The following is a 115,343-nucleotide window of genomic DNA, read 5'->3' as shown; positions in this document are numbered from 1 at the left end:
CGTCGAAGTGTCCGCGCATATGGAAGACGGCGAAGGGCGGGAGGGTTTCCGCACGCTCGATCAGGCGTGCCATCGTCTCCGCCATGTCCGGCAAATAGGCCCATTGGTGCCCGACCCCTTTCGCGCCGGGATAAGTTACCGTCGTCAGCGGCTTTCCAGGCTTCACCAGCCCTTGCGAGAACCAGTTGTTCCCAGCATTCGGCCCGAAGAAATCCCCCGCCCTGAGGATGATGACGCCGGTGCCTTCCTCAGAGGCAGCTTTCAGCCGAGCCTCCATTTCCTTGCGAATCGTCCCCTTTTTCGTCAGTGGCCGCTGCGGTGAATCCTCACGAAGAATTGGGAAAGCGTCGGGACCGAAGTTATACATCGTGCCCGGTAACACGATGCGGGCGGCAACCTGTCCGGCTGCACCTATGGTGTTGTCGAGCATCGGCAGCACCAGGCGTTCCCAATCGCGGTAACCGGGCGGATTGACCGCATGAACGATGAACCCCACTCCCTCTGCGGCGGCACGAACATCCGCGGCGTTCATCGCGTCGCCTTGAATCCACTCGAGGGCCGGCATTTCTGCGGATACCTTCGCAGCGTTGCGGTGCAGTGCGCGGACTTTCCACCCACGCGCATTCAGGTTTTGCGCCACGGCGCCACCGATTCCGCCTGTTGCACCCAGCACCAGGACCGCTCCTGTATTCTCTTTCGTCGCGCTCATCATTCTCTCCATCGCTTGACGAAGGGAGCATCGGCCATCATTCGGCTAAACGGAATTGTCTAAATAGGTCTTGCCGCTATACTGAAATGCATGAACCTCATTGAGCCGAGTTGGGACTTCTACCGCACCTTTCTCATGGTGTTGCGCGAGCGCTCGCTATCGGCCGCGGCGCGCCAGCTCGGCCTGACCCAGCCGACCGTTGGCCGGCACATAGATGCCTTGGAGACGTCCGTGGGGTTTCCGCTCTTCACGCGTTCGCCGCACGGATTGATGCCGACCGACGCCGCGCTGGAGTTGCGGCCCTATGCCGAGACCCTGGCAGCGACAGCTGCAGCCCTGTTGCGTGCCGCATCAGGACAACACGGTGCGATCGGCGGAACGGTCCGTATCAGCGCCAGTGAGGTCATCGGCGTTGAAGTCCTGCCTCCGATCCTCGCCGAATTGCACAGGGACTACCCGGACCTCTCCGTCGAACTTTCCGCATCGGATATCGTCGAAGACTTGCTTCGCCAGGAGGCGGATATCGCTGTGCGCATGGTCGCGCCGGCCCAGGAGGCACTGGTTGCGCGCCATATCGGTGCGGTTCCGCTCGGCTTCCATGCGCATCGCTCCTATCTGGAGCGCCGTGGGATACCGCAGACGCTTGAGGATCTCTCCCGCCACAGCGTGATTGGCTATGACCGGGAAACGCCGGCGATCCGCTCGATCAAAGGAAGAGCACCGGACTTGCCGATCGGGCGCTTCGCTTTCAAATCCGATAGCAACCTTGCTCAACTCGCGGCGATCCGCGCCGGTTTCGGCATCGGCATTTGCCAAAACGCGCTTGCCGCCCGCGGCCCGGATCTCATGCACGTGCTGGCGGATGCCTTTGAACTGAAGCTCGAGACCTGGCTCGTAATGCACGAAAATCTCCGTGCGACGCCACGTTGCCGCGTGGTTTTCGATGCCCTTGCCCGCGGGCTTCTCGACTACCTGCGCCAATAAATCGATTCCCAACAAAAGAGACCCGCCGCTGGAAAGCGGCGGGCCTGAACTTATTCCTGTGCTTCGATCACTCGTCCGGTGTCGACGTGGTGTCCGGTGGCAGCTCCGGTTCGGCCATGACGCCTTCGGCACCTACGGCTTCGATCTCCTCGTCGCCGTCCGGCTCACTGATCCGCTCGACCGAAACGACCTTCTCGTCCTTGGCGGTGGAGAAAATGGTCACGCCCTTGGTGGCGCGGCTCGCCAGGCGAATGCCTTCCACCGGAACCCGGATGAGCTGACCTCCATCGGAAACGAGCATGATCTGGTCGTTGTGCTCGATCGGGAAGGCGGCGACGAGTTCGCCGATTTCCGCCGTCTTCGAGGTATCGGTGGCGCGAATGCCCTTGCCGCCGCGGCCTGAAGTGCGGAAGTCGTAGGACGAGGAACGCTTGCCGAAGCCTTTCACCGAGACCGTCAGGATGAATTGCTCGCGCGCCTTCAGTTCCTCGTAGCGCTCATTGGTGAGTTCGCCGCCATTGGTGACCTCCTCGCCGACAAGCACGATTTCCTCTTCTTCACCGGTCAAGGCGCGACGCTCCGCGGCCGACCGCTTCAGATAAGCGGCACGCTCCCAAGGCTCGGCTTCGACGTGAGCGACGATGGCCATCGAGATGATCCGGTCGCCGTCACCGAGCGAAATGCCGCGAACGCCGATCGAGTTGCGGCCCGCAAAGACGCGGACATCGGCAACGGGGAAGCGGATGCACTGGCCGAGGGCCGTCGTGAGCACCACGTCGTCGAACTCGGTGCAGGTGTCGACCGAGAGGATTTCGTCGCCCTCCTCTTCGAGCTTCATCGCGATCTTGCCGTTGCGGTTGACCTGGACGAAGTCTGAGAGCTTGTTGCGACGGACCGTGCCGCGGGTCGTCGAGAACATGACGTCGAGGTTTTCCCAGGTCGTCTCGTCCTCGGGAAGCGGCATGATCGTGGTGATGCGCTCGCCGGGTTCCAGCGGCAGCATGTTGATCAGCGCCTTTCCGCGCGACTGCGGCGTGCCGATCGGAAGGCGCCAGACCTTCTCCTTATAGACGATGCCGCGCGAGGAGAAGAACAGAACCGGCGTGTGCGTATTGGCGACGAACAGCCTGGTAACGAAATCCTCGTCGCGCGTGGCCATGCCCGAGCGGCCCTTGCCGCCGCGGCGCTGCGCCCGATAGGTCGTCAGCGGCACACGCTTGATGTAGCCGAGATGGGACACGGTAACCACCATGTCCTCCTGCGCGATCAGGTCCTCGTCGTCCATGTCCGGACCGCCGTCGGCAATCTCGGTTCGGCGCGGCGTGCCGAACTCGTCACGGACTGCGGCAAGTTCGTTCTTGACGATCTGCATGATACGGAGACGGGACGACAGGATGTCGAGGTAATCCTTGATCTCCTCGCCGATCTTGTTGAGTTCGTCGCCGATCTCGTCGCGGCCGAGCGCGGTCAGACGCTGCAGGCGCAGGTCGAGGATCGCGCGAGCCTGTTCTTCGGACAGGTTATACGTAGCGTCGTCATTGATCCGGTGGCGCGGGTCGTCGATCAGCCGGATGAGCGCATCGACGTCGTGCGCCGGCCAGCGGCGCTCCATCAGCTGTTCGCGCGCGGTCTGCGGATCCGGCGCCTGGCGGATGAGCTTGATCACCTCGTCGATATTCGCGACCGCGATCGCGAGACCGACCAGCACATGCGCCCGCTCGCGCGCCTTGCGCAGCAGGTATTTCGTGCGCCGGCTGACGACATCCTCGCGGAAGGAGACGAAGGCGCGCAGCATATCGAGCAGCGTCATCTGCTCCGGCTTGCCGCCGTTCAGCGCCACCATGTTGCAGCCGAAGGAGGTCTGCAACGGCGTGTAGCGGTAAAGCTGGTTGAGAATGACCTCGGCGTTGGCGTCGCGCTTCAGTTCGATGACGACGCGATAGCCCTGGCGGTCGGATTCGTCGCGAAGATCGGAAATGCCCTCGATCCGCTTCTCGCGGACGAGTTCGGCCATCTTCTCTATCATCGTCGCCTTGTTCACCTGATAGGGAATCTCGGTGATGATGATCTGCTCGCGATCGCCGCGCATCGGCTCGATATGGGCACGCCCGCGCATGATGACGGAGCCGCGGCCGGTCTCGTAGGCCTGACGGATTCCCGAACGGCCGAGGATCAGCGCCCCGGTCGGAAAATCCGGCCCCGGAATGATCTGCATCAGTTCCGGCAGTTCGATCGCGGGATTGTCGATCAGGGCGATACAGCCGTCGATCACCTCTACGAGGTTATGAGGTGGGATATTGGTCGCCATGCCGACGGCGATGCCGCCCGCGCCGTTGACGAGGAGGTTCGGGAACTTTGCCGGGACGACGACGGGCTCGTGCAGCGTGCCGTCGTAGTTGTCGCGGAAATCGACCGTGTCCTTGTCGAGATCGTCCAGCAGCGAATGCGCCGCCTTCTGAAGCCGGCACTCGGTGTAACGCTCTGCCGCCGGCGGATCGCCGTCGACGGAGCCGAAGTTGCCCTGGCCGTCGATCAGCGGCAGCCGCAGAGACCAATCCTGCGCCATGCGTGCGAGCGCATCGTAAATCGCCATGTTGCCGTGCGGATGGTATTTACCCATCACGTCACCGGTGACGCGGGCGCATTTTACGTATTTCTTGTTCCAGTCGATGCCGAGCTCGCTCATCCCGTAGAGGATGCGGCGATGAACGGGTTTGAGACCGTCGCGCACGTCGGGAAGCGCGCGCGACACGATCACGCTCATGGCGTAATCGAGATACGACCGCTGCATTTCCTCGATGATGGAAATCGGCTCGATGCCTGGCGGATTCTTTCCGCCGCCGGGGGTGCTTTGCTCAGTCAATGGCGATCACGATCTTTGTTCAGAATCAATCGGTTTTTTATAGCCGAATGCGGCTCGGAGCGCCAATTTTCGGCCGGTGTTTTGAACAGTCTTTTGCCGCAGGAACAGGCTTTTCTAGGGCAAGGAAAGGAGCTCGCAAGGAAAGCTGCGCGCCTCGGGGATGGCGCTGGTTTAAGCCATTGCGGTGCACTTGGCTACCCGCTCTTTCCAAGCTCGCGTCGCTTGCCTAACAATGCGGGCCGCACCACCGGGAATAGCCGGGGTAGAAATCCGGAAGGGGATACGGATGTTCGATGTCGATCTCTTGGTCAATGCGCTGACGACGCTGCTCGTCACGCTTGATCCGCCCGGCCTTGCGCCGATCTTCCTGAGCCTGACCGTCGGCTTGAGCCGGCAGCAGCGCTTCCAGGTCGCGACCCGCGGCTCGCTCATCGCTTTTTTCATCCTCGCCGCCTTTGCGCTTTTTGGCGACGGCATCCTCGGTCTGCTCGGCATCTCGATCGGCGCCTTCCGGATCGCCGGCGGCATGCTGCTCTTCTGGATCGCTTTCGAGATGATTTTCGAGAAACGCCAGGAGCGAAAGGAAAAGGCCGGGGAGACGGCGATCACGAAGGACCACCTTCACAATATCGCGGTCTTCCCTCTTGCACTGCCCCTGATTGCCGGGCCGGGAGCGATCTCGGCAACCATCCTTCTCGGCAGCTCCTTTCCCTCGGCATTGGATCGGGTGCAGCTCATCGTCGTCATCGCCGCATCGATGGCCATACTGTTCCTGGCGCTGGTGATCGCCGAGCGCATCGACCGGTTCCTGGGCGTCACCGGCCGGGCGATCCTTACCCGCCTCCTCGGCGTCATCCTTGCCGCACTCGCCGTTCAATTCGTCGTGGACGGCGTGCGCTCGGCGTTTCAGGTCTGAAGGCATAACGAGAACGGCCCGCAACGAAGCGGGCCGGATGAGTCTCGGACTGGCTCGAGCAGTCGATCAGAACGGAATGTCGTCGTCGAGATCGCGCGAGAAGTTGCCCCCCTGGTTCGGCTGGTTCGATTGACCGCCGGACCGGGCGCCGCCCGAGGAGGACCGCGATTGATCGTATTCCTCGTAGCCGCCACCGCCGTAGTCGCTGCCGCCGCGACCTGCGCCGCCGCCCTCGCCTCCGCGACCGTCGAGCATCGTCAGGGTCGAGTTGAAGCCCTGAAGGACGACCTCGGTCGAGTAGCGGTCATTGCCGGTCTGATCCTGCCATTTGCGCGTCTGCAGCTGGCCTTCGATGTAGAGCTTGGCGCCTTTCTTCACATATTGTTCGACGACCTTGCAGAGGCCTTCGTTGAAGACGACGACCGTGTGCCACTCCGTCTTCTCGCGGCGCTCGCCCGAATTGCGGTCGCGCCAGGTCTCGGAGGTGGCAATTCTGAGGTTGGCGATCGGCCGGCCGTCCTGCGTGCGCCGGATTTCCGGGTCGGCCCCGACGTTTCCGATCAAGATCACCTTGTTGACGCTACCAGCCATATCGCTTTTCCCGTTTCTGCCGCCGGACCGCTCGGCCGGCTTTCCAATGTCTCATGTGCGAACACCTTAGCGGCCCGCCGCCGCCGATACGCCCCGTATCGCGCATAATCCACAGCTGATTTGGCGTGGATATGGCAGAGTTTGTTCTTTTTTTGTTCTAGTATTCCTCTATGATCCTGTCAACCGAATCGCAATTGAACCGCCTCTTTTGCCGATTGCGCCTCGACATGGGCGCGGCCGTCATTACATAGGGGGCTTTCAACCGACATACAAAGCTGGCCTTCCGATGAGCGAACTCAAGACCATCTCCATTCGCGGCGCTCGCGAGCACAATCTCAAGGGCATCGACCTTGATCTGCCGCGCAACAAGCTGATCGTGATGACCGGCCTTTCGGGCTCCGGAAAATCCTCGCTTGCCTTCGACACGATCTACGCCGAGGGCCAGCGGCGCTATGTCGAGAGCCTCTCGGCCTATGCGCGTCAGTTCCTCGAAATGATGCAGAAGCCCGACGTCGATCAGATCGACGGGCTCTCGCCGGCGATCTCGATCGAGCAGAAGACCACGTCGCGCAACCCGCGCTCGACTGTCGGAACCGTTACCGAAATCTACGACTATCTGCGCCTGCTCTTCGCGCGCGTCGGCGTGCCCTATTCTCCCGCCACGGGCCTGCCGATCGAAAGCCAGACCGTCAGCCAGATGGTCGACCGGGTGCTGGAGTTCGGCGAGGGGACGCGCCTCTATATGCTGGCCCCGCTCGTGCGCGGGCGCAAGGGCGAGTACAGAAAAGAACTCGCCGAACTGATGAAGAAGGGCTTCCAGCGCGTAAAGGTAGACGGGCAATTTTACGAGATTGCCGACGTGCCGGCGCTCGACAAGAAATACAAGCACGACATCGACGTGGTCGTCGACCGTGTCGTGGTGCGGCCCGATATCGGAACCCGTCTCGCCGACAGTATCGAAACCTGCCTTACGCTCGCCGACGGCTTGGCGATCGCCGAATTCGCCGACCGCCCCCTGCCTCCGGAAGAGACCTCCGCCGGCGGCTCGGCCAACAAGTCGCTGAACGAAACGCATGAGCGAGTTCTGTTTTCCGAGAAGTTCGCCTGTCCCGTCTCGGGTTTCACCATTCCCGAGATCGAGCCGCGGCTTTTTTCCTTCAACAATCCCTTCGGAGCCTGCACGACCTGCGACGGGCTGGGCAGCCAGCAGAAGATCGACGAGGCGCTGATCGTTCCGGAGCCGAACCGCACCCTCAGGGACGGTGCCATCGCGCCCTGGGCGAAATCCACCTCGCCCTACTACAACCAGACGCTCGAGGCCCTCGGCACGGTTTTCGGCTTCAAGCTCGGCAGCCGCTGGAGCGAGCTTTCCGAGGAAGCACAGGACGCGATTCTCCACGGCACGAAGGACAAGATCACCTTCCACTATCAGGACGGCGCCCGATCCTACAACACGACGAAAACCTTCGAGGGCATCGTGCCGAATCTCGAACGCCGCTGGAAAGAGACCGACAGCGCCTGGGCGCGCGAGGAGATCGAGCGCTATATGTCGGCGGCGCCCTGCCCCGCCTGTGCCGGTTACCGGCTGAAGCCGGAAGCGCTTGCCGTCAAGATCCACGCGCTGCATATCGGCGAGGTTTCCGATATGTCTATTCGCGCCGCACGCGACTGGTTCGAGGTCTTGCCCGAGCATCTCAGCACGAAGCAGAACGAGATCGCCGTGCGCATCCTCAAGGAGATCCGCGAGCGCCTGCGCTTCCTGAACGACGTCGGCCTCGAATATCTGAGCCTTTCGCGCAATTCCGGGACGCTTTCGGGCGGAGAAAGCCAGCGCATCCGGCTCGCGTCGCAGATCGGCTCAGGGTTGACGGGCGTTCTCTATGTTCTCGACGAGCCCTCGATCGGCCTTCACCAGCGCGACAATGCCCGCCTTCTGGATACGCTGAGGCATCTGCGCGACATCGGCAACACGGTCATTGTCGTGGAGCATGACGAGGATGCGATCCTCACGGCCGATTACGTCGTCGACATCGGCCCGGCGGCCGGCATTCACGGTGGCGAGGTCATTGCGGAAGGGACCCCTTCCGATATCATGTCCAATCCGAAATCGCTGACGGGGAAATATCTCTCCGGCGAGCTTTCCGTTGCCGTGCCCGGCGAACGGCGCAAACCGAAGAAGAAGAAGGAAGTCACCGTCGTCGGCGCGCGCGCCAACAATCTGAAGAACGTGACCGCATCGATCCCGCTCGGTGTCTTCACCGCCGTCACCGGGGTATCGGGCGGGGGCAAGTCCACTTTCCTGATCGAGACGCTCTACAAGGCTGCCGCCCGCCGCGTCATGGGCGCGCGCGAAAATCCGGCCGAACACGACCGGATCGACGGCTTCGAGCATATCGACAAGGTGATCGACATCGACCAGTCGCCGATCGGCCGCACGCCGCGCTCCAACCCGGCGACCTATACCGGAGCCTTCACGCCCATTCGCGACTGGTTTGCCGGGCTGCCGGAAGCAAAGGCGCGCGGCTACCAGCCGGGCCGCTTCTCCTTCAACGTCAAGGGCGGCCGCTGCGAGGCCTGTCAGGGGGACGGCGTCATCAAGATCGAGATGCACTTCCTGCCGGATGTCTACGTCACCTGCGACGTCTGTCACGGCAAGCGCTACAATCGCGAGACCCTGGACGTTCACTTCAAGGGCAAGTCGATCGCCGATGTGCTCGACATGACGGTGGAGGAAGGCGTCGAGTTCTTCGCGGCCGTTCCGGCGGTGCGCGACAAGCTGGTGACACTGAACCAGGTGGGCCTCGGCTATATCAAGATTGGCCAGCAGGCGAACACGCTTTCAGGCGGCGAAGCCCAGCGCGTCAAGCTCGCCAAGGAGCTGTCGAAACGCTCAACCGGGCGCACGCTCTATATTCTCGACGAGCCGACAACAGGCTTGCATTTCCACGACGTAGCCAAGCTTCTTGAAGTTCTGCATGAGCTGGTCAATCAGGGTAACTCCGTGGTGGTCATCGAGCACAATCTCGAAGTCATCAAGACGGCCGACTGGATCATCGACTTCGGCCCGGAAGGCGGCGACGGCGGCGGCGAGGTCATTGCGCAGGGGACGCCGGAAGAGGTCGTGAAGGAGCAGCGCTCCTATACCGGCCAGTTCCTGAGGGAGCTTCTGGAGCGCCGGCCAGTGAAAAAGGTGGTTGCGGCGGAGTGATGTGGCCGGGCCGGACGCCTCGGGAAATCGGGTGGCGTCTCTGATTCGCCCCGGCTACAGCGGTTTTGCGCGTCTGAGCGAGCATCGAGGAGGAAGAGGATGGCAAATTCGGGACAAATCCGCATCGGCATCGGCGGATGGAACTTCGAACCCTGGGAAGGCACCTTCTATCCGGACGATCTTCCGAAGAAGCGGCAGCTCGAATTCGCCGGCAAGGAATTGCGGACGATCGAGGTCAACGGCACCTATTACAGCTCACAGAAGCCGGCGACTTTTGCCAAGTGGGCGTCGGATGTTCCCGACGGCTTCATTTTTTCGCTGAAGGCGAGCCGCTTCGTGACCAATCGCAGGGTCCTGTCCGAAGCCGGTGAATCCATGGAGCGGTTCCTGACCCAAGGACTGACGGAACTCGGCGACCGCCTCGGTCCCATTCTCTGGCAGTTTGCGCCGACCAAGAAATTCGACGCGGAGGATTTCGAGGGATTCTTGAAGCTCCTGCCGGATAAGCAGGACGGCCTGAAGCTCCGCCACGTGGTCGAGGTCCGCAACCCCAGCTTCCAGGTTCCGGACTTCGTCAAGCTCATTGAAAAATACAAGGTGGCCGTCGTTCTTGCCGAGCATGCGGACTACCCGATGATCGCCGATGTCACGAGTGATTTCGTCTATGCACGGCTGCAGAAGGGCAGCGACGAGGTGAAGACCTGCTATCCGCCGAAGGATCTCGATCGCTGGGCCGAGCGGCTGAAGACCTTTGCCGCCGGCGGTGAGCCGGACGACCTGGAGAAAGCTGCGTCGGAACGCAAGCCCGAGACGGCGCCTCGCGACGTCTTTGCCTTCTTCATCTCCTCAGGCAAGGTCAACGCGCCGAACGGCGCCAGGGAACTGCAGAAACGCGTGGGCTAGGCGTGGCCATCGCCGAGGTCTTGTTGTTGAGCCCCTCTGGCAGGCCAGGGGGCAGCAAGATCACTGCATCCGAATCACCGAAACGGGCCGCTTCACACACCCACCTGATTCGCAATCGCGAGTAGCGCTGGGCCACGTCTTTTACCCGCTTTTTCATCCATAAAAATTTGAATTTCGGCCTGCCGCTAGCTCATCTTCGCAGGCAAGCGGTGGAAGTCCCTGTTTTTCAACGGATTGATCGATGTCCCCGTTTTCCACAGTCGACCCACACAAGATATAGCGCCCAAACTTCCGTCACAAACCACCCCTTGACGCCCCGAGGCGATTCACGGTTAATGGATTTCACGTTGCGACGGCGGCGGACCGGGAAGTTCAGAGGCCGGTTCACACCCCCAAATCGTCGGTTCCGACATGCGGCCCGGGCGAATGAGCCCGAGCGGCTGCAGTGGCGGAATTTTGCGCGAAATTTGGGTCGCCAAAGCGGCATTTCGAGCTGGCGTAAAGAGCCTGTTAATACTATATTTAGTGTTTGCAGCCAGCATCATCACAAGATACAGGGTTACCCAGGAGCTGGGTTTCCTCACATCGACAGAAATTTTCAGGCTGGCTGCGAGATCCATCGCGGCCGGGCGAGGTTAACTGCGCTTTAGCGCATGGCAACAAAGGACGGGACAATGAAGATCGAGCGTCGTTTCACAAAGGCAGGGCAATCCGCCTATGCCGAGATTGAGTTCCGCAAGGCGACGAGTGAGATCAAGAACCCGGACGGGTCCGTGGTCTTCCGCCTTGCGGATATCGACGTGCCAGCGCAGTTCTCGCAGGTCGCCGCCGATATTCTCGCCCAGAAATATTTCCGCAAGGCCGGCGTGCCGGCAAAACTGAAGCGCGTCGAGGAAAACGACGTGCCGTCCTTCCTCTGGCGCTCGGTTCCGGACGCCGACGCGCTGAAGGCGCTGCCGAAGGAAGAGCAGTACGGTTCCGAAACCGATGCCCGCCAGGTTTTCGATCGCCTGGCCGGCACCTGGGCCTATTGGGGCTGGAAGGGCGGCTATTTCGACACGGAAGAGGACGCCAGCGCCTTCCGTGACGAGCTCGCCTACATGCTCGCCACCCAGCGCGTTGCTCCGAACTCGCCGCAATGGTTCAACACCGGCCTCCACTGGGCCTATGGCATCGACGGCCCCGGCCAGGGCCACTTCTACGTCGATCCCTTCACCGGCAAACTGACGAAGTCCAAGTCTGCCTACGAACATCCGCAGCCGCACGCCTGCTTCATTCAGTCGGTCGCGGACGACCTCGTCAACGAGGGCGGCATCATGGATCTCTGGGTGCGCGAGGCGCGCCTCTTCAAATACGGCTCCGGTACCGGCTCGAACTTCTCGCATCTGCGCGCCGAAGGCGAAAGGCTCTCGGGCGGCGGCAAGTCCTCCGGCCTTATGAGCTTCCTGAAGATCGGCGACCGCGCCGCGGGCGCCATCAAGTCGGGCGGCACGACGCGCCGCGCCGCCAAGATGGTCGTCGTCGATATCGACCATCCCGATATCGAGGAATATATCAACTGGAAGGTCAAGGAAGAGCAGAAGGTCGCCGCCCTCGTCACCGGCTCGAAGATCGTCGCCAAGCACCTGAAGGCGATCATGAAGGCCTGCATCAATTGCGACGGCAGCGACGATGCCTGCTTCGACCCCAAGCAGAACCCGGCGCTGAAGCGCGAGATCCGCGCCGCCAAGCAGGCGCTGGTTCCGGAAAACTATGTCAAACGCGTCATTCAGTTCGCGCGTCAGGGTTATAAGGACATCCAGTTCAAGACCTATGACACGGATTGGGATTCGGAGGCCTATCTCACGGTTTCCGGCCAGAATTCCAACAACTCGGTCTCGATCAAGGACGACTTCCTGCGCGCCGTGGGGGCGGATGGCGATTGGCACCTGACCGCCCGCAAGGACGGCCGCGTCATGAAGACCCTGAAGGCGCGCGATCTCTGGGAGTCGATCTCCCACGCCGCCTGGGCCTCGGCCGATCCGGGCCTGCACTTCAACACGACGATGAACGACTGGCACACCTGCCCGGCTGCAGGCCCGATCCGCGCATCGAACCCGTGCTCGGAATACATGTTCCTCGACGACACGGCTTGCAATCTCGCCTCGCTCAACCTGATGCAGTTCAAGGATGCCGCGACCAAGCGGATCAATATCGGCGACTACGAGCATGCGGTCCGTCTTTGGACGGTCGTTCTCGAAGTCTCGGTGATGATGGCGCAGTTCCCGTCCCGCGAGATCGCCGAGCTCTCCTACGAATACCGCACGCTCGGCCTCGGCTATGCGAATATCGGCGGCCTGCTGATGTCGTCAGGCATTCCCTACGACTCCCCCGAGGGCCGCGCCATCGCCGGCGCGCTGACCGCGATCATGACCGGCGTCGCCTATGCCACCTCGGCCGAGATCTCCGCAAAGCTCGGCCCCTTCCCCGGCTTTGCGCCCAACCGCGACAACATGCTGCGCGTCATGCGCAATCACCGCCGCGCGGCTCACGGCGAGACCGCCGGTTATGAGGGCCTGTCCGTCAACCCGGTCGCGCTCGTCCACGGCGATTGCCCGGACCAGGACCTGATCGCCCATGCCAAGAGCGCCTGGGACAAGGCGGTCGAGCTCGGCGAGAAGCACGGCTACCGCAACGCTCAGGCCACCGTGATCGCGCCGACCGGTACGATCGGGCTCGTAATGGATTGCGACACGACCGGCATCGAGCCCGATTTCGCCCTGGTGAAATTCAAGAAGCTCGCCGGCGGCGGCTACTTCAAGATCATCAACCGTGCGGTTCCCGAGGCGTTGCGCACGCTCGGCTACTCGGAAAGCCAGATCGCCGAGATGGAGGCTTATGCCGTCGGCCACGGCAACCTCAACCAGGCGCCCGCCATCAACCCGACGACGTTGAAGGCCAAGGGCTTCACCGACGAGAAGATCGAAGCCGTCAATGCGGCGCTTAAAGCTGCCTTCGACATCAAGTTCGTCTTCAACCAGTGGACGCTCGGAGCCGATTTCCTCAAGGCGACGCTGAAGGTCAGCGACGAGCAGCTTGCCTCAATGGACTTCAACCTGCTCGAGCATCTGGGCTTCTCCAGAAAGGACATCGAAGCCGCCAACATCCATGTCTGCGGCGCGATGACGCTCGAAGGCGCACCGTTCCTGAAAGCAGAGCACCTGCCGGTCTTCGATTGCGCCAATCCCTGCGGCAAGATCGGCAAGCGCTACCTCTCGGTCGAAAGCCATATCCGCATGATGGCGGCCGCCCAGCCCTTCATTTCGGGTGCAATCTCCAAGACGATCAACATGCCGAACGAGGCGACCGTCGAGGATTGCAAGAACGCCTACATGCTCTCCTGGAAGCTCGCGCTGAAGGCGAATGCGCTCTACCGCGACGGTTCCAAGCTCTCGCAGCCGCTGAACGCTTCGCTGATCGAGGATGAGGAAGACGAGGACGCGATCGAAGAGCTGATGCAGGCGCCGGCAGCCGCCCAGGCGGTCGCCGTCACCGAGAAGATCATCGAGCGCGTCATCGAGAAGGTAGTGCGCGCCCGCGAGAAACTGCCGAACCGTCGCCAGGGCTATACCCAGAAGGCGATCGTCGGCGGCCACAAGGTGTATCTGCGCACCGGCGAATTCGGTGATGGGCGCCTCGGCGAGATCTTCATCGACATGCACAAGGAAGGTGCGGCCTTCCGGGCGATGATGAACAACTTCGCCATCGCCATCTCGCTCGGCCTGCAATATGGCGTCCCGCTCGAAGAATATGTGGAGGCCTTCACCTTCACCAAGTTCGAGCCGGCCGGCATGGTCCAGGGCAATGACGCGATCAAGAACGCAACGTCGATCCTCGACTATGTCTTCCGTGAGCTTGCCGTTTCCTATCTCGGCCGCCACGACCTTGCTCATGTCGACACCTCCGACTTCAGCAACACCGCGCTCGGCCGCGGCATTCAGGAAGGAAAGACCAACCTCGTCTCCACCGGCTGGACCCGCGGCTACAAGCCGTCCATCGTCGGCGGCACAGGCGAGCGCTCCGAACCGAAGGGGGCTTCGACGGCCACTCCGGCCCGCGCCTCGGCCGGCGCTTCCGTCACCTCGATCTCCGGCAATGCCGTGCGCAAGCTGGAGCCGGCAATCGCCGCCGCCACCTCCGAAGTCGTCGCCTTCAAGCGCGATTACGAGGAACGGGCCGTCGAACTCGCCGAGGAGATTGCCGAAGAAGCGGAACAGGAGGTAACTGCCCTCTTCTCCGACAAGGCCGCGGCAGAGGCCGCTGCGGCGAAGTCCGAGGCAAAGAAGGTCGAAGCAGAACGCCGCGCACGCTCGATCATGCAGGGCTATACCGGCAACATGTGCTCCGAGTGCCAGAACTTCACGATGGTGCGAAACGGCACGTGCGAGAAGTGCGACACATGCGGCGCCACGAGCGGGTGCAGCTGAGATGCGATTGGCCGCCGCCGCTGCCACCACTTAGAACACTCGGAAAGCCCAAGGCTCATACCCTTGGGCTTTCGCCGTCTAAAGCGGCAAACGACATAAAGGTTTGCAAATACCTGCAAGCTGCAAAAATATCAGGGCCGGGATATTCCGATCCCGGCCCTGGATACCACGAACAAGCCAAAGCCCTCGTGGGGCGAAGAGGACATCTCCAACCTGTAGCAAGGCCATTATATGGAGAGTCGGTTCTCAGAGTCGAGTTGTGCTTTGGCATTATCCAAGATGCCTTCGGCAGAAAGAAACCTTGATGCGAACCAGTCCCTACATCTCAGCTAACAAATTGATCGAGTATGTCTTTGCGACGCCTACTCGGCGTACGTCTATCATCGAAAGCGTCATCGCTCCTCCGCTTTTTCTGTTGGACACAGGTTACAGGAGCATCGAGGTGGCAACAGCCGCTCTGTTGGCGTCGAGAGGAAAAGACTTCAGCAGTCTGCTCGATCTGGACGCTGCGCTCCTGAAACGTATACCTGCGACTGATCATGAAGAGCAACGCATCTTGACCGCTCACGATGCTATTGAACTAGCAAGGACAATGGACTGGCATCTCCCAGATGGGGCCGTACTGTCCACATTGGAGATACCGCCGCCCAAATTTGTTATCTCCGGTGTTGAGATTAGGATTAATCCCACAGTTTCCCTTAGAGTTCCACAAAGAGGCAGACGAGAAGCCAATATTGGTTTCGGAAAGTCTTACTTCTCCAAATGCTCTCCTCTGCATTCTGGCTCCAACAGAGATAGAGGTGTTCTTTATGCCTCGTTGCTTCATTGGTTTACGGAGGTGGAATTCCCTGAACTCGGACTCGCCGACCACAATCTCTGTTTCGTGGGCGACGTTTTCACACAACGCATCTTTTTTGCTGCGAAGAATTTTAAGCAGCGGCGAAAACTTCTTGCGGCATCCGCGCAAGAAATCGCTGATCGCTGGGATATCATTCGGTCTCGGTTGGATCTCGATGGGGTCAGCAGAAGGGCGCGCAAGCGGGCATAGCTAAATCATGGCGGGGCGCTCCGACGCCCCGCGATGGTACGTGAGACTCAGTGATGTCTCACGGCCTCGCCCCTGGCGGCAACGCGCTGCTCGTCTCACGAAGGAAAAAGCAAAGGAGTCAATGTGAAAGCGATGGACTGCCGCCTCGGGATACCGCAATTTATGCGCGTCTGACGAAGCAGAATCGGAGAGTTCATGTCCCTCAAATATTTGACCGCCCTATTGGCGCTTGCCGTCCTGTCGGGGTGCACCAGCACCGGCGGAAACAACACGACCTATGCTCAATGGTACGGACCGAATCCGGTTCCCAATTTCAGCGCCGCGAGCCCCGGCGGTGTTCGCGTAGGCTATTAAGCACCTGGACCGGCCAAGGAAGCTCGCGGAATTTCGCAGCCGCCTATGTTTTCAAGGTGTGGATAAACCGGTTCCCCTGACGGAGGCGGCACAGTCGCAGCGCCTCCGTTTTGCCATTGCGAGCCGCCGCCGCTTGGGTCGCATTGGATTTGGCCTCGGTAGAGGCGACGATGATCTCGGAGGCGATCACCTCGGCGGGATTAGACCATGGTAGTAATCCCCGTCACCGCCGACCACCCGGTCCCCGGTGTGCGAGCACGCCGCCAGCGTGGCGAGTGCGAGCAACAACACGATCTTGCGCATGGGCCCCCATACCTTTCCTAACAGTTTGACGGCCATTGATATTCTGCCATTCGCGCCGGATCAATTCCAAACCTGTCGATCTGCAACTTCTGCGACCAGTTGCCGGCCGAAGTTGGGACATGCGATGCGCGGGCGCTTCTCGTGAGGCGCACCCCGACAGCCCTCTTCCTACGCGACTGAAACGAGTTCGTGCGCCGCGTTTCGGACTTCGCTTCATGCTGTCGTTCTTAAAGCCGCTGTAGGGCTGCGCGACATGCTTCAGAAAGGCGTCGGGGGTACGACGCCGGTATAGTATTGGCCTTCCCCCGCATAATACCGTTCGGCGCTGGGCCTTCCCGTTTGCGAGCACGCGCTGAGAGCAAAGATCGCCAACAACAATACGATCGCGCGCATGGATTTACGTCCTTTCGTGAGTGACCTTCTTCAATATGACTTTTATGAACTAAATTTCTTGCCGGCGCAGAAGCCGCGCCGGTTCTCGGTTACGGCTGCGATTGTACATACCGTTCAACCGACGGTACACAAAATTGCGCAACGTTCAGCCCGGAGCCCTCGAATCGTTACGATTTTCTTAAAATTCGATCACCCGATTTCACCTGCTCGCAATCGCAGTCTGGCACAGGAAAGGATTATCGTGCCCGAGGACTGACAGGATGACCCAGGTCGTTACCATCTCCGCGACGACCGCGGCCTATGCGGCGGACGCATTGAAGCCGACCACGCGCCTGCGTGGCGATGGACCTGTCGACGAGGCAATCACACTGCTTTCCGCGCGCGGCCAAGAGCAGGCGGCGGTCCCGAAGATCAGAAGCGCGCTGCCGCTGCACCTCATGCTGATCGGCGCAGAGCGCCGTCTGCCGCAACAGACGCAGGCCGAAACGCTGCGCCGCTATCTCGAAAACGAGGCGGACGAAGACGGCCACGAAGAAGATCGCCGGCAGGAAGATGGACCTGCCGGCGACGAACCGGAGCAAGTTGCGCTCACCGACATGCTCGACCGGTTCATTCAGGGAACCTGAACCGATCAAGGTTCACGCCGGCAGCTATTGATGGCTATGCCCGGAATGAGCGCTGCCCGCCGCCGTGCCGACCGGCAGGACATAGTCGACCTCGCCGGCCTTCTCGAAGGTAAGCGTCACCGGCACCATGTCGCCCTCGGCAAAGGGCTTCTTCACCTCCATGAACATGAGATGCAGGCTGCCGTTCTTCAGCTCGACTGCCTGACCGGCGGGAACGGCGATCCCGTCCTCGAGCTTGCGCATTTTCATGACGTCGTTCTCCATCGTCATTTCGTGAAGTTCGACTCGACCCGCGGCCGGGCTCTCGACGGCAAGCAGGCGGTCGTCGGCACTGCCGTCGTTCCTGACCACGAAGCCGCCGCCGCCGACCTTGGCACCGGGCAGCATGGCCTTCACGGCTCCGCCCGAGATCTCGAGATCGCCGACCTTGACCGCTTCGGCCGCGGACTGATGATGCCCCGCGTGAGCGGAGTGCTCATCGCCGCCCGTCGCCATGGTGACGGTGATCGTGGGCGCCGGATGCTCGAGGGAATGGGCGTCCTGGCCCTCCGCCGCCACCTGGTCCCAGACCACCTTGCCGTCGGCGCCGCAAAGCTGCGTCGTCGGAAAGGTGAGCACGGTCTCCTTGTCGAAACCCGCGAGTTTCCCGCGCATGACGAAGGTGTCGTAATGTTCGTCGGGAAGGTTGCCGCCTTTCCAGCGGATTTCCAGCGGACCGGAGGAAACCTTGGTGCCGTGATCGTCATAGGTCTTCCGGTAGTCGCCCTTGATGATCTCCAGCTCCCAGCCGGGCTTCGGCTGGGGCTTGGCAAAGACGAACCCCTCCGGCAACCGCACCCGTACTTCGGTCGTCGCCTTGCCGTCGCAGCCATGCGGCACCTGAAGGGTGGCGTTGACGGTCGTTTCGGCCGGCGCGCTATCCGTCTCGAATGTTGCATGTGCATGGGCGGGACCGGCCACGGCTACTGTGAGGCCGGTGGCAAGCAAGGAAAGTCTGATCTTGTTCATGTCGTAATCTCCGAACCACGTGCCGGAACGCGGCCTTCGTGGGTCAATGCCGCATAGCGGCGCAAGAAATTCTGGGTGGGATTCGAGGGGATCTACGGTTGGGCCGGCGGACCGCGCGGTGGCGGCAACAGGCGCAGGGGCAGAAGCACCGCCTCGGCGGCGACGATCGGCGTTCCGGCGATCCAGTTGCCGTTTTCGGCCGTCGAGCTTTCATCGGGCGCCGCCGGCAGGAGCACGGAGGCGGCGAGCCGGCACGCTTCGCAAACGGGAGCCGATGACGACGCCTTGCCGTGGCCGGTGTCATGATCGACGCCGCCCGTGCCGAAGCAGATATCGGCGAAGGTGCCGTCGGGGAGAAGATATTCGGCGGAGATCGCCGGGCCGATGGCTTTCGCAAGGGCTGGCTTGTGAGCGAAGGACAGGAATAGGAGTGCGAAGGCTGCGAGCAGCCGCACCCCAATTCCCCATTTCCGCTCGCGCCCAGTCATGGCCACCTCTCTTCGGTCTTCCCTATCCGCTGCCCAGGAAAATTGCAAAGGCCGATTTTGCCGCACCGGTCGCGGAGGATGAAGCCAGGGCGACAAAAATATGTTTGGTCGCGACATAGGCCCTTGCCAAAATCCGGCCTTCGCCGTTATCTGGATTCGACCTTGTTGGGAGAAACCGGTTCGATCCGGTGCCGAAGGAGCAACCGCCCCGGAAACTCTCAGGCCAAAGGACCAGCAAGGTGCCGGTAGGACTCTGGAGAGAAGCGTTCGCGCTCGCCGAAGGGATAACAATCTCAGGCAAAGGGACAGAGGGGGCTCGAATTTGTCGGCGCATGACGCCGGTATTGTGAGCCGGCGCGAAGACGCGCCAGACCTGGAGGCCGGACTTGGAAGACGTTTCCACCTTGAAACACACGCCGTTGCACGCGCTGCATCTTTCGCTCGGTGCGCGCATGGTGCCCTTCGCCGGTTACGACATGCCGGTCCAATACCCGGAAGGCGTATTGAAGGAGCACCTGCATACCCGCGCCGCCGCCGGCCTTTTCGACGTGTCCCACATGGGGCAGATCGTCGTGCGGCCGAAATCGGGAAAAGTCGAGGACGCGGCGCTGGCGCTCGAAAAGCTCGTGCCGGCGGATGTGCTCGGACTCCGGGAGGGCCGGCAACGCTACGGCCTCTTCACCAATGCCGCAGGCGGTATTCTCGACGACCTGATGATCGTCAATCGCGGCGATCATCTCTTCCTGGTCGTCAACGCGGCCTGCAAGGATGCCGATCTTGCGCATCTTAGGGAGGGCCTCGGCAGCGCCTGCGACGTGACCATGCTTTCAGACCGTGCCCTGATCGCCCTTCAGGGGCCCCGGGCCGGAGCGGTTCTGTGCGAGCTGTGGGCGGACGTCGCGTCGATGCGCTTCATGGATGTCGCCGAAGCCGACCTTCACGACGTGAGCTGTATCATCTCCCGCTCCGGCTACACCGGCGAGGATGGCTTCGAGATTTCCATTCCCGCCGACGCGGCTGTGGATGTGACGCAGCGCCTGCTCGAACATCCCGACGTCCTGCCCATCGGGCTCGGCGCGCGCGACTCGCTCCGCCTCGAAGCGGGGCTTTGTCTCTATGGCAACGATATCGACACGAATACGAGCCCCATCGAAGCGGGCCTCGAATGGGCAATCCAGAAAAGCCGCCGTGCCGGCGGCGAGCGCGCCGGCGGCTTTCCGGGCGCCGGCCGGATACTGGCCGAGCTCACCGACGGAGTTTCCAGGCGGCGTGTCGGCCTGAGGCCCGAAGGCCGCGCGCCCGTGCGCGGCAATGCCAATCTCTTTGCCGATGCGGAGGGCAGGACGGCGGCAGGAACCGTCACCTCCGGCGGCTTCGGTCCGAGCGTGGATGGACCGGTCGCCATGGGCTATGTCGCCGCCGAGCACGCCGAAATCGGCACCAGACTGTTCGCAGAGGTGCGCGGCAAATACCTGCCCATCGCCGTCACTGCCCTGCCCTTCATCAAACAAACCTACAAACGCTGATCAGGAGAACCTGCGTATGCTGAAATTCACCGAGGAACACGAATGGCTGAAGATCGAGGGCGACGTCGCGACCGTAGGCATCACCGAGCATGCCGCGGGCCAGCTCGGCGATCTTGTCTTCGTGGAGCTGCCGGAAGCGGGTGCCAGCTTCTCCAAGGGCGACTCGGCCGCGACGGTCGAGTCCGTGAAGGCGGCATCGGACGTCTATTGTCCGCTTGATGGCGAAATCGTCGAGGTCAATCAGGCCATCGTCGACGATCCGTCGCTCGTCAACAGCGATCCGCAAGGCGCGGCCTGGTTCTTCAAACTGAAGCTCGCCGATCCGGACGCTGCCAATGCGCTCCTGGACGAAGCGGCCTACAAGGAGTTCGTCGCCTGATGAGCATGCCCAAGGACTTTACCTTTACCGATTACAAGCCTTACGACTTCGCCAATCGACGTCACATCGGCCCTTCGCCGGCCGAGATGGACGAGATGCTGAAGGTCGTCGGCTATCCCAGTCTCGACGCGCTCATCGACGACACCGTGCCGCCGTCGATCCGCCAGCGGACGCCGCTTGCCTGGGGCGAGCCGATGACGGAGCGCGAGGCACTCGACAAGCTGCGCGAGACGGCGAACCGCAACCGGAAGCTCGTGTCCCTGATCGGTCAGGGCTACTACGGGACCATCACCCCGCCGGTCATCCAGCGCAATATCCTCGAGAACCCGGCCTGGTACACCGCCTATACGCCCTATCAGCCGGAAATCAGTCAGGGGCGGCTGGAAGCCCTGCTCAATTACCAGACCATGGTTTGCGATCTGACCGGGCTGGACGTCGCGAACGCCTCGCTGCTCGACGAGGCGACGGCTGCAGCCGAAGCCATGGCCATTGCGGAGCGCGTGGCAAAGTCCAAGGCGAAGGCGTTTTTCATCGATGCGAACTGCCATCCCCAGACGATTGCGCTCCTGAAGACCCGGGCGGAGCCGCTCGGCTGGCAGATCGTCGTCGGCGACCCCTTCGAGGATCTGGACGCTGCCGGCGTCTTCGGCGCGATCTTCCAGTACCCCGGCACTTACGGCCATGTCCGCGACTTCTCGGGCCTGATCGCCAAACTCCACGAGCAGGGTGCAATCGCCGCCGTCGCAGCCGATCCGCTGGCGCTGGCGCTTCTGAAGTCTCCGGGGGAAATGGGCGCCGACATCGCGATCGGTTCGACCCAGCGCTTCGGCGTTCCGGTCGGCTACGGTGGTCCGCACGCCGCCTATATGGCGGTCAAGGACGCCTACAAGCGCTCCATGCCCGGCCGCCTCGTGGGCGTGTCGGTCGATGCGCGGGGCAACCGCGCCTACCGGCTGTCGCTCCAGACCCGTGAACAGCATATCCGGCGCGAGAAGGCGACATCGAACATCTGTACCGCGCAGGTACTGCTTGCCGTCATGGCCTCCATGTATGCGGTCTTCCATGGTCCGGACGGAATAAAGGCGATCGCCCAGAGCGTGCACCAGAAGACGGTGCGGCTTGCCATGGGATTGGAAAAGCTCGGCTATACCGTCGAACCGGATGTCTTCTTCGATACGATCACCGTCGAAGTCGGCAAGCTGCAGGGCATCATCCTCAAAGCCGCCGTGGCCGAGGAGGTAAACCTTCGCAAGATCGGAACGACCAGGATCGGCATCAGTCTCGACGAACGTTCTCGGCCGGTCACGCTCGAGGCCGTCTGGCGCGCCTTCGGCGGCGATTTCAAGGTCGAGGAATTCGAACCGGACTACCGCCTGCCGCAGGAACTGCTGCGCACCAGCGCCTATCTCACCCATCCGATCTTTCACATGAACCGCGCCGAGAGCGAGATGACGCGCTACATGCGCCGCCTCGCCGATCGCGATCTTGCACTCGACCGCGCAATGATCCCCCTCGGCTCCTGCACGATGAAACTCAACGCGACAGCGGAAATGCTGCCGATCACCTGGCCGGAGTTTTCGGAAATCCATCCCTTCGTGCCGACCGACCAGGCACTCGGCTATCAGCATCTGATCGAAGACCTGTCGCAAAAGCTCTGCGCGATCACCGGTTATGATGCGATCTCGATGCAGCCGAACTCGGGTGCCCAAGGTGAATATGCCGGTCTGCTCGCGATCCGCGCCTACCATATCGCCAACGGCAACGCACATCGCGACGTCTGCCTGATACCGACATCGGCGCACGGCACGAATCCGGCCTCGGCGCAAATGGCCGGCATGAAGGTGGTGGTCGTCAAGGTAAGCGACGCCGGCGAAATCGACATGGACGATTTCCGCGCCAAGGCGGAGCAGTATGCGGACTCCCTCTCCTGCTGCATGATCACTTATCCCTCGACGCACGGCGTGTTCGAGGAGAACGTCCGCGAGGTCTGCGAGGTCGTGCATAAGCACGGCGGCCAGGTCTATCTGGACGGCGCCAACATGAATGCGATGGTTGGCCTTTCCCGCCCCGGCGACATCGGCTCCGATGTCAGTCATTTGAACCTGCACAAGACCTTCTGCATTCCGCATGGCGGCGGCGGCCCCGGCATGGGCCCGATCGGCGTCAAGTCGCATCTCGCCCCCTTCCTTCCGGGACACCCGCAGACCGACGGGCACGAGGGCGCCGTTTCCGCCGCACCGTTCGGGTCGGCCTCGATCCTGCCGATCTCATGGAGCTACTGCCTGATGATGGGCGGCGAAGGCCTGACGCAAGCGACCAAGGTCGCGATTCTCAACGCCAATTACGTCGCCGCCCGGCTGAAGGGTGCTTATGACGTGCTCTACAAGTCGGCGAAAGGCCGGGTCGCGCATGAATGCATCGTCGACACCCGTCCGCTCGCCGAACGCGCCGGCGTCACGGTCGACGACGTCGCCAAGCGCCTGATCGACTGCGGCTTCCATGCGCCGACGATGAGCTGGCCGGTCGCGGGCACACTGATGATCGAACCCACGGAATCGGAAACGAAGGCCGAGCTCGACCGCTTCTGCGACGCCATGCTGGCAATCCGCGAAGAGGCCCGCGCCATCGAGGACGGCCGGATGGACAAGGTCAACAATCCGCTGAAGAACGCGCCGCATACGGTCGAGGACCTCGTCGGCGACTGGGACCGGCCCTATTCGCGCGAGCAGGCCTGCTTCCCACCGGGCGCCTTCCGCGTGGACAAATACTGGTCGCCGGTCAACCGTGTCGACAATGTCTATGGCGACCGTAATCTCGTCTGCACCTGCCCGCCGATCGAGAGCTACGCGGAAGCGGCGGAATGACGATGTGATCCGATCGGGTGCGGTTCAAGCGCCGCGCCTGCCTGCTACGTCTAAAAGCCCGGCTAAGCCGGGCTTTTTGCTGGTCTAAGCATTTCCAGGAGAAGTGTGCAGCGGTTTTCGGTCGGGAAGGTAATTTCAAGTCTTAGAGGGTTCACTAACGGTTCCTCTAAAAAAAGAAAAAGCCGCCCGGAGGCGGCCTCTTCCTATCCTTGAGAGATGCGATTACTCGGCGCTCTCGTCCGCAGCCTTCTTCTTGGCCGGGGCCTTCTTCTTCGGCGCGGCGGCTTCTTCGCTCTCGCCGGCTTCGGCCTTGGCGGCTGCCTTCTTCTTGGAGGCCGTCTTCTTGGCCGGCTTTTCGTCGGCTTCGTCGTCAGCCGTCAGCTCTTCCTTCGAGACCTTCTTGTCGGTCACCGAAACCTCGGTGAGCAGGTGGTCGACAACCTTCTCCTCGAAGAGCGGTGCGCGTAGCGAGGCGGCAGCACCGGGCGTGTTGCGGAAGTATTCGAGGATTTCCTTTTCCTGTCCGGGGAACTGGCGCAGCTGCTCGAACAGAGAACGCTGCATCTCGTCATCGCTGACCTGGACGCCGGCCTTTTCGCCGATTTCGGAGAGAACCAGGCCGAGGCGGACGCGACGCTCGGCGAGCTTGCGATATTCGGCGCGCGCTTCCTCTTCCGTCGTGTCTTCATCGGCAAAGGTCTTGCCGGCCTGCTGCAGGTCGGTGTTGATCTGGCGCCAGATGTTCTCGAACTCGGCATCGACAAGGCGCTCGGGCGTATCGAACTGATAGAGCTCGTCGAGCTGATCGAGAAGCTGGCGCTTGACCTTCTGGCGGGTGATCGAGCCGAACTGGCTTTCGATCTGGCCGCGGACGATTTCCTTCAGCTTGTCGACGGATTCGAGGCCGAGCTTCGTTGCCAGCTCGTCGTTGATCTCGATCGGGGCAGCGGCAGCGACATCCTTGACCGTGATGTCGAAGGTTGCTTCCTTGCCGGCAAGGTTGGCTGCCGGATAATCGGCCGGGAACGTGACCGTGATGGTCTTTTCATCGCCGGCCTTTACGCCGACAAGCTGCTCCTCGAAGCCCGGGATGAAGCGGTTGGACCCGAGCACGAGCTCCGCATCTTCGTCCTTGCCGCCGTCAAAGGCTTCGCCGTCGACCTTGCCGAGATAGTCGACCGTGACGCGGTCGCCATTGGCAGCCTTGCCCTTCTTCGATTCGTAAGTCCGGGCGCTCTCGGCGATGCGCTGGATCTGCTCGTTGACTTCATCCTCGCTGACGTCGACGACCTCACGGGTGACCTTGATGCCGCTTGCATCCTTGAGTTCGATCGGCGGAATGATTTCGTAGGCGACCGTGAATTCGAAATCGGCTTGGGCGCTCAGGATCTTGTCGGCTTCTGCCTCGTCCTCGGTCATCGCGATTTCGGGCTGGGTGGCCGACTTTTCGCCGCGGCTCGTGAGGATTTCCGTCGGCTTTTCACGAACGATCTCGTTGACGAGATCGGCCATGATCGACTTGCCGTAAACCTTCTTAAGGTGCGCAACCGGCACCTTGCCGGGACGGAAGCCGTTGATGCGAACACGATCCTTCACTTCGACGAGGCGCTCGTTCATCCGAGCCTGCATTTCGTCGGCCGGGATAACGACCTTGAGTTCGCGCTTCAGCCCTTGAGCGAGCGTTTCGATAACCTGCATGTTAAAACCTTCACTTCACGTTGACAGTGCTCTTCCCTTGAAAGGCTAGGCGAGCACGTGAGCCGATCCATTTGCCGGGAGTGGCTTTACGCAATTCCGACCGCTTTGCAAGCAAAATGGCGCCTTGCCGGCCCTCCCAGCGCCGAATACCGACGCGTGACTGCTATATCGTCCTGGTGCGGGTAGAGAGACTTGAACTCCCACGCCTTGCGGCACCAGAACCTAAATCTGGCGTGTCTACCAATTTCACCATACCCGCGTTCAGACGACCGCACCGCCCAATCGCATTCCTCACAAGATCTCATCAGCGGAATGCCGCGGATATTCTTGGGCCATGCGAAAGGTTCAGGGCTCCCGAGCGCGGCGTCTCTATAACACTCGTTTTCATCGGATCAAAGGGAAAATGCTCGCGCCCGTTGCCCGCTCGCAGCCACGGCTTCGAACGGGCAGCTCGAGGATCCTTAGCAAAGGATGCCGGCAGAAACGTGATGCTGTGTTCCGCCGTATGACAGCCACTGGATCCTCGCCCTCCATCGGCGGGACGGCGAACGGCAATCCGCGTTGCGCAATCCGCATATCTTCCATGTGGACATTGCACTGCACAAATCGATTTAAGGCCACTATATTCCAAATCAGCGAAGCGCCGCGGTGATAGCCGAATGGACGCCGGCGGGCATGATCGCCCGCAGCGGGAAATCCCGCGAAGATCCGAGCCTGAGCTCGACAGAATTCGAAGCTGCGCACTCCTCCTCCCATCGCCGCTTCGATAGGATTGGCAATACTCCTCCTCCCAGTTGCCAATCGCATTTATGACGCCCGCCGGTCCTCCTCCCCCGACGGGCGTCATTCTCCCCTCAGATATTCCGTACGGCACCTCCATCTGCCCATTATTTCGGCATTTTGCGATCGTCCGACGCTTGAGCCATGCACCATTTGCATAGGTGCCATTCCCGGCGGCCCCTAGCAGAATCCGGGGGTTCGGCCTATATTCCAATCATCGATCGGGCAGCGCACTCCTCCTCCCAGCGCGCCCGATACGGATTGGCGACACTCCTCCTCCCGGTTGCCAATCAGATCAAGCAACGCCCGCTGGACCTCCTCCCCCAGCGGGCGTTGTTTATTTCTGCCAACTCCCTTGCTCCGAGAATCGCACTGCGCGCCGCGCGCTCTGATAGACCGCCAAGGTCTTTGGAACGGTCTGGAAATGCGCAAGAGGCCGGCATCGGCAACAAAAGGTTAAACTCCGGTTAATGCCACCGAAAAGCTTTGCACGCCGCGCATGGGTGCGATGCAGCATTAGCTCTGTAATCCCGGCTCAAACCGATTATATTCCGGTTCATAAGATGACGGCCAGCAAGAGAGATAGAGCGCTGGCGAACGACCTAGAAAGGAATAGGATCATGAACCTCGCACGTTCTTTCAACAACTGGCGCAAGTATCGTCAGACCTGCAACGAGCTCGGCCGCATGAGCGACCGTGAGCTGACTGACCTGGGCATCGGCCGCGCAGACATCCCCTACGTTGCCCGTCAGGCAATCAAGTAAGCATCAAGCTTCGCCAGATAATGGCCGTTCAAACGCCTTCCGGTTCGCCGGCGGGCGTTTTTTTATTCTGCTGAGTCGTTCTGATCTCGTGCAGCAATCCCTGCAAAAGCAACTTAACCGAAACTTAATCGATGGCGCATTTTCGGGCCGGCCGAGATGCATGCTCACGAAACGATCGATGCACTGCACAAATGCATAGCAGATGCATCTACTTTGCACTCCATCTTCCAGTTAGACAAGCGTATAAGAACCTCAACGACGCAGACAATCACTGTCGCGAGCGATCTTCTTGAGGAAACGACCATGAACCCGATTCGCATTGCAAAAAGCTGGATCAACTACCGCCGTACCGTTGCCGAGCTGGGCAGCCTTTCCAACCACGCTCTGAACGATATCGGCATTACCCGCTACGACATCCGCAACATTGCGGCTCGCTCCTTCCGCTAATCGGATCGAGCATTGCTTGGCTTGAAGACGGCGCCCTCGGGCGCCGTTTTCGTTTCTTGGAAGCGACGGATGCCTGTGGTAGGAAGCCGCCCATGAACAAAACGACGTCCTCCCATTCGCCCATCCACGTCATTGGCGGCGGCCTCGCCGGATCGGAAGCCGCATGGCAGATCGCCGAAGCGGGCGTGCCGGTCATTCTGCATGAAATGCGCGGCGTGCGCGGCACGGATGCGCACAAGACCGAGAGCCTCGCCGAACTCGTCTGCTCGAACTCTTTCCGCTCCGACGATGCGACCAGCAATGCCGTCGGCGTGCTCCATGCGGAGATGCGTCTTGCTGGCTCGCTCATCATGCGATGCGCCGATCTCAACCAGGTGCCCGCAGGCGGTGCGCTCGCCGTCGATCGCGAAGGCTTTGCCGAGGCCGTCAGCGCAGCGATCGCAGACCACCCGCTGATCACGGTTCTGCGGGAAGAGATCGGGGGCCTGCCGCCGAAGGACTGGGATCTCGCCATCATTGCGACCGGCCCGCTTACAGCACCGGACCTCGCCGAGGCGATCCGCACGGAGACCGGCGCCGATGCCCTGGCCTTCTTCGACGCCATCGCACCGATCGTCCATGCCGACACGATCAACATGGATATCTGCTGGCATCAGTCGCGCTACGACAAGGTCGGCCCGGGCGGCACGGGCAAGGATTATATCAACTGCCCGCTCACACAGGAGCAGTATGACGCCTTCGTCGATGCGCTCATTGCCGGGGACAAGGCCGGCTTCAAGGAATGGGAAGGCACACCCTATTTCGACGGCTGCCTCCCGATCGAAGTGATGGCAGAGCGCGGCCGCGAGACCCTGCGTCACGGGCCGATGAAGCCGATGGGCCTCACCAACGCCCATAATCCCTCGGTCAAGCCCTATGCCGTGGTTCAGCTTAGGCAGGACAACGCGCTCGGCACGCTCTACAACATGGTCGGCTTCCAGACGAAACTGAAATACGGCGCGCAAGGCGAAGTCTTTCGGATGATTCCGGGGCTCCAAAACGCCGAGTTTGCGAGGCTCGGCGGCCTGCACCGCAACACCTATATCAACTCGCCGACGCTCCTCGACAATTCGCTGACGCTCAAGTCACGTCCGGGCTTGCGCTTTGCCGGCCAGATAACCGGCTGCGAGGGCTATGTGGAAAGCGCGAGCATCGGCCTCCTGGCGGGCCGCTTCGCCGCGGCGGAACGCAAAGGCGCCTCACCCGTCCTACCTCCCGTGACCACGGCCTTCGGTGCTCTCCTCAATCACATCACCGGCGGCCACATCGTCTCAGACGACGAACCGGGCAAGCGCTCGTTCCAGCCGATGAATATCAATTTCGGACTGTTTCCGCCGCTCGAACCGGGCGCCCTGACGAGGCCGGAGGGTGCCAAACGCTTCCGTGGCAAGGAGAAGGCGCTCGCCAAGAAGCAGGCGATGGCGTCACGCGCGCTGAGTGATTGCGCAAGCTGGCTCGGCAACGCCGTCTGACGAGCGACGAGAACTCCGTTGCGGATTCAGCCGGTCAGTCCAGACCCTGCGCCGCGCCACCCGGTGCTTCCAGCTCCGATTTCGGACTAAAGGTGCCGAGCAGCCAGAGCGAAACCTCGGCTGCCTCGGCAGCCGTCCGAAATTCGAAAGCGTTGTCCAGGTAGGCGAAATCCGGGAAGTGGACAATCAGCCCGCGCCCACTCTCGGACGTGTTGACCCGCACCTTGCCGGGCTGAATGACGTGGCAGACATAATGCGTGCCGTGCGATTGTATGAATCCGGCCTTGCCATCGTGCAGACGCAGGAAGATCGCCGTTCTGTCGACGGTCGAATGCAGTGCCCGGATCGCTTCGTCCGGGAATGCCCGGCCGAATTCCACGATCGCCGACCCGGCATCCGGATTGTCGGCGTCGCGCTCGGCGCGTGCGTTCATCCGAATATAAAACACGCAGACGGCGGCGATCGCCACCAGGAGCAGTAACCAAAGCATCGCGTGGGTCCCTTGATCGCGACGGGATTTCGATTGAGAAGAATTATATCCCGCGAGACTTGCGCCAGCGTGACGGGCGAGCGCCTAGCGAATGATTTCTCGTCTAAGACGGGCGCTGTAGCACTTTTCGGAGGACTGCAATCTCTCCCCCTTCATCCTCCCCCTGTGCTCGTCACAGGGATGGGAGCAGCGCCGCGTCTGCGGCCCGTACGGGCGTGACTTGCGGCCTGTCGTGTCGCCTCGCTATCTTCACGGTTTATGAAACGCGCCGAGGACCGCACCCTCTCCACCTCATCCCTGTGCGCGTCACAGGGATCCAGCAGCGCCGCGTCTGCGGCGCGGAAGCGTTCTTTCAGCCCAAGGACTTGGTCTGGCTGGATTCCTGTGACAAGCACAGGAATGAGGGACCGGGGATGTGCGGCTGAAGCGAAACGGGACGCTGTGTACGGGCGTGACCTGGGGCCCTCCGCGCCGCCCTCGCTATCTTCACGGTTTATGAAACGCGCCGAGGAACGCACCCTCTCCACCTCATTCCTGTGCTCGTCACAGGGATGAGAGCAGCGCCGCGTCGGCGGCGCGGGAAGCGTTCTTTCAGCCCAAGGACTTGGTCTGGCTGGATTCCTGTGACAAGCACAGGAATGAGGGACCGGGGATGTGCGGCTGAAGCGAAACGGGACGCTGTGTACGGGCGTGACTTGCGGCCTGTCGTGTCGCCTCGCTATCTTCACGGTTTATGAAACGCGCCGAGGACCGCACCCTCTCCACCTCATCCCTGTGCGCGTCACAGGGATCCAGCAGCGCCGCGTCGGCGGCGCGGGAAGCGTTCTTTCAGCCCAAGGACTTGGGCTGGCTGGATTCCTGTGACAAGCACAGGAATGAGGACCGGGGATGTGCGGCTGAAGCGAAACGGGACGCTGTGTACGGGCGTGACTTGGGGCCCTCCGCGCCACCTCACTTTCTTCACGGTTTATGAAACGCGCCGAGGGGCCGCACCCTCTCCGCCCTCACTCCTGTGCTCGTCACAGGAATGAGGATCAAACAAGCGGCGGCGGGTATCCGGAATCTCAACGGGCCTTCGTCTAAAACTGCCGGCGCCGGCTCGCCCGCCACATCCGCCATTGCCGCTGCCATTGCGGCGGCCGCAGTGGCTGACGAAGAATTCGCACTCCGGCAGCCTCCGCGCGATCGAACACCGGTTCGGCCAGGGAAACGGGAAGGAAAGCGGAGAAATTCCGGGCGGAGATCGCGCCTGCACTTTCACGTGCCTTGGCGAGATGATCGCGACCGAGGCCGCAGAAGGCGCGAACGGCCCTTTCGATCGCACTCTCGTCGGTTCCGGCAAGAAGCGTTTCCCGGTCGAGGCCCGTTGCGCTCAAAAGCTCGGCAGGAAGATAGACCTGGCCACGCCCGGTATGAACCGGCAGAAGCAGCAGGAGACCGGCGACCGTCTGAGCAACCCCGGCATGACCGGCTGCGTCTGAGGATTTCGCAGCATTTTCGGGGTCCAGGATGAGAGATGAAAGCTGAATGAGCGCCGATGCGGTTTCACCGGCATAGCCCTCCAGCGCCGCCCTGTCCTGCATCGGGTCGTCGTAAAGATCGAAAATGCGTGCATCGATCATGTCCTGCAGAACGCGGACAGGAAGGTGATGCTCGCGGATGCAACGCAGGAGCGCTTCGGCCAGCGGATGCCCCGCGCCGTCCGACTGCTGGTTTTCGAGAATGTCACGCCACCACTGCAGCCGGATCTCGCCGGGGAGCGGCTCCTTGACCGTGTCGCGGACACGGGCGATCTCCGCGTAAAAAGCATAGAGCGCCGCGAGCGAGTGGCGCTTCTCTGCAGGAGAAAGCAGACAGGCCAGGTAGCGATCGCGGTCGGTGTCCCGCAAGGTTGCGAGAATCTGATCATCGGACTGTTGCACGCAGGGTTTCCTTCGAACGCCTCACACCGCGATCAATGCCGCGGCGACGGCCCGCGATTCCGCCAGCATCACGTTATAGGTCCGCACCGCCGCCCCCGTGCTCATCGGATCGGACGAGATGTTGGCGGCCCTGAGCGCTTCCTTCAGTTCTCCCGGTAAAGGACGGATTTCCCGGCCGGTGCCGACGAGCAGCACCTCGACGTCACGCGCCTCATCGAAGATGCGCTGGAATTTCGCGACCGCGAGCACGTCGCCTTCGGCAACGTCCCAGGCGTAGATACCGGAGGGCAACATCAGAACGGACCCGCGATGCGACATATCGGCGAAGCGGAAGCCGCCATTGCCGTAGGCGTCGACAGGCGCGCGTCCCGGAAAGTGCGCTTCGCGCATTTCGATCCCTTTTGCCATCACACCGCACCCTTTGCTTCCGTCTCCGACGAGGTATCCCGGTCCGCCGAGTCCTCCGTGCCTCCAAGACGATTGTTTCGGCGATTGAAGAGGATGAGCAGCGGTCCCGCGACATAAATCGAGGAAACGGTGCCCACAAGCACACCGAATATGAGTGTCGCGCTGAAGGACTGGACGAGACCACTGCCTCCGAACAGATACAGCGCAACGAGAGCAAGGAGCGTCGTCAAGGCGGTCAGGACGGTCCGCGACAGGGTCTGGTTGATCGACGTGTCGATCAGGACGGAAAGCGGCATCCTTCGATAGCGCACCAGATTTTCCCGGACTCGATCATAAATCACCATGGTGTCGCTCAGCGAGTAACATACGATCGTCAGCAGCGCTGCGATGCTGGCGAGGTTGAATTCGATGCCCGTCACGACGAGGAACCCGAGCGTCAGCAGCACATCATGCAACGTCGCGACGATGGCTCCGACGGCAAATCGCCGGCCGAAGCGAAGCCACACGTAAAGCAGCACGGCCAGCACGGCTGCGGCAACGGCGAGCGACCCTGCCCTCGTCAACTCGCCGGAAACACCGGGGCCAACCACCTCGACACGGCGGAAGACATACTGATCCTCGAGTTCGGAGCGAACCAGCCCGACCGCCGTCTGCTCGGCATTGTCGCCGGCTTCCTGCGACGGGATACGGACGAGAACGTCTCGCGCCGATCCAAGTTCCTCGACTTGAACGTCTCCGAGGTTCAATTCATCGAGACGGGCACGGATGTCGGCACCATCGGCGACGCCGGTCCGTGCCCTCAATTCGATGACGGAGCCGCCCCTGAAATCTGCTCCCATGTTGAGCCCGAGGCTCGTCAGGAGAACCAGCGAAGCGAGCGACAATGCCGTCATCAGAATGAAGACCGGATTGCGGATCGCCATGAAACGGAAATCCGCCCGACTGAAAAATCCGGTCCGGATGCCACGTGGCAGACGCCGCGGCAGGCGGCGGCGATACCACCCGCGAATGAGGCGGCGTGTCAGGCTGTGCGCCGTCAGAATGGTGGTGACGCTGCCGATGGCAAGCGTAACCGCAAAACCCCGAATGGCGCCCGACCCGAGATAGAGGAGGATTACGCCGGCGATGAAAATCGTCAGATTCGCGTCGACGATGCTCCTCAAGACGCGCTCGAATCCGTCGTCCAGCGCCCTTCGCAAGGGTTTGCCGCTGGTACGCGCTTCTTCCCTCAGCCGCTCATAGATGAGAACGTTCGAGTCGACCGCAATTCCGATCGTGAGGATGATCCCGGCAATTCCGGGCAATGTCAGCGTGGCGCCGGTGACGGACAGGACCGCGATGATCAGCACGACATTGACGATGACGGCAATGACGGCGACGACACCGAAGAAGCCGTAGAAGCCAATCATACAGGCTGCGACGGCAATGGCCGCGATCAGGCCCGCCGTGAGGCCGTTTGCCACGGCGTCGGCGCCGTCCTCGGGACCGACGGTACGCTCCTCGATGACGGTCAGCGAAACGGGAAGCGGGCCGGCACGCACCAGGGCGGCAAGGTCGTTCGCCCCGTCCTCCGAGAGATTTCCGGAAATCCGGACGCTATCACCGGAAAGCGCGCCGTCTAGAACGGACGTCGAGATAACCTGCCCGTCGAGCACGATCGCGAACTGCTTCCGTGGATCCGACTGCAGGACCGGCGCGATCCGTGCGGCAGCCCCGGCAGTAATCCTTGCATTGACGACAGGTTCGCTCGTCGCCGGATCGAAGCCCGGCTGCGCCTCGACGAAGTCCGGTGCCGCAGCAAAGGCGTGTCTCTCGACCAGGTAGGGTATTGGTGGATCGTCCAGCGAATAGAGGACCTCGGACCCCGCAGGCGGCCTCGTATCCACGGCCTGTTGTGCCGGCATCGAGGAATCCAGCCACTTCAGAGCGACATCTCCTCGCTGTCCGAGGAGATCCTTCAATCTTTGCGGCTCGTCCAGACCGGGGACCTGCACGCTCAGCCGGTCACCGCCGCGACGCTCTATGATCGGCACGACCGCGATGACTTCGCCGACCCGCCGGCGTACGACCTCGACGGACTGGGCGACGGCATCTGAGACCCTGAGATTTATGCCCTCGTCCGTCAGGCGAAGCCGAAGCGTGTCGCTGGTCGCGCTTCCCTCGTAGACCAGTTCCTGTATGGAACTCCCGAAAAAGCCGCCCTGTCGAACGGGGGCGACCAACGCCTTCAGCGCGTCGCGTGCCGCTGGCGCTTTCGTTGCATCGCGGAGACGAAACTGCAGGCTCTGCCCGCTTCCTGACAGCCCCGTATAGCGGATATCCGCCTGTCTCAGGGCATCGGCGATCGTGTCGATGGTCGATTGCAGGCGCTCCGCGACGATGTCTTCGCGGCTGACCTTCAGGACGATATGGGAACCGCCCCTGAGATCGAGCCCGAGCGGCACCTGCCGATGCGGCAGCCAGGTCGGCCAGTCGGCAAGCTGCTCTCTGGAAAGAAGATTCGGCAGTGCGAAGGCGAGGCCCGCAAGGACGACCAGCCAGATGAGAATGTTCTTGAACGGCGACAACCTGGGCATATTTCGAAATGCTCCATCCGCCGGTCTCTGCCGGTCGCGGCCCTTGCCCTAACCACGGTGATTTTGGCCTCGCGTCGCTCCAAAATCAAACCGTGATCGATGCCGATATAAAGCGCGGTATGCGGGCGAAAACCGCGCACGCTTCTTCACGTTCCCCGCGCCGGAGTTATTCCTTGACGGGCTCGCCCTTCACGCGAACTTCGGATACGCCGCTGCGCACAACGCGGACTTTGGTGCCCTCGGCGATCTCCACCTCGAGCTCCGTATCGTCGACGACCTTGGTCACCTTGCCGACGATGCCGCCGCCGGTGACGACCTGATCGCCGCGCCGGATGTTCTTCAGGAGCTCTTCGCGGCGCTTCATCTGCGCACGCTGCGGCCGGATGATCAGGAAATACATCACCACGAAAATCAGCAGGAATGGCAGGATGGACATCAGAATATCGGCGCCGCCGCCCCCAGGGGCCGCCGTCTGCGCGAAAGCTTCGGTAATAAACATCGATCACTCCTTGAGTTCAAATTGCGCGCTTGCCCCCGCGGCAAACCTGCCGGAATATAGGCAAGCCGTCCCGTAACGCAAATCGTCGGTACACTTCCCCGTTTCTCCTGCCTCTGGCACAAATTCCGCAGCAGGAGAACCCCCTGGTTGCAGGCTGCCGGTCTTTTCCAGCGCAAACCGCCGTGCTACCGAGAAAAACGCCGCCGGCGGCAGCTTCAACGGATTCGACCGGAGGATGAACGTCGCGGCGATTCAAGGATTTGGGTTAAGCCGGCGCACGCCCGTTATCGCGCGGGTCGGCCGCTCATGTTCGAAATCCAGCCTGCCGGAGATAGATGAAATGCCCGAAAGCAAGATCGACGTCCTGCTCAACGAAATACAGAAGCTTTCGGCCGCGATGGAGCGCATCGCCGGACCGGCATATGCCGTCAACGACTGGCATGAGGCGGAGTGTTTCGTCTGGGCACCGGCCACGCGCCACCTGCAGCCCGTCCCGAACCCGAATCGCATCGATCTCACACTCATTACCGGCGTCGACCACGTCCGCGACATTCTCTTCGACAACACGCTTCGCTTCGCTGACGGTTATCCGGCAAATAACGTGCTCCTCTGGGGCGCCCGCGGGATGGGCAAATCGTCGCTGGTCAAGGCCGTTCACGCAAAGGTCGCCCACGACACCGGAAGCGCACTCAAGCTCGTCGAAGTTCACCGGGAGGATATCGCCACCCTGCCCGTGCTGATGGAAATCCTGAAGGCGGCGCCGATGCCCGTGATCGTCTTCTGCGACGATCTCTCCTTCGATCACGACGACACCTCTTACAAGTCGCTGAAGGCGGTGCTCGACGGAGGCGTCGAGGGGCGGCCGGCAAACGTTCTGCTCTATGCGACGTCCAACCGCAGACACCTGCTTCCCCGCAACATGATGGAAAACGAGCAATCCACCGCCATAAACCCCTCGGAAGCCGTCGAGGAAAAGGTGTCGCTATCCGACCGCTTCGGGCTTTGGCTGGGTTTCTACAAATGCAGCCAGGACGACTATCTGGCGATGGTCGACGGATATGCGCGGTACTTCAAATTGCCTCTCGAGCCGGAAGCGCTGCATGCCGAGGCTCTTGAATGGGCCACGACGCGAGGATCGAGGTCCGGCCGCGTCGCATGGCAATTCATTCAGGATCTGGCCGGTCGTCTGCGCAGACAGCTCGACGCTCCTGCGTAATCGCGCTTGCCGTCTGCCGGCGTGATCGCAAAAGCGCCGCGTGTCTTGCCAGACACGCGGCGCTTTCGATTTGCGCATGAGCCAGGCACGGCCGGTGCCACGGCTTATTCCAGATAGGTCGCAGGGTTGACCGGGGTCGCATTCTTGCGCACCTCGAAGTGCACTTGTGGCCGGGTCGCTCTGCCTGTCATGCCGGAGGATGCGAGCGTCTGGCCGCGCTGGACTTTCTGACCGCGTTGAACCTTGAGTTCGGCAGCGTTGCCGTAAACCGTCACCGTACCGTCGTCGTGGCGCACCAGAACGGCATTGCCGAGTTCTTTCAGGCTGCTGCCCGAGTAGATCACGACACCGTTCTCGGCTGCCTTGATGGGCGTCCCCTCCGGCACCGAAATGTTGATGCCATCGTTTCGGTTGCCGTCGACATTGGCGCCATAGCCAGCGACGACCGCGCCACGGACAGGCCAACGGTACTTTCCGATGCCGGTCGATTTCGGAAGATCCTCGTCACCATCCGACCGGATGGCAACCTCCGACACGCTCTCCTTGGCGGCAGGCGCCTTGGATTCGGTCAGCTTACCCTGCTCGGTCGAAGCCGCCTGGGCCTCGTTCTTCTTGGCCGAAACAGAAGCCGTGACCACCGCATCGGTCGCCGGCGTTTTCGCCGAGGCACTCGGGATATTGAGTTTCTGCCCGATGCGGATGGCTTCTGTCGTAAGCCCGTTCGCCTGCTTCAGGGCAGCGACCGAAACGCCGTTCGCCTTGGCGATTCGATTGAGCGAGTCGCCCGGCTTGACCGTATAGGCACCATTTCCACCGCCCTCGCCGGCGCTGTTGAGCTTGCCCGCCGCGACATCGCTGCGGCTTTCGCTCTTTTCACGCGACTGGGACTGGCCGGGGAGGATTGCCACCTCGCGCTGATCGGTCGGCAGCGGAGACGGACGCTTCTTGCCGCCCTCCACGTCGGCGATCGAACCCGATGCGGCCGCCTTTGCCGCGCTGCCTGCAGTACCGAACGCCGGAATGACGAGCCGCTGGCCCGGCTCTACCTGGCTTGCCGATTTCAGGCCATTCGCCTTCAGTATCTCCTTCTCGGGGACGCCGAAGCGTCTGGCGAGAACAGTAATCGTGTCGCCTTGACGGACCATGATGGTCGGCGCGTTGGAGGCGCTCCAGCCACCCTTGCTCGACATATCCTTGGCTGCCCCCGCCAGCGGCTCCGCCTTCGGGAGGGCAGCAGCCTGCGACGCGAGGGAGGCGGTCTGAACCTGCGGCTGCCGAGATGCGGCGGATGGTTCATCGAGGCTCGTGCGCTGAACGCTCATCGGCGTCGATGCGACACGGGCGCTGGATACCGGCGAGGCCGCCGCCGTGTTGTAGCCTCCGTTGCCGCCGCCGGAGGGATAGGATTGACCGAGCGCTGCATTGTTCCCGTAGGAGGGCGCCGCACCGCCGCTCGCCACATCGCCTCTCGGTACCGTACTCGAGCCCTGCGGGATCGCACCCGTCATTATGTCGTCGGACCGCGAAAAGAGCCCGCCGAAGCGGCTGGCGTCAGAACTGCAACCGGTCGCTACACCCGCAAGCAGGATCGCCGCACAGAGACGGATCATGGACTTGCCTGCTTGGGGAGATACAAATTTACGCATGACGCTTTACCCACTCCGAACGCAACTCGCTGTAGAAGGATTAAAGCGCATTAGAGTTACCGCCCGGTTAAAGACGGCACCACTTTGGCGAAATGCTAACCATAGCCGCACCGAAGCGGGCGTTTTCCGGTCATACGTGCGCTGCGGAACCGGGATACGGATCGCCAGAGCACCTCCAGGAAAAGTGTGTAACGGTTTTCCGTGTGGAAGTGCGCAATTCCAAAAGTGGTAGGGTGTCTCACTGTTTCAGCGAAACAGTGAGACACCCTATAGCAGCTCGGAATAAAGCCGTTCGATTTCCGTCATCGGTCTCGGCTCGGGCGCATTTACCTCATAGCTGATGTTGGACGCATCCCAGGCGAAAAAGACGCGCTCTGCCGGCGACATCGTGGTTGGGGCCGGCGAAGGGACAATCTTGTCTTCTTCGAGAAACACGCTGACGAGGTTCTCGAATTTGGCATCTATGTCGAGGCCGCTGTCCGCATCATAGTCGAGCGAGCGCAGGCCCGCGACCGCCGCTTCGCGCGTCCCGAAATAGCGCAGGCTGTTCTGATCCTCCGGGCGAAGGCCGTCATAATAGTCGATGAAGGCCCGGTAATATGCCCTGTAGTCACCGGTTTCGGCGAGCTTGCCGAACGCCTGGTACTCGCGTGCCGCAAGTTGCGGCGAAAGACGATTGTTCCACTCGTCCTTCGTAAGCGGCGGCAATTTCTCAGGCGTTCTTTTGGCCCGGCCGAGATAGAGCAACGCGTCGGCGGACAGCGAAATGCGCGGTGTCGGGTCGACGAAGCCCGCAGGCGCAACCAGCGTCCCGCTCTCGCCTTTGTCCGCGGCAGCAGCCTGGTCGGCCGAACGCCCGGCGAGATTTCCCAAGCCATCACCGGACGCAGCGGCAGCGTTCAACCTGTTCTCGATCTGCATATGCCGTCTCCGTCTGTCGCATGACGACTGCGATGCGGAGCAAATGCGTACTCCGCGTCATCTCATGCCGTCCCGGCCTGGATCACGATGATTTCAGGTCGGGTACCTAAAGAGGGAAGCTTGCGCGGGGCTGGAGCGGGTTAAGATTGTATTAACCCGCTTCCGGGAGGCGCACGAGATCACGATGTTTCAGGTCGGGTCGGCCTAAAAGATGAACGTCATCGATTCCAAGAAATTAGACTAAAGGAACGACGCTACCTGTGGGACGATCGGAAGGTAAGGCGCATCGAACAGGTCTTCCCGGTCGAAGCGGCTACCGGTGCGGTTGACGCGAACGATACGGCAATGCGTTTCGCTCATCATGATCGGCACCAACAGCGTGCCGCCGGAGACGAGATGATCGGAGAACGTCCGGGGAAGGCTGTTGAACGCAGCGGTAATGAGGATCCGGTCGAAGGTGCCCTCGCCCGGCACTCCTGCACTGCCATCGGCCTGGCGGACGACGACGTTGCGCAGGCCCGCCTTCTCGAGGTTTTTCTGCGCCGAGGCGACGAGTGTCTGGTACCGCTCGATCGTCAGCACGCGCTCGGCGATCCGCCCCATCACGGCCGCGGTAAAGCCGCTGCCGGTTCCGACCTCGAGTATACGCTGGCCCGGCTTGAGATTGAGACAATGCAGAAGCCGCACGGCCATGTCGCAGCCCTCCATGAACGAGCCGCAATCGAGCGGAATCAGCCGCTTGGAGTAGACTTCGTCCTGGTATTGCGGCGGAGCGAAGAGCGTCCGCGGCGTCTGCTCCACAGCCTTCAGCAGCTCATGATTGACGATGCCGCCCGAGCGAAGCCGCAGCGCCATCGCTGCAAACCCCTCCTGCTGCGAAATTCGTCCGCTCAAGCGACACTTCCTTCCCGCAATGCCCGCGCGATGCGCTCCTGAGCGGCATGATCGGTCATGTCCAGTTTAAGCGGGGTTACCGAAATCCTGTTGTCTCGAAGAGCCCTGATGTCGGTGCCGGAACGGAAATCGCCGGCACGTTCGCCGAAACGGAGCCAGAAATAGGGAAAGCCGCGTCCGTCCGTGCGCTCGTCGATGCTGAGACCGAATTCGAGCTTGCCCTGCGACGTGACTTCAACGCCCGCAACGGCATCGACGGCGCAGTTCGGAAAGTTCAGGTTGATAAGCGTTCCGTCCGGCAGGTCGACTCCCATCAATGTGCGGATGAGCGCCGGTGCGTGCGTCTCTGCTACATCCCAGGGAACGTCGCGGCCAACGGCATATTGAAAGGCTTGGCTGAGTGCGATCGAGCGAATGCCCTGCAGCGTTCCCTCGATAGCGCCGGCCACGGTCCCGGAATAGGTGACATCGTCCGCAAGGTTTGCGCCGACATTGACGCCGGAAAGGACGAGGTCGGGCTTGCGATCAAGAATCTTCTTGACCGCCATGATAACACAATCGGTCGGGGTACCCCGGAGCGCAAAGCGCCGTTCGGAAACCGGGCGCAGACGCAGCGGCTCCGAAAGCGTCAGAGAATGGGCAAGCCCGCTCTGGTCCACTTCCGGTGCCACCACCCAAACGTCGTCCGTTATCGTCCGGGCGATCCGTTCCAGCACGGAGAGGCCCTCGGCGTGAATGCCATCGTCATTCGTCAGCAGGATGCGCATTGCCGGTCTTCTTCCGCTTCATTCGTGCTTAGGCCGATTTCTCGATCCGCCGCAGGCCGCCCATATAAGGCACAAGGACGTCCGGCACCGTGATCGAGCCGTCGTCATTCAGGTAATTCTCGACAACGGCAATCAGCGCCCGGCCGAGCGCGACGCCGGATCCGTTGAGCGTGTGGACGAACTTCGTCCCCTTCTCTTCTTTCCCGCGGTAACGTGCGTTCATCCGACGGGCCTGGAAATCGCCGCAGACGGAGCAGGAGGAAATTTCGCGATAGGCGTCCTGCCCCGGCAACCAGACCTCGAGATCATAGGTCTTGCGCGCGCCGAACCCCATATCGCCGGTGCAGAGCGTCATGACGCGGTAGTGCAGGCCGAGGCGCTTGAGCACCTCCTCGGCACAAGCGGTCATGCGCTCGTGCTCGTCGATCGAACTTTCGGCGTCGGTGATCGACACCAGTTCGACCTTGTTGAACTGATGCTGGCGCAACATGCCGCGGGTGTCACGACCGGCGGAACCGGCCTCGGAGCGGAAGCACGGGGTCAGCGCAGTGAAGCGCAACGGTAGTTTCTCACCGTCGAGAATCTGCTCCCGCACCATGTTCGTCAGCGGCACTTCCGCAGTCGGGATCAGCCAGCGCCCGTCGGTCGTGCGGAAGAGATCGTCGGAGAATTTCGGCAACTGGCCGGTGCCGTACATCGCATCGTCGCGAACGAGCAAGGGCGGCTGAACCTCGGTGTAACCATGCTCTGCGGTGTGCAGATCGAGCATGAACTGGCCGAGAGCCCGCTCGAGCCGGGCGAGCTGGCCCTTCAGGATGGTGAAGCGCGACCCGGCGATCCGGGCCGCTCCCTCGAAGTCCATCAGTCCCAGCGCCTCGCCGATCTCGAAATGCTCGAGAGGCTTGTGATTCCAGCCGGGCTTGGCGCCGACGACCCGCGTCACGACATTCGCGCTTTCGTCCGCGCCAACGGGCACGTCGTCGAGCGGCGTGTTGGGGATGCGCGACAGCGCGTCCGAGAGTTCGGCCTCGATCTGACGGCTTTCCTCTTCGGCCGCCGGCAACGCATTCTTGAGGTCGGCGACTTCGGCCTTGAGCCTGTCGGCCAGCTCGCTGTTCTTCTGGGCCATCGCCGCGCCGATCTCCTTCGACGCGGCATTGCGCCGCGACTGCATGTCCTGCAGGGACTGGAGGACCGCGCGGCGGCGTTCGTCAAGTGCGATCAGGGACGCCGACAACGGCTCCGCACCCCGTTTCGCCAGGGCGTCGTCGAGCCTGTCTGCATTCTCACGGATCCATTTGATATCGAGCATAGTCGTTCCACGCGTTAGTTGCTGCAGGACGTCGGAGCCGCTTACGGCGAAATCCTGCAGCGATTCAGAATGCCACAGCGCCCCTTGCGCGTGCGAGGAGCGAGGGCGCCGTGAACGGCGCAAGACGTCCGCGGTCAGCCCTTGGCGGGGTCAGCCGTCTCGGACGAGCTTTCCTGCTCAGAGGCAGCCTCGCGCTCGAGGGCCTCGGCAGCCCTTCGCCTTTCGACGAGTCGCGCCGTGTAGATTGAAATTTCGTAGAGAAGGATGGCTGGCAGCGCAAGGCCGATCTGGGAAACCGGATCCGGCGGCGTCAGAACCGCTGCGACCACGAAGGCGATCACGATCGCGTATTTGCGCTTCTCGGCGAGCCCCTGGGCGGTGACGAAGCCGACACGCGCGAGGAGCGTCGTGATGACCGGCAACTGGAACACCAGACCGAAGGCGAAGACCAGTGACATGATGAGGCTGAGATACTCGGACACCTTCGGCAGGAGCTGGATCGCGACCTGCCCTTCGCCGCCGCCCTGTTCCATGGCGAGGAAGAACCACATGACCATCGGCGTGAAGAAGAAATAGACCAGCGCGCCGCCAAGCAGGAACAGGAGTGGCGAAGCGACCAGGAATGGCAGGAAGGCAGCGCGTTCGTTCTTGTAAAGGCCGGGTGCAACGAACCTGTACACCTGCGAGGCGATGACCGGAAATGCGATCACCAGCGCACCGAACATCGCAACTTTGATCTGCGTGAAGAAGAACTCCTGCGGCGCCGTGTAGATGAGCTCAACGTTGCGGTGGCTGAGTCCGGCCCAGCTCACGGCCCACTTGAACGGCAGAACAAGGAGGTTGAACAGCTGCTTGGCAAAATAGAAGCAGACGAGGAACGCCACGAAGAATGCGCCCACCGCCCACATCAACCGCGTGCGCAGTTCGATCAGATGCTCGATAAGCGGCTGCGGCCGGTCCTCGATATCGCGGCTCATGCGTCACCTTTCTTGCGCGAAGCCGCGCGCGTCTTCGACTTGCTCGCAGCCGGCGCTTCGCCCGGCGCCTTGCGCGCCGGCGACTTCTTCGGCGCCGTTTCGCCGGCGGCCTTCTTCGTGACGGAAGCGCCCGACTTCTTGGACTGCGCTCTGGACTTCACGGCAGGTTCCGGTTCGCTCGCCTTCGGCGCGTCGGCGGCACGGTCCATCTGTCTCGATGCCGAGCTCACCGCTGCCGCCGCCACCTTATCCGTGGCTACTGCCGCCGTTTCGCCGGCGGCGTCGGTATTGACCGGTTCGACCAGCGGTTCGGGCGTCGTGGAGGCTGGCGGCCTGTCGGGCGTGGTCGCCTTCTGCAGATCGGACTTGATCTCGTTACCGAGCTGCCGCAGCGGATTCATCGCATCCCGCAATGCCGCGGTCGGATTGAGGCTTTGCGCATCGCTGATCGTCTTGCGAACGTCGTCGAGATCGGCTTCGCGCAGCGCCTCGTCGAACTGCCGCCGAAAATCGGACGCCATCCCGCGCATCTTGGACGTCATCCGTCCAAACGCGCGCAGCATCGGCGGCAGGTCCTTCGGACCGACGACGATGATCAAGACGATTGCGATAACAACAAGCTCGGTCCAGCCGATATCAAGCATCCGACGCGCCCTAAAAACCCGTGATGCGGGCTACCGGGTGCCTGTCGCACCCAGCCCCGTCAGCTTCCGACCGTCAGCGGACTTCGTCAGATTTGTGGTCGACGGTCTTGCCGTCGATCGATTTGTCGGCCGAAGCGACCTCGTCGTCGCCCATGCCCTTCTTGAAGTTCTTGATGCCCTTGGCAACGTCGCCCATCAACTCGGGGATCTTGCCGCGGCCGAACAGCAGCAGAACCACCGCCAGAACGATCAGCCAATGCCAGATACTAAACGAACCCATCCACTTACTCCCTCGAGACCCTAAACAGATTAGAGCCCAGCACGTTGTCATTTTTCAGGCGCACCCTCCGGGCACGCCATCCTCTTGGCGGACCCTAAGGTGTTGAGGCGTCTTTTTCAAACACCAATATGTCGCGCTCGTTAACGGAAAGCGTGACGTCACGCAATCCTTGCGGCAGCAAATCGGCGCGGATGCGGGCGCGAACCGTGCGTTCGGACTGCGGCACGGCGAGTTCCAGAAGCTCCACGACGCCAAGGAAGCGCCGGGATACGATGCGTGCCGGAATTTCTCCACCCGTCTCGTCGAGCCGGATGCCGGAAAGACGCACGGCTACGCTCAGTGGCTGCCCCTCCGTATATTGCGCTGTTGCCACAACCCCCAGCGGCGTTTCGGCATGACCGTCCCGCACGCGCGCATCGAAGACGTTAATTTCCGAGAAGAAGCCGGCAGTGAAGAGATCGCAGGGCCGGCGATAGAGCTCGTCCGCCGTGCCGACCTGCACCAGCCGACCGTCTTTCAGCAGTGCGATCCGGTCCGCCATACGCATCGCCTCTTCGGCGTCGTGCGTTACGACGATGGCGGTCGCGCGCGTCTCGCGCAGTATGGCCAGCGTGTCGGCGCGGATGGAATCCTTCAGGCGGGAATCGAGGCCGGAAAAAGGCTCGTCCATCAAAAGCACCGCCGGCCGCGGCGCAAGCGCACGGGCCAGCGCCACGCGCTGCTGCTCGCCACCTGAAAGGACATGCGGATACCGCTCGGCATAATGCAGAAGGCCGACCCTCTCCAGCGCGGCATCGGCCTGCAGCAATGCCTTTTTCTTCGGCAATTCGGTCAAGCCGAAACAGACGTTCTCACGGATGGTCATATGAGGGAAAAGGGCGAAGTCCTGGAACATCAGGCCGACGCCGCGTTGCTCCGGCGGAATGAAGATGGAAGGGCCGGATATTTCCTGTCCATTCAGCAGCAGACGCCCGCCCGTCTGCTTCTCTATGCCCGCGGCGATGCGCAACAGCGTTGTCTTGCCGGAGCCGGAAGGTCCGAGCAGGCAGAGCACTTCGCCGGCCTCGGCCTTGAGCGAAACACCCTTGATCGTTTCCTTGGAATGATACCGATGGCTGATATTCTCGAATGCCAGGTTCGCTGCGAACGACACACCCGAGCGCCTCGTCATCGTGACGGCGCCGCTACGCGCATCTGAAACCATGCTTGCATTCCTCGACCCGAAGATCCGGCTCTAACCTAAAGCCGATATCCATACTCAGGATTTTTAATCGTCTTCTTCAGCCTTCGGTGTCAAGAGGCCCAGTTCTTCGAGGTCCATCTGCGTGATGGGATCCTCGTTATCGGCAAACTCGTCGTCGCCGATCGGAACCGGAATGTTCAGATTGGAAGGGACACGCCCGGACAGCAGGCCGGCCCCCTTCAGCTCCTCGATGCCCGGCAGGTCGCGGATCTCTTCGAGGCCGAAATGATCGAGAAAATCTCTCGTCGTGCCGAACGTCACCGGACGTCCGGGCGTGCGTCTGCGACCGCGGAACCGCACCCATCCCGCCTCCATCAGCACGTCGAGGGTACCCTTCGAGGTCTGAACGCCGCGGATATCCTCGATCTCTGCCCGCGTCACCGGCTGGTGATAGGCGATGATCGCCAGCACCTCGAGCGCCGCGCGCGACAGTTTGCGGACCTCCTGCTCCTCCGTATTGACGACGAAGGACAGATCCGCGGCAGTGCGGAAGGCCCAATGATCGGCGACCTGAACCAGGTTGACGCCGCTACCGGCATATCGGTTCTTGAGCCGCGCCATAACGCTTGCGACGTCGACGCCGCGCGGCAGGCGGCCGGCAATATAGGTTTCTGAAACCGGTTGGGCCGAGGCAAATACAAGGGCCTCGGCGATCCGCTCCGCTTCCTGCTCGAGCCTCGGATCGAAAGAGAATTCTTCCTCGTAATCCTCGTCACCCGGCACGAATTTCTGGGCTTCAGCCACGTGCCGCCTCCATCTCCGCCAAGGTTGCTGCATCGATCGGATTTGGCCCGCGCCGCAGATAGATCGGCGTGAAAGCGCCCTCCTGCCGGATTTCCAACCGCCCCTCGCGCACCATTTCCAGTGAGGCCGCAAAGGAGCTCGCAATCGCCGTCGCGCGCTCCTTCGGGCTTGTCATGTAGCGGATCAGGAAATGGTCGAGCGCGGTCCAGTCGTCAAGACTGCCGACCATTCTCGCCAGGATCAAACGGGCATCGCCGAGCGACCAGACATGCCGCTTCTCGATCGTCACCTGGGTTATGGCCTGACGTTGCCTGAGCGTCGCATAGGCGGTCAGCAGGTCGTAGAGCGAGGCGTCATAATCGGACTTCCTCTCCGTGACGATGTGCTCGGGCGCGCCGCGCACGAAGATGTCCCGGCCGAGGCGGTTTCTGTTCACGAGTTTCGTCGCGGCGTCGCGCATCGCCTCCAGACGTTTCAGGCGGAATGCAAGCGCCGAGGCCATCTCCTCGCCCGACGGGCCTTCATCCTTTGCCGGCTGGGGGATGAGCAGGCGTGACTTGAGGTAAGCAAGCCACGCTGCCATGACGAGATAGTCGGCGGCAAGCTCGATACGGATAGACCGTGCCCGCTCGACGAAGGCGATATATTGTTCCGCAAGCGCCAGCACCGAGATGCGGGAAAGATCGACGCGCTGGCTGCGCGCGAGGTGCAGCAAGAGGTCCAGCGGACCTTCGAAGCCGGCGATGTCGACGACGAGCTCGTCCTCGTGCAATCCGCGACGGGCAGACTCGTCCTGCCACAAAGGCTCCATCGGCGCCTTCGCGGAAGGCATTTCCTGCCTTTCGTCCGATTTGCTCACGACCCTGCCCTTTCAGCAACGGACCCGCGCGCCAGGCTCGAGAGCCTAGGCGAGCGCGAACATTGCGTTGAATTCCGCGCGCAGCGCAGCTTCGACTGCGTCGTCCGGTTCCCGGAAAGCGGCCTCGGCAGCCCTCGCCCGGCGGAGCCTCTCGCCGGAGAGAACCGGAACGACATCTGCCACGGCCTTCATTTCTTCCATAATGCCATGACAATGCAAGACGAGATCAAGACCGGCCGCGATTATTCCGCCGGCACGTGCAGTCATGTCGCCGGCAAGCGCATTCATGGAAACGTCGTCGGACATCAGCAGGCCGTCGAAGCCGATGTGGCCCCGGATGATCTCGCTCACGACCTTCGCAGAGGTCGTCGCCGGGTTGTCCGGGTCGATAGCAGTGAAGACCATGTGCGCCGACATGGCCATCGCTTCGTCTTTCATGGCCGCGAAGGGCAGAAAATCGCTGCTCTTCAACTCATCGATACCGGCGCTGACGACCGGCAGGTTGTGATGCGAGTCGACGAAGGTCCGGCCGTGACCGGGCATGTGCTTCATCACCGGCAACATGCCGCCCGCCTTCAAACCTTCGCTCATCGCGCGACCGATCGCGGTTACCGTCGCCGGGTCATGCCCATAGGCACGATTGCCGATGACGTCATGGCTGCCGGGTACCGGCACATCGAGTACCGGCAGGCAATCGACCGTGATGCCGAAGCGCATCAGGTCGAAGGCATGCAGACGCCCCATGACCCATGCGGCACGCAGGCCCCGTTCCCTGTCCCGCCGATAGATTTCGCCGATCGCCGCGCCGTTCGGATATTGCTGCACGAGCGGCGGGCGTATGCGCTGAACGCGACCGCCCTCCTGATCGATCAATACCGGAGCCCGGGGGTTGCCGATGCTGTCACGCAGGCTCGCCACCAGGTCGCGGATCTGGTCTTCCTCGCCGATATTGCGTCCGAAGAGAATGAAGCCCCATGGGCGCTCGCCCGCAAAGAAATCGCGTTCTTCCTGCGTCAGCGTAAGGCCCTTGCAGCCGGATATGAATGCTTTTGATTCGCTCATACGAAAAGCATACTGCATGTTTCCCTAAAGCGTAGCCGACTTGGCCATATAAACGTGCGGCAATCCCGTAATGAAAACGGGCGCGGCATCCCTGCCGCGCCCGTTTCTTGTTTTCTCTTCTCAGGCTTATTTCGTTACCAGGCAGCTTCCGCCGGCGCTTTTATAGCGAGAGCAAAGCGAATTGGCCTCCTCGCGCGAACCGACGGGGATCCTGACCCGGTAATAGGTGCCCTTGCCAGCAATCTCCGCCTTGCGGATGTCCACCCCGCGACCGCCGATCACGCTCGCGAACTTCGAGGAGAGATTGTTGTAGCTCTTCTGCGCCTCGGCCTCCGAAGGCAGAGAGGCAATCTGGATCACGTAGCTGCCGGCGGGAACCGAAGCCGTCGCCAGCGGCGCGGCTGCCGTTTCGGTTGCAGGCTGGCTTTCCGCGGGGGCCGCGGCGGGAGCAGCGGCCTGCGGCTGAGCGGCCGGGCGTGCCTGCGGCAGCGCGGTCGTCTTTACGCTTCGAACGGGCGTGGCCCCTTCGGAGGCTGCAGCGAGCTGATCCGGCTGCGCGGCAGCCGTTGCTTCGGCTTGTGAACCGGCGGCAACGGCTTCACCGGACGCACGGGCCGGGATCGGCGCCGGACCGCCGGCTGTTGCCGCCGCGCTTTCCTGTTGCGGAGCCGGTTCCTCACGGGGGACAAGCGTACCGTCCGGCTTGACGATCATGGTGCGGACCTTGCGCGGTGCAACGGCGGGAACCGCTTCCTCTTCATCGGCGGCATTGCCGGCATCGGTCCCCGGCAGCAAGCGGGCGACCTCGTCGTCGTCGGCGGGCGAAGCACCCGGCAACGTCTCAACGTCTCCACGTCCCTCGAGCGGCAAAGTCTCCGGCGTCAGCGTCCGCTGCACCACGTCCATCGGCTCCTCCGTCGATGAGACCAGGCTCTGCTGGAGCGGCGCCTTGCCCGAGACGCCGGCAACGCGGTCGTAAACCGCCTTGTCCTGGTTCGGCACAGTCTTGCCGCCCTTCTCCTCGGGCACGACCTTCACCGGCGCCTTGTCCGCCAGGATGATCTTCGGACCATCGCCGGAAAGCACCGCGTTGCTGCCGCCCATCCAGGCGTAGACGGCGGCGCCGCCGACGATGATGATGCCGGCAACGCTGGCAGCCAGCAACATCGAGCGCTGGGACCGCCGGCCATAACCGTCTTCGCGATATTCCTCGGCCTGAGCATGGGGCATCGCCGTCATGCGCTCGGCTTCCTGCGTTGGGCTCCGGCGCTCCGCCATCGATCGCTGGAAGTCTTCCTCCATCGCCTTCTCGAACTCGTCGAAATCATCTGCCGGTGCGAATACAGGATCCGCTTTGTCCGCCGATGCAGCCACGGGTTCGAGGTTTGCGCCGTTCTTGGCAGCAGGCGCCGGCGCGCTGAAAAGCTGCGCCATCTCGGCGTCGATATCCAGATCGTAATCGGCCGGATAGGCCGCTGCTTTTTCCTCCGCCTCGACCGGAGGGAGCTGTGGAACGTCCAGTTCACCGATCGGTGCGACACCGCTTTCGGTCTCGCCGATCATCGCCGGGTCGAAAGGCAAGGCTACGTCGGCGGATGGCTTTTCGGGCTCCACCGGCACAGTCATGTCCCGCGACGATACCGGCGTTTGATGGACGAATGTCTCCGGCTCGCGTGGCGCGCCCATAGCCTGCAGATAAGGCTGCGCAGGCGTTTCCACGAGCGCCGGGTGCGCTACGGCGGCCTGCGTAGCGACAATGCTCGCCGGCGCATCGGCAACCGGGCTGTCCGCAAGATCGAGGTCGAGCGCTATGTCGGCCAGTTCGAGTTCGAAGTCCTCGATGTCGAAGCTCGGCTCGACTTCCGCTTCGGGCATCCTGTTTTCGGGCACCTGAGGCGCTGCTTCCGCACGCGTCTCGGGCGCTCGTTCCGGCGACACGCTCTGCACGACGACCGCCGGGCTTGTGGCAGCCGGGCTTGCGACAGCCGTCTCGACGGTCGGCGTGGCAAAAGCCCGCTGCTGCGAGACGCCGCCTGACGACGCAACCGGAGTCGCGCGGCTGAACGTCGGAGTAAAAGGATAGTTGTTCTTCTTCACGGCCGCCGGAGCGGGCCGATGCTGCGTTTCGGCCACGGCCGGGGCAGCGACTTCTGCGGCGGCAGGCACCGGAAAACGCTCGACATCGGTCAGGAGCCGGTCGGCGTCAGTGGAAGCCGACGGTGGCGACGGCATTTCCGGCGGCGCGACGGCAATGTCCGTAAGCTCGTTGCTCTCGACCGCACCGGCGAGATCGCCGGCCATGTCGACATAGACGGGCTCTGCAAGCCCGGCCTGCTCGGCGAGTTTGCCGGCTACGGCCAGCTTGGCGGAAAGCGGTTCCTGCCAGTCGGAGAAGATAGGAACGTCGCTTACGCCGGCAGGCACCACATCCGGCTGGGCGGCGTCGGTCGCATCCGGCGACGCATCGTAGCCAAGCGACAATTCGAGCTCGCGCTCCAGGTCGACGGCCGGTTCGTCATGGGACGCTACGGTGACCGCAGTCAAATCCTCGTTCGACGTCCGCTCCACCGGGGTCTCGATGGAAGGCGACGCTGCAGCGTCGGCGACCCCCTCGGGGGCCGGAGCGACATCGGTGACGACTGCATTCTGAGCGACCTGTTCGTCGAAGACCGGGTGCGGGCCATCGGTCGACACTGGGGCAGACGGATGTTCGACAAGGCCGCTATCGGGCCGAACAGGCGCTGCATGGGGCGTATCGTAGCTATCGAACGCGCGGAGGAGCTCCTCCTCGAGATCGAAGGCCGGCTCGCGCCGCATCGCCTCCTGGTGGCGCTGAAGTTCCTGCAGTTGCTGAACGGCTGGCCGAGCATCGTAACCGACAATGCGGGCAAGTTCGCTCAACGGATCATCATCGGCCAATGGTTCGAATTCTGCCGGCCCGCTTCGTGCGAATTGTTTGTCTGCCATACTCTCCACTCACAACTGCCTGCGTTGAATTGCCAGTGCATTGTGGGGAATTGGTGACACGACTTACCGCATCTCATCCGGTGCAGAAGTGCCTGTGATCGACAGGCCTGACTTCAATACCGAGGCGACAGCATGCACCAGCCCGAGTCTGGCAATGCTTAATTCTCTATTCTTATCGTTAACAAAACGTAATTCCGGGTTTTCCTTACCTTTGTTCCAGTGTCCGTGGAAGACCGCGGCAAGATCATACAGGTAAAAAGCGATCCGGTGAGGCTCGTGCGAGAGTGCTGCCGCCTCCACCACGCGGGGATATTCTGCAAGCTTGGCGACGAGCTGCATTTCGGTGGGATCGACAATCGCGCCGGCCGCGCCTGCGAGATCGACGGAGGACAGATCAAGATCAGGGAATGCTTCCGCAGCCTGGCGGAAGACGGAGCGGCAGCGCGCGTGGGCGTATTGCACGTAGAAGACCGGGTTGTCCTTCGACTGTTCCGTCACCTTTGCGAAGTCGAAGTCGAGCGGCTCGGAGCTCTTGCGGTAAAGCATCATGAACCGCACGGGATCGCGCCCGACTTCGTCGACGACGTCGCGCAGGGTCACGAAATCGCCCGAACGCTTGGACATCTTCACGGGCTCGCCGTTGCGATAGAGCTTCACGAGCTGGCAGAGCAGCACCGTCAGCTTCGCCGATCCGCCGGAGATCGCACGCGCCAGTGCCTCCAGCCGCTTGACGTAGCCGCCATGGTCGGCGCCGAGCACATAGATCATCTCGTGGAAGCCACGATCGAACTTGTCCTTGAAGTAAGCAACATCGGCCGCGAAATAAGTATAGCTGCCATCGGACTTGATCAGCGGGCGATCGATGTCGTCGCCGACCTCGGTCGAGCGGAAGAGCGTCTGCTCCCTGTCTTCCCAGTCTTCCGGCAGCTGCCCCTTCGGGGGCGGCAGCGTGCCCTTGTAGACGTGACCCTTGAAGGTCAAATCGTTGATGGCCGTGCGGATCCGCGCCGCACCGTTGTCGTGCAGGGCGCGCTCGGAAAAGAACACGTCATGGTTGACGTTAAGCGCCGCCAGATCCTCGCGGATCATCGCCATCATCGCGTCGATGACACGCTCCTTGACGAGCGGCACCCATTTGTCCTCCGGCATGATCCGGAGGCTCGTGCCGTACTCGTCCGCGAGCGCCTCGCCCACCGGCACGAGATAGTCGCCTGGGTAAAGCCCCGCCGGAATTTCGGCGATATCCTCGCCGAGCGCCTGGCGGTAGCGCAGGAATGCCGAGCGGGCGAGAACCTCGATCTGCGAGCCCGCGTCGTTGATGTAGTATTCCTTGGTCACGTCATAGCCTGCAAAGGCCAGCAGGTTGGCGAGCGCGTCACCGACGACCGCGCCGCGGCAATGGCCGACATGCATCGGCCCCGTCGGGTTTGCCGAGACATACTCCACGTTGATCTTGCGTCCGGCGCCGGACGTGCTGCGTCCGTAATCGACGCCGGCACGCGTGATGGCTGCCAGAAGCTTCTGCCAATAGGAAACCGACAGGCGGACATTGATGAAACCGGGACCGGCAACCGAAACGCCGGCAACCTCCGGATCATGCCCGAGCTTTTCGACGATCAGTTCCGCAAGCGCGCGCGGGTTCATGCCAAGGGGCTTGGCGAGCACCATGGCGGCATTGGTCGCCACATCGCCGTGACTTGCATCGCGCGGCGGCTCTACATTGATGCGCCCGAAGTCCAGCTCGGATCGCTTTTCACGAATGATCTCAATCGATTCCAGAATTCTGTTAATTCTTGCTTCGAAGTCTGTGAAAAGGTTCATCTAATCCGTCCGCTTTTTCCAGCCACACTGGAGAATGGCGCAAATTCAAAGGAGGCCGGGTCCATCGAGAACCTGCAGCCTCCACGCGGGGGCGTCACTAGCGCAAATCAGGCGTATGGTCAAACAAGCGCCTATGCACGCTTATCGCGAAAGTATCGGTCATACCGGCGAGGTAATCGCCGACGTGGCGCGCCCGGGCCGGCACCGCCATACCGGCGATTTGGTCGATCCAGTAATGCTCCTTCATCAGCGACGGATCGTGCATGAAGGCCCGGTAGAGGTCCGTCACGATCGATGCCGCTCCCTGTCGTACCCGCATGACCTCCGGATGCCGATAGATGCGCGTCATGAGCAGATTCTTGATCTGGCGGTCCGTCTCGCCCATCTCATCCGAGAAGGTTGCCATTACCCTGCCCGCGCATCGCACGTCTTTCGCGCTTTCCGGCCGGACTTCACCGAGCCTTTTCTGCGCCACGGCGATGACGTCCTCCACCATGGCGGTGATCTGCCGCCGCATGATCTCATGCGTGAACCGGCTGCTTTCAAGGCCCGGATAGCGGTCGTGAACCTCGCGCATCAACCGGGCGAGAAACGGTATCTCTTCCAGCATTTCGAAAGTGAGATAGCCGGCACGCAGACCATCGTCGATATCGTGGGTATTATAGGCGATATCGTCGGCAATTGCCGCCACCTGCGCCTCGAGGCTCGCAAAGCTCGCAAGCTCGAGGTCGTGAAGCGCGCAGTAATCGAGAATCGGCTGCGGAACGGGCCCGCGAAGGCCCTGCCCGTCTGCCGTCATCAGCGGGCCGTTGTGTTTGACGAGTCCTTCGAGACTCTCCCAGGTGAGATTGAGGCCGTCGAACTCCGCATAGCGCCGCTCCAGCTTGGTGACGATGCGCAGCGACTGGGCGTTGTGATCGAAGCCGCCATAGGGCTCCAGCACCTCGTGCAGTGCGTCCTCGCCGGTGTGCCCGAACGGCGTATGGCCGAAATCATGGACGAGCGCCACCCCCTCGGCGAGATCCTCGTCCAGTTTCAAGGCCCTGGCGAGGGCGCGAGCGATCTGGGCGACTTCGATCGTATGCGTGAGCCGCGTGCGGTAATGGTCTCCGTCGGCGGCAATGAAGACCTGCGTCTTGTGCTTCAGCCGCCGGAAGGCCGTGGTATGGACGATGCGGTCGCGGTCGCGTTGGAAATCGGAACGTGTGGGGCTCGATGCCTCGGGATACAGTCTGCCGCGGGAAGCCCAGGGGTTCGATGCATAAGCTGCGTGTTCACCGTAACCGAAACCAAGGGCCTGCCTGTCGACTGTCATTTCACACCTGCGCGCGTCATCCCATTGACGGGACATTCAAGCCTTCATACCTATAGAAAGCGCTACAGGAAAGCGACGCCGGCCGGCGACTCCGTCCCCTCGGGGCGGAACAACGGCTTGCGGAAGCCTGAAGATCGCCTGTCACGGCATGCGATTATAGCGTCAGAGCGAAGACGAATCTCTCCGGTTCTTGACCCCGGCAGGAGGCAAATAAGATGCAGGAAACAGTTACGCTTTCGGATGCGGCGGCCAGACGCATTGCCGCAATTCTCCAGGCGGAGAAGGACAAGAGCGCGATGCGCGTCTCCGTCGAAGGCGGCGGGTGCTCGGGCTTCTCCTACAAGTTCGATTTGGTGGACGCCGCTAATGCCGACGATCTCATCCTCGAAAAGGACGAGGCCAAAGTCCTGATCGACAGCCTGTCGCTGGTCTATATGGGCGGCTCGGAGATCGATTTCGTCGACAATCTTCTCGGACAGTCGTTCCAGATCAACAATCCGAACGCGGTCGCAAGCTGCGGGTGCGGAACGAGCTTTTCGATCTGACGCCTCGCGCCACATCGTTATCGGTTCCAGGACGTTGGAGCGAGATGCGGGCGGAAAACCGCGCACGCTTTTCCTCATCCAGCACTAAAGATAGGGCGATCCGAGCCAGAGCAATCGGTTTGCCAGCCGGTTTACGAGCGGCTGCGCGCGGAGCCCCGGAAGGGTCACTTCATCCGCGGTCGCGCGTATGGCGCAGACCTTTTCGCCGATTGCGCGTGCGAAGGCTTCGTCGAGTATTTCGAGGTCGAACTCGAAATTGAGGCGCAGGGAGCGAGGATCGAGATTGGTCGATCCGACATAGACCCAGCGATCGTCGATGACCATCAGCTTGGAATGATTGAAGGCGCCCTTTGCCCGCCAGACGCGGCAGTGACCTTTCAGCACCTGGTCGAACTGTGCCGTCATCGCGCGGTCGACGAGCGTCAAATTGTTGACGGAGGGCACGACGATGTCGACCTCGACACCCTTCCTCGCCGCCGTCACGAGCGCGCTGATCAATTCCTTGTCGGGCAGGAAATAGGGCGACATCAACCGGATATGTTTTCGCGCCATCGAAAAGGCGCCCATAAGCATCTTGTGATTCGTCTCGTTGGTGTTGTCAGGACCTGAGGGAACGGCCCGCATCAGCACCGATCGCACGTCCGGCTCCGCGGGAAGGTCGGCGAGCCGCCAGCCGTCGCCTGTCAGTACCTCCTCGCTCGAGAACTGCCAATCTTCCGCAGCAACCTGAAAGATATCGGCGACAACGGGTCCCGTAACGCGGAAATGCGTGTCGAAAGAAGCAGCCTTTCCTGCGATTTCAGCGGCAAAGCCCGCACGGATGTTCATGCCGCCGGCGAAAGCGACCGTACCGTCGACAACCATGATCTTGCGGTGTGTCCTGAGATTGGCATAGGGCAGCCGCAGGCCCATGATGATATTGCCATTGAAGACGGCGGTCGGCACGCCTCCTTCCTTCAGATAGCCCACAATGGACGGCACGGAATAGCGCGCACCCACGGCGTCGATCAGGACGCGCACGGCGACGCCGCGTTTCACTGCGGCGATCAGGGCATTGGCGAAACGCATGCCGATGGGATCGCGGTCGAAAATATAGCTCTCGATGAGAATGCTGCGACGGGCGGACGCGATCTCGTCGAGCATCGCCGCATAGACCGCGTCGCCGCCCTCGAGCATGGTGATGTGGTTTCCCGCCGACATCGTGAAGCGCGCAACGCGGTCTCCAAGCATCTTCATTGCCGCGAAACGCTGCCCGAAACGGGCCACCACCTGATCATGCGTGACATCGAAGCGCCCGAACGGGTCCCGCTCGGTCGAGCGCAGCAGCGAGCGCTGCAGGCCGATAGACGACCGGCGCATCCGATTGATGCCGGCGACCGCGTAGATGACCGCACCGATGACCGGTGAGAGCAGCACAACCCCGACCCAGCCGGCAGCCGCACGCACATCGTCTTTCGTCATCGCCGCATGGATGATTGCCGGGACGCCGAGGACGACCGAAAGCAGCGCCAGAAAATGCGGCCAGTAACTCTCTATGAACGCGATCATGCGCGGGACTATAGACGGACGCGGAGCGGAATCAATTCGGCTACTTAAGGGTGAAACCTAACGTGGGGAAGAAGCGGAAGATGCGCCGGACCGGCGGCCGCCCGATCCAGAACCCAAATGGCGGATCCCGGATTTGTCAAAAGAATTTCCAGCCGCTAGAACCAATCGACCGAACGGACTCAAATGTCGTGAGAGGCAAGGCTGCCCAATGAAGATTGCCACATGGAACATCAACGGCGTCAAAGCGCGTCTCGACGGCCTCGTCGGCTGGCTTAGGGAGTCGAACCCCGACATCGCCTGTCTGCAGGAGATCAAATCCGTCGACGAGACATTTCCGAGAAGCGAGATCGAGGCGCTCGGCTATCATGTGGAGACGCATGGACAGAAAGGCTTCAATGGCGTTGCCCTGCTCTCCAGGACAAGACCGGACGAGATCAATCGAGGATTGCCGGGAGACCCTGCCGACGAACAGTCGCGCTTCATCGAAGGCGTGTTCTCCGTCAATGGCGGAGCCCTTCGGGTCTGCTGCCTCTATCTGCCGAACGGAAATCCGGTAGAGACGGAAAAATACCCCTACAAGCTCGGATGGATGCGGCGTCTGGCCGCCTTCGCGGAACAGAGGCTCGCCCTTGAGGAACCGCTCATCCTGGCCGGCGACTACAACGTCATCCCGGAGGCGCATGACTGCTGGGACGTCAAGGTCTGGCGGAACGACGCTCTCTACCTGCCAGAGACACGTGCCGCCTTTCGGCGGCTGCGCAACCTCGGCTTCACCGACGCGGTGCGCGCGACCTCCGACGAGGCGCCGCTCTATTCGTTCTGGGATTATCAGGCCGGCTGCTGGCAGAAGAATTTCGGCATCCGCATCGATCATCTGATGCTGTCGCCGGAGGCGGCCGACAAGCTCGTGTCGACCTCTATCGAAAAACACGTCCGTGCCTGGGAAAAGCCGTCCGACCATGTGCCCGTAACGGCTGAATTCGCGTTCGCGACGACCTGAGGCGAGTCGACCTTCCCTGCCCTGCGGCCGCCATCCTCGGGTCAGGCCGCACAGGACCTCAATCGTCGTCGTTCTGCAGATGCATGTTCTGGGACATGGTTATCGCCACCCGGCGATCGTCTTCGGTGGCGAGCGAGAACGCCTGCTCCTGCATCGCCTGGAGCCAGGGCCGATCCTTGGGAGAACATTGGCCGAGCGCCGCCGTCATGTATGCGAGACCGCGAGCGGTCTGACCTTCCTGGAAAATGACGTTTCCGAAAACGCCCATGGCGCCGGCATGACCATTCTTGCGCGCCCGGTTGAGCCATTTCTTGGCCTGCTGGACATTGACGCTTCCGCCCTCGCCCGAAAGCAACATGCGCGCGAGCTGGAATTGTGCTTCCGCCACGCCGAAGGTGGAGGCCGCCTGGAAATACAACTGCCTGGCCTGCGACAGGTCGGACCTTACCGGGGTGTCGGGAATGCCGCGCCGGTAATAGCCGGCAAGCGAAATCAAGGCATTGACGAAGTAGCCCGTATCTTCCGAGCCCGGCTCGACACCCTGTTGTGCGATTTCGCTGTAGATCTTGAATGCTTCGAGATCGTTCTCCGCGACACCATCGCCATAGGCATACATATTGGCGAGCGCCCAGCGAGAGCCCGTGTGCCCCTTTTCGGCAGCATATCGATAGGCCTCGACCGCTTCGTCTTTCCGGCCGCTCTTATAGGCGGAAAAACCGAACTTGAAGAGCGCGAAGGGGCCGGACTCCTTGGTCACGCCGGCTCCGGGATCGAAAGCCCGTGCCGGCCCGGCCGCGGTTGCGCCAACCGCCAGCGACATGCCAAGCACCGCAACCCTAAGCGACTTCAATTCACCCGCGCGCATAACAATCAGTTTCTTTCGTTCGAGCCGGCCACGCCGACCCCATCACCGTCGCGAAGATGCTGCACATACTGGCTCCTGCGCCCACCGGTGCTCCGGCTGCGCGCCTGAGGCCAATTGCTACGGGATGTCATGACGGCACACAAACTCACTTCACCTCAACGCGGGCATGGAACTCGACTAGCCTTCGTCCCTATATCGCTGCTCTCATTTTGTGGCGGGAAATGGACATAATCGACCCCGGCCCGGATAGTAGCAAACCGTAGCAGGAAATGTGTTGCTGAATCGTCACATTCACAACCGCTTATAAGCGTGGTTACCAGACATAAAAAAGGCCCGGCGGAGACCGGGCCTCGAGCAGTGGATTTTAGGAGATCAGAACCTGACCTTCAGCGATGTCGAGATCGCACCGACGAAGTCATTGTCGAAGTCGTAGGAGACATCGCCGCCGATCGTCTCCCCTTCGAAATCAACCGGACCGGAACTGCCGCTGGTCAGGATACCGACGACGCCGGCAAGACGGATTTCTACATTCTCGGTCGGCGTATAGGAAACGCCTGTGCCGAGCGTCCAGGTATCGGTCTGAGCCCCATAGCCTTGGCTTGTTCCACGATCCCAGGTGAGGCTGACTGCACCGCTCCATTGATCGTTGAACTTGTGGCCGATGCCCCCGGTGACGGTCCAGCCGTCCCGGTAAAGGAGATCGAGGCTGGTGCACGGCGTAGTAGGCGATATCGTCGCAGGGCAGAATGTTACAACCTGCAACTGACTCCAATCGGTCCATTTGATGGAGCCAAACGCCAACCAGCCGGGGGCAATGCCTGATTGAACCTTGAGTTCAAGCGAATCCGGCATCGAGGCCGAACCCCGAACGTCATATTTGGTGCCGGTGATCAACGGAGGACCGACCGGGAAAGGGTTCGGAAACGCAAGCTGACGCAGATCGATGAAGCCTGAAAGATCATCCAGATCTACAGCACTGTTGTACACCAAGCTCGCCCGCATAGCATATTCAGGAATTTCGTATGCAACGCCGGTGCGCCAGCCCCATCCGCTGTCTTCCAGCTCGAGACGACCGACGCCAGAAAAGGTCGAAAGCGGAAACGGCGCGAAGGTGTAATCCTGCACGAGTCGCTCTTTAAAGCCGCCCACTTCCTGATAGAATCCACCGCCAATAACCCGGAAATAGCCAGGTCCCATTTCCCACTTGTAGGAACAGGTGGCCGCATAGTTGTCGCTCTCCACCTTCGTCTCGATGTTGTTGTTGGCACCGGCCCAGTTTTTGCCGGGGTTGGTGTGGGCGCCCCAAGGCTGCGAGTAGTCCGCCATACAGTCAATACTGTCACCCAAAGCAGCCTTAACGCCGATGCGGGGCGCCCAATAGCTCTCAGTGTCGTCCGCGGTGCTTGGACGATAATTCAGGTTTCCGCCACCGAATGTCCCTCCGAGAATGTCCGTATTGGCGGTATCCGTATCCTCGACGTTCTTCAGCTTACGTTGCGGATTGACATAGGTCGCCGTCGCTTCGGCCGCATAGTCCGACGGGTCGAACAAGAGATCGATATTATAGCCGCTGCGCTCGAGCCCTCCCGCCTGCGCAGCCGAGGCCACGAGCACCCCGGCCACCGCAGCCAGAATACCCTGCTTCAATCCAATTCGAGCCATCAAGCTCCTCCCCTGCATTCCAATTCTGCGGCCATCCGCCTCGGGGCCGCGCTTGAGGGAAGTATCCTCACGATTGCGTGAAATGGCAAACTGGAAGCCCCGGAGCCGACCGGGCGGGACCGGTCATCGGATTTACGTAAGAATTCCCACTTCTCGCCACAATTCGACCACCAATAGAATTTGATTTCCAGAAAGTCCGCGATTTCGATCAACCAATGGAATTAAATACTACCAAATTGCGGTGTGTGACGCTGGAACAACATCATGGCTTTTTACACGACAGCCTTGCGAGGCACCATTGAAACGCCGGCAGCTAAAACCCATGCGTGCATTGTCGATCGCCCCCACCTGCGTTGCCGCCGAGCCAGACCAGGCAACCGATTCGCCGCATGGGGTCAGAAATTGGAAAATCCGCGGCATTGCTGCCGCGGATCGTGTCTGCCTTCGAGTTTGTCTCGCAGATAAAAAGCTAACCGGCTTCCGTAACGCGGGACAAAGCAACGCCGAGCGAGTCTCTTTGCAGGTCGAGTTCGACCAGCCGCTCGCGCTCGGCCTCGACCAGTTCAGGCTTGGCATTGGCGACGAATTTTTCGTTGGCAAGCTTGCCGAGGATCCGCTGCCGCTCGACGTCGACCTTTGCGATGGCCTTTTCCAGACGCAACTTTTCGGCTGCGAGATCGATGAGACTGCCGAGCGGAAGGCAAGCCGTCGCTTCGCCGACCACGATCTGAGCGCTGCCGCGGGGCGCCACTGACGCGTGCTCGATGTTCTCCACTCTCGCCAGACGCTTGATCGCAGAGGCGTGCCGGTCGAGCCGCTCGCTCGTCAGCGCCTTCGCCCCGACGATGACCAATGGAGCCATCGCCGCCGGAGGGACGTTCATTTCGGCGCGAACCGAACGAATGCCGGAAACGAGATCGATCAGCCAGTTGATTTCGTCTGCAGCCGCGTCATCCGCATAGAAGGCGGCCGGCCATTCGGCATGGCAAAGGAGCGTCGTACGCTCTCGCCCGGGGCCGGTCGTCTTTTCCCAAAGCTCTTCCGTCATGAAGGGCATGAACGGATGCAGCAGCTTGTAGATCTCATCCAGGACATAGGCCGTGCAGGCCTGGGACTCGCGCTTGGCCGCTTCATCGTCGCCATTGAAGACAGGCTTCAGGAGTTCGAGATACCAGTCGCAGAACTGGTTCCAGACGAAGCGGTAAAGGGTTCCCGCCGCCTCGTTGAAGCGGTAATCCTCAATCGCCTCGCTCACGTCGCGGATGGTGCGCGACAGTTCCGTCAGGATCCAGCGGTTGATCGTCAGCGACGCTGCCTCGGGAATAAAGCCGTCGCTGCTTACTGCCCCGTTCATCTCGGCAAAACGGGTCGCATTCCACAGCTTGGTTCCGAAGTTGCGGTAGCCTGCTATCCGGGCCGGGTCGAGCTTCACGTCGCGCCCCTGAGCCGCCATGATCGCCAGCGTGAAGCGCAGTGCGTCGGCGCCGTATTCGTCTATGAGCTCCAGCGGGTCGATGACGTTGCCCTTGGACTTCGACATTTTCTGCCCGTTCTTGTCACGGACGAGCGCATGAACATACACCGTGTGGAAAGGCTCGACAGGTGTGCCGTCCGCATCCTTCATGAAGTGAAGGCCCATCATCATCATCCGGGCGACCCAGAAGAAGATGATGTCGAAGCCGGTTACCAGCACATCGGTCTGATAATATTTGTCGAGCTCCGGCGTCTCCTGCGGCCAACCGAGCGTCGAGAAGGGCCAGAGCGCCGAGGAGAACCAGGTGTCGAGGACATCCTCGTCGCGCGTCAGTATCTCACCCGGCTTGAAGTTTTCGAGCAGGTCTTCGACATAGGCCTTCATCGGTCCTTCATGGGCGATGTAATGCTGAATCGCCGCGTGCAGCGCTTCCTCCTCGTTTCGTTCAACGAAGATCTGCCCATCGGGACCGTACCAGGCGGGGATCTGGTGGCCCCACCAGAGCTGGCGCGAAATGCACCAGGGTTGGATGTTCTCCATCCATTCGAAATAGGTCTTTTCCCAGTTCTTCGGGACGAAATTCGTCCTGCCTTCCTTGACCGCCGCAATCGCCGGCTTCGCCAAGGTCTTGGCGTCGACATACCATTGCTCGGTCAGGCGCGGCTCGATCGGCACGCCGCCGCGGTCACCATGGGGCACCATGTGCTTGTGGGGCGCGATGTGATCGACGAGCCCGGCCTCTTCGAGCATCTCGACGATAAGCTTGCGCGCTTCGAAGCGATCCTTGCCCTCCAGTTGATCCCAGGCGCCGTGCAGCGCCGCCGGGTGGTCGAGCCCCTCGAGGAAATCCTCGTTGTTCTTGATCGTTATCCGGCCGTCTGCCGTGAGAACGTTGACCTGCCGCAGTCCCCTGCGTTTTCCGACGTCGAAATCGTTGAAGTCGTGCGCAGGCGTCATCTTCACCGCGCCGGTGCCGGTCGTCGGATCCGGGTACTCGTCGGCCACGATCGGAATGCGGCGGCCGACGATCGGCAGAATGACGTGCTTGCCCACGATACCCTTGTAACGGGCGTCATCGGGGTGCACGGCAACGCCGGTGTCGCCGAGCATGGTTTCCGGACGCGTCGTCGCGACGACGAGATAGTCACGCGCCTCCCATTCCGTCGCATTGCCTTCCTCATCGAAGGCGACGGGATGCTGATAGGTCACGCCCTCTTCGAGCGGGTAGCGCAGATGCCAGAGATGGCCGTTGACCTCGACCGGCTCGACCTCGATGTCGGAGATCGCGGTTTGCAGCTTCGGGTCCCAGTTGACCAGACGGGTGTCGCGATAGATGAGGCCTTCCTTGTAAAGGCTGACGAAGACCTCGATGACCGCCTCGGACAGCCCCTCGTCCATCGTGAAGCGCTCGCGCGACCAGTCGCACGAGGCGCCGAGCCGCTTCAATTGATTGAAAATCAGGCCCCCGGATTCGGCTTTCCACTCCCAGACCTTCTCTATAAAGGCCTCGCGGCCCATATCGCGGCGGTTCGGAAGCTGACGTTCCATGAGCTGGCGCTCGACGACCATCTGGGTCGCGATACCCGCATGGTCCATACCCGGCTGCCAGAGCACATCCTTGCCGCGCATGCGCTCGAAGCGGACCATGATGTCCTGCAGCGTATTGTTGAGCGCATGGCCCATATGGAGCGATCCCGTCACGTTCGGCGGGGGGATCACGATCGTGAAGGTCTCCGCGTCCGGCTTCGCGTTGACACCGGCGCGAAAGGCATCCGCTTCGTCCCAGGCCTTGGCGATCTTCGGTTCTACCGCTGCGGAATCGTAGGTTTTATCAAGCATTCTTTGGCCGATTTCTGGAGATTGATGTCAGCGTTTGTAAACCGGAAGGCCCGGGGCAAGTCAACCTGAACGGGGAAAAAGCCGCAGCCATCGTGCATGCGGCTTCCATCTTAGATTACTTCCGGGAAAAGTGTGTAACGCTTTTCTGTCCGGACGTGCGCAGGTTCGAATGCGCTACTGGGGAAAAGAGCTCGGCGAGTTTCCTGAAATCGTCCACGGGCGGCAGACGCAAGTCGGGCACGTCTACCGTTTACGTCAGCGCCGGGGCCCGCGTGCCACGCGCTCGATTTCCTCGCGCACCAGTCTTTCGACCAATGTCGGCAAGTTGTCGTCCAGCCATTCCTGCAACATCGGACGCAGCATCGCCTCGGCGATCTCGTCGAAGGAACGCCGGGGTCCGTTCTCGACGGCATGTGCCAATTCGTCGAAAGCGCGCGCAACCTGACGGCTGACAGCCGGGGAAACGATCGTTCCAGGCGTGCCTTCCGGCTCCGTTGCCTCGTCCGAGGCCGCATGCGCGGCCGCCGACACATCCCCGGCCACAGGAGCCGACCCGGCGTCCGCTGCAGCACTCGCCGGGATGGCCGAAGAGGGAAACGCAGCGATGCGGGACATCATCGCCGGACTATCCGCTGGCGACCGCGCCTCCTCGCCTCCTGCTTGATCCCTCGGAACCGTATGCACCGCCTGGCGCTCCGAAGCGGCCCTCACCCTTGCCGCGACATCGGCAAGCGAAAGCGGTGCAGACGACGGCACCGGCGCGTCGGTACGGTTATCGACCGCGGATGGTGACGTCCTGACCGAGGAAAATGGGTCGTCGGCGGATCCGAACGCATCCGCTTCGACCTCCGGATCCATCGACAGTTCGACATCGTCGCGGGCGCCGTCCTCGAAGCTCTGCTGCGCGGAGGTTCCGGCCGGACCAGGCTCGTTACTCTCGATGATCTTGCGAATGGATGCCAGAATCTCATCCATCGAAGGTTCACGTGCGACGTTGAGCTGCGCCATTTCAATCCCCGTTTGCTGCGGACGAACACGGAAAAGCCGCTCCGTGTGCCGATTCGAACAAACCTTAAGTGAGTTCGCCGACGAAACAAACGCCGCGAATCAGCTCGGTAAATTCTTGCACAGATTTGTTTTTTTCGGCAGGGGCAATGGCACTTGCGCCCTAAAGCCTGGTGAGATTCGGGCCACCCGCCGCCGCTTGTTTGATTTCCTCATTCCTGTGCGCATCACAGGGATCCAGCAGCGCCGCGTCTGCGGCGCGGAAGAGCCTTTCCAGCCCAAGGACTTGGGCTGGCTGGATTCCTGTGACAAGCACAGGAATGAGGGACCGGGATGAGCGGTTGCTACAACATTCGCTTGCGAATTGCGAGGAATGATCAGCCTGTGACGCAATGAAAGGTTACGTCTTACGCGCCGAGGGGCCGCACCCTCTCCGCCTCATCCCTGTGCTTGTCACAGGGATCCAGCAGCGTCGCGTCTGCGGCGCGGGAAGAGCCTTTACAGCCCAAAGACTTGGTCTGGCTGGATTCCTGTGACAAGCACAGGAATGAGGGACCGGGGATGTGCGAAGCCGGACGGGACGCTGTACACGGGCGTGACCGGCGACTTTACGCGCCGCCTCGCTATCTTCACGGTTTATGAAACGCGCCGAGGGTCGCACCTCTCTATCCTCATCCCTGTGCTCGTCACAGGAATGAGGAAATCAAACGAGCCGCCGCGGGTGGCTCGAATCTCAACAGACCTCAGCACAAAACGCCGCTGCCCTTCGGGGACGCGGCGTTTCGTGTCGAATTGGCTAAGGGCCGTCTAGCGCCCGTCGACGGTGCGCAGGCCGAACCACTTGTCCTTGACGGCCTCGTAATGTTCCTCGGCCCGATATTCGGCCACCTGCAGGCCCTGGCTCCTGACTGTCAGGTGGCCCATTGCGGCGAGCAAGGCATAGCTTGCAACCACCGCATCGCGTTGCGCGCCCGCCAGCGACTCCTGCGCGTCCAGCACGTCCTGCTGCGCGTCGAGCACGTCCAGCGTAGTGCGCTGACCGACCTTGCGCTCTTCGATCACGCCTTCGAGGGCGAGGTTCGCTGCGGAGATCTGCGACCGGCTGGCCTTGATTCGTGCGAGTGCCGATTCGAGCTGCGCATGCGCCGATACGACTGTCTGCTGCACCGAAGCCCGCTCGGAGTCGACGAGGATCCGTTGCTGCCCCAGAATTTCCTTGGCCTGGCGAATCTGGCCGTATTCCGCACCGCCCTGATAGATCGGAACTTCGAGCCGAGCAGTGACGCTCGCCGTCGTGTCATCAAGCCCTTGACCGGCATTACCGGTGTTACGGCTCACGGCACCCTGGAGAACGACGCCCGGCAGCATCGTGCCTTCCGCCGATTTCACCTGGTAACCGGCCGAATCGACGGCATATTGCGCCGCCAGGATTCGCGGGTTCTCGCGCAGCCCCGTCGCCACGGCCTGATCGAGGGACCTCGGCATGGCCTTCGTGGCAGGTCCAGGTTGTCTGATGCCGGTCGGCGCTGCGCCGACGATCTGCACATAGACCGCTTCGCTCTGTTTCAGCTGCGCGATTGCAGCAACGAGCAGCGACTGGGCGTTGGCGAGTTCGGCTTCCGCCTGGCTCACATCCGTCCGCGTGCCTTCGCCCACATCGAGGCGGGCCTGTGCGGCGCTCAACTGTTCCCGAAGAAAGGCGAGGTTCTGACGGCGAATGGAAACGACCTGCTGATCGCGGGCTATGTTCGCATAGGATTGCGCGGCCGAAAGAAGGATCTGGATCTCATTGGCCTTCAGCGTCTCGCGGCTCGAAAACACCTCCGCTTCGGCCGCCCTGACATTGTTCAGGGTCTGAAATCCATCGAAGATCGTCTGCGTGATGGAAATCCCGACCTGTCCGGAATGAAAGTCGCGGGTGCCGGTCCGTTCGGCGTCGACCCGTGAGAGCGTCCCAGTCGCCGACGCGGAAACCTGCGGCCGGTAGCCGGCCTTCGCAATCGGAACCCCTTCATCGGTCGCGCGCAGCCCGGCGCGAGCGGCGTTGAGATCCGGGTTGTTCGCATAGGCCTTGGCCATCGCCCCGAAAATCGTCTCCGCGAGAACGGCGTGGGGCGCGAGCAGCACACTGGTCGAGACAGCCGCCCACAAGGCTGCTTTGCGGACAATCGACACCATCTTCCCTCCGATCAATCGGGGCAGCGTCGCCACCCCGCATTTTTCAGCAGGCCCTTGGCGGCCTGCACAAACACTGCAGTGAAGCCCCGCGCCACCCATGGCGGGCAAATCACCGCTTCCAGGCTCTTTTGAACTCCGGATTCGGGTCTACGACAACTGCGCACCGACCCTCTGCACGGCCATTTCAAAAAGAAACAAATAATACGTTGCCGATTGGCAACATTGCAGTTTTCGCTTCAACACTCATATGTTGAGCTACCTCAATAAGAGGCACATCAAAAAACAAAAGATCGGTCGCGGCGGAAGCCGGGAAGCGGCTTCACGGCGGTGTTGAAGTCAGCTCGCTCCGACGTCATGCCCGATTCGCGCACGTAAAGTTTCGCACGAGATGCGTTACCAAAACCTTCCACGACCACGAGCCGGCCGCCGTCTCGAAGCTGCTCGAACAGCTCGGCAGGGATCATCTCGACGGCACCGTTGATGAAGATGACGTCATAGGGCGCCTCCGCCGCGTACCCCTTGGTGAGATCGCCGCTCACCACGGCGATATTGTCGTAGCCGAGGCGTGCCAGCGTCTCCGTGGCCGTGGCGGCCAGGGCTTCGTCGCTCTCCAGCGCCACGACGGAACCGGCGAGAAGCGAGAGCAAGGCAGAGGCGTAACCTGTCCCGCAGCCGATTTCGAGGACCAGATCCGAGTTGGAGATCTCCGCAAGCTGGAGGAGCTTCGCCAGCGGCGACGGCTCCATCAGGTAACGCGGCTGGGGACCGCCGACGAGCTCGATATCGGTGTCGATATAGGCCAGTTCCCGCATCTTGGCAGGCACGAACTCCTCACGCGGGACCGACAGGAAAGCAGACAGGACTGAATGGGAGGTCACATCCGTGGTCCGGATCTGATTGTCCACCATCTTGATGCGGGCTGCTTCGAAATTCATGATATTGCCTCGTGTCGGAATGGGCGCGGCGCCGGGAAGATCGTGCGTTCGGCGGCCGCTAGCCCGTTGCCTGAAGCGCGAAGCGCCGTATTGATGCGTCGCGCCTCAGGTTGTTGTCTCTGTGCCTGTCGTCGGTCCGAAACCGCTCCGCGCTTTCGGACACATTCATAAAGCTCATAGATCGCCGCACGGCCGGTTTCAAGCGACTGCGTCTCCGTGCACGCAAAAAGGCACCGCCAGCCCACATCGGAACTGGCGGCCGGGCTATCAGGAACCTGCCGAGACGAGGATGCGGACGGAAAACCGCTAGCGGGCGGGAGCGGCCTCCAGGCCGACGAGTGCGATCTTGCCGTAGCCGGCATTCTGAATGAGGTTCATCACCGTCATCAGTTCGCCGTAGTCGACCAGGCGATCGGCGCGCAGAAGCACGCGCGTATCCGTGTTGCCGCCGGTTATCCGGTTCAGCTCGGAAACGAAGGCTTCGCGAGGCGCCTCTTCATTGCCGATGGCAAGCGTGAGGTCGGCTTTCAGCGTCACGAAGACCGGCTTGTCGTCGCGCGGCGCCGGCTTTGCGACGGATTGCGGCAGGTCGACCTTCATGTCGACCGTCGCGAGCGGCGCAGCCACCATGAAGATGATGAGCAGCACGAGCATGACGTCGATGAAGGGGGTGACGTTGATCTCGCTGTTCTCGTCGAGATCGCCGCCGCTCTCGGAAATTCTTCCAGCCATTTTCGCTTATCCGATTCTGGCGATCGAGTCGGGGCCGTGAACGAAGCCGTCCTGGCGGCGCGGCGGCGCTCTGCGGGCGTGGCGATGATCGAGATCGCGGCTTACCAGTCTTTCGACGGCTGCCGCCGCATCTGCCAGGATGAGCTTGTACCCCCCGACGGACCGGGCAAAATAGTTGTAGATCACCACCGCCGGTATTGCCGCGACGAGGCCGATCGCAGTCGCCAGCAGCGCCTCGGCGATGCCGGGCGCAACGATGGCGAGGTTGGTCGTCTGCGCCTTGCTGATGCCGATGAAGGAATTCATGATTCCCCAGACGGTACCGAAGAGGCCGACGAATGGACCGACGGACCCGATGGACGCCAGGATCCCGGTACCGGAGCTCATCCTCTTGCCGGCGCGAACTTCGATACGCGTGAGCAGAGAGGAGACGCGTTCCTTGACACCTACTGCCGGCGCAAGGTCCAGAACGGCGTCCGAGCGCGTCATTTCGTCGACCGCTGCGGCAATCATCTCCCCAGCCACGCCAGCGCGGCGCTCGAGCTTTGGCTGCACGTCGGCGAGACCATTCGCGGAAACGAGGGCCGCCACGGCGCGCTTGAGGCGTGACTTGGCATATATGAGCTCCAGCGTCTTCACGGCGAAGATCGCCCAGGTGGCGACGGAGGCGAGCGCCAGAGCGACCATCACCGCCTTTACGACGATGTCGGCAGCGAGAAACATGCCGACCGGCGAAAGATCATGCGGAAGCACGGGATTTGCTCCCCCCGCCGTTGCGTCGCCCACCGCTGCCTCGGCCGGCGCCGGTGGCACGCCCGGATCATCGCCGCCGGGAAGGTCTGTCGCCGGCGGCTGCGCGTCGACCGAAACGGACGAGGGCTGTTGTGCCGTCTGCGCGAGGCCGGTCGCGACCGGGCCGGCAAGGAAAACAGTCAGCGTTGCCGCCAGCAACATGTTCAATTTCGGCCGGATCCGATCAGACATCTCGTTCCTCGTTTTTCCGTATTCGCCCGAGCGTCACGGGCCCGCAATCGATTTCAACAATCAGGTGGGCGCGGGATGCAAACCGCAGCCGCTCGCGCCCGCCCCTGTCGGTGAAGCGCTTTCGCAACGCTCTTTACGACAAACAATGGCGGGATGACAAGATTGTGGAGTACGATAATCAAGAATATCACGACAGATGGGGCGATGAGGAACGCGCGGTCGTCAGGGCGGTGAACCATGCGGCAAAAAACTGCCGGTCCGCCAGTCGTAGCGGCGATGACGCTGCCAGGGGCGCTCGGTGGAGGAGAACGACGTGACGACGCGCATGCGTGGCGGCACGCCCGGTTGTCCCTGCTGCTCGGCATGGATCTCGACCGCGCCCGTCCGCCGCAGCGTTTCGGCGCTTATGACCAGCGAACCGCCGGGCGGGCAGGCTGCAGACGGCCGGCGGCTGGCGACGACGACCAGATCGGCGCGACCGCACAGGAAGGAGAGCGATTCGGCCTTTTCGATAACAGCCACTGTCCATCCCTCGCGGCTGCGCCCGGCGCACCCTATTCCCTTTCTGCAGGCGAAGACGCCGGGCTGGGCCGAGGTCAGGAAGGCTGCTGTCTCAACCGCGGTGTCCGGCTCCGCCTGAAGGTCGAGCGGTGCCTTATGTTCCGCGATCGCAAGTGCGCGCTGCCATTGCGAGAAGATGAACTCCGGCGGACGGCTCCGATTGGTCGCGATTGCATCCGCGGCGATCAGGCCGACCAATTGCGCATCCTCCGATATCGCGATCGATGGGCGCTCCTTCCGCGGCTCGAGCGCGATCGCGCATATACCCAGAGCGATCAGCCCCGCGCCGACGAGCGCCAGCCGCGTTCTCAGAACGCAGACCAGGATGCCGCCGAATGCGATAAGGAAGAACGGCGCGTCGCCCATGCGGCCGGTCATCCACTCCCCGTCGAGCGATGCGACATATCTCGCGACGGCCAGCATCCAGTCCAGCCCCTGCCCCATGACCAGGAGGGGATAATATTCGAGCCCGAAGGGCATAAGCAGCATCGCGAACAGCGCGAAAGGCATGATCAGCACGCTGATCAGAGGCGTCGTGAGAACGTTTGCGGCGAGCCCGTAACCGGGGAGCCGGTTGAAATGGGCAGCCGCGTAAACCGCCGTCGCCAGGCCGCCGATGACGGAGGTGGCGACAGTACCGATGGCGAGGCCGGACACGACCCCCACGCTCCCCCGCTTCTTCGAGGTTTCGGGATCCTTTCTCCTGTGGTCGCGCCAGCGGGAATAGCCCGCAACGAGGGCCAGCGTCGCCGCAAAGGACATTTGGAACCCGGGTCCGGCTACCGCCGACGGCGTCCAGGCAAGGATGATGAGTGCGGCAAGCGCCACGTTGCGCAGGCTGATCGAGACGCGGTCGAAGAACAGTGCGACGAGCATGATCGAGATCATGATCCAGGATCTGAGCGCTGAGACCGCACCTCCGGAAATCAGAATATAGAAGAACACCATGAGAAGAGCGCCGACGGCAGCGATCTTCTTGACGGAAGCTCTTTCCGCCAACCCCGGAACGAAGCTCAACAGAGTCCGGGCGCCGATGAGAAACGTGCCCGCCGCCAGCACCATGTTGAGTCCCGAGATCGCCAGGACATGCGACAGGCCCGCGGCGCGCAGCATCTCGACGGCCTCGCGGCTGATCGCGCGCTCCTCGCCGGTCACGAGCGCCGCAGCGATCGCACCGGTATCGCCGCCGATCGCTGTCCGGATGCGATTGCCGATCACTTCGCGGATCAGTGCCAGATATGCAGCCGCTTTCGCCGGCAGCGAGGCTTCGGACCGACCGGTGACAGCGCCGGCATCCACCGGCGCTCGCGGCGCGCCATAGAAATACCCGACCGCGCCTACGCCTTTGAAGTAGGAGCCGAACGCGAAATCGTTGAGACCCGGGAGAGCCGGCCCGGAGGGCGGCGACAAACGCGCCTTGCCTTCGATGATAGCTCCGACCGGAAACGGTTCGTGGCGGCTCCGCGCCAGCAGCGTCGCCCTTTCCGGCGCCCGGCGCAGCCGCGGGCCGGATGTTTCTTGTATGCGAACGAGATAACGCCAGCGTCCCCTGTCGTCGGGATCCCGGGTGAGGACCGTTCCGCGAACGGTCGTCGTCACTGGCGTGTCGAGAATGACCGTATCCAGCCTCGCTGTTTCGGCCGCGGCCAGCAGCATGCCCGTGGTAAAGAGAGCGGGCGCGATCACCAGCGGCCGCCAGCTTCGCAGGTCCCCCCGGCAAAGCACCGCAGATATGCCGAAAACGCAAAGCAGCGCTGCAAGTTTGGCAATTCCGACGGATTCGGGCACTGCGAGCCATGCAAGCGAGCCAAGCGCAAGCATGACCGGGATCAGGACGAAGCCGTGGCCGTATTCCTGCTCTTCCGCAACTGCAGCGCCTATGCCGAGGGAAACCGCCGTGGCCGCCGAGCCTATCCGATGGCGAATGTTTGCCGCATGCCAGCCCACAGGCGCCCGGCGGCCGGAGCCGATGGCGGGCAAATCGCCGGTGAGAACCCGCGTGCCCTCGCTCCGGAGCCACGCGCTGCGCTCCCCATCGCGCACGACCGCTCGTGCCCCGCTCTCCCCCATTCCGCTCCGCCCGCGCCTGTTTTCTCGATCCTGCAGCCAACCGCGCAATCTTGCAACTCGAAGGCTGATGCTCAAAAAAGAGGCAGACTAGATAGAATGGTACCGCATTATCAGCTTAGCGATCATTGATCTCTTCGAACGAATTGCCGTAACATGCGTTTGTTGCGTTGCCATATGCGTTTTCGCATCGCACAAGTTTGCCTTTGGTACTGCTTGGCAGTCGAAAATAAATCATATAGCAAATTCGCAACGCTCAAATTCGCGGCACAGAGCTATGCCACGATGTCACAAAAACGGAGGGTCCCATGTCAGAAAAAAGCGCGACAGTAACATTCGGCGGAAAGTCCGCGGACCTGCCGGTGCGATCGGGATCAATCGGTCCGGATGTCGTGGACATCGGCTCGCTCTACAAGCAGACGACGATGTTCACCTACGATCCGGGCTTTACCTCCACGGCATCGTGTGAATCGAAGATCACCTATATCGATGGCGACGAGGGCGTCCTGCTTCACCGCGGATTTCCGATCGAGCAACTGGCGGAGCACGGCGATTTTCTCGAAGTCTGCTACCTGCTTCTCTACGGCGAACTGCCGACAAAGGCTCAGAAGGCCGATTTCGATTATCGCGTCACGCACCACACCATGGTCCACGAGCAGATGTCGCGGTTTTTCACCGGCTTCCGCCGCGATGCCCATCCGATGGCGGTCATGTGCGGCTGCGTCGGTGCCCTTTCCGCCTTCTATCACGACTCGACCGACATCACCGATCCGCATCAGCGGATGGTCGCGTCGCTGCGCATGATCGCCAAGATGCCGACGATCGCCGCGATGGCCTACAAGTACCATATCGGCCAGCCCTTCGTTTATCCGAAGAACGATCTCGACTACGCCTCGAACTTCCTGCGCATGTGTTTCGCCGTGCCTTGCGAGGAATATGTCGTGAATCCGGTTCTGGCGCGCGCCATGGACCGGATCTTCATCCTCCACGCCGACCATGAGCAGAACGCATCGACCTCGACCGTTCGCCTCGCCGGCTCGTCGGGTGCCAACCCGTTCGCCTGTATCGCTGCCGGTATCGCCTGCCTTTGGGGACCTGCCCATGGCGGCGCCAACGAGGCGGCGCTCAACATGCTCGCCGAAATCGGCACGGTCGACCGCATTCCGGAATATATCGCCAAGGCCAAGGACAAGAACGATCCGTTCCGTCTGATGGGCTTCGGCCACCGGGTCTACAAGAACTACGATCCGCGCGCGAAGATCATGCAGAAGACGACGCATGAGGTTCTCGCCGAGCTCGGCCACAAGGACGACCCGCTCCTGGAAGTCGCGATGGAGCTCGAACGCATCGCTCTGACGGACGAGTACTTCATCGAGAAGAAGCTCTACCCGAACATCGACTTCTACTCCGGCATCACGCTGAAGGCCCTGGGCTTCCCCACCACGATGTTCACGGTGCTCTTTGCGCTTGCCCGCACCGTCGGCTGGATCGCTCAATGGAACGAGATGATCGAAGATCCGGAACAGCGCATCGGCCGTCCGCGCCAGCTCTATGTCGGCGCGCCGCTGCGCGACTACGTGCCGATCTCCAAGCGGTAAACGGCGGACGAACTCGACAAAAAGCCCATTCCGCCAACCCTCATCCTCGGGCTTGTCCCGAGGATGACAGGTGGCCGGGTTTGCAGAGACTGTGGCGAGGCTTGCCCTCATCCTCGGGGCTTGGCCCGGCGACCCACAGCGGTTGCAAGCACTCGCCTCTCCTCACCCCGCTCGAAGGCAAGCGAGAACGATATCCGCCGCCTTTTCACCGGGCGGACGGTTCGTTTCCATTCGCTGTTGAACGAGGGCGAAGCCGTCGAGCATCGCACGACGTTGCGCCGTATCGCTCGAAAGCCGTTCGAACCAGCGCGTCAGAACGGCCGGCCGGATCGACTTGTTGAAATATTCGGGCACGACCGGAAAATCCGCGATGAGGTTCGGAAGCGCCGCGGTCCATATCCGAATGCGGGAATGCAGGAGGCTGACGATCCAGTCGGCAGAGTAGGTAGAGACGACCGGAACTCCGGCGAGCGCCAGTTCGAGGATCACCGTACCCGAGGCGGCAATGGCCGCGTCGGCTTGGGCAAAAGCCTCCCATTTCCTGTCGGCGGTTATGCTTATCTCGGGCTGAACCCGCCAGGAGGCCGTCAACGCCCTCACACGGTCTTCCTGGCGCGGCACGGTCGGCAAGAGGAACCGAATGCCTTCGTGCCGCTCCGCGAGCTCTTCGGCCGCTTCGCGGAAGATCGGAAGCAGGCGACTGACCTCGCTGCCGCGCGATCCGGGCAGCAGCAGACAGGCCTTCGGCTCGCGCCGATCCTGCATCTGCCGTCTCAGTCGTTGGCGCTCCCGGACGGCGAGAACATTGCCGTCGGATGCGAGCCGATGCCCGACATAGGTCGTCGACGGACCGCCGAGCTTCCCCATCGCTTCCGGCTCGAAGGGTAAAACCGCGAGCACGTGATCCACATAGGCCCGCATGCGCGGCGCCCGCTCCGGCTTCCACGCCCAGACGCTCGGACAGACATAGTCGATCACCGGCAAGTCCGGCAATGCGGCGCGGACGCGTTGCGCCACGCGGTGGGTGAAGTCCGGGCTGTCGATGATTAACAGAGCATCCGGACGCGCAGCGGCGATCGCGCGGGCGGTCTGCCCAATCCGCAACAGAAGCTTCGGCAGGTTCGCCAGAACCTGCGAGAAACCCATGATCGACAGTTCGGAATAGTCGAAAAGCGACCGGAGCCCTTCGGCTTCCAGCCCCTCGCCGCCAACGCCCACGAGTTCGAGCGGACCGTCTAGACGATCACGCAATGCCCGCACCAGGTCGGCGCCGAGCAGGTCTCCGGAAACTTCTCCGGCGATAACCGCCAGCCTGTAGGCTCTGCCTGTCATCTCCGGTCCCTGCGGCAATCGCGCTCGATACCGAGAACGAACAGCCCGCTCCTGTCGGCTTCCTCCACGAGACGCGCGCGATCGAGAACCAGCGCGCGTCCTGCCTCCACGGCGATGCCCGCGAGGCCGGCAGCATGCGCTCCTGCGACCGTCGACGGACCGATCGAGGGCAGATCCGCCCGCTCGTCCTGTTGCGGCTTGCAGAGCTTGACGAGGACGCCGTGACGACGAATTGAAATCCGTCCGTCTTTCCTGAGGCCGGCCACTCTCGCCAACATCGCGTCCGTCCCTTCCGCCCCCTCCAGCGCCACGACCCTGCCGCCGACTGCAACGGCGCCCTGGCCGACATCGAGCGCACCCAGCGCGTTGGCTGCGGCGATGCCGGCTTCGATGTCACGCCGATCTTCGTCCGTCGGGGCATGGGCGCCGAGCGGACCGGTATCGGCAAGAAGCCCCGGAACGACCTCGTGCGCGCCGATCACATGGGCGCCGCTCGCCTCGATCAATTCGATCACCATGCGCAGCACGGCGTCGTCCCCGCCGGATATCAAGGTGCGGAAAACCCGCGGCACCTTGGCCAGCGTCTTCAGCGTAGGACGGATATCGCGCCACTCCGGCCGCCGCCGCACCGCACCGGAAAGGACGACCCGGTCGATTCCCTCGGTCTCGAAAGTGCGGCTGATCGCGGCAAAGTCTCCGATTGCGCAAACGACATGGTCGAAGCCGGTCCAATCGGTATCCGCCTCACGCGAAAGCGCAATGATGAACGGGTCTTCGCCCTGGAAGCGCGCTGCCTCGGCCACGTGATGGGGAAGCGTTCCGGCGCCGGCGATGATGGCGAGCCTGCCTTTGGAATGCGGCAGGCGATGAATCGCCACCGCCATCAGCCCTTGGCGCCGCGATTCGGCGACGACAGCGCGCGGTCGCTCTCCGCGGCAATGAAATCCAGGATCTCGATTGCCGGCGCGCAATCGAGATATTCGTTGCGGATAGCGGCTGCATTCGCGCGAATCGAGCCGTCTCCCTCGAATATCTGCTTATAGCACCGCCGGACGCGATGAATCGCCGCACGCTCGATCCCCGCACGGGTCATCCCGACCACGTTAAGGCCGCTCAAAATGCCGGGGTTGCCGTTAAGCATTCCATAGGGAATGACGTCATAGCTCACCGCCGACAGGCCACCGATGAAGGCCTGACGCCCGATGCGGGTAAACTGGTGAACCGCCGAGCCCCCCCCGAGTATGGCTCGGTCCTCGACTGTGACGTGCCCCGCAAGCATGACATTGTTGGAAAGGATGATATTGTTGCCGAGGCGGCAGTCATGCGCCACGTGCGAATAGGCCAGGAACAGGTTGTTGTTGCCGATGATGGTCGCGCCGCCGTGCTCCACCGTACCCGTATTCATGGTCACGCCTTCGCGGATGGTACAGTTTTCGCCGATCACCAGTTTTGTGTTCAAGGCGCTGTGGTGGACGCTCTGCGAGTCGCCGCCGATGACGGCACCCGGAAAGATCTTCGAGCCCTTGCCGACGCTCGTATGACCGATGACCGCCACGTGGCTCAGAATTTCGACGTCATCTGCAAGAATGACATTCGGCCCGATATGGCAGAACGGGCCGATCTTCACGTTTTCGCCGATTACCGCACCGTTCTCGATGGCCGAGGACGGGTGGATCTTCGCACTTGATGCTATCATTCTCAGGCGTCTTCCTTGCTGACAATCATCGCGCCGATATCAGCTTCCGCGACGAGTTGCCCGTCAACTTTTGCATCACAGTGAAACTTCCAGATATTGCCGCGCTGCTTCTGCTTCACCACATGGAACTCCACCCGGTCGCCTGGTACGACGGGCTTGCGGAAGCGGGCATTGTCGATCGTCATGAAATACACGAGATTGCTGCCGATTCCCGTCTTGCGCGCACAGATCGCGCCGGCCGTCTGTGCCATGCCTTCGATCAGAAGAACGCCCGGCATGATCGGCTTCTCGGGAAAGTGTCCGGTGAAATGCGGCTCGTTGGCCGTCACGTTCTTGATCCCGATGGCCGAATTGTCGTCATCGATCTCGATGATGCGGTCCACGAGCAGGAAGGGATAACGATGGGGAAGAAGCCTCAGGATTTCCTGTATGTCCGCCGTGCCGAGGACCGTTGCAGCCTCATTCATCCTTGCCACCCTTCTTCTTCTGCCTCTCGCTCGACCGCAGCGCCATTTCGGCGACATCGCGCAGGAAATCCCGCATCGGTCGCGCCGGAATCCCGCCGTAGCGCTCACCGGCCGGCACATCGCTCGCCACGCCACTCATCGCAGCGATCTGCGCCCCGTCTCCAATGGTGATATGCCCGTTGACCCCGACGCCTCCGCCGATCATGACCCCGTCGCCGATCTGCGTGCTGCCGGCGATGCCGACCTGGCTGACGATGCCGCAGTAACGACCGATGCGGACGTTATGGCCGATCTGCACCAGATTGTCGATTTTCGTCCCCTCGCCGATCACGGTGTCATCCATGGTGCCGCGGTCGATCGTCGTGTTCGCACCGATCTCCACGTGATCCTGGATGATCACCCGCCCGACCTGGACGATCTTGATCATTCCGCCCTTCGGGCCCGGTGCATAGCCGAATCCGTCCTGACCGATGCGTGCGCCCGGATGAATGATGACGTTGTTGCCGACCAGCGCACAAAGGATGCTTGCACCGGCCGAAATGGTGCAATCGCGGCCGATCCGCACGCCCGGTCCGATCATTGCTCCCGCTGCGATGCGCGTTCCGCTCCCAATCTCGACGCCGGCTCCGATCACAGCCATCGGCTCGACCTCGACGCCCGCCTCGAGGCGCGCCGTCGGATCGACGAAGGCTCCCGCCGCTACGCCCCTCTCGCTCGTATTATAGGAAGGGCGCATGGCCCTTTCGTGAAGCAAGGTGCCGGCAAGGGCGAAGGCCGTGTGCGGTTTCGATGTCAGCAGCACGGGTATCGTATCGGGAACAAGCGACGAAATGGCCTTGTCGCAGATGATCGCGGCGGCACGGCAGCTCTGCAACTCTTCGCGATTCTTGCGCGACAGCATGTAACAGATGTCGCCCGGCTTGGCGCGATAGACCGGCGCGACCGAACGCACAGTGCGATCGGCGGCGGCAATATCCAACAACTCCGCCCCAATCTGATTCGCGAGGTCGCCCAGACGAATCCCCTGATGGGGCGGAAAAAACCAATTCTGTTCCATGGACACTCCAGAACGATTCTCTGGCAGTTCTGGACTGCTCTCTATCAGAACGACGAGTTGATACCGAACTTGAAGTTCTGGACCTCGTCGAAGTCTTCCTTCGCAACCGGCACGGCATAATCGACACGCAGCGGACCGAAAGGCGAAGCCCAGATAAGGCTGACGCCGACCGACGCACGCAGCGAAGCGTCGTTGCCGCGCACCGATTCACCGGCTCCGGTCAGCTCCAACTCATTGTTGTAGAGCGTGCCCGCGTCGACGAACAATGCACCGCGGAAGCCGCTGTCACGCGGAAGGCCCGGCAGCGGGAACGTCGCTTCCGCAGACGCCGTGAAATAGGTCGTGCCGCCAAGGGCATCGCCGTTGTTTGCCCGCGGACCGATACCGTTGCGCTCGAAGCCGCGGATATCGTTGCTGGTCAGCTGGAACTGGTCGAAGACTTCAAGCGAACCGGACGTCTTGAACAGCTGGCCGGCGCTGCCGGAGATCGAGCCGATGATGTCGGCCTCGTCGTGCAGCGTATAGTACCATTTGGCCTTACCCGTCAGCTTGTAGAAGTCCGACGTACCGCCAAGACCTGCAAACTCCTGGGTGACCGAAGCGAGAATGCCCTCGTGCGGCAGTTGCGCATCGTCGAGCGTGTTGTAGGTGATCGACTGGGACACGGAGGAACGCGTCCAGGGGCCGTCCTCGATTGCGCGAACATAGGGAGAGGAAAGCTCGTCCTCGTCGCCGAAATATTCGAGCTCCGTGTAGTTGTAGCGCAGCGTCGTCGACAGGTTTTCCGTGATCGGCGCAGTCACGCGCAGGCTGAATCCCTGATCGTTGTAGCTGTAGTTGTCGTCATCGAAGTCGTTTTCGTTCTTGAAGAGGTCGAAGCCCGCCGCGAGACGGTAGCCGAGGAAATAGGGCTCGGTGAACGAAACATTGTAGGTCTGGCTGTCTTCGCCCTTACCGGCGGCAAGACGAATATACTGGCCGCGGCCCAGGAAGTTCTTTTCTTCGATCGAAGCTTCGACGAGGAAGCCGCCGCCGTCGCCGGCGGAATAGCCGGCGCCGATGCCGAACGAGCCGGTCGACTGATCCTGCACGTCGACGACGATGACCACACGGTCAGCCGCACTGCCCGGCTGCGTCGAGATGTTGACCGACGAGAAATAGCCGAGCGCTTCCAGGCGGCGCTTAGCGCGCGCAACCATTTCCTGGTTGAAGGCATCGCCCTCGCCGACGTCGAACTCGCGACGAATTACGTAGTCACGCGTCCGGGTGTTGCCGCGAATCTCGATGCGCTCGACATAGGCCCGTTCACCCTGGTCCACGAGATAGTCGACGGCGATGGTGTGATTGGCGAGATCGCGATTGCCGCGCGGCGTGACGCGCGCAAAGGGATAACCCTCCGACGCGACGCGCTTCGAAATCTCGCTCATCGTGTTCTGAATGTCCTTGGCCTTGTAGACCGTGCCTTCGCGGCTCTGAACGAGCCCCCTCAGTTCCTCGGCGTCGATGCCTTCGACGGTCAATTCGATGTTGACCGAACCGAAGTCGTATCGAGGACCTTCCTCGACCGTGATCGTTACCGTGTATTCGTTGGTCGCCTCATTGAGCGCCGCTTCGGACGAGACCACCTGAAAATCGGCATAGCCGCGGTTGTAGTAGAACTGCCGCAGCAATTCCTCGTCGGCCCGCAGCTTATCCGGATTGTAGACGTCCTTGCGCGTGAGGAACGAGAAGATGCCCGATTCCTTGGTCGCAATCACCGACTGCAGACGGCCGTCGCTGTAGGCCTCGTTGCCTACGAAGTTGATCTGCGTGATCTTCGTGCGTTCGCCTTCATTGATGACGAAGGCCAGGTTGACACGTCCTTCGGCAATCGGAACGACCTGAGTCGTCACGGTCACGTCGCTGCGGCCGATGGCGGCATAGGCGTCCTTGATGGCCTGAATGTCGGTTTCGACGGTCGCCTCGCTATAGGGACCGAGCGGCTGAGTGCGAACGACACCCTGAAGCTTGTCATCCTTGATCTTGCGGTTGCCGTTGAAGACCACCTGATTGACGAGCTGATTCTCGCTGACGGAAACGACAAGCGATCCGCCGGAAACCGTGATGCTGACATCGGAGAAATAGCCGGTGGCATAGAGCCGCTTCACGGATGCGTCGATATCCGCATTGCTGAAGCTCTTGCCGGGAACGATTGTGATGTTGGCGCGAACGGTTTCCGCGCTGACGCGCGTTGCCCCCCGCACGTCAACCCGATTGATGACCGCGGCTTGCGCGACTGAGGTACCAGCAACAAGTCCTACCCCGGTACCCGTGGCGACCATGCTTGCTGACAGAGCAAACGCCGACACCGCGTTCAAAAACCTTGAACCAGCTTTCATGTCAAAATCTTACCTTTTCCCAACGTCCCGCGGCAGTTTCGTGCCGACTCCGGTCACGGTTGCCGTTTTAACCGCTTTTCCCATACAAGCAAGTCAGCTCGTTAATTTCTGTTTACTTCAATTCCAACCGTGGCTTAACAGCCACTACGGCCTCTTATTATCGTAAACAAACCGTTATCGAGCAGCCGGCTAAACTCACTCGCTCTCCGAATCCTTAACGATGTCCGCTCCCGCCCAAGGCTCCGCTCTATCCGAAGAGCCAGTTGATATCGTTCCAGGCCGCAAAAACCGTCAGCATGAGCACCATGGCAAAGCCGATACGGAATGCGAGATCCTGTGCGGCGGGACCGACCGGCCTGCCGCGCAGCGCTTCGACCGCATAGAACATCAGATGGCCGCCATCAAGCACCGGCACGGGCATCAGGTTGAGCAATCCAATGGAAACCGAAAGGACGGCCGCGAAATTCAGCACCTCGGCAATACCGAGCTTCGCCATCTGACCGGACATCTGGGCGATGCGGATCGGTCCGCCGACCTGATCGGCGCTCATCCGGCCGACAAAGAGATTCGAAAGATAGTCGAGCGTGCCCGTTACGATCCGCCAACTCTGCAGTGCCCCTTGCCCCACCGCTTCGAGCGGTCCGTAGGTCTCGACCCGAAAATTGCCGGCCTCCTGGTTCGTTCCGATCCCGATCTTGCCCTCCTCCATCTTGTTGCCGAGCGGGTCGACGGATTCGGTGCGCTGGGGCACCATCGGCAGGTCGATCGCAGCGCCATCGCGCTCGATCCGAACGGTGATCGGCAGCTCGGGACGGACGCTGACATAGCGGCGCACGTCGTCGAAGGTCGCGATCGGCTTTCCGTCGATCGAAAGCAGCCGGTCCCCCGGCAGAACACCCGCCTTTTCCGCGGCGCTGTCCGGCGCCACGAAAGCGACGACGGGATCGGCGACCGCACGGCCGTAAATGGAAAAAAGAACGGCGAAGATCGCAATCGCCAGTAGAAAATTCGCGATGGGACCGGCCGCGACCGTCGCCGCGCGCTTCCATAGCTTTGCACCCAGGAATGTGCGGCCCCGTTCTTCCGGCGCGATCGTCTCCAGCCGCCGGTAGTCGGGCGTGCTCGCCGCATCCTCGTCGCCGAAAAACTTCACGTAGCCGCCAAGCGGAATCGCGCAGAATTTCCAGCGGGTGCCGTGGCGATCGGTCCAGCCGAAGAGCTCGGGTCCGAAGCCGACGGAAAAGGCCAGGATGCGGATGCCCGACCAGCGCCCAACCAGGTAATGTCCCATCTCGTGAACGAAGACCAGCAACGTCAGGAGAAACAGGAAGGTGGGGATCGTGTACTGGAGATTGTCAAGCAGCAGGCTCATAGTCATTCCTAACGCGTCCGTTGCCACGTCCGCCAGTTCAAATTGCAAGGTCGGGGCCGTGACGCCATGGTCGGACCGCCGCAGGATAGTCCCGCTTCGAGCCCGATATAAGGACTACACCGGCAGTCTTCAAAGACCCAGCAGAATCGCGCCGAAAGAGACTTCCCGGCCGCCCGCCAGCAAGAACTGCCCAAGCACCAGAGCCAGTGCGGCAATGCAGGCGAATATCAGCCCGTCCACCCGGTCCATGACGCCGCCGTGACCCGGGATCAGCCTGCTTGAATCCTTGACGCCGAACCGGCGCTTGACGAAGGACTCGAACAGATCGCCTGTCTGGCTTGCGACGGACAGGATCAGCGCGATGACGGGAATGCGCAGGTCCTCGAGGGCAAAGTGAGCCATGAAAACGGCGACACCCGCAAGAACGCCGAAAATCGCCCCGCCGATCGCGCCCGACCAGGTCTTGCCCGGCGAGATTGCGGGCGCCAGCTTTGGCCCGCCGATCGCCCGCCCCGTGAAGTAGGCGAAAATATCGGTTGCCCATACGACGGCGAACACGAACAGCATCGCCATCAGACCGAGATAGTCCGCTCCGCGGATCGCCGCGAGCGAAATGCTCGTCAGACCCGCATAGACGATCCCGCCCGGCAGCCACCAGCTGGTTCCCTTTATCGCCACCCAAAGCGCTGCCGCGAGCACACAGAGGGCAAGCCCCGGGAGGCTGACATGCATATAACCGAGGAGGACGAGACAGGCGATCACCGCCTGCGCCAGCCAGCCGAGGGCATTGCCCTGAAAGTCCCGTTCGGGGAGCTTCGTGATGGTGGACCACTCGTAATAGACGAGCAGGCCGATCGCGACGGAGAGAAGCTGGAAGGCAAAGCCGCCGATCCAGGTTGCAGCAAGAACCACCGCAGCAAGAACCACCCCGGAGGCGATACGAAGTTTGAGTTCGGCCTGCATCAGGAGCCGACCGCCAAAGTCGGTTGGGTCAGTCCGCCGAATCGGCGCTCGCGGCAGGCATATTGTTCGATCGCCGCAAAGAATGTCTCGCGCGTGAAATCCGGCCAGAGGTCCGGAATGAACAGCAATTCGGAGTAGGCCCCCTGCCAAAGGAGAAAATTGGAGAGACGCTCCTCGCCGCTCGTCCGGATGATGGAGATCGGGATCTGGAATGCCCGCCGTATCGATCGTCGAGGATATCCGTTCCGCGGTAATCTCTTCCGGCCGCAGACGACCGGCGGCCACGTCCCCCGCCAGGCGGCGCATGGCCCTCGCCAGCTCGTCTCTGGCGCCGTAATTGAACGCGATGACCACCGTGATGCCGGTGTTCGCGACCGTCGTCTCCTCCGCTTCGATGAGCAGAGGCAGGATATCGCCGCTCAGATTCGATCGGTCCCCGATGACCCGGATGCGGACGTTCTCACGGTGGAGATCGGCGAGATCCCGTCGGATGAAAGCCTTGAGCAGGCCCATGAGGTCGCTGACCTCGTTTTCCGGCCTGTTCCAGTTCTCCGACGAGAATGCGAACAGGGTCAGGTAACGGATACCGATCTCCGCAGCCGTCCTTACCGCCCCGCGGACCGCCTCTACGCCCTTGCGGTGGCCCATGGTACGGGGCAGTCCACGCGCATTCGCCCAACGACCGTTGCCGTCCATGATGATGGCGACGTGAGCCGGTACGTTTGCGGGATTGAATTCTTGCATGGGTTGTCCGGACAAAGAGACTCACCTATCCGCAGGTCAGACCTGCATGATTTCCTTTTCCTTCTCCGCGAGCAAGCGGTCGATTTCGGAAATTACGTCATCGGTCATTTTTTGGACCCGCTCGGACTGAGCACGGCTCTCGTCCTGGCCGATCTCGCCGTCCTTTTCGGCTTTTTTCAGGTCGTCCATACCGTCACGGCGAACGTGGCGGACGGCGACCTTGCTTTTTTCGGCGTAGTCGTGGGCGACCTTGACCAGCGATTTGCGACGCTCCTCGTTCAGTTCCGGGAGCGGAATGCGCAGGTTCTGCCCGTCGACGATCGGGTTGAGCCCCAGATTGGACTCCCGGATCGCCCGCTCCACGGCACCGACCATGGACTTGTCCCACACCGAAACCGAGAGCATCCGCGACTCCGGAACCGTGATGTTTGCCACCTGGTTCAGCGGCATGCGAGAACCGTAGGCTTCGACGGTCACCGGATCGAGTACGTTCGCCGAAGCGCGGCCGGTCCGCAGCGACGCGATGTCGTGCTTGAAAGCAGCGATCGCCCCGTCCATCCGACGCTTGAGTTCCTTCAGATCCACACCTTCACTCATGGTTCAAGACTCCCGTTCTTATCAGCGGCCCTTGCGGGCCCCAGCAGCTTGTCAATTATCGGTCACGATGGTGGCACGGCCGCCACCCGTCAATATCTCCGTGAAGCCGCCCTTCTCGTGGATGGAGAAGACGACGATCGGAATGGCATTCTCCCGCGCAAGCGCCACGGCGGCAACATCCATGACTGCGAGGCCTTTTTCGAGAACCTCGCTATGGGTCAGGCGGTCGAAGCGGGTGGCCGCGGGGTCCTTCTTCGGATCCGCGGAATAGATGCCGTCGACCTGTGTTCCCTTGAAGATCGCCTCGGCGCCCATCTCCGCCGCACGAAGCGCCGCAGCCGAATCCGTCGTGAAGAACGGATTGCCCGTGCCGCCGGCGAATATCACGACACGCCCGAGCGAAAGATGATAAAGCGTCGCGCGCTGCGAGAAGCTCTCGCAGATTTCCGGCATGGCGATGGCCGACAGGACGACGGTGTCGATATCGAGTTTGCGCAGCGACGTCGCCAGCGCAAGCGCGTTGATGACCGTCGCCAGCATTCCCATGTGGTCGCCGGTTACACGGTCGCCGCCCTTGGACGCGACAGCGACACCGCGGAAGATGTTGCCGCCGCCGACGACGACGCCGACTTCGACACCCATCGCTCTCGCTTCCGCGATATCGGAGGCAATCCGGTCGGCTACGGCAACATCGATGCCGAACCCCTGGCTTCCCATAAGCGCTTCACCGGAGGCTTTGAGAAGAACGCGCTTGTAGATTGGCTTGGCCGACATCGTCACTCCTGAAATAGATCGGCGCGCGTGTGCAGGCATCTGGCGCACACCGGCGTAAAGGCAAATTCCGCTGCGTGGTATCAACCGCTCCGGCGGGTCCTACGCATCGACTGGAGCCGGATACACGAAGGGCACCGCGTTGTCACGCGATGCCCCCACGTTTTCCCATTCGAGGTGAAGAAATCAACCCTTCGCGGCGGCTGCCACCTCTGCCGCGAAATCGCTCTCTTCCTTTTCGACGCCTTCGCCGAGCAGGAGACGGGCGATGCCGGCAACTTCGATCGGCGCGCCGACGGACTTTTCCGCTTCCTTGATCGCGGCTTCCACCGTCAGATCAGGGTTCATGACGAAGGCCTGCGACAGAAGGGCGACTTCCTCGAAGAACTTGCGCATGCGGCCATCGACCATCTTCTCGATGATGTTGTCCGGCTTGCCGGAAGCGCGCGACTGCTCGATGAAGACGTTGCGCTCGCGCTCGGCGACCGCCGGGTCGATTTCGCTCGAACGGACCGCGAGCGGGTTGGTCGCGGCGACGTGCATGGCAACCTGCCGGCCGATCGCGTTCAGAGCTTCCTTGTCGCCGGTCGACTTCAACGCGACGAGCACGCCGAGCTTGCCGATGCCTTCGCCTGCGGCATTGTGCACATAGGTCGCGACGACGCCGTCCTCGACCTCGAGCAGTGCCGAGCGGCGCAGCGTCATGTTCTCGCCGATCGTGGCGATGGCGTCCTTGATCGTATCTTCAACGGACTTGCCCGTCGCCGGATAGGTCGCCTTGGAGACGGCTGCAACGCTGCCGTCCGTGCCGAGGGCGACATTGGCGACACCGCGAACCAGCTCCTGAAAGGCGTCGTTGCGGGCAACGAAGTCGGTCTCGGAGTTGATTTCGACGACGACGGCCTTGGTGCCGGAGCTGGCAATGCCGATGAGGCCTTCGGCAGCAGTGCGGCCGGACTTCTTGTCGGCCTTGGCGATGCCCTTGGCCCGCAGCCAGTCGATGGCGGCTTCCATGTCGCCATTGGTCTCGGCAAGCGCCTTCTTGCAGTCCATCATACCTGCGCCGGTCTTTTCGCGCAGCTCCTTCACCATTGCGGCGGTAACAGTCATCTTTGTGCCTCTTGTCTGTTTGCTGGCGCGCCGACCGGGATTGGCGCAGTGCCAGAAGGTTTGGCAGGAAATGGCCTTTCTGTGTGACATCGTGATGAAGCCACTTTAGCGATGTTCGCGGGCTCACCGCGCGCGATCGGCCGGGCCATTTCCGGCTGATAAAGAACAAGGCCGTTCAGATTCTACATCACAAACGGCCTCGTCCCGATATTTCATGCGTACGGCAGCGCTTGGTCTGCCGGTCGGGCCGATCAGGCTTCGGACGCTTCCTCGAGAGCCGGCTCGACCGGAACCTCTTCGGATGCGCCGAGATCGCGGCCAGAGGCGCCCTGCTGACGGGCGATACCGTCAATGGCGGCGCGGGCGATGAGATCGCAGTAAAGGGCGATAGCGCGCGATGCGTCGTCGTTGCCCGGGATCGCGTAGTCGATCTGGTCCGGATCGCAATTGGAGTCGATGACGGCAACGACCGGAATGCCAAGACGCTTGGCTTCGTCGATGGCGATCGATTCCTTGTTGGTGTCGATGATGAACATCAGATCCGGGGTACCGCCCATATCGCGGATACCGCCGAGTGCGCGGTTGAGCTTCTCGCGCTCGCGCTCGAGGTTCAGGCGCTCCTTCTTCGTGAAGCCGGAAGCTTCCGAGGCCAGGATTTCATCGAGCTTGCGCAGGCGCTGGATCGAGTTGGAGATCGTCTTCCAGTTCGTCATCATGCCGCCGAGCCAGCGGGCATTGACGTAGTACTGGGCGGAACGCTTCGCTGCGTCCGCGATGATCTCGGAAGCCTGGCGCTTGGTGCCGACGAAAAGCACGCGGCCGCCGCTGGCGACGGTGTCGCTGACGACCTGCAGGGCGCGCGACAGCATCGGTACGGTCTGGGCGAGATCGATGATGTGAACGTTGTTACGGTCGCCGAAGATGTACGGCTTCATCTTCGGGTTCCAGCGGTGCGTCTGGTGACCGAAGTGGACGCCCGCCTCGAGAAGCTGGCGCATAGTGAAATCAGGCAATGCCATGCCTTTGTCTCCTTTTCCGGTTGAACCTCCGCAAGGCGTCGAGCGCACCGCAATGCGCCCACCGGCGGAACGATCCGGATTTCTCCCGGAAAATCCCATGCCTTACGTGTGGAATGGCCAGCCCCTTAGCGGTAACCGGCCCGGAAATCAAGCCTTGGGGACGCTTTTTGTATCGCGCCGGCTCAGGCCGCCTTCGTTCGGCACCGAGCCAGCACCTCGGCGGTGACATGTTCCGGAATGTCGCCGATTTCCGCCATGCGCGCATCGAGCTTGGCCAGCATTTCCTCGAAAACAGCGGAGTAGGCCGGCTCGTTCGCCCGGTTGCGCAGCTCGAACGGGTCCTCCTCGCAATCGAACAGTTCCCATTCCGCAGGCTCGTCGCCGGAAAAGGCACCAGGGTGGCCGAGCGGATCGTTATACCAGTAGATGAGCTTGTAGCGGGCGTCGCGCACGCCGTAATGCGCGAAGGCATTGTGGAACTCGTCCTTGTGCATCCAGTACCGGTGATAGGCGAGACCCTTATCGTCCTCGTCCGCCGTCTGCTCGATAATCGGGCGCATGCTCCTGCCCTGCATGTAATTGGGGATCGGCAGGCCCGCATAATCGAGAAAGGTCGGCGCGAAATCGACATTGGTCGCGATGTGGCCGGCTTGCGTGCCGGGCCGGATGCCCTCCGGATAGCGGATCAGGAAAGGCATCCGGAGCGATTCTTCGTACATGAAGCGCTTGTCGAACCAGCCGTGCTCGCCAAGGAAGAACCCCTGGTCGGACGTATAGATGACGATGGTGTCGTCGCGCAGGCCTTCCGCGTCGAGATAATCGAGCAGACGGCCGACATTGTCGTCCACGGCGGCAATGGTCTGCAGGTAGCGCATCATGTAGCGCTGGTACTTGAAGAGGGCGAGTTTCCGCGGATCGGTAAAGAGATAATTCTCTCCGGTGGCTCCGTCGATCAACCGCAGTTCCTGACCTTCCTCGATGTCCGGGACCTTGCGCTGGGTCCAGCCCGGCAGAAGCAGTTCGCCGATCTCGTCGCCGCCTTCGGGCTGGACGAGGCCGAGGTCCCTGTATGTCATGTCGGAGCGAATGCGCATTTTCGCCGCTGCCGCCGCTGCTGCGCGGTTGGAATAATCGTCGGAGAAAGTTTCCGGCACCGGCAGTTTCCCGTCGGCATAGAGGTGCCTGTCGCGCGGGTGCGGCTCGAAGCTGCGATGCGGCGCCTTGTGGTGGCACATCAGGAAGAACGGCCGCTCCGGATCACGCTTGCCGAGGAAATCGATGCATTTGTCTGTGATGATGTCGGTGGCGTAGCCTCTCTCCGTTCGCAGTCCGTTGCGGTCGATCATCACCGGATCGAAATATTCGCCCTGCCCGGGCAGTACCGACCATTCGTCAAATCCCGTCGGCTCGTGCGCCTGGCCCTCGCCCAGGTGCCACTTGCCGAAGATCGCTGTCTGATAGCCGCCCGCGCGCAGATGTTTGGCCACATTGGGGAGCCGGTTGTCGATATGGGTATCGAGCGTGGTGACCATGTTCACATGGTTGTAGGTGCCGGTCAAAATGGCGGCACGGCTGGGCGTGCAAATCGAATTGGTGACGTAGCACCGATCGAATCGCATGCCTTCGTCGGCGATGCGGTCGATATTGGGCGTGCTGTTCAGGCCCGCGCCGTAGGCGGAAATCGCCCGCGCCGCATGGTCGTCCGACATGATGAACAGAATATTGGGCTGCTTTGTCATTCTAATCTCGATGGAGAGTGCCGGCGCGACGGAGCGCGCCGGCGGGTTGGCGTTCAGTCGCCTGCGTAGAGGTCGGCGAGATAGTAGTCCTTCGGGTCGAGCGGGTTCTGCATCTTGCCGAAAGCGACGAACTGGTCGTTGAGACCCTTCAGCCAGTTGGCCACCGTCCCATCCCTGCTGGCTGCAACGAGCTCGGCGGTGGTCAGGAACTTGCCGTTGCGGCTTTCGACTTCAAGTGGTTCGGCCGGCACTCCGAGGAACTTGGCGGTGATCGCGACCGAGCGCGGCACGTCGGCAACGCGATAGTCGTTGGCCTCCTTCATCGTGGCGATGAATTTCCTGACCACGTCCACGTCGCCGGCTATCACCTCATTGCGGGCGACGAAAGCCGAAGGGAATGAGTTCTCGGGATAGAAATCGTCGCTCTTGGCGACTTCGACCAGATCCGGGACGGTCTTCTTGATGATGCCCACCAGCGGATACCAGATGCCGGCGCCGTCGATCTGCTTCGATGCAAAAGCCGAAACGACCGTCGAAGGGTCCATCTTCACCACTTCTATGTCGGAAATCGTCATGCCAGCCTTGGCAAGGCCGAGACGCAACAGCATGTCGCCCGATGTGCCTTCCGGAACGCCGACCTTCTTGCCCTTGAGGTCCGCGACGGAGTTGATGCCCTTCTGCGCGATGACGCGGTCGGACAGTCCGAGCACATTGATCGCGACGAGTTTGGCCTTGCCAGTGGCCGGGAGCCAAAGGGCGCCCGGACCGACATACCCGAAATCGAGACTGCCCGCGCCCAACGCCTGGATCTGGATCGGGCCGTTGGTGAAGATCTTCAGGTCGGGTTCCAGGCCGTGTTTTGCCCACAGGTTCTGGTCGGTGGCGATCGCCGTCAGGCTCGTGCCGAAATAGTCGGCGATGTAACCGATCCGCACGGGCTTTGCCTCTGCGTAAGCGGCTCGCGTGGTGGCGCCCACTATGGGGGCCGCCAGCGCACCGGCAGCGGCAACGCGGATGAAACTGCGTCGGGTAAAAGTCACGGCATTCCTCCTCCTTGTGATGAACTCGAACTGACCTGGGGTTTCTGATGGTAGACGGCGTGCCAAACCCGATTGCGGACTTGCGCGAATTCAGGCGATAGCCGGATCTCTTCGTTGCGCGGATAGGGCAGGTCCACGGGGATGATCTCGTGCAGGCGGCCCGGCCGCGCGGCCATCACGATGACGCGATTGGCGAGATAGACCGCCTCATCGACATCATGGGTGATGAAGATCACCGTCCGTCGCTCGCTGCTCCAGGTGTCGAGCAGCTGGTCCTGCATGTTGACGCGGGTCAATGCGTCGAGCGCGCCGAAAGGCTCGTCCATGAGGAGGATCGTCGGATTGACCGCATAGGCGCGGGCGATTGCGCAGCGCTGCTTCATGCCGCCGGACAAGGTCTTGGGCAAGGCATCGGCGAAATCCTTCAGCCCGACGAGATCGATGAAGTGATCGGCGATGCGCCTGCGCTCGGCCGCCGGCATGTTTTTGATGCGCAGGCCGAATTCGACGTTCTGGCGAACCGTCAGCCACGGAAACAGCGCATATTGCTGGAAGATCACGCCGCGTTCGGGCCCCGGCCCGTCGACCGGCTTACCGTCGACCAGAACACGTCCGTCCGACACCTCCGTCAGGCCGGCCGCGATATTCATGGCCGTCGACTTGCCGCAGCCGGACGGCCCGACCACCGTGACGAATTCACCCTCGCCGATATCCAGGCTCAGCCGGTCGAGCGCGAGGACCGAGCTCTCGCCTTCGCCGAAACGGCGGGTGACGTTCTGAAATGAAATCTTCGGGTCGGAGGCCGGGTCCGGAACAGCTGTCATTGCGCGCGCTCCTGCCAGCGGGTCAGACGGCGTTCCGCCGCCTGGACGATGCGATCCATGAGCAGGCCGAGAATGCCTATCGTCACGAGACTGACGAAGATGGTGGGAAGGTCGTAATAGAGTTGCGCCTGCTGCATTCGGAAGCCGAGGCCCGATTGCGCTGCGATGAGCTCGGCCGCGACGACCGTTGCCCAGGCCGAGCCGAGCCCGATCCGCACGCCGACCAGAATGAACGGAATGGAGGCAGGGACGATCACGCGGTAGAACAGCACGCCGTCGTTGGCCCCAAGCACGCGTGCAGCGCTGATCAACGTACGGTCGACGCCGATGACACCCTGATAGGCGGCGACGACGCAGGAAAGGAACGAGGCGAGGAAAATGACGAAGACCTTCGGCGCTTCGTCGATGCCCATGGTCACGATCGCGAGCGGTATGACCGCCAGGGGCGGAATCATGCGGAAAAACTGGATGTAGGGCTCGATCAGTGCGCGGGCGACGCGGTACCAGCCCATCAGGAAACCGACGGGAATGGCTGCCGCCACGCCGAGCAGGAAGCCGGCCAGCACGCGGCGAAGACTGGAGACGACGTCCAGCGGCAACTGGCCGTTCGCGATCAGCTCCACTGCGCGCCGGAAAACCTCGGCCGGTCCCGGCAGGATCACCAGTCCCGCCGCCGTGATACCCCACCATACCGTGACGGCGAAGGCCAAGGCGATCAGGTTCAGGACGATGGGCGCCAGCTCCGCCGGCGAAAACCCGTTCCCTGTCGTTTCCTCGTCTTTGGACGTCAGAGTGCTCAATACCGGGCTCCCGAATAGAAAAAGTGGTCGAGCGCGACCGCCGCCCCGCCGATTGCCCCCAGTTGCGAGCCAAAACCGGTTCGTTCGAACCGGAGGATGTCGCGCATATGAGGCATGACCCGTGGCGGCAGATGTTTTCGCAGATGCGCGAACAGGCTCTCCGGCGCGTCAGCGAGGTGACCGCCGAAGACGATCAGATCGGGCGTAAGCAGACTGATTGCGATGGCGAGCGAGTCGGTCAGCCGAGCGAGTGTCGGACCCCAGACGTCCGTGTTCTCCACCTGCATCAGGAGATCGGCCGGAGCAGAGCCTTCCAGCCCCAATGCACGCATCAGGACGCGTTCGTTCACATAGCTTTCGAGACAGCCATGATTGCCGCAACTGCACCGTGGCCCGTCCTGTGAGATCTGGATGTGACCGAGCTCGACTGCACCATGGCCGCCCGGCCGAAACGGTACGCCGTCGACCACCAGCCCTGCCCCGAGACCGGAGCGCAGATAGACGTAAAGCAATGCCGGGACCCCGCGGCCGAGACCGAAGCGCGCCTCCGCGACCGCCATTGCCGTAACGTTATGCTCCAGCACCACCGTCAGGCCCGTGCGTCGCTCCAGCATGCCTGCCAGCGGCAGGTTGCGCCAGCCGGTATTGATCGAAGCCAGGATGGTGCGCTGGCCGGCATCGACGGGTCCCGGCACTCCTACTCCGACGCCGAGCAGATGGTCTGTGCGCGCGAGAAGCTTCAGATTTTCTATTTCGTCGGCGATCCGCGCGGTCACGGCCTCCGGCGAGGTGTCCGGCAGCGCGAATTCGAACGAAGCGGCCGCTTTCGGCGAACCCAGGAGATCCGTGACCGTCAGTTGAACGAGCCCGGCACCGATATGCACGCCGGCAACGTGATGAGCGTTCGGCAGGAGCCGGATCGCCAGTCCCGGCCGCCCCACCCCGCTGCTTGCCGCCGGCTCCACCTCGGCGACGGAGCCGTCGGCGAGGAGCTGCGCCGTCACATGGGTAAGGGTCGTCGCGGACAGCCCGGTGCGGCGCGCAAGGATGGCGCGCGATTGGGGCCCTTCGTCGCGAAGGATGCGCAGGACCTGGCCGTGATGCACACCCACTGTTCGCTCCCTTGGCCATTTATTTTCTCAACTTTAGAAAATAAATGGCCGCTGTCAATAGGAGCAGGTTGCGGTCACTTTCGAAAAGCGCTTCTGCGGTTGCCTATTTGCACTCTTCGCTATTGAAGACCTCGAGCTTTGCGAGTTTTCCGCTCAGGACGAAGTCTCCATAGTCCATGGTGAGATCCCGCGTCACGCCGTTCTCGTAGAGCTTGAACGCCATGCGGTAGACGGGCAGCGCGTCGCCGTTGGCTTCGTCGTTGAAATAGGTGATCGTCACCGGCCAGTAGTTCTCGCCCGCAAGCTTTCCGGCCTTGCCGACATCCGCATCGTCAGGAGCGGGCTTACGCGGCTTGCCCACGAAGGTCGAGGTAATCAGCGTCTTGTCGCCCGAATCGGAACCATCGAAAATACGCGCCTCGAAAAAGGTCTCTCCTTTTTTCGCACGTTCGATCACTTCGAGCATGTGTTCTGTCGGAAACCGGCTGGCCGCAAGCGCCACCTGGCGCTTGTCGGGGGCGGTCAGCTCGACCTTGACGCCGGACTTATCGTCATGCGCGCTTCCGCGCACCTCCTTGTCCAGCTTCTCATCGGTAAAGGAGCGGGTGAGGAAACGGAAATTGCCGTTCCTCATGTCCTCATAGGTGGTGGTCTGCTGATCGGTTAGGCGAACCTCGTCACCCGTATCGACCTGGGTGACGAAGCGGAAGCTGACGGTATAGCCTTCGCAGGAGGAGCCGTTGAACTCATAGACCATGCGGCCATACATGCCGGAGATGCCGGACCGCTCGGAGGCGTCCTTCAATTCCAGATCGTAGACGGCGCGGTGGGGAACGAGAGCAGTCGCCTGTGCCGCGCCCGCCGTCATGACCACGACACAGACGCTTCCCACAGTGACGAGACCGAAGCCTTTACGAAACATCCGTTTCCTCCTGTTGGACTCGCCGCCAATGCGATAAACAAGCATTCGGCAGAAACAAGGCAGATCGGTTCTGGTCCACGCCTGTCAAGATCTGCTTTGCATGCCGGATTTTAGCACAAAAGACAACAACGGAGCCTTCCATGTCCGCAGAGATCGAAACCCGCCTCACCGAACTCGGCATCGTCCTTCCGCAGGCAGTTGCGCCCGTCGCGAACTACGTGCCTTACGTCGTCTCGGGGTCGATGCTCTACATTTCCGGGCAGTTGCCGATGGAAAACGGCAAGGTCGCCGTAACCGGCCATGTCGGCAAGGATGTCGATGTCGCCGGCGCGCAAAGAGCCGCCGAACTCTGCGCGATCAACATCCTGGCCCAGGCCAAAGCGGCTCTCGGCGATCTCGGCCGTATCCGCCGACTCGTCAAGATCAACGGCTTCGTCGCTTCCACGCCGGACTTCGTCGAACAGCACCTGGTGATCAACGGCGCCTCGAACCTGCTTGCCAATGCGCTCGGCGAAGCGGGCAAACACGCTCGTGCCGCTGTCGGCATGGCTTCCCTTCCCTTCAACGCGGCTGTCGAGATCGACGCCGTGATCGAAATCGCATGATCAGGGACTTCCAATGAAGGATCTTTCCTGGCTCAAGGCCCAGCCGATCGCCCATCGCGGCTTCCACGACATGAATCGGGAGGTTTGGGAAAACACGCTCTCCGCTTTCTCTCGCGCGGTCGAAGCCGGCTTCGCGATCGAGTGCGACCTTCAATTCGCGGCTGACAGCGTTCCCGTCGTTTTCCACGACCACGACCTTCAACGGCTCTGCGGGATTGCGGGCGACGTGCGCGCGAAGACGTCCGCCGAGCTGGGGCTTCTGTCCGTCGGCGGTACGGGCGACAAGGTGCCGACCCTGAAGCAGATGCTGCGCCTCGTTGCCGGCCGTGTCCCACTGATCATCGAGCTCAAGGGGCGACTGGGCGACGACGAAGGCTTTTGCGCGGCCGTGCTCGAGACGCTGGAAGGCTATGAGGGCCATGTGGCGCTGATGAGCTTCGACCATTGGCTGCTCAGGGACCTGAAGGAACTCGATGCGCCCTACCCCCTCGGCCTGACTGCCGAGGGTGTCAATCCGGAAACCTTCTTCGTGCACGAGGAGGCGATGCATCTCGGACTGGATTTCATCTCCTACCATTACGGCCATCTTCCCAACGCCTTCACGGAAAAGGAGCGCGCGCTCGGCCGAACGCTCATCACCTGGACGGTACGCGACAGACAGGCTCAGGAGCACACATTCGCCAATGCCGACCAGATGACCTTCGAGGGTTTCGATCCCCGGGAGAGCATGATTTCGTAGGCGCATGACAGACGCGATCACCATCCGCATAGAACCTTCGTTCACGTCGATATCGCCGGCGAGCTGGGGCGGGCTTGCCGGCGCTTCCAAAGGGCATGCCGGCACGGCCTACAATCCCTTCGTCTCGCATGCCTATCTCTCGGCACTGGAGGAATCGGGCTCGGCGACGGCGGAGACTGGCTGGCTCGGACAGCATCTCCTGATGGAGGACGCGGACGGTTTCCTGCGGGGGGCTCTCGCCTGCTACGTCAAGAGCCACAGCCAGGGGGAATATGTTTTCGACCATGGCTGGGCGGATGCCTTCGAGCGGGCCGGCGGCCGCTATTATCCGAAACTGCAATGTTCCGTGCCGTTCACGCCGGCGACGGGGCCAAGGCTGCTGGTGGCCGGGGGAAGCGATCCACGAACCGTGCGCGACGCACTCGCTGCCGGCCTCAAGGAACTCACGCGCCGCCACCGCCTCTCCTCGGCCCATGTGACCTTCGTCCCGACGGACGAAATGCCGATCCTGGAGCAGGCGGGCTTCCTGCATCGGATGGATCAGCAGTTCCACTTCATGAATGAAGGCTATGGATCGCATGACGACTTTCTCGCTACGCTCACCTCGCGAAAGCGCAAGGCACTCAAGAAAGAACGCCGATCGGCGGTGGAAAACGGCATAACCATCGACTGGCTGACCGGCAGCGACCTGACGGAAGCTATCTGGGACCAGTTCTTTGCCTTCTACATGGATACCGGCGGACGCAAATGGGGGCGTCCCTATCTGACCCGCGCCTTCTACTCGCTGATCGGAGAGCGCATGGCCGACGACATCTTGCTGGTCATGGCCAAGCGCGGCGGGCGCTATATCGCCGGAGCGATCAATTTCATCGGCGGCGATGCGCTATATGGCCGACACTGGGGCTGCATCGAGGACCACCCCTTCCTGCATTTCGAAGTCTGTTACCATCAGGCGATCGACTACGCGATCGCGAAGGGATTGAAGCGCGTCGAAGCCGGCGCGCAAGGCGAGCACAAGCTTGCACGGGGCTATATGCCGGTGACGACTCATTCCGCACATTTCATCAGCCATCCGGGGCTTGCGCGCGCCGTAGCCGATTATCTGGAACGGGAGCGCCGGGATGTGGAAGAAACCGGCGAGTTTCTTGCGGAACACGGCCCTTTCCGCAAAGGTGGACGCCAGGACGACTGAGACGCCGCGAATGCCTGCCAGGAAGAGGAAACGACATGAGCGCATACGACACCAACAATATCTTCGCCAAGATATTGCGCGGCGAGATCCCCTCGCATCGCGTCTATGAGGATGAGGCCACCGTCGCCTTCATGGACGTGATGCCTCAGGCCGAAGGCCATGTCCTGGTGTTGCCTAAGGCGCCGTCCCGCAACATTCTCGATGCGGATCCAGCCACCCTCGCCAGCCTGATCGCGACCGTTCAGAAGATTGCCCTGGCCGCGAAGGCCGCTTTCGCGGCGGACGGCGTCACCATCATGCAGTTCAACGAGGCGCCGGCCGGTCAATCCGTTTTCCATCTGCACTTCCACGTGATCCCCCGGCGGGAGGGCATTCCGCTGAAGCCGCATTCCGGCAAGATGGAAGACGGAGAGGTCCTGGCCGCAAACGCGGAGAAGATCCGCCGAGCGCTTTAGGCTACCAGGTAACCTTTGATTCAACTGCTTACGGAATTTTTCTGTTATTCCGCTTTAACTCATCAGAAGCCCAGCCACCAGAGGCCTGCGGCCAGGGCAGCGATCGCCGTTCCGATCCCGGCGACGGGTTTCTGGCGGGCGAGGAAAAACGCGATCGCGCCGAGGACGACGGAGCCGAGCCGAAGCCACAGAGGCGACTGGGCCAAGACGCCGGTCGGGTAAAGTACGAGTTTTGCAATGACGGCCGCCACCAGCGCCGTCGCCACCGCCCTCACCCAGTTCAGCGCCTCCGAATCGTCGCGCAGCCGATTTCCGGCGAGCACTCCGAGCCATCGCCAGATGTCGGTCGCAAGCCAGCCGGCGATCGCAATGAATGCGTAGGCCCACCATCCGTCCATCCAGCTCACGCGCTCGTTTCCTTTCGCGTGCGCCAGAAGCGCTCGCCAAGCCAGGCGAACGTTCCTCCGCCGAGGCCGGCGAGCAGAATGTCGAACTCCGGGGCGATCCAGTAGCAGACCGGCCCTGCGGCGAGACCGATCGCGAGCGCGGCATAGACAACCGGATGACGGGCGGAATTCCAGATCGAGGCGAGGAAATAGACCGGCGTCAGAAAGAAGAGACATCCGGCGACGATCGGCGGGAAATCGGCGACAAGGCGATAAACGATCCCGACCAGCGCCATGTTCGTCGCGACCAGCGTGATGCCGAAGCCGGCGAAGAAGGTCGCGCGGTGCCGGCGCGGAACCGCATGCACGCGCTCCATCGCGAAGACCCAGGCGGTGATGGCGATGAAATGCGAAAGCAAGAGAAGCAGCCATGTCGGCGTCTTCGGCGTACGGAGTTCGGGAACGAGTGCGGCGACCATCGGCATCAACCGAACCGACGAAAGCGTGACTGCCAGGAACGCCGTCGCAAGACTGGCGCCGCTGAGGATCGAACTTACGAGAATGACCTTTGCCGGCAGGGCCCAGACGATGCCGGTCATGAACACGACTTGCGCCGGTGGGATCCCGGCCTGAACCGTCAGCGAGCAGAAGCCCACGAAGGAAAGCATGAGGATTATGGCCGGAAGGCTGAATATCCCACGCGCACCCGCCAGAAACCAGCCCAGAGGCGATCGCTCCTCTTCGATACGGTTAGTGGAATCCACCCGCTATGCTCCACGCTCACAAGAAAGTGCCGGGTAACTCACCCGGCACTGTCACGTCCAGTCGCGATCGCGTTATTTCTTGCGCGGCACCTTAGGAACCGTCCGCCCCCTGAGGGGAGCCGCGCCGGAACCGCCGCTCTTGTTCGAGGACTTGGCGGCCGTCTTCTTCGACTTGGCTTTCGCGCCCTCTTCGGATGCGGCTACGCTTTCCTTTTCGGCAGCCTTCTTGGGTTTCGCGCCCTTGCCGGCGGGACGCGAGACCTCGGCCTTGGGCTTGATCGGAGCCGTTTCCGGCACGGCTTCGAGCATGAGCCCCTTCGTGCCGTCTTCCTTTGCACCGATCGTCACCTTGACGACACCGCCCTTCTTGAGCTTGCCGAAGAGGATCTCGTCCGCGAGCGGCTTCTTGATGTTTTCCTGGATGACGCGTGCCAGCGGCCGTGCACCCATCTTCTCGTCATAGCCCCTCTCCGCGAGCCAGGCGATCGCATCAGGCGCAAGGTCGAAGGTGACATTGCGCTCCGCGAGCTGCGTTTCGAGCTGCATGACGAACTTCTGCACGACCTTGTGGATGACCGGGGTCGGCAGCGAGTTGAACGGAATGACGGAGTCCAGACGGTTGCGGAACTCCGGCGTGAAGAGGCGATTCAGCGCCTCCACGTCCTCACCCGTCCGCTTGGAGGAACCGAAGCCGATCGCCGCCCGAGCCATGTCGGACGCGCCGGCATTGGTCGTCATGATCAGGATGACGTTCCGGAAATCGATCTTCTTGCCGTTATGGTCGGTCAGCGAACCGTGGTCCATGACCTGCAGGAGGATGTTGAAGAGATCCGGATGCGCCTTTTCGATTTCGTCGAGCAGCAGCACGCAATGCGGATGCTGGTCGACGCCGTCGGTCAGGAGTCCGCCCTGATCGAAGCCGACATAGCCGGGAGGCGCGCCGATCAGTCGCGAGACCGTGTGGCGTTCCATATATTCCGACATGTCGAAGCGCAGCAGCTCGACGCCGAGCGAGGTGGCGAGTTGCTTCGCCACTTCCGTCTTGCCGACGCCGGTCGGGCCGGAGAAGACGTAGCAGCCGATCGGCTTGTTGGGCTCGCGAAGGCCTGCGCGCGCCAGCTTGATCGACGAGGCGAGCGCCTCGATCGCCAGATCCTGGCCATAAACGACGGAACGCAGTTCCTGCTCGAGATTGGCGAGCACCGCCTCGTCGTCCTTGGACACGGTCTTGGGCGGGATGCGTGCCATCGTTGCGACGGTCGCTTCGATCTCCCTTTCGGTGATCAGCTTGCGGCGTTTGCTGACGGGCAAAAGCATCTGCGCGGCACCGGACTCGTCGATGACGTCGATCGCCTTGTCCGGCAGCTTCCGGTCGTTGATGTAGCGTGCCGAAAGCTCCACCGCCGCCTTGATGGCATCGTTGGTGTATTTCAGCTGGTGGTAGTCCTCGAAATACGGCTTGAGGCCCTTCATGATCTCGATCGTGTCCGCGATCGTCGGCTCGTTGACGTCGATCTTCTGGAAGCGGCGAACGAGAGCCCGGTCCTTCTCGAAGAACTGGCGATACTCCTTATAGGTGGTCGAGCCGATGCAGCGGATCGCGCCGGAAGAAAGCGCGGGCTTCAAGAGGTTCGACGCGTCCATGGCGCCGCCCGACGTGGCGCCGGCACCGATGACCGTGTGGATCTCGTCGATGAACAGTACCGCACCGGGGTAATCTTCGAGTTCCTTGACCACCTGCTTCAGGCGCTCCTCGAAGTCGCCGCGATAGCGCGTGCCGGCCAGCAGGGTTCCCATGTCGAGCGCGAAGATCGTGGCGTCCTGCAACGCCTCGGGCACCTTCTTCTCGACGATGCGCTTGGCAAGGCCCTCGGCGATCGCCGTCTTGCCCACGCCAGGATCGCCCACGTAAAGCGGGTTGTTCTTGGACCTGCGGCAAAGCACCTGAATGGTCCGGTTGACTTCGGCGTGACGCCCGATCAACGGATCGATCTTGCCGGACTTGGCCTTTTCGTTGAGGTTCACGCAATAGGCCGTGAGCGCATCCTGCTGCTTCTTCGGGCCCGCCTCCTCGCTCTCGCGCGAAGCCTTCTGTTCGGAGTCCTGGTCTTCCGCCCCGCGCACCGGCCGCGCCTCGGAGCTTCCCGGCCGCTTGCCTATACCGTGCGAAATGAAATTGACTGCGTCATACCGCGTCATCTCCTGCTCCTGCAGGAAATAGGCAGCATGGCTCTCGCGCTCGGCGAAGATCGCCACGAGCACGTTGGCGCCCGTCACCTCTTCGCGGCCCGAGGACTGCACATGGATGACGGCTCGCTGGATCACGCGCTGAAAGCCCGCCGTCGGCTTGGAGTCTTCGTCGTAGCCGGTGACGAGGTTCGACAATTCGTTGTCGACGTAATCGGTCACGGTCTTGCGAAGCGTGTCGAGATTGACATTGCACGCGCCCATCACAGCCGCCGCATCGGCATCATCGATCAATGCCAGCAGCAGGTGCTCGAGCGTCGCATATTCGTGATGGCGCTCGTTGGCAAAAGTCAGTGCCTGATGCAGCGCCTTTTCGAGGCTGGGCGAAAATGTTGGCACGTTAGTTCCTCATTTCTTTTCCATGACGCATTGCAACGGATGTTGATGCTGCCTGGCGAAATCCATCACCTGCGTCACCTTGGTTTCGGCGACCTCGTAGGTGAAGACGCCGCATTCTCCAACGCCGTGGTTGTGGACATGTAGCATTATGACGGTCGCTTCTTCGCGGTTCTTCTGAAAGAAGCGCTCGAGGATGTGAATGACGAATTCCATCGGTGTGTAATCGTCATTCAAAAGCAGAACGCGGTACAAACTCGGCTTCTTGGTCTTCGGCTTGGTGCGGGTGATAACGGACGTGCCACGACTGGGGCCGCCTCCGTCTCCTTCGCTTCCCTGCTGCATCCGGACCGGCATGGCGATCATTCTTGTTCATTCCTTTACAGCCGCGGATCCATTTGCATTCGGCCACGACATGCTTGCCTTTATCTAATGGTTCGTTCTTGGATTTTAAGACCGAACCCACGCACTGCAAACATATTCGCACGGCGAAACACAAGATTGATCAAATTTCTTCGCCGGCACCTGCTGCCTTCAGGCCCGTCGGCGGTCTTGAAGACGCGCAGAATACGAACGGACGAAGGCCGGCCGCGGCATCCGCGACCGGCCTGGTCTGCAATAGCGATGAAGCTGATGGTCAGGCGGCGGCGGCCGTTTTGACCGCAGTGCCTGCCTTGGCAACCGGCGCCTCATAGGGCTTGTAGGCGTCCTTGGCGAGGTCGGCATACATCTCACCGATCTTCGTCGCCTCGGCGAAAAAGCCTTCGTAGCTTGCCTTCAGATAATTCGTCTGAAGCTCGAACGCTGCTTCGAGGCTTTTGGCACTGGTAAGCTTTTCGACATGAGCAACGCCATCCTCGAAGGATTTTTTCGAATAGTCGGCCGCTTCGGTCGCAATAGCCTGGAAACCTTTGGTCATGGCTGAGTAGCTCTTCACGGCCACGTCGAGCGCTTCCTTGCTCTTCCTGTTCGCATCGTCGAAGTTAAACATCGGGCGTCTCCTTGTAACGGCTCGGCTAGGAACGCGGCCAGTCTAGGTGCACTGCACAAAAAGTCAAGTTCAGTGTGCATTGCAATAAAATACAGTTCTTGCAACGACTTGATGAAGACGGACGCCTCCAGTCAAATTTCTCCGAAAAGTATGATTTAACAACAGGAAACCCGGCCTGATTGCTCAGTACCGGGTCTTGCAACGCGCGATTACCACGGATCCAGGTGGATTCGTGTTGCTCTCAGAGGTCGATGTCGAGGATCGCCATCGAGAAATTATAGGAGAGCTCGCCGTCCTCTTCGTCACGGAAGACGACACCGAGAAATTCGTCGCCGAGATAGACTTCAGCGGATTCGTCCTTCTTCGGGCGAGCCTTGACGACCATGGACTGGTTGAACGTGCGCTTAAGATAGGCCTCAAGCTTGCGGATTTCTTCGGGCTTCAAAACTATTCTCCGTAGCCGATTGATTTGCCGCGCTTGTTGCACGGGCCATTGCCCAGTGTAAACCCATCAGAGCGCCAAGCGTTCGCCGGGAGGCGAAGAAATGCTCGCAACGCCTTGAATTGGTGCACTGATTTTTCGCAGCGTCGATGCCCCGGCACAGCCGGGCTTCGGGCGCCTTGATCAGATATCGAACGACGCCAGGATCTGGTCCATCTGACGCGACGGCTCGGAACAGCCGGCCTCGCCGACGACCTTCGCCGGCACACCGGCAACCGTCGATTTGGGAGGGACCGCCTTCAGCACGACGGAACCGGCGGCCACGCGTGAGCAGTGGCCGATGTGGATATTGCCGAGAATCTTTGCGCCGGCGCCGATCAGCACGCCGTTGCCGATCTTCGGATGACGGTCGCTGCCTTCCTTGCCGGTGCCGCCAAGCGTCACGCCATGCAAGATAGATACGTTGTCGCCGATGACCGCGGTTTCGCCGACGACGAGCCCCGTTGCATGATCGAGGAAGATACCGCGCCCGATGCGGGCGGCCGGATTGATGTCGGTCTGGAAAACGCTGGAGGAGCGGCTCTGGAGATAGAGCGCAAAGTCTCTCCGGCCGCGGCTCCACAGCCAGTGAGCCAGACGGTGCGTCTGTATGGCATGGAAGCCCTTGAAATAAAGCACCGGCTCCATGAAGCGCGTGCAGGCGGGATCGCGATCGTAGACCGCCTGGATATCCACGCGCAGGACGGCGCCCCATTCGGGCCAGTCCTCGAGCATCTCGGCAAAGGTCTGGTGCAGGAGGCTCGCCTGGAGGTCGGGATGATCCAGCCTCTCGCAAATCCGGTAGATAACGCAATCTTCCAGGGAATGCTGATTGACCACCGTCGAATAGAGAAAGGCCGCCAGCATCGGGTCGCGCTCGGCCGCCAGCCGCGCCTCCTCACGCAGGCTATCCCAGATCGGATCGATCGCTTCGAGCGATTCCGTATGACGAAGTTCTGTCTTGGCGACCATGGTCGCTCTCCTTCCTGGGCGTTCCCTCGGCGGGGTCGTCTTTGGCCTGCCGTCTTAAGATGGGGTCGTGTTCGGGCATATATAGGCCAATTCCCCGCCGACATAAATGGCCTGGCCGGATTTCACCTCTCGTTGGTCGCACGGCCGAGAGCAGCTCGAGGAAAAGTGCGCAGGGTTTTCCGCCTGGATCGGCCTCACCCAACTCCGGCAAGAAACTCCAGGACCGCCTTCTTGAACACACGGTCGCCGACCGCCAGCATGTGGTCGCGCCCGGGAATGTCGAGTGCCACGGCATGCTGCATCAGCGCGGCAAGCTCCTCAGCCGACCCGGCGATGTCATCTTTTGTCCCGACACCGATCAGCACCGGCACGTCTATGCGGCCCACCTCGTCGGCGGTAAGCAGGTCGCGCGATGTCGATATGCATGCGGCAAGCGCCTGACGATCGCTTTTCGTCTGGTCTGCGAAGGCGCGGAACGTCCGGCCCCGCTCGTGCGTAACGTCCTCCAAAGAAGGTGCAAGCAGCGCGTCGGCGATCGGATCCCACTCCCCCACCCCCGTGATCATGCCTATCCCGAGACCGCCGAATACCAGCGAACGGACGCGATCCGGGTGCTGCAAAGCCAGGAATGCCGAGATCCGCGCGCCCATCGAATAACCCATGACATGCGCCTCGCCGATGCCGAGATGCACCAGAAGTGCCGCCGCATCCCCCGCCATCTGCGGCGGGTGATAGAGCGAGGGATCATGGGGTTTGCTGCTTTGCCCGTGCCCGCGATTGTCGAGCGCGATGACGCGGTATCCGGCGTCGCCGAGCGTCTTCAGCCATCCGGGAAACACCCAGTTGACATTGGCGCTCGATGCAAAGCCGTGAATGAGCAGGATCGGGTCGCCCGAGGGGTCACCTTCGTCGAAATAGGCGATTTCCAGTCCGTCATGCGTGAAGCGGGAAAATGGCGGAGGGTTCAAGTCCATCTGGTTTTCCTGGTATTGTCCTGTCGGCGCGGACGTTAGTTGGTAAAGCAACCGCCGGAAACCCCAACCGCTTCAAAAACCATAAAGCGCGGCATGTTTGCCGCTACACATTTTCGCCAAAGCTCACTATGGTGCCGGCAAATTCGACACCCCAATCGACACCTAAGACTTGCATATATCGGAGTACGACATGGCCGGCCACAGCATCCCCCATTTTCAGAACGACGGCGGGCACCGGGTCATCGAGATCGGCGTCAAGGAATTCATGTGCACGGGTGCTTCCGTCCCGTTCGACCACCCTCACATCTTCGTCGACATGGGCGACGAGAACGAGAAGGTCTGTTCCTATTGCTCGACCCTCTACCGCTACAATCCTTCCCTGAAGGCGACGGAAACGATTCCTCCGGGCTGCCTTTTCACGACTAAAGCCGCCTGATCCTGCGCAGGCGACGGCGCGACATCCATGCAAAAGGATGATCCGGTTGCGATCGTCGGTGCCGGCATCGCCGGGCTGACCGCCGCGCTCTGCCTTGCACGGCAGGGTTTCCGGACGGATATCTTCGAGCAGGCCGATGCATTGGAGGAGGCCGGTGCCGGGCTTCAGCTTTCGCCGAATGCATCGCGCATCCTCATCGAACTCGGGCTGCTGCCCGCTCTCGAACGCGTCTGGAATGAACCGGAAGCGATCTCGCTTACCGACGGCCGCTCGCTGCGGCCGCTTGCCAGCGTGCCTGCCGGCGCACGCGCCCGCGCGCGCTGGGGCGCTCCCTATGGCGTCCTGCATCGTGCCAGCCTGCAAACGATCCTTCTGGATGCGGTCCGGGCGGAGCCGCTTTGCCGTCTTCACCTGGGAAATCGCGTCGGGGACGATCCGCGAGCAGTCATCACCGAAGCGAGCAAGCGATCACCGGCAGCGATCATCGGTGCGGACGGTATCTGGTCGCGGATACGCTTCTCTGTCCCCGGCGCCGGCACCGTCCGTTTTTCGGGCAATGTCGCCTGGCGCTTCACGCTGTCACGCACCCGGGCGCCCGTCTGCCTGTTGCCTGATCGCGTCACCGCCTTCCTCGCGCCGAAGGCCCATCTCGTCGCCTATCCGATCAGAAAGATCGACGGCTTCAACCTCGTCGCGATCGTTGCCGGAAAGGCGTCGGGCGAAACCTGGACGGGGCACGACACCGGCGATCGCCGGCGCGAGTTCGAGGCGGCCTTCACGGATTGGCATCCCGACCTGCGCGCGCTTCTCGGTCACGCCGGCTCGGCGACCTACTGGCCGCTCTGCACGGTTGAAGACGGGGCCTGGCACAATGGGCGCGACACCATTCTCATCGGCGATTCTGCTCATGCCATGACGCCATTTGCAGCCCAGGGCGCGGCGATGGCCATCGAGGACGCCCGTGAACTCGCCCGCTGTATGGCCAATACTCCCGACCTTCCCTCCGCCTTCGCGCGCTATGAAGACGCACGCAGAACGCGGATCGGCCGCGTTCGCAAGCGCGCCGCATTCAACAGCTTCGCCTACCACGCAGCAGGTCCGGTGCGGATCGCGCGCGATTTCGTTCTCTCTTTCAGAAAACCCGAAGCGCTCGCAGCCGATTTCGACTGGCTTTACGGCTACGGCGCTTAGTTGGAACGCGATGAGGGAAGCCTATTCGCCTCCCTGTCGCTTCGTTCAGACCTCAGACGGCGTTTGCCGCGGCGAGCCCCGCCTCGATATCCCGGCGGATGTCCGGTACATCCTCGAGTCCGATCTGAAGCCGGATGACCGGCCCCTCGGACGGGGCCTTCGCGACCTTGCGGTCGGAGAGATTCACGTGAACGGCGAGGCTTTCGAAGCCGCCCCAGGAGTAACCGAGCCCGAACAGCGAGAGCGCATCCAGGAAGGCATGCGCCTTTGCCTTGCCGTCTTCCGGTTCAGCCCTGAGCACGAAGGAGAATATCCCGCTCGCGCCGCCAAAGTCGCGCTTCCACAATTCGTGTCCGGGAAAGCTCGGCAGTGCCGGATGAAGCACGCGCGCCACCTCGTCACGGCCCTCGAGCCATTCAGCGATCGCCAGCGCGCTTGCCTGATGGCGCTCCAGGCGAACGCCCATCGTGCGCAGGCCGCGCAGGATCTGATAACTGTCGTCCGGCGAAACGCAGACGCCGAGCGTAACCATCGCCTCGCTGAGTGCCGGCCAATGGGCCGCATTGGCGGAAACGGTTCCGAGAAGAACGTCCGAGTGACCGGAGGGGTATTTGGTCGCCGCATGGATCGAAACGTCGACGCCGTGGTCGAGGGGCCGGAAGTAGACCGGCGTCGCCCAGGTGTTATCCATGGTCACGATACAGCCGTGCCGGTGCGCCGCGGCGGAGATTGCCGGAATATCCTGCATCTCGAACGTATTCGAGCCCGGAGCTTCCGTATGCACCAGCCGCGTGTTCGGCCTGATCAGGTTTTCGATCCCGGCGCCGATCGTCGGGTCATAATATTCGACAGTGACGCCGAGCCTGGAGAGCATCGTGTCGCAGAAATGGCGGGTGGGGAAGTAGACCGAATCGACGATGAGCACATGGTCGCCCGAAGACAGATAGGCCAGGAACGGCACCGTGACCGCAGCTAGCCCGGAAGGAACGAGGATCGTGCCCGCTGCGCCCTCCAGCTCGTTCACGGCCTCGCAAAGCGCGTCGGTCGTCGGTGTGCCGCGCGTACCGTAAGTATATTTCTGCGCCCGCGTCTCCATCGTCCTCGCATTCGGGAACAGCACGGTGGAAGCGTGAACCACCGGCGGATTGACGAAACCATGGAAGTCGGAGGGATTGTTGCCGGTATGCGCGAGGCGGGTATTGATGCCCTGCTCCGCTCGCCCGCTCGTGTTGTCTGCCATTGAAACATCCGCTGTTGATTTTCGCTGCCGACTCATCGAACGGGCTACGGGCCGGGTCAAGGAAAAATTCGAGCCGGCCGACTGTGAATCATGAAGGAGGCGCAACTGGCGGTTTTTTATCCATGGCGGGCGATTCCGTCGCGGGACCTGCCTAAACTTCTGGCGAGCTTCACGTTTTTCACATGGAAGATCACAAAATCGGCCACGTCTCTTGACCCTTCCAGATTTTGAGCATGAGATAGTTTTTACTCAGGCCAGGAGGGTGGCTGAGGCTGCACGCGCCAAGAGCGCGCTACCGTGCAGACGCGAAAAACGACAACCGAAAAGGTTCGAAAAAATGGCAAGAAGAATTCTGACAGCTCTCGTTGGCGCTGCTGTCGTGGGGATTGGCACACATGCGGCATCCGCCGCGACGCTCGACGACGTAAAGGCCAAGGGCTTCGTCCAGTGCGGCGTGAATACCGGCCTCGCCGGTTTCGCAGCCCCTGACGCCTCGGGCAATTGGAGCGGTTTCGACGTCGACTACTGCAAGGCGATTGCGGCTGCGATATTCGCCGACGGCAGCAAGGTCAAGTATACGCCGCTCTCCGCCAAGGAACGCTTTCCGGCGCTGCAGTCCGGCGAAGTCGACGTGCTTGCGCGCAACACGACCTGGTCGATCAACCGCGACACCGCGCTTGGCTTCAACTTCCGTCCCGTCAACTATTACGACGGCCAGGGCTTCATGGTTCGCAAGGAACTCGACGTGAAGTCCGCCCTCGAGCTTTCCGGCGCCGCCGTCTGCGTTCAGACGGGCACGACGACCGAGCTCAACCTTGCCGACTACTTCAAGGCGAACAATCTGCAGTACAATCCGGTCGTCTTCGAAAAACTCGAGGAAGTGAACGCTGCCTACGACGCCGGCCGTTGCGACGTCTATACGACCGACCAGTCCGGCCTCTATTCGCTGCGCCTCACCCTCTCGAAGCCCGATGACCACATCGTTCTGCCGGAGATCATCTCCAAAGAGCCGCTCGCACCGGCGGTCCGCCAGGGTGACGATCAGTGGTTCGACATCGTCAGCTGGGTTCACTACGCCCTGGTCCAGGCCGAAGAGTTCGGCATAACCCAGGCCAATGTCGAAGAAATGAAGAAGTCGACGAACCCCGACGTTCAACGCTTCCTGGGCGTAGAGGCCGACAGCAAGATCGGCACGGACCTCGGCCTCACCAACGAATGGGCGGTCAATATCGTCAAGGCAGTCGGAAACTACGGCGAAGTGTTCGACCGCAACATCGGCGCAGGCAGCCCGCTGAAGATAGAGCGCGGCCTCAACGCCCTCTGGAACAAGGGCGGTCTCCAGTACGCACCGCCGGTCCGCTGATCGGACGCGGATGGAGGGGGGACGGCGCGGCCGTTCCCCCGATCAACGATAAAAACCCGATAACGGGAACATCCGAAAGGATGGATTAGGGGAAAGAGGCTTTGCATGGCCATTGGCGTCACCAACGCGCCTGAACGAAGCACGACATCGGGATCGATCATCAACGATCCTCAGGTGCGCGGGATATTCTATCAGGCAATCACCATCATCATCCTCGCAGCGCTCATCTACTGGATCGTCGACAACACCGTCGACAACCTGAGACGCGCGAACATCGCATCCGGCTACGACTTCGTTAGAAGCCGCGCCGGCTTCGATGTCGGACAGTCGCTGATTTCATTTACCAGCGATTCCACCTATGGCCGCGCCTTGCTGGTCGGCTTCGTCAACACTTTGCTCGTCGCAATTACCGGAATCATCACGGCGACGATCATCGGTTTTATCGTCGGCATCGGACGCCTTTCGCACAATTGGATCATCGCCAAGCTCTCGCTGGCCTATGTCGAGGTGTTCCGCAACATCCCGCCGCTGCTCGTCATATTCTTCTGGTACAGCGGGGTGCTGTCGATATTGCCGCAGGCACGAGATGCGCTTGCCCTGCCCTTCGATATCTTTCTGAGCAATCGCGGTGTCGCCTTTCCGAGGCCGATTGCCGAAGAGGGTGCAGGATACACGCTCCTCGCCTTTGTTATCGCCGTCGCCGCAAGTGTGCTCTTTGCCCGTTACGCGCGCCAACGGCAGTTGGCGACCGGCGAGCGCCTTCCCGTCCTGTGGACCGTGCTCGGACTGATCATCGGCCTGCCGCTGGTCACATTTCTCGTGACCGGTGCGCCGATCACCTTCGACATTCCCGTGGCGGGCAAGTTCAACCTCACGGGCGGTTCGGTCGTCGGACCGGAGTTCATGTCGCTGTTCCTCGCGCTTTCCTTCTACACGGCAGCCTTCATCGCTGAAATCGTCCGGGCCGGTATCCGCGGCGTTTCCAAGGGCCAGACGGAGGCGGCACATGCGCTCGGCATACGCCCGGCGCTGACGACGCGCCTCGTGGTCGTGCCGCAGGCGATGCGCATCATCATTCCGCCGCTGACCAGTCAATATCTCAACCTCACCAAGAACTCTTCGCTGGCGGTTGCCATCGGTTATGCCGACCTCGTGGCCGTCGGCGGCACCATCCTCAACCAGACCGGACAGTCGATCGAGATCGTAAGCATCTGGCTCATCGTCTATCTCAGCCTGAGCCTCGCGACGTCGCTGTTCATGAACTGGTACAACGCCCGAATGGCGCTGGTGGAGAGGTGAGATCATGAGCACGAATCAGGCCTCTTTCGTTCGCGCTTCGATGATCGAAGCTTCGCCTGCCCCGTCGCTGGAAAGCGGTGTCGTCTCCTGGCTGCGGAAAAATCTGTTCGCCACGCCCAAGGACACGGCCCTGACGATCATCAGCCTGCTCATCCTGGCATGGCTGGTGCCGCCCGCAATCCAGTGGCTCTTCATCGATGCCGCCTGGAGCGGCGGCGGCCGCGGCGTCTGTGCCACGCTCTCGCAAGGCGGCTCGCAACCGGAAGGCTGGAGCGGCGCCTGCTGGGCTTTCGTCAATGCGAAATTCGCCCAGTTCCTTTTTGGCCGCTACCCGCTCGATGAGCGCTGGCGTCCGGCACTCGTCGGCATCCTTTTCGTGTTGCTGCTGGTGCCGATGCTGATACCGAGAATCCCATACAAGGGATTGAACGCACTTCTGCTGCTGGTCGCCCTGCCCATCCTTGCGGCGATCCTCCTGCCCGGCGGCTGGTTCGGCCTCACCTATGTCGAAACGCCGCTCTGGGGCGGCCTGATGGTCACCCTGGTCCTCTCCTTCGTCGGCATCGCAGTTTCGCTGCCGCTCGGCATCCTGCTGGCGCTTGGACGCCGGTCGAACATGCCGGTGATCAAGATGCTGTGCACCGTCTTCATCGAAGTCATCCGCGGCGTTCCATTGATCACGGTGCTGTTCATGGCCAGCGTCATGCTGCCGCTGTTCCTGCCGCAGGGCGTCACCTTCGACAAGTTCCTGCGCGCCCTGATCGGTGTGTCGCTCTTTGCCTCCGCCTACATGGCGGAAGTCGTTCGCGGCGGTCTGCAGGCAATTCCGAAGGGCCAGTATGAGGGCGCCGATTCGCTGGGGCTCAGCTTTTGGCAGAAAATGGGCTTCATCGTTTTGCCGCAGGCCCTGAAGCTGGTCATTCCCGGTATCGTCAACACATTCATAGGCCTGTTCAAGGACACCTCGCTCGTGTCGATCATCGGCATGTTCGATCTGCTCGGCATCGTTCGCCTGAACTTCAGCGATACGAACTGGGCCAGCGCCGTCACGCCGCTGACCGGTCTTATCTTCGCGGGCTTCGTCTTTTGGCTTTTCTGCTTCGGCATGTCACGCTATTCAGGCTTCATGGAACGCCTGCTCGACAGAAGCCAGCGGTAAAAAAAGGGGAAAAGAAAATGGCAAATACCGCCACTGCACCGAAATTGGCCGTCTCGACGACGGATGTCGCGATCGAAATCACCAACATGAACAAATGGTACGGTGATTTCCATGTGCTGCGCGACATCAATCTCAAGGTCATGCGCGGCGAGCGCATCGTCGTCGCCGGCCCGTCGGGCTCCGGCAAGTCGACGATGATTCGCTGCATCAATCGGCTCGAGGAGCACCAGAAGGGCAAGATCGTCGTCGACGGCATCGAACTCACCAACGACCTGAAGAAGATCGACGAAGTGCGTCGGGAAGTCGGCATGGTCTTCCAGCACTTCAACCTCTTCCCGCATCTCACGATCCTGGAAAACTGCACGCTGGCGCCGATCTGGGTCCGCAAGATGCCGAAGAAGGAAGCCGAGCAGGTGGCGATGCACTTCCTGGAGCGCGTGAAGATTCCGGAGCAGGCGCTCAAATATCCAGGCCAGCTTTCGGGCGGTCAGCAGCAGCGCGTCGCCATCGCCCGCTCGCTTTGCATGCGGCCGAAAATCCTTCTCTTCGACGAGCCTACCTCTGCGCTCGACCCGGAAATGGTCAAGGAAGTGCTCGACACCATGGTGGGACTCGCCGAAGAGGGCATGACCATGATCTGCGTCACCCACGAAATGGGCTTCGCCCGACAGGTCGCCAACCGCGTGATCTTCATGGACCAGGGCCAGATCGTCGAACAGAACTCGCCGGCCGAGTTCTTCGACAATCCGCAGCACGAGCGGACCAAGCTGTTCCTCAGCCAGATCCTGCACTGATCCTCCAACCGCTCGAAATGACTGCGGCCCGCTTTTACGGCGGGCCGTTACCTGGAAGTGCTCTGGTGGAGGTCGCGTTTTAAACCTGCAGCCACGGAGGCGAGTTCGTCCACTCCTCGGGTTTCCCCACGCCCGATCCCTTTCCCCGCGCGCGGGGGAGGCGATCCCCCACAAATGCTGGTGATTATTGGCAGCCGGAGCGCCCGCCACGAGTCCCTTCGCCCCGCTTGCGGGGAGAAGGTGCCGGCAGGCGGATGAGGGGCGAAATGTCTTTAGAGCACTTCAAGGAAGAGTGTGTGACGGTTTACCGTCCGGAAGTGCGTTGAATCAGATCGCTAGAGCATTTCAATGTTTCTATGAAACGTTGAAATGCTCTAGGAGGACGCTATGCCCTCGGCGGCAGGGATCAGCCGACGAACGCACGTTCGATGACGAACTCTGCCGGCTTGTTGTTGGCGCCTTCCGTCAGGCCGGCGGCTTCGAGGATTTCCTTGGTGTCCTTCAGCATGGCAGTGGAGCCGCAGATCATGCCGCGGTCGATCGCGGGATCGAGCGGCGGGAGGCCAAGGTCGGCGAAGAACTTGCCGTTGGTCATCAGGTCGGTGATCCGGCCCTTGAAAGGATATTCCTCACGCGTCACCGTCGCGTAGTGCCGGAGCTTGTCGCCGACGATCTCGTTCAGGAATTCGTGGTTGCGGATTTCCTCGACAAGGTCGAAGCCATATTTCAGCTCCGCCACGTCGCGGCACGTGTGGGTGAGGATGACCTCCTCGAACTTCTCGAAGGTCTCCGGGTCGCGGATGAGGCTCGCAAAAGGCGCGATACCCGTGCCCGTCGAAAACATATAGAGCCTGCGGCCAGGCACGAGCGCATCCAGCACCAGCGTGCCCGTCGGCTTTTTGCGCATCAGCACCTGGTCCCCGGGCTTGATCCCCTGCAGATGCGACGTCAGCGGTCCGTCAGGCACCTTGATCGAGAAGAATTCCAGTTCCTCGTCCCAGGCCGGGCTCGCGATCGAATAGGCACGATAAACGGGCTTGTCGCCAACCATCAGGCCGATCATCGCAAATTCGCCCGAGCGGAAGCGGAACTCCTGCGGGCGCGTCATGCGGAAGCGGAAGAGCCGGTCGGTGTAGTGTTCGACGCTCGTCACCGTTTCAGCGAAGACGCCTGCCGGAGCCTGTACCGCGAAATCTTCTTTTTTTGCCGGAGCATTCATCGTGACCACAGTCCTATAAATGGTGACGCTGTTTATCAACTACAAGCGGATATTCCAACCCATGCCGAATTGAAAGGAAATCCCTTCCAAATATAGTCGCTTTCGAGGATTTCGGCTTGCTTCACACTGTCGCGGCCGCGCCGCTCACGAGACGCGGCGCCAGCTGTAGGAATTGGCGTTGACGGACGGCTTTGCCGTCGGCTGGTAGTGGTTGGAAATGCCCGGCAGCCGGCCCTCCGAAAGCCGCTTGATCGCCGTGGCGTTGGTTACGGCGAAGCTGTCGACGCCGCAACGCAGCATAAGCGGGATCGGGTCGATCAGCACGTCTCCGACGGCGCGAATTTCGCCCTGGTAACCGAGCCGCGAACGCAGCAGCGAAGCATGGCTGAAGGACCGGCCGTCGCTGAAAGCCGGAAATGCCACCGCCACCAGCGCTATCCTTTCGAGATGGGGCTGAAGACGCATCACGTCGTCTGCGGGGTTGATCAGAACGCCAAGCTCCGAGGCATCGCTCTCCGCAACCGCAGCCAGGAAGGCGTCGATGTTCAGGATCGCCTTTTCGTTCGACCCGGCTTTGGTCTCGTCGGTTTCGATCACCCAGGGATCATCGTTCACGAAGCCCGTTTCTTTCCAGATTTTCGTCATCTTATGCTGTCCTTTGATCACGCCGCCGCCTGGGCACCGCCGCCATAGAGCGCGTCCTTGAAAGGCTGCGGCCCCACCCGGCGATAGGCTTCGAGGAAGGTCTCGGACTTGTCTCGGCGCAAGCCGAGATAGGTGTCGACGATCGTCTCCACCGCGTCGGTCACTCTTTCCGGCTCGAAGCCGCGGCCGATGATCTCGCCGATCGATGTATGTTCGTCACCGGAGCCGCCGAGCGTGATCTGATAGAGCTCCGCGCCCTTCTTCTCGACGCCCAGAAGACCGATATGGCCGACGTGATGATGCCCGCAGGCATTGATGCAGCCGGAGATCTTGATCTTGAGCTCGCCGATTTCGGCCTGCCGCTCGGGCGAGCCGAAACGGTTCGAAATCTCCTGCGCGACCGGAATCGAGCGTGCATTGGCAAGCGCACAGTAGTCGAGCCCCGGACAGGCAATGATGTCGGTGATCAGCCCCGCATTGGCGGTGGCGAGGCCGGCGGCGACCAGGGCGCGATAGACCGGCTCGAGGTCCGCCAGCGCCACATGCGGCAGGATCAGGTTCTGCTCGTGGCTGACGCGTATCTCGTCGAAGGCATATTCCTCGGCGATATCGGCGACCGCATCCATCTGTTCGTGGCTCGCGTCGCCCGGAATGCCGCCGATCGGCTTCAGCGAGATCGTTACCATGCCGTAATCGGGATGCTTGTGCGGCTGAACGTTCTGGTGCACCCAGCGTGCAAATTCCGCATCGGCCTTCTTCCAGCGGGCGAGACTGCCCCAGCCCTCGGGCCGATTCGGCAGCATCGCCGGCGCAAAATAAGCAGCAATTGCCTGAATATCCGCATCCGGCAGCTTCAGTTCCGTGTCCTTCAGATTGGCGAATTCGACCTCCACCTGACGGGCCAGTTCCTCGGCACCGGTTTCATGAACAAGGATCTTGATGCGCGCCTTGTACTTGTTGTCGCGGCGACCATGAAGGTTGTAAACGCGCATGATCGCGGTCGTGTAGGAAAGCAGATCTTCTTCCGGCAGGAAGTCGCGGATTTTCTTGGCGATCAGCGGCGTGCGGCCCTGCCCGCCGCCCACATAGACGGCAAAGCCGAGCTTGCCATTCTCGTCCTTCTTCAGGTGCAGGCCGATGTCATGCACCTGAATGGCAGCGCGGTCGCGCTCGGCGCCGGTCACCGCGATCTTGAACTTGCGCGGCAGGAACGAGAACTCCGGATGGACGCTCGACCATTGCCTGAGGATTTCGGCATAGGGGCGCGGATCGGCGACTTCGTCAGCCGCGGCACCGGCGAAATGGTCCGCCGTCACATTGCGAATGCAGTTGCCGGAGGTCTGCAGCGCGTGCATCTCCACGCTCGCCAGCTCCTGGAGGATATCAGGCGTGTCGGAAAGGCGCGGCCAGTTGTACTGGATGTTCTGGCGCGTGGTGAAATGTCCGTAGCCGCGGTCATATTTCCGGGCGATATGGGCGAGCATCCGCATCTGCCGGCTCGAGAGCGTACCATAGGGGATGGCGACGCGGAGCATATAGGCATGGAGCTGCAGATAGACGCCGTTCATCAGGCGCAGCGGCTTGAACGCATCCTCCGCAAGTTCACCGGACAGCCGCCGCTGGACCTGGTCGCGGAACTGCTCGACGCGTGCGGAAACGAAGGCGTGGTCGAATTCGTCGTAACGATACATGGCTTCTCAGGTCCTCAGGCAGCAACATTCTTTGGGCCTGCAAGCCCACTATATCCGGGAGCGTAGGGGATCGACGGCCCTTCGGCGCGGATCCGCTCACGCATGCGCAACGGCCGCAGCGTACCGTCGACTTCCTCGACGTCGACAACGTTGACGTCTACCACTTTATTCTCGTCGAACGAGCGCTTTCCGGTCGCCTCCAGGGCCGCGACGGCCTCCGCATGGCGAGCGACGAAGGCATCCTGCAACGACTCCACCCAATTGCCGGAAGCGTCGAGCCAGACGGAAATGCCATCCGCCAGACGGTTTGCCGTCAGAACCTTTTCCACCATCGCGTCGTCCTCAATTCCAAATCTGTTCGGTGCGTTTCGCTGAAACTTTGCCGGCACCGCTATACTTGATGCGGCCGGCCGCAAGCGGCTCGGAGCGTGCGAAATTCGCGCCCGCGACCGCTTCGCCGATGATCACCATGACCGGCCCGTCCAGTTCCGTGCGGGCCTCGAGGTCCGGCAGATCGCGGAGCGTACCGTGCAGGAGACGGCGCTCGGCACGGCTCGCATTCTCGATGACAGCGACGGTCGTGTCCTGCGGCAGACCGGCCTGCATGAGCCGCGAGGCGACGGAAGCCGCAACGGTACGGCCCATATAGACCGCAATCGTCGCGCCGGAAACGGCCAGTCGCGCCCAATCGGGAAGAACGCTGCCTGTCAAATCGTGGCCCGTCGTGAAAACCAGCGACGACGCCACGCCGCGCAGCGTCAGCGGCAGCTCGAAATCGGCGGCCGCGGCAAAGGCCGATGTGATCCCCGGCACCACCTCGTAGCTGATGCCGGCCTCACGCAGCGCCGCCATTTCCTCGCCTGCCCGGCCGTAGACCAGAGGGTCGCCGGATTTCAGCCGGACGACGCGCTTGCCTTCGCCGGCAAGCTTCACCAGCAACTGATTGATCTCGTCCTGCGACTTGGTATGGCAGCCCTTGCGCTTGCCGACCGAAAGCCGCTCGGCGTCGCGGCGGCCCATGTCGACGATCGCTTGCGGCACCAGCGCATCATAGACGATGGCGTCCGCTTCCATCATCACGCGCTGCGCCCGGAGCGTCAGCAGGTCTTCGGCGCCCGGGCCGGCGCCGACCAGCCACACATGGCCGGCCACACCGCCCGCGGCATCCAGAAGCTTCGAGGCCTCCCGGCGTGCGGATGCAAGATCGCCGACCGCGACGTGATCCGCCACGGGGCCTGAGAAGAAGCGCCGCCAGAAAACACGCCGCGCGACGCCGCGCGGCACGAGGCGGTCGACGGCGTCGCGATAGTTGGCTGCCAGAGAGGCAACGATACCCAGCGACGGCGACAGCAATTGATCGATCTGCGCGCGGATCATCTGAGCCAGAACCGGCCCTGCCCCTTCTGTGCCGATCGCAACTGCGACGGGCGCCCGGTTGACGAGTGCCGGCGTCAGGAAATCGCAATAGTCCGGCTGATCCACGGCATTTGCGGGGATTTTCCGCTCGCGGGCCGCAGTCACGACAACGCGGTCAAGCGCCGCATCTCCGGTCGCGGCAAAGACGAGGACGGCGCCTTCCACCTGATGAGCCCCAAAGGGTTCGCGCACGGTCTCGATATTGTTGGCATCCAGAAAAGCTTCGAATGCCGGTTCCGGCCGATCCGCATAGGCGACGATGCGCGCCTCGGTGTTCAGCAGCAACCGCACCTTGGCGAAGGCCTCATCCCCATTGCCGAACACCGCCACGCTTTTCTGCGCGACGCGAAAGAATGCCGGAAAGACGGACAATTTCTGCGACATGACGAGGGGACGGCTCCTTTTGCAGGCTGCGGCGAA

Annotated in this window: 97 protein-coding genes, 1 tRNA gene, 1 pseudogene and 1 riboswitch (1 of these 100 cut by a window edge); of the genes and pseudogenes, 29 read left to right on the top strand and 70 right to left on the bottom strand. The window is 61.8% G+C overall.

Annotated elements, in window-relative coordinates; all coding sequences use genetic code 11:
- On the bottom strand, nt 1-709 hold the 5' portion of the coding sequence (locus AC5J09_RS20005) for an NAD(P)H-binding protein (RefSeq protein ID WP_494298317.1). Its footprint begins 332 nt before the window's first position; the window shows 709 of its 1,041 coding nt (coding positions 1-709); it begins with the start codon at nt 707-709; the stop codon falls past the left edge of the window.
- Between the two features lie 90 nt (nt 710-799).
- Here AC5J09_RS20005 and AC5J09_RS20000 point away from each other — a divergent pair, with 90 nt between their 5' ends.
- Complete coding sequence (locus AC5J09_RS20000; RefSeq protein WP_494298316.1) at nt 800-1,693, top strand: LysR family transcriptional regulator; 894 nt, start codon at nt 800-802, stop codon at nt 1,691-1,693.
- Nucleotides 1,694-1,760: 67 nt separating this feature from the next.
- Here the strand turns inward: AC5J09_RS20000 and gyrA are convergent, their stop codons facing one another.
- On the bottom strand, nt 1,761-4,556 hold the full coding sequence (gene gyrA / locus AC5J09_RS19995) for a DNA gyrase subunit A (RefSeq protein WP_324763353.1): 2,796 nt from the start codon (nt 4,554-4,556) through the stop codon (nt 1,761-1,763).
- Between the two features lie 286 nt (nt 4,557-4,842).
- Between gyrA and AC5J09_RS19990 the strand changes: the two genes are divergently transcribed.
- Entirely contained in the window at nt 4,843-5,472 is a 630-nt protein-coding gene (locus AC5J09_RS19990; RefSeq protein ID WP_100674011.1) for a MarC family protein, read from the top strand.
- 66 nt (nt 5,473-5,538) lie between these two features.
- On the opposite strand, the gene AC5J09_RS19985 is transcribed toward AC5J09_RS19990, so the two are convergent.
- Complete coding sequence (locus AC5J09_RS19985) at nt 5,539-6,063, bottom strand: single-stranded DNA-binding protein (protein WP_018097703.1); 525 nt, start codon at nt 6,061-6,063, stop codon at nt 5,539-5,541.
- A 286-nt stretch (nt 6,064-6,349) separates the two neighbouring features.
- Here AC5J09_RS19985 and uvrA point away from each other — a divergent pair, with 286 nt between their 5' ends.
- From uvrA to AC5J09_RS19955, 6 genes are all read left to right on the top strand, one after another.
- A complete protein-coding gene (gene uvrA, locus AC5J09_RS19980) occupies nt 6,350-9,271 on the top strand; it encodes an excinuclease ABC subunit UvrA (RefSeq protein WP_494298315.1) in 2,922 nt (973 codons plus the stop codon).
- 99 nt (nt 9,272-9,370) lie between these two features.
- A complete protein-coding gene (locus tag AC5J09_RS19975; protein WP_494298314.1) occupies nt 9,371-10,174 on the top strand; it encodes a DUF72 domain-containing protein in 804 nt (267 codons plus the stop codon).
- Nucleotides 10,175-10,848: 674 nt separating this feature from the next.
- Nucleotides 10,849-14,640, top strand: a complete 3,792-nt coding sequence (locus tag AC5J09_RS19970) for a vitamin B12-dependent ribonucleotide reductase (RefSeq protein ID WP_494298313.1) — start codon at nt 10,849-10,851, stop codon at nt 14,638-14,640.
- A gap of 442 nt (nt 14,641-15,082) precedes the next feature.
- Nucleotides 15,083-15,688, top strand: coding sequence for a hypothetical protein (locus AC5J09_RS19965; protein ID WP_494298312.1), 606 nt, complete (start codon nt 15,083-15,085; stop codon nt 15,686-15,688).
- Nucleotides 15,689-15,883: 195 nt separating this feature from the next.
- Nucleotides 15,884-16,042 (top strand): hypothetical protein, encoded by a 159-nt coding sequence (locus AC5J09_RS19960; protein WP_018097708.1) that lies wholly within the window; start codon nt 15,884-15,886, stop codon nt 16,040-16,042.
- 956 nt (nt 16,043-16,998) lie between these two features.
- Nucleotides 16,999-17,364, top strand: a complete 366-nt coding sequence (locus AC5J09_RS19955; RefSeq protein WP_494298311.1) for a hypothetical protein — start codon at nt 16,999-17,001, stop codon at nt 17,362-17,364.
- Between the two features lie 24 nt (nt 17,365-17,388).
- Here AC5J09_RS19955 and AC5J09_RS19950 read toward each other — a convergent pair whose 3' ends face one another.
- The gene (locus AC5J09_RS19950; RefSeq protein ID WP_494298310.1) at nt 17,389-18,372 is read right to left on the bottom strand and encodes a DUF1775 domain-containing protein; all 984 of its coding nucleotides are present in this window, start codon (nt 18,370-18,372) and stop codon (nt 17,389-17,391) included.
- Between the two features lie 92 nt (nt 18,373-18,464).
- Nucleotides 18,465-18,860: a hypothetical protein gene (locus tag AC5J09_RS19945; RefSeq protein WP_324763348.1), complete on the bottom strand. Its 396-nt coding sequence runs from the start codon at nt 18,858-18,860 to the stop codon at nt 18,465-18,467.
- 156 nt (nt 18,861-19,016) lie between these two features.
- Nucleotides 19,017-19,104, top strand: a riboswitch (glycine riboswitch).
- A 142-nt stretch (nt 19,105-19,246) separates the two neighbouring features.
- On the opposite strand from AC5J09_RS19945, the gene gcvT reads away from it, so the two are divergent.
- Genes gcvT through gcvP form a run of 3 tightly spaced genes read left to right on the top strand, consistent with a single transcriptional unit; the run spans nt 19,247 to nt 23,629 of the window.
- Nucleotides 19,247-20,386, top strand: coding sequence for a glycine cleavage system aminomethyltransferase GcvT (gene gcvT / locus AC5J09_RS19940; RefSeq protein ID WP_494298309.1), 1,140 nt, complete (start codon nt 19,247-19,249; stop codon nt 20,384-20,386).
- A 16-nt stretch (nt 20,387-20,402) separates the two neighbouring features.
- Nucleotides 20,403-20,765: a glycine cleavage system protein GcvH gene (gene gcvH / locus AC5J09_RS19935; protein WP_029962390.1), complete on the top strand. Its 363-nt coding sequence runs from the start codon at nt 20,403-20,405 to the stop codon at nt 20,763-20,765.
- A complete protein-coding gene (gene gcvP, locus AC5J09_RS19930; protein WP_494298308.1) occupies nt 20,765-23,629 on the top strand; it encodes an aminomethyl-transferring glycine dehydrogenase in 2,865 nt (954 codons plus the stop codon). Before gcvH ends, gcvP begins: the two co-directional genes overlap by 1 nt.
- A 222-nt stretch (nt 23,630-23,851) precedes the next feature.
- Here gcvP and tig read toward each other — a convergent pair whose 3' ends face one another.
- Together tig and AC5J09_RS19920 are read right to left on the bottom strand one after the other, a co-directional pair.
- Nucleotides 23,852-25,327 carry a trigger factor gene (gene tig / locus AC5J09_RS19925; RefSeq protein WP_494298307.1) on the bottom strand — a complete coding sequence of 492 codons (1,476 nt, stop codon included), beginning with the start codon at nt 25,325-25,327 and terminating at the stop codon, nt 23,852-23,854.
- 174 nt (nt 25,328-25,501) lie between these two features.
- Nucleotides 25,502-25,586 (bottom strand) — tRNA-Leu (locus AC5J09_RS19920).
- A 1,141-nt stretch (nt 25,587-26,727) separates the two neighbouring features.
- Here AC5J09_RS19920 and AC5J09_RS19915 point away from each other — a divergent pair.
- The 3 genes from AC5J09_RS19915 (at nt 26,728) to trmFO (ending at nt 28,829) form a co-directional block, all read left to right on the top strand.
- A complete protein-coding gene (locus AC5J09_RS19915) occupies nt 26,728-26,871 on the top strand; it encodes a DUF1127 domain-containing protein (protein ID WP_003529522.1) in 144 nt (47 codons plus the stop codon).
- 303 nt (nt 26,872-27,174) lie between these two features.
- Entirely contained in the window at nt 27,175-27,318 is a 144-nt protein-coding gene (locus AC5J09_RS19910) for a DUF1127 domain-containing protein (RefSeq protein ID WP_003529520.1), read from the top strand.
- 92 nt (nt 27,319-27,410) lie between these two features.
- The gene (gene trmFO, locus AC5J09_RS19905; protein ID WP_494298306.1) at nt 27,411-28,829 is read left to right on the top strand and encodes a methylenetetrahydrofolate--tRNA-(uracil(54)-C(5))-methyltransferase (FADH(2)-oxidizing) TrmFO; all 1,419 of its coding nucleotides are present in this window, start codon (nt 27,411-27,413) and stop codon (nt 28,827-28,829) included.
- A 34-nt stretch (nt 28,830-28,863) separates the two neighbouring features.
- On the opposite strand, the gene AC5J09_RS19900 is transcribed toward trmFO, so the two are convergent.
- The 5 genes from AC5J09_RS19900 to yajC form a co-directional block, all read right to left on the bottom strand.
- Nucleotides 28,864-29,319 carry a hypothetical protein gene (locus tag AC5J09_RS19900; RefSeq protein WP_338283118.1) on the bottom strand — a complete coding sequence of 152 codons (456 nt, stop codon included), beginning with the start codon at nt 29,317-29,319 and terminating at the stop codon, nt 28,864-28,866.
- Nucleotides 29,320-30,398: 1,079 nt separating this feature from the next.
- Nucleotides 30,399-31,241: a phytoene/squalene synthase family protein gene (locus AC5J09_RS19895; RefSeq protein ID WP_494298305.1), complete on the bottom strand. Its 843-nt coding sequence runs from the start codon at nt 31,239-31,241 to the stop codon at nt 30,399-30,401.
- Nucleotides 31,242-31,262: 21 nt separating this feature from the next.
- Nucleotides 31,263-31,649, bottom strand: a complete 387-nt coding sequence (locus tag AC5J09_RS19890; protein WP_324763341.1) for an Mth938-like domain-containing protein — start codon at nt 31,647-31,649, stop codon at nt 31,263-31,265.
- Nucleotides 31,649-34,225, bottom strand: a complete 2,577-nt coding sequence (gene secDF, locus AC5J09_RS19885; RefSeq protein WP_494298304.1) for a protein translocase subunit SecDF — start codon at nt 34,223-34,225, stop codon at nt 31,649-31,651. The genes AC5J09_RS19890 and secDF overlap by 1 nt, the downstream gene beginning before the upstream one ends.
- A 166-nt stretch (nt 34,226-34,391) precedes the next feature.
- On the bottom strand, nt 34,392-34,724 hold the full coding sequence (gene yajC, locus AC5J09_RS19880; RefSeq protein WP_011975343.1) for a preprotein translocase subunit YajC: 333 nt from the start codon (nt 34,722-34,724) through the stop codon (nt 34,392-34,394).
- Between the two features lie 340 nt (nt 34,725-35,064).
- On the opposite strand from yajC, the gene AC5J09_RS19875 reads away from it, so the two are divergent.
- On the top strand, nt 35,065-35,940 hold the full coding sequence (locus tag AC5J09_RS19875) for an ATP-binding protein (protein ID WP_100674024.1): 876 nt from the start codon (nt 35,065-35,067) through the stop codon (nt 35,938-35,940).
- Between the two features lie 104 nt (nt 35,941-36,044).
- On the opposite strand, the gene AC5J09_RS19870 is transcribed toward AC5J09_RS19875, so the two are convergent.
- The 15 genes from AC5J09_RS19870 to AC5J09_RS19800 form a co-directional block, all read right to left on the bottom strand.
- Nucleotides 36,045-37,586: a LysM peptidoglycan-binding domain-containing protein gene (locus tag AC5J09_RS19870; RefSeq protein WP_324763339.1), complete on the bottom strand. Its 1,542-nt coding sequence runs from the start codon at nt 37,584-37,586 to the stop codon at nt 36,045-36,047.
- Between the two features lie 267 nt (nt 37,587-37,853).
- Nucleotides 37,854-38,507: a biotin biosynthesis protein BioC gene (locus tag AC5J09_RS19865; protein ID WP_494298303.1), complete on the bottom strand. Its 654-nt coding sequence runs from the start codon at nt 38,505-38,507 to the stop codon at nt 37,854-37,856.
- Nucleotides 38,508-38,747: 240 nt separating this feature from the next.
- The gene (locus tag AC5J09_RS19860) at nt 38,748-39,401 is read right to left on the bottom strand and encodes a protein-L-isoaspartate(D-aspartate) O-methyltransferase (RefSeq protein ID WP_100674027.1); all 654 of its coding nucleotides are present in this window, start codon (nt 39,399-39,401) and stop codon (nt 38,748-38,750) included.
- Complete coding sequence (surE, locus tag AC5J09_RS19855) at nt 39,398-40,168, bottom strand: 5'/3'-nucleotidase SurE (RefSeq protein ID WP_494298302.1); 771 nt, start codon at nt 40,166-40,168, stop codon at nt 39,398-39,400. Before surE ends, AC5J09_RS19860 begins: the two co-directional genes overlap by 4 nt.
- A 28-nt stretch (nt 40,169-40,196) precedes the next feature.
- Entirely contained in the window at nt 40,197-41,480 is a 1,284-nt protein-coding gene (serS, locus tag AC5J09_RS19850; RefSeq protein WP_324763337.1) for a serine--tRNA ligase, read from the bottom strand.
- A 134-nt stretch (nt 41,481-41,614) separates the two neighbouring features.
- Nucleotides 41,615-42,457 (bottom strand): twin-arginine translocase subunit TatC, encoded by an 843-nt coding sequence (gene tatC, locus AC5J09_RS19845; protein WP_018097729.1) that lies wholly within the window; start codon nt 42,455-42,457, stop codon nt 41,615-41,617.
- Nucleotides 42,454-43,101, bottom strand: coding sequence for a Sec-independent protein translocase protein TatB (gene tatB, locus AC5J09_RS19840; RefSeq protein ID WP_411932921.1), 648 nt, complete (start codon nt 43,099-43,101; stop codon nt 42,454-42,456). The genes tatC and tatB overlap by 4 nt, the downstream gene beginning before the upstream one ends.
- 73 nt (nt 43,102-43,174) lie before the next feature.
- The gene (locus tag AC5J09_RS19835; protein WP_003534564.1) at nt 43,175-43,381 is read right to left on the bottom strand and encodes a twin-arginine translocase TatA/TatE family subunit; all 207 of its coding nucleotides are present in this window, start codon (nt 43,379-43,381) and stop codon (nt 43,175-43,177) included.
- 94 nt (nt 43,382-43,475) lie between these two features.
- Nucleotides 43,476-44,585, bottom strand: coding sequence for an ABC transporter ATP-binding protein (locus AC5J09_RS19830; RefSeq protein WP_494298301.1), 1,110 nt, complete (start codon nt 44,583-44,585; stop codon nt 43,476-43,478).
- 63 nt (nt 44,586-44,648) lie between these two features.
- A complete protein-coding gene (gene scpB, locus AC5J09_RS19825; protein ID WP_275597999.1) occupies nt 44,649-45,368 on the bottom strand; it encodes an SMC-Scp complex subunit ScpB in 720 nt (239 codons plus the stop codon).
- Entirely contained in the window at nt 45,361-46,200 is an 840-nt protein-coding gene (locus AC5J09_RS19820; protein WP_164867107.1) for a segregation and condensation protein A, read from the bottom strand. Before AC5J09_RS19820 ends, scpB begins: the two co-directional genes overlap by 8 nt.
- Before the next feature lie 72 nt (nt 46,201-46,272).
- On the bottom strand, nt 46,273-47,307 hold the full coding sequence (gene nagZ, locus AC5J09_RS19815) for a beta-N-acetylhexosaminidase (protein ID WP_494298300.1): 1,035 nt from the start codon (nt 47,305-47,307) through the stop codon (nt 46,273-46,275).
- A gap of 108 nt (nt 47,308-47,415) precedes the next feature.
- Entirely contained in the window at nt 47,416-50,256 is a 2,841-nt protein-coding gene (locus AC5J09_RS19810; protein ID WP_494298299.1) for an SPOR domain-containing protein, read from the bottom strand.
- A gap of 63 nt (nt 50,257-50,319) precedes the next feature.
- Complete coding sequence (argS, locus tag AC5J09_RS19805; protein WP_100674035.1) at nt 50,320-52,077, bottom strand: arginine--tRNA ligase; 1,758 nt, start codon at nt 52,075-52,077, stop codon at nt 50,320-50,322.
- Nucleotides 52,078-52,174: 97 nt separating this feature from the next.
- Nucleotides 52,175-53,392, bottom strand: a complete 1,218-nt coding sequence (locus tag AC5J09_RS19800) for a deoxyguanosinetriphosphate triphosphohydrolase (RefSeq protein ID WP_100674036.1) — start codon at nt 53,390-53,392, stop codon at nt 52,175-52,177.
- A 215-nt stretch (nt 53,393-53,607) separates the two neighbouring features.
- Between AC5J09_RS19800 and erpA the strand changes: the two genes are divergently transcribed.
- Nucleotides 53,608-53,937, top strand: a complete 330-nt coding sequence (erpA, locus tag AC5J09_RS19795) for an iron-sulfur cluster insertion protein ErpA (RefSeq protein ID WP_494298298.1) — start codon at nt 53,608-53,610, stop codon at nt 53,935-53,937.
- Nucleotides 53,938-54,021: 84 nt separating this feature from the next.
- On the opposite strand, the gene AC5J09_RS19790 is transcribed toward erpA, so the two are convergent.
- On the bottom strand, nt 54,022-55,485 hold the full coding sequence (locus AC5J09_RS19790; protein ID WP_494298297.1) for a phospholipase D-like domain-containing protein: 1,464 nt from the start codon (nt 55,483-55,485) through the stop codon (nt 54,022-54,024).
- 208 nt (nt 55,486-55,693) lie between these two features.
- Between AC5J09_RS19790 and xth the strand changes: the two genes are divergently transcribed.
- Nucleotides 55,694-56,485 (top strand): exodeoxyribonuclease III, encoded by a 792-nt coding sequence (gene xth, locus AC5J09_RS19785; protein ID WP_494298296.1) that lies wholly within the window; start codon nt 55,694-55,696, stop codon nt 56,483-56,485.
- 58 nt (nt 56,486-56,543) lie between these two features.
- Here the strand turns inward: xth and exoR are convergent, their stop codons facing one another.
- The 4 genes from exoR to AC5J09_RS19765 form a co-directional block, all read right to left on the bottom strand.
- Complete coding sequence (exoR, locus tag AC5J09_RS19780; protein ID WP_003534542.1) at nt 56,544-57,350, bottom strand: two-component system ChvIG regulator ExoR; 807 nt, start codon at nt 57,348-57,350, stop codon at nt 56,544-56,546.
- 372 nt (nt 57,351-57,722) lie between these two features.
- Nucleotides 57,723-59,012 (bottom strand): OmpP1/FadL family transporter, encoded by a 1,290-nt coding sequence (locus AC5J09_RS19775; RefSeq protein ID WP_338283136.1) that lies wholly within the window; start codon nt 59,010-59,012, stop codon nt 57,723-57,725.
- A gap of 469 nt (nt 59,013-59,481) precedes the next feature.
- Complete coding sequence (locus AC5J09_RS19770; RefSeq protein WP_494298295.1) at nt 59,482-62,325, bottom strand: valine--tRNA ligase; 2,844 nt, start codon at nt 62,323-62,325, stop codon at nt 59,482-59,484.
- A 255-nt stretch (nt 62,326-62,580) separates the two neighbouring features.
- Entirely contained in the window at nt 62,581-63,333 is a 753-nt protein-coding gene (locus AC5J09_RS19765) for a DUF2497 domain-containing protein (RefSeq protein ID WP_411923304.1), read from the bottom strand.
- Between the two features lie 43 nt (nt 63,334-63,376).
- Here AC5J09_RS19765 and AC5J09_RS19760 point away from each other — a divergent pair, with 43 nt between their 5' ends.
- Nucleotides 63,377-63,667 carry a hypothetical protein gene (locus AC5J09_RS19760; RefSeq protein WP_494298294.1) on the top strand — a complete coding sequence of 97 codons (291 nt, stop codon included), beginning with the start codon at nt 63,377-63,379 and terminating at the stop codon, nt 63,665-63,667.
- A gap of 470 nt (nt 63,668-64,137) precedes the next feature.
- Here the strand turns inward: AC5J09_RS19760 and tolC are convergent, their stop codons facing one another.
- From tolC to AC5J09_RS19735, 5 genes are all read right to left on the bottom strand, one after another.
- Nucleotides 64,138-65,508 (bottom strand): outer membrane channel protein TolC, encoded by a 1,371-nt coding sequence (gene tolC, locus AC5J09_RS19755; RefSeq protein ID WP_100674043.1) that lies wholly within the window; start codon nt 65,506-65,508, stop codon nt 64,138-64,140.
- Between the two features lie 275 nt (nt 65,509-65,783).
- Nucleotides 65,784-66,443 (bottom strand): protein-L-isoaspartate O-methyltransferase family protein, encoded by a 660-nt coding sequence (locus tag AC5J09_RS19750; protein WP_018097746.1) that lies wholly within the window; start codon nt 66,441-66,443, stop codon nt 65,784-65,786.
- Between the two features lie 306 nt (nt 66,444-66,749).
- Nucleotides 66,750-67,175: a TonB system transport protein ExbD gene (gene exbD / locus AC5J09_RS19745; protein WP_100674044.1), complete on the bottom strand. Its 426-nt coding sequence runs from the start codon at nt 67,173-67,175 to the stop codon at nt 66,750-66,752.
- Between the two features lie 6 nt (nt 67,176-67,181).
- The gene (gene exbB, locus AC5J09_RS19740) at nt 67,182-68,159 is read right to left on the bottom strand and encodes a tonB-system energizer ExbB (protein WP_324763328.1); all 978 of its coding nucleotides are present in this window, start codon (nt 68,157-68,159) and stop codon (nt 67,182-67,184) included.
- A 222-nt stretch (nt 68,160-68,381) separates the two neighbouring features.
- On the bottom strand, nt 68,382-70,790 hold the full coding sequence (locus AC5J09_RS19735; RefSeq protein ID WP_494298293.1) for a ComEC/Rec2 family competence protein: 2,409 nt from the start codon (nt 70,788-70,790) through the stop codon (nt 68,382-68,384).
- 305 nt (nt 70,791-71,095) lie between these two features.
- Between AC5J09_RS19735 and gltA the strand changes: the two genes are divergently transcribed.
- Nucleotides 71,096-72,385 (top strand): citrate synthase, encoded by a 1,290-nt coding sequence (gene gltA, locus AC5J09_RS19730; RefSeq protein ID WP_003537363.1) that lies wholly within the window; start codon nt 71,096-71,098, stop codon nt 72,383-72,385.
- A gap of 162 nt (nt 72,386-72,547) precedes the next feature.
- Here the strand turns inward: gltA and lpxB are convergent, their stop codons facing one another.
- From lpxB to AC5J09_RS19635, 19 genes and pseudogenes are all read right to left on the bottom strand, one after another.
- Nucleotides 72,548-73,717, bottom strand: coding sequence for a lipid-A-disaccharide synthase (gene lpxB / locus AC5J09_RS19725; protein WP_494298292.1), 1,170 nt, complete (start codon nt 73,715-73,717; stop codon nt 72,548-72,550).
- Entirely contained in the window at nt 73,714-74,601 is an 888-nt protein-coding gene (locus tag AC5J09_RS19720; protein ID WP_494298291.1) for an LpxI family protein, read from the bottom strand. The genes lpxB and AC5J09_RS19720 overlap by 4 nt, the downstream gene beginning before the upstream one ends.
- Nucleotides 74,601-75,419: an acyl-ACP--UDP-N-acetylglucosamine O-acyltransferase gene (lpxA, locus tag AC5J09_RS19715; RefSeq protein ID WP_324763449.1), complete on the bottom strand. Its 819-nt coding sequence runs from the start codon at nt 75,417-75,419 to the stop codon at nt 74,601-74,603. Before lpxA ends, AC5J09_RS19720 begins: the two co-directional genes overlap by 1 nt.
- Nucleotides 75,416-75,880, bottom strand: a complete 465-nt coding sequence (fabZ, locus tag AC5J09_RS19710) for a 3-hydroxyacyl-ACP dehydratase FabZ (RefSeq protein ID WP_010969260.1) — start codon at nt 75,878-75,880, stop codon at nt 75,416-75,418. The genes lpxA and fabZ overlap by 4 nt, the downstream gene beginning before the upstream one ends.
- Entirely contained in the window at nt 75,873-76,937 is a 1,065-nt protein-coding gene (gene lpxD / locus AC5J09_RS19705) for a UDP-3-O-(3-hydroxymyristoyl)glucosamine N-acyltransferase (RefSeq protein ID WP_324763324.1), read from the bottom strand. Before lpxD ends, fabZ begins: the two co-directional genes overlap by 8 nt.
- Before the next feature lie 44 nt (nt 76,938-76,981).
- Nucleotides 76,982-79,315 carry an outer membrane protein assembly factor BamA gene (gene bamA / locus AC5J09_RS19700; RefSeq protein ID WP_494298290.1) on the bottom strand — a complete coding sequence of 778 codons (2,334 nt, stop codon included), beginning with the start codon at nt 79,313-79,315 and terminating at the stop codon, nt 76,982-76,984.
- Nucleotides 79,316-79,562: 247 nt separating this feature from the next.
- On the bottom strand, nt 79,563-80,687 hold the full coding sequence (gene rseP / locus AC5J09_RS19695) for an RIP metalloprotease RseP (RefSeq protein ID WP_018097756.1): 1,125 nt from the start codon (nt 80,685-80,687) through the stop codon (nt 79,563-79,565).
- Nucleotides 80,688-80,816: 129 nt separating this feature from the next.
- Nucleotides 80,817-81,650, bottom strand: coding sequence for a phosphatidate cytidylyltransferase (locus AC5J09_RS19690; RefSeq protein ID WP_494298289.1), 834 nt, complete (start codon nt 81,648-81,650; stop codon nt 80,817-80,819).
- Nucleotides 81,650-82,394: pseudogene (locus AC5J09_RS19685) on the bottom strand (isoprenyl transferase). Before AC5J09_RS19685 ends, AC5J09_RS19690 begins: the two are co-directional and overlap by 1 nt.
- 36 nt (nt 82,395-82,430) lie before the next feature.
- On the bottom strand, nt 82,431-82,991 hold the full coding sequence (gene frr, locus AC5J09_RS19680; RefSeq protein ID WP_003534987.1) for a ribosome recycling factor: 561 nt from the start codon (nt 82,989-82,991) through the stop codon (nt 82,431-82,433).
- A 51-nt stretch (nt 82,992-83,042) separates the two neighbouring features.
- Nucleotides 83,043-83,765, bottom strand: a complete 723-nt coding sequence (pyrH, locus tag AC5J09_RS19675; RefSeq protein ID WP_494298288.1) for a UMP kinase — start codon at nt 83,763-83,765, stop codon at nt 83,043-83,045.
- 183 nt (nt 83,766-83,948) lie between these two features.
- The gene (gene tsf / locus AC5J09_RS19670) at nt 83,949-84,872 is read right to left on the bottom strand and encodes a translation elongation factor Ts (RefSeq protein ID WP_100673906.1); all 924 of its coding nucleotides are present in this window, start codon (nt 84,870-84,872) and stop codon (nt 83,949-83,951) included.
- Nucleotides 84,873-85,123: 251 nt separating this feature from the next.
- Nucleotides 85,124-85,891 (bottom strand): 30S ribosomal protein S2, encoded by a 768-nt coding sequence (rpsB, locus tag AC5J09_RS19665; protein WP_003534993.1) that lies wholly within the window; start codon nt 85,889-85,891, stop codon nt 85,124-85,126.
- Between the two features lie 182 nt (nt 85,892-86,073).
- Nucleotides 86,074-87,630, bottom strand: coding sequence for a sulfatase family protein (locus AC5J09_RS19660; protein ID WP_494298287.1), 1,557 nt, complete (start codon nt 87,628-87,630; stop codon nt 86,074-86,076).
- A 53-nt stretch (nt 87,631-87,683) separates the two neighbouring features.
- Complete coding sequence (locus AC5J09_RS19655) at nt 87,684-88,622, bottom strand: aliphatic sulfonate ABC transporter substrate-binding protein (RefSeq protein WP_164866969.1); 939 nt, start codon at nt 88,620-88,622, stop codon at nt 87,684-87,686.
- Between the two features lie 44 nt (nt 88,623-88,666).
- The gene (locus AC5J09_RS19650) at nt 88,667-89,494 is read right to left on the bottom strand and encodes an ABC transporter ATP-binding protein (RefSeq protein ID WP_494298286.1); all 828 of its coding nucleotides are present in this window, start codon (nt 89,492-89,494) and stop codon (nt 88,667-88,669) included.
- A complete protein-coding gene (locus AC5J09_RS19645) occupies nt 89,491-90,234 on the bottom strand; it encodes an ABC transporter permease (protein ID WP_275598118.1) in 744 nt (247 codons plus the stop codon). Before AC5J09_RS19645 ends, AC5J09_RS19650 begins: the two co-directional genes overlap by 4 nt.
- A gap of 56 nt (nt 90,235-90,290) precedes the next feature.
- Nucleotides 90,291-91,406, bottom strand: a complete 1,116-nt coding sequence (locus AC5J09_RS19640; RefSeq protein WP_494298285.1) for an ROK family transcriptional regulator — start codon at nt 91,404-91,406, stop codon at nt 90,291-90,293.
- Between the two features lie 103 nt (nt 91,407-91,509).
- Nucleotides 91,510-92,328: a cell envelope integrity EipB family protein gene (locus AC5J09_RS19635; protein ID WP_100673911.1), complete on the bottom strand. Its 819-nt coding sequence runs from the start codon at nt 92,326-92,328 to the stop codon at nt 91,510-91,512.
- 140 nt (nt 92,329-92,468) lie between these two features.
- On the opposite strand from AC5J09_RS19635, the gene AC5J09_RS19630 reads away from it, so the two are divergent.
- From AC5J09_RS19630 to AC5J09_RS19615, 4 genes are read left to right on the top strand one after another with little or no spacing between them, the layout of a single operon-like run.
- A complete protein-coding gene (locus AC5J09_RS19630) occupies nt 92,469-92,933 on the top strand; it encodes a RidA family protein (protein ID WP_127710803.1) in 465 nt (154 codons plus the stop codon).
- A gap of 13 nt (nt 92,934-92,946) precedes the next feature.
- Nucleotides 92,947-93,672, top strand: a complete 726-nt coding sequence (locus AC5J09_RS19625; RefSeq protein WP_100673913.1) for a glycerophosphodiester phosphodiesterase — start codon at nt 92,947-92,949, stop codon at nt 93,670-93,672.
- Nucleotides 93,673-93,676: 4 nt separating this feature from the next.
- Entirely contained in the window at nt 93,677-94,864 is a 1,188-nt protein-coding gene (locus tag AC5J09_RS19620) for a GNAT family N-acetyltransferase (protein ID WP_275598019.1), read from the top strand.
- Between the two features lie 35 nt (nt 94,865-94,899).
- Complete coding sequence (locus AC5J09_RS19615; protein WP_018097770.1) at nt 94,900-95,319, top strand: HIT family protein; 420 nt, start codon at nt 94,900-94,902, stop codon at nt 95,317-95,319.
- 62 nt (nt 95,320-95,381) lie between these two features.
- On the opposite strand, the gene AC5J09_RS19610 is transcribed toward AC5J09_RS19615, so the two are convergent.
- From AC5J09_RS19610 to AC5J09_RS19575, 8 genes are all read right to left on the bottom strand, one after another.
- A complete protein-coding gene (locus AC5J09_RS19610) occupies nt 95,382-95,717 on the bottom strand; it encodes an AzlD domain-containing protein (RefSeq protein WP_080636661.1) in 336 nt (111 codons plus the stop codon).
- A gap of 5 nt (nt 95,718-95,722) precedes the next feature.
- Complete coding sequence (locus AC5J09_RS19605; RefSeq protein ID WP_494298284.1) at nt 95,723-96,469, bottom strand: AzlC family ABC transporter permease; 747 nt, start codon at nt 96,467-96,469, stop codon at nt 95,723-95,725.
- Nucleotides 96,470-96,541: 72 nt separating this feature from the next.
- Complete coding sequence (clpA, locus tag AC5J09_RS19600; protein WP_018097773.1) at nt 96,542-99,055, bottom strand: ATP-dependent Clp protease ATP-binding subunit ClpA; 2,514 nt, start codon at nt 99,053-99,055, stop codon at nt 96,542-96,544.
- A gap of 9 nt (nt 99,056-99,064) precedes the next feature.
- Entirely contained in the window at nt 99,065-99,418 is a 354-nt protein-coding gene (clpS, locus tag AC5J09_RS19595; protein ID WP_003535011.1) for an ATP-dependent Clp protease adapter ClpS, read from the bottom strand.
- A gap of 271 nt (nt 99,419-99,689) precedes the next feature.
- On the bottom strand, nt 99,690-100,043 hold the full coding sequence (phaP2, locus tag AC5J09_RS19590; protein WP_100673917.1) for a phasin PhaP2: 354 nt from the start codon (nt 100,041-100,043) through the stop codon (nt 99,690-99,692).
- Nucleotides 100,044-100,284: 241 nt separating this feature from the next.
- Nucleotides 100,285-100,488, bottom strand: a complete 204-nt coding sequence (locus AC5J09_RS19585; protein ID WP_003535016.1) for a DUF3126 family protein — start codon at nt 100,486-100,488, stop codon at nt 100,285-100,287.
- A 180-nt stretch (nt 100,489-100,668) separates the two neighbouring features.
- Complete coding sequence (gene cysE / locus AC5J09_RS19580) at nt 100,669-101,496, bottom strand: serine O-acetyltransferase (RefSeq protein ID WP_100673918.1); 828 nt, start codon at nt 101,494-101,496, stop codon at nt 100,669-100,671.
- 194 nt (nt 101,497-101,690) lie between these two features.
- A complete protein-coding gene (locus AC5J09_RS19575; protein WP_015241159.1) occupies nt 101,691-102,470 on the bottom strand; it encodes an alpha/beta fold hydrolase in 780 nt (259 codons plus the stop codon).
- Nucleotides 102,471-102,660: 190 nt separating this feature from the next.
- Here AC5J09_RS19575 and AC5J09_RS19570 point away from each other — a divergent pair, with 190 nt between their 5' ends.
- Together AC5J09_RS19570 and AC5J09_RS19565 are read left to right on the top strand one after the other, a co-directional pair.
- Nucleotides 102,661-102,906 (top strand): zinc-finger domain-containing protein, encoded by a 246-nt coding sequence (locus AC5J09_RS19570; protein WP_003535025.1) that lies wholly within the window; start codon nt 102,661-102,663, stop codon nt 102,904-102,906.
- A gap of 27 nt (nt 102,907-102,933) precedes the next feature.
- Nucleotides 102,934-104,097 (top strand): FAD-dependent oxidoreductase, encoded by a 1,164-nt coding sequence (locus AC5J09_RS19565; protein ID WP_494298280.1) that lies wholly within the window; start codon nt 102,934-102,936, stop codon nt 104,095-104,097.
- 52 nt (nt 104,098-104,149) lie between these two features.
- Here AC5J09_RS19565 and AC5J09_RS19560 read toward each other — a convergent pair whose 3' ends face one another.
- Nucleotides 104,150-105,337 (bottom strand): cystathionine beta-lyase, encoded by a 1,188-nt coding sequence (locus tag AC5J09_RS19560; protein ID WP_100673921.1) that lies wholly within the window; start codon nt 105,335-105,337, stop codon nt 104,150-104,152.
- A gap of 337 nt (nt 105,338-105,674) precedes the next feature.
- Between AC5J09_RS19560 and AC5J09_RS19555 the strand changes: the two genes are divergently transcribed.
- From AC5J09_RS19555 to AC5J09_RS19540, 4 genes are all read left to right on the top strand, one after another.
- Nucleotides 105,675-106,700: an amino acid ABC transporter substrate-binding protein gene (locus AC5J09_RS19555; RefSeq protein WP_100673922.1), complete on the top strand. Its 1,026-nt coding sequence runs from the start codon at nt 105,675-105,677 to the stop codon at nt 106,698-106,700.
- 105 nt (nt 106,701-106,805) lie between these two features.
- Nucleotides 106,806-107,999 carry an amino acid ABC transporter permease gene (locus AC5J09_RS19550; RefSeq protein ID WP_494298277.1) on the top strand — a complete coding sequence of 398 codons (1,194 nt, stop codon included), beginning with the start codon at nt 106,806-106,808 and terminating at the stop codon, nt 107,997-107,999.
- 4 nt (nt 108,000-108,003) lie between these two features.
- Complete coding sequence (locus AC5J09_RS19545) at nt 108,004-109,158, top strand: amino acid ABC transporter permease (protein ID WP_100673923.1); 1,155 nt, start codon at nt 108,004-108,006, stop codon at nt 109,156-109,158.
- Nucleotides 109,159-109,175: 17 nt separating this feature from the next.
- Nucleotides 109,176-109,952, top strand: coding sequence for an amino acid ABC transporter ATP-binding protein (locus AC5J09_RS19540; protein WP_100673924.1), 777 nt, complete (start codon nt 109,176-109,178; stop codon nt 109,950-109,952).
- Between the two features lie 406 nt (nt 109,953-110,358).
- Here AC5J09_RS19540 and AC5J09_RS19535 read toward each other — a convergent pair whose 3' ends face one another.
- The 5 genes from AC5J09_RS19535 to cysG form a co-directional block, all read right to left on the bottom strand.
- A complete protein-coding gene (locus AC5J09_RS19535; protein WP_018097785.1) occupies nt 110,359-111,171 on the bottom strand; it encodes a ferredoxin--NADP reductase in 813 nt (270 codons plus the stop codon).
- A 144-nt stretch (nt 111,172-111,315) separates the two neighbouring features.
- Nucleotides 111,316-111,816, bottom strand: a complete 501-nt coding sequence (locus AC5J09_RS19530) for a DUF934 domain-containing protein (RefSeq protein ID WP_275598024.1) — start codon at nt 111,814-111,816, stop codon at nt 111,316-111,318.
- A gap of 17 nt (nt 111,817-111,833) precedes the next feature.
- Entirely contained in the window at nt 111,834-113,507 is a 1,674-nt protein-coding gene (locus AC5J09_RS19525; RefSeq protein WP_379940921.1) for a nitrite/sulfite reductase, read from the bottom strand.
- Between the two features lie 14 nt (nt 113,508-113,521).
- Nucleotides 113,522-113,839: a DUF2849 domain-containing protein gene (locus AC5J09_RS19520; protein WP_018097788.1), complete on the bottom strand. Its 318-nt coding sequence runs from the start codon at nt 113,837-113,839 to the stop codon at nt 113,522-113,524.
- A gap of 10 nt (nt 113,840-113,849) precedes the next feature.
- Nucleotides 113,850-115,307, bottom strand: a complete 1,458-nt coding sequence (gene cysG, locus AC5J09_RS19515) for a siroheme synthase CysG (protein WP_494298274.1) — start codon at nt 115,305-115,307, stop codon at nt 113,850-113,852.
- Between the last annotated feature and the right edge of the window lie 36 nt (nt 115,308-115,343).

The sequence above is a fragment of the Sinorhizobium sp. genome, assembly GCF_059070375.1.
Note: the sequence above shows the minus strand (reverse complement) of the source record. Positions and strands in the feature narration are given on the sequence as shown.

Coding starts and splice junctions, on each gene's coding strand:
- AC5J09_RS19545 (WP_100673923.1), top strand. CDS start 108,004: ATGAGCACGAATCAGGCCTCTTTCGTTCGCGCTTCGATGATCGAAGCT.
- AC5J09_RS19890 (WP_324763341.1), bottom strand. CDS start 31,649: ATGGCAAAAGGGATCGAAATGCGCGAAGCGCACTTTCCGGGACGCGCG.
- AC5J09_RS19555 (WP_100673922.1), top strand. CDS start 105,675: ATGGCAAGAAGAATTCTGACAGCTCTCGTTGGCGCTGCTGTCGTGGGG.
- serS (WP_324763337.1), bottom strand. CDS start 41,480: ATGCTCGATATCAAATGGATCCGTGAGAATGCAGACAGGCTCGACGAC.
- AC5J09_RS19975 (WP_494298314.1), top strand. CDS start 9,371: ATGGCAAATTCGGGACAAATCCGCATCGGCATCGGCGGATGGAACTTC.
- tolC (WP_100674043.1), bottom strand. CDS start 65,508: ATGGTGTCGATTGTCCGCAAAGCAGCCTTGTGGGCGGCTGTCTCGACC.
- uvrA (WP_494298315.1), top strand. CDS start 6,350: ATGAGCGAACTCAAGACCATCTCCATTCGCGGCGCTCGCGAGCACAAT.
- AC5J09_RS19985 (WP_018097703.1), bottom strand. CDS start 6,063: ATGGCTGGTAGCGTCAACAAGGTGATCTTGATCGGAAACGTCGGGGCC.
- yajC (WP_011975343.1), bottom strand. CDS start 34,724: ATGTTTATTACCGAAGCTTTCGCGCAGACGGCGGCCCCTGGGGGCGGC.
- tatC (WP_018097729.1), bottom strand. CDS start 42,457: ATGAGCCGCGATATCGAGGACCGGCCGCAGCCGCTTATCGAGCATCTG.
- AC5J09_RS19625 (WP_100673913.1), top strand. CDS start 92,947: ATGAAGGATCTTTCCTGGCTCAAGGCCCAGCCGATCGCCCATCGCGGC.
- rseP (WP_018097756.1), bottom strand. CDS start 80,687: ATGAGCCTGCTGCTTGACAATCTCCAGTACACGATCCCCACCTTCCTG.
- AC5J09_RS20000 (WP_494298316.1), top strand. CDS start 800: ATGAACCTCATTGAGCCGAGTTGGGACTTCTACCGCACCTTTCTCATG.
- cysG (WP_494298274.1), bottom strand. CDS start 115,307: ATGTCGCAGAAATTGTCCGTCTTTCCGGCATTCTTTCGCGTCGCGCAG.
- AC5J09_RS19775 (WP_338283136.1), bottom strand. CDS start 59,012: ATGGCTCGAATTGGATTGAAGCAGGGTATTCTGGCTGCGGTGGCCGGG.
- pyrH (WP_494298288.1), bottom strand. CDS start 83,765: ATGTCGGCCAAGCCAATCTACAAGCGCGTTCTTCTCAAAGCCTCCGGT.
- frr (WP_003534987.1), bottom strand. CDS start 82,991: ATGAGTGAAGGTGTGGATCTGAAGGAACTCAAGCGTCGGATGGACGGG.
- AC5J09_RS19820 (WP_164867107.1), bottom strand. CDS start 46,200: ATGCCTTCCGCGAAGGCGCCGATGGAGCCTTTGTGGCAGGACGAGTCT.
- AC5J09_RS19570 (WP_003535025.1), top strand. CDS start 102,661: ATGGCCGGCCACAGCATCCCCCATTTTCAGAACGACGGCGGGCACCGG.
- AC5J09_RS19945 (WP_324763348.1), bottom strand. CDS start 18,860: ATGACTGGGCGCGAGCGGAAATGGGGAATTGGGGTGCGGCTGCTCGCA.
- AC5J09_RS19535 (WP_018097785.1), bottom strand. CDS start 111,171: ATGAATGCTCCGGCAAAAAAAGAAGATTTCGCGGTACAGGCTCCGGCA.
- tsf (WP_100673906.1), bottom strand. CDS start 84,872: ATGACTGTTACCGCCGCAATGGTGAAGGAGCTGCGCGAAAAGACCGGC.
- AC5J09_RS19915 (WP_003529522.1), top strand. CDS start 26,728: ATGAACCTCGCACGTTCTTTCAACAACTGGCGCAAGTATCGTCAGACC.
- AC5J09_RS19770 (WP_494298295.1), bottom strand. CDS start 62,325: ATGCTTGATAAAACCTACGATTCCGCAGCGGTAGAACCGAAGATCGCC.
- rpsB (WP_003534993.1), bottom strand. CDS start 85,891: ATGGCATTGCCTGATTTCACTATGCGCCAGCTTCTCGAGGCGGGCGTC.
- gltA (WP_003537363.1), top strand. CDS start 71,096: ATGTCAGAAAAAAGCGCGACAGTAACATTCGGCGGAAAGTCCGCGGAC.
- AC5J09_RS19865 (WP_494298303.1), bottom strand. CDS start 38,507: ATGCAGATCGAGAACAGGTTGAACGCTGCCGCTGCGTCCGGTGATGGC.
- lpxD (WP_324763324.1), bottom strand. CDS start 76,937: ATGGAACAGAATTGGTTTTTTCCGCCCCATCAGGGGATTCGTCTGGGC.
- nagZ (WP_494298300.1), bottom strand. CDS start 47,307: ATGCAGTATGCTTTTCGTATGAGCGAATCAAAAGCATTCATATCCGGC.
- AC5J09_RS19900 (WP_338283118.1), bottom strand. CDS start 29,319: ATGCTTTGGTTACTGCTCCTGGTGGCGATCGCCGCCGTCTGCGTGTTT.
- clpS (WP_003535011.1), bottom strand. CDS start 99,418: ATGATCGCCATGCCGGTCCGGATGCAGCAGGGAAGCGAAGGAGACGGA.
- secDF (WP_494298304.1), bottom strand. CDS start 34,225: ATGCCCAGGTTGTCGCCGTTCAAGAACATTCTCATCTGGCTGGTCGTC.
- AC5J09_RS19720 (WP_494298291.1), bottom strand. CDS start 74,601: ATGGCGGTGGCGATTCATCGCCTGCCGCATTCCAAAGGCAGGCTCGCC.
- phaP2 (WP_100673917.1), bottom strand. CDS start 100,043: ATGTTTAACTTCGACGATGCGAACAGGAAGAGCAAGGAAGCGCTCGAC.
- AC5J09_RS19630 (WP_127710803.1), top strand. CDS start 92,469: ATGTCCGCAGAGATCGAAACCCGCCTCACCGAACTCGGCATCGTCCTT.
- AC5J09_RS19620 (WP_275598019.1), top strand. CDS start 93,677: ATGACAGACGCGATCACCATCCGCATAGAACCTTCGTTCACGTCGATA.
- AC5J09_RS19550 (WP_494298277.1), top strand. CDS start 106,806: ATGGCCATTGGCGTCACCAACGCGCCTGAACGAAGCACGACATCGGGA.
- AC5J09_RS19525 (WP_379940921.1), bottom strand. CDS start 113,507: ATGTATCGTTACGACGAATTCGACCACGCCTTCGTTTCCGCACGCGTC.
- exbD (WP_100674044.1), bottom strand. CDS start 67,175: ATGGCTGGAAGAATTTCCGAGAGCGGCGGCGATCTCGACGAGAACAGC.
- AC5J09_RS19870 (WP_324763339.1), bottom strand. CDS start 37,586: ATGCGTAAATTTGTATCTCCCCAAGCAGGCAAGTCCATGATCCGTCTC.
- AC5J09_RS19750 (WP_018097746.1), bottom strand. CDS start 66,443: ATGAATTTCGAAGCAGCCCGCATCAAGATGGTGGACAATCAGATCCGG.
- AC5J09_RS19960 (WP_018097708.1), top strand. CDS start 15,884: ATGTCCCTCAAATATTTGACCGCCCTATTGGCGCTTGCCGTCCTGTCG.
- AC5J09_RS19540 (WP_100673924.1), top strand. CDS start 109,176: ATGGCAAATACCGCCACTGCACCGAAATTGGCCGTCTCGACGACGGAT.
- gcvP (WP_494298308.1), top strand. CDS start 20,765: ATGAGCATGCCCAAGGACTTTACCTTTACCGATTACAAGCCTTACGAC.
- gcvH (WP_029962390.1), top strand. CDS start 20,403: ATGCTGAAATTCACCGAGGAACACGAATGGCTGAAGATCGAGGGCGAC.
- AC5J09_RS19735 (WP_494298293.1), bottom strand. CDS start 70,790: ATGGGGGAGAGCGGGGCACGAGCGGTCGTGCGCGATGGGGAGCGCAGC.
- AC5J09_RS19955 (WP_494298311.1), top strand. CDS start 16,999: ATGACCCAGGTCGTTACCATCTCCGCGACGACCGCGGCCTATGCGGCG.
- AC5J09_RS19790 (WP_494298297.1), bottom strand. CDS start 55,485: ATGATCGCGTTCATAGAGAGTTACTGGCCGCATTTTCTGGCGCTGCTT.
- AC5J09_RS19830 (WP_494298301.1), bottom strand. CDS start 44,585: ATGGTTTCAGATGCGCGTAGCGGCGCCGTCACGATGACGAGGCGCTCG.
- AC5J09_RS19835 (WP_003534564.1), bottom strand. CDS start 43,381: ATGGGTTCGTTTAGTATCTGGCATTGGCTGATCGTTCTGGCGGTGGTT.
- fabZ (WP_010969260.1), bottom strand. CDS start 75,880: ATGAATGAGGCTGCAACGGTCCTCGGCACGGCGGACATACAGGAAATC.
- AC5J09_RS19660 (WP_494298287.1), bottom strand. CDS start 87,630: ATGACAAAGCAGCCCAATATTCTGTTCATCATGTCGGACGACCATGCG.
- argS (WP_100674035.1), bottom strand. CDS start 52,077: ATGAACCTTTTCACAGACTTCGAAGCAAGAATTAACAGAATTCTGGAA.
- exoR (WP_003534542.1), bottom strand. CDS start 57,350: ATGCGCGCGGGTGAATTGAAGTCGCTTAGGGTTGCGGTGCTTGGCATG.
- AC5J09_RS19650 (WP_494298286.1), bottom strand. CDS start 89,494: ATGACAGCTGTTCCGGACCCGGCCTCCGACCCGAAGATTTCATTTCAG.
- surE (WP_494298302.1), bottom strand. CDS start 40,168: ATGCGCATCCTGCTGACGAATGACGATGGCATTCACGCCGAGGGCCTC.
- AC5J09_RS19520 (WP_018097788.1), bottom strand. CDS start 113,839: ATGGTGGAAAAGGTTCTGACGGCAAACCGTCTGGCGGATGGCATTTCC.
- tig (WP_494298307.1), bottom strand. CDS start 25,327: ATGCAGGTTATCGAAACGCTCGCTCAAGGGCTGAAGCGCGAACTCAAG.
- AC5J09_RS19560 (WP_100673921.1), bottom strand. CDS start 105,337: ATGGCAGACAACACGAGCGGGCGAGCGGAGCAGGGCATCAATACCCGC.
- AC5J09_RS19765 (WP_411923304.1), bottom strand. CDS start 63,333: ATGGCGCAGCTCAACGTCGCACGTGAACCTTCGATGGATGAGATTCTG.
- AC5J09_RS19610 (WP_080636661.1), bottom strand. CDS start 95,717: ATGGACGGATGGTGGGCCTACGCATTCATTGCGATCGCCGGCTGGCTT.
- AC5J09_RS19990 (WP_100674011.1), top strand. CDS start 4,843: ATGTTCGATGTCGATCTCTTGGTCAATGCGCTGACGACGCTGCTCGTC.
- tatB (WP_411932921.1), bottom strand. CDS start 43,101: ATGCTTGATATCGGCTGGACCGAGCTTGTTGTTATCGCAATCGTCTTG.
- AC5J09_RS19530 (WP_275598024.1), bottom strand. CDS start 111,816: ATGACGAAAATCTGGAAAGAAACGGGCTTCGTGAACGATGATCCCTGG.
- AC5J09_RS19635 (WP_100673911.1), bottom strand. CDS start 92,328: ATGTTTCGTAAAGGCTTCGGTCTCGTCACTGTGGGAAGCGTCTGTGTC.
- AC5J09_RS19690 (WP_494298289.1), bottom strand. CDS start 81,650: ATGCAGGCCGAACTCAAACTTCGTATCGCCTCCGGGGTGGTTCTTGCT.
- AC5J09_RS19910 (WP_003529520.1), top strand. CDS start 27,175: ATGAACCCGATTCGCATTGCAAAAAGCTGGATCAACTACCGCCGTACC.
- lpxB (WP_494298292.1), bottom strand. CDS start 73,717: ATGACAGGCAGAGCCTACAGGCTGGCGGTTATCGCCGGAGAAGTTTCC.
- AC5J09_RS19565 (WP_494298280.1), top strand. CDS start 102,934: ATGCAAAAGGATGATCCGGTTGCGATCGTCGGTGCCGGCATCGCCGGG.
- AC5J09_RS19575 (WP_015241159.1), bottom strand. CDS start 102,470: ATGGACTTGAACCCTCCGCCATTTTCCCGCTTCACGCATGACGGACTG.
- AC5J09_RS19950 (WP_494298310.1), bottom strand. CDS start 18,372: ATGAACAAGATCAGACTTTCCTTGCTTGCCACCGGCCTCACAGTAGCC.
- xth (WP_494298296.1), top strand. CDS start 55,694: ATGAAGATTGCCACATGGAACATCAACGGCGTCAAAGCGCGTCTCGAC.
- AC5J09_RS19970 (WP_494298313.1), top strand. CDS start 10,849: ATGAAGATCGAGCGTCGTTTCACAAAGGCAGGGCAATCCGCCTATGCC.
- cysE (WP_100673918.1), bottom strand. CDS start 101,496: ATGGTCGCCAAGACAGAACTTCGTCATACGGAATCGCTCGAAGCGATC.
- AC5J09_RS19800 (WP_100674036.1), bottom strand. CDS start 53,392: ATGACAGTCGACAGGCAGGCCCTTGGTTTCGGTTACGGTGAACACGCA.
- trmFO (WP_494298306.1), top strand. CDS start 27,411: ATGAACAAAACGACGTCCTCCCATTCGCCCATCCACGTCATTGGCGGC.
- AC5J09_RS19615 (WP_018097770.1), top strand. CDS start 94,900: ATGAGCGCATACGACACCAACAATATCTTCGCCAAGATATTGCGCGGC.
- bamA (WP_494298290.1), bottom strand. CDS start 79,315: ATGAAAGCTGGTTCAAGGTTTTTGAACGCGGTGTCGGCGTTTGCTCTG.
- erpA (WP_494298298.1), top strand. CDS start 53,608: ATGCAGGAAACAGTTACGCTTTCGGATGCGGCGGCCAGACGCATTGCC.
- AC5J09_RS19810 (WP_494298299.1), bottom strand. CDS start 50,256: ATGGCAGACAAACAATTCGCACGAAGCGGGCCGGCAGAATTCGAACCA.
- exbB (WP_324763328.1), bottom strand. CDS start 68,159: ATGTCTGATCGGATCCGGCCGAAATTGAACATGTTGCTGGCGGCAACG.
- AC5J09_RS19875 (WP_100674024.1), top strand. CDS start 35,065: ATGCCCGAAAGCAAGATCGACGTCCTGCTCAACGAAATACAGAAGCTT.